The sequence below is a fragment of the Phycicoccus sp. 3266 genome (assembly GCF_031456495.1).
GTDB lineage: Bacteria > Actinomycetota > Actinomycetes > Actinomycetales > Dermatophilaceae > Pedococcus.
The window spans coordinates 281210-394228 of the sequence record NZ_JAVDUW010000003.1 but is presented as its reverse complement, the minus strand read 5'-3'; the positions used below and the strand labels follow the sequence as shown (position 1 = coordinate 394228).

Below are 113019 nucleotides of genomic sequence, written 5' to 3'. Positions count from 1 at the left end.
GGGTCGCCGTTCGTGCCGTATGCCGCGTGGGACGGCGACAGCCTCGTCGCCAGTGCCAGCCTCATGCTCGCTGACGGGGTGGCGGCCTTCTGCGGTGCGGCGACCCTGCCGGAGGCGCGCGGCCGCGGCGCGCAGTCGGCGTTCTTCGAGCACCGCGTCAACCGCGCGGCGCAGGCCGGGTGCCGCTGGCTGAGTGCCGAGACGTGGAAGCCGACCGCCGAGGCCCCGCACAACCCCTCGTTGGCGAACATGCAGCGCGCCGGGTTCGATGTGGTCTATGAGCGCACGAACTGGACCTGGCGCGCCTGACCAGCACCTGGACCGCACCCTCGCCCCGGGCGACGCGGTCGACGAGCCGGCTGCGCGTCTGCGGCTGGACCGGGTGGACTTCCTCGACCCGAGGGTGCAGCGGCTGGTGGAGGAGGTGCAGGCCCACTACGTCGTCATCTACGGCGGGCCCGACGACTCCCCGGTCGACCCCAGCGAGTTCGCGGCGCCCCAGGGGTGCTTCCTGTTGGGGACCGTCGACGGCGAGCCCGTCGCCATGGGTGGGTGGCGGATGCGGCCCGAGCTCAGCGGGGTGGTCGGTGGGCGCAGCGCCGAGGTGAAGCGGATGTACGTCGCCGACGCGGCCCGCCGCCAGGGCCACGCCCGGCGGGTCCTCGGTGCCCTGGAGCAGACGGCACGCGAGGAGGGTGCCGAGCTCCTGGTCCTCGAGACCGGGACGATGCAGCCCGAGGCGATCGCCCTCTACGAGGCCAGCGGCTACACCCCGACCGTGGCCTTCGGCCACTACGCCGACTCCGAGCTGTCCCGGTACTACGCCAAGCGACTCTGAGGCGGCCCCTGCCCCACCGGCGGATGGCGGTCAGGCGCGGGTGAAGATGAGGGTCAGGTGGCGGACCGCCGGGTCCCTGGCCGAGCGCAGGCCGGCCACCACCGGGTCCGACCGGTCGTCGACGACGAGCTCGACCGTGCTCGGCAGCAGCACCGGCTTGGCGAACGACACGTGGGACGTGCCCGGCCCGGTGGCCCCGGGCCCGAGGGCCGCAAGGGTCCGCGCGGCCGTCCACATGCCGTGGGCGATGGCGCGGGACAAGCCCATCGCCCGCGCCGTGAGCGGGTGCAGGTGGATCGGGTTCACGTCGCCGGACACGGCGGCATACGCGCGCCCCTGCCCCTCCGGGACGCGCAGCACGACGGCCGGGCGGCGCTCGGGGAGCTCGGCGGCAGGCGCCGGCTCGGCGCCGGGCCCGACCGTCTCGCCACCGCCGGCACCGCGGCGAAGGTAGGTGCTGCGGCCCTCCCAGACGCGCTCGCCCTCCACGTCCACCTCCGTGACGAGGTCGACGAGACGTCCCTTGGGGTGGCGCCGCAGGCCCTCGGCGCGGACGGCGAGGTCGAGCCTGTCGTCGGCCGTGAGCCGGCGGTGGACGGTGATGGTGTTCTCGAGGTGGACCAGCCCCGGGAGCGCCAGGGGGAAGGAGCGGTCGGCCATGAGGGCCACCTGGAGCGGGAAGCCGAGCACGTGCGGGTACGTGTGCGGCAGGTCGTCGGACCCGCCGAACGCGCACACCCGCTGGTACGCCAGCAGGTGGTCACGGTCGACGACCACGCCCTCGCGACGCACCACGGTCGACGGCAGGTCTCCCCCGCGCCCGCGAGCGGTCAGGGCCGCTTTCGCGAACAGCGTTGCGAGAGAGGGCGACTCGCGCAGGGTCACGTCGGCCACGTCAGGCCCCCAGCAGGCTCTGGCCGCAGACGCGGACGACGTTCCCGGTGACGCCGGCGTTGGCGTCCTGGCTGAACCACGCGATCGTCTCCGCGACGTCGACGGGCAGCCCGCCCTGGCTGAGCGAGTTGAGCAGCCGCCCGACCTCACGGGTCGCGAACGGCACGTTGGCCGTCATCTCGGTCTCGATGAAGCCGGGTGCGACCGCGTTGACGGTGATGCCGCGCCGGCGCAGGCCGTCGTCCGCGGACAGGGCGTCGACGAGGCCGATGACACCCGCCTTGGAGGCCGCGTAGTTGGTCTGGCCGCGGTTGCCCGCGATGCCGGCGATCGAGGAGACGAGGACGACGTGTCCCCCCTCGCGGATGCCGTCGTCGCCGAGCAGGACCTCGTTCATCCGCAGGACGGAGCCGAGGTTCACGTCGAGCACCGACGCCCAGCGCGACCCGTCCATGTTGGCCAGCAGCTTGTCGCGGGTGATCCCCGCGTTGTGCACGACGATGTCGAGACCACCGTGGCGGCCGGTCGCGTGGTCGAGGATGCGACGGCCCGCGTCCTCGCTCGTCACGTCGACCTGCAGGGCGGTGCCGCCCACCCGGTTCGCCGTCCGGGCCAGGGCGTCACCGGCGGCCGGCACGTCGACGCAGACCACCGTGGCGCCGTCCCGGGCCAGGACGTCCGCGATGGACGCCCCGATGCCGCGGGCCGCACCGGTGACGACGGCGACCTTGCCCGCGAGCGGGGCGCGCCAGTCCTCCGGCTCCGTCGGGGCACCGGCACCGACGCGGACCACTTGCCCGTCGACGTATGCCGAGCGGCCGGACAGCAGGAACCGGATCGTCGCGTCCGCGTTGGCGTCCGCGTCGTCGGCCACGAGGACGAGGTTGGCGGTGGCCCCCGCGCGCAGCTCCTTGCCGATCGAGCGGGTGATCCCCTCCAGGGCCCGGCGCGCCGCCGACTGGGCGAACCCGGCAGCCTCCTCGGGCAGCCGACCGACGACGACCATCCGGCCGCTGGGCTGCAGGCCCTTGAGGGCCGGGGCGACGAGGGCACGCAGCGCCTCGAGGTCCGAGGGGGTCTCGACCGCCGTCAGGTCGGCGACGACGGCGCCCACGCGGTGCCCCGCCGCCACCTCGTCCACGGCCTCGACGCCCTCCGCCGACAGCAGCGACCGCACCCGCGCGGCCACGGGTGCCTCACCGTGCCCGCCGACGAGCACGGGCCCGTCGACGAGGGGCGCGTCGGCGGCATACCGGCGCAGGCGCACCGGGCGGGGCAGCCCGAGCTGGGCGGCGAGCTTCTTCCCGACCGGGTTCCGCACGAACCCCGCGTACGCACCGGGCATGTCAGGCCGCCTCGAGGATCGCCATGACGCCCTGGCCGCCCGCGGCACAGATCGAGATGAGGCCCCGCGCGCCGGGACCCTTTTCGTGCAACGCCTTTGCGAGCGAGGCGACGATCCGGCCACCGGTCGCCGCGAACGGGTGACCCGCCGCGAGGGAGGAGCCGTTGACGTTGAGGCGCGACCGGTCGAGCTCGCCGATCGGAGCGTCGAGGCCGAGCCGGTCGCGGCAGAACTGCTCGCTCTCCCAGGCGGCCAGCGTCGTCAGGACGGTGGCGGCGAAGGCCTCGTGGATCTCGACGAGGTCGAAGTCCTGGAGCTTCATCCCCTGCCGGGCGAGCAGCGTCGGGAGGGCGTAGGCCGGCGCCATGAGCAGGCCCTCGTGGCCCGTGACGTAGTCGACGGCGGCCGTCTGGGCGTCGACGACGTGGGCCAGCACCGGTAGCCCGCGCTCGGCCGCCCACTCGTCGCTGCCCAGCAGCACGACGGACGCGCCGTCGGTGAGGGGCGTCGAGTTGCCCGCGGTCATGGTGGCGTCCGGCCCCTTGCCGAAGACCGGCTTGAGCCCGGCGAGCTTCTCGACCGTGGAGTCGGCCCGCAGGTTCTGGTCGCGGGTCAGCCCGTGGAACGGCGTCATCAGGTCGTCGAAGAAGCCGCGCTCGTAGGCGGCTGCGAGGTTGCGGTGCGACGCCGCGGCGAGCTCGTCCTGCGCCTCGCGGGTGATGCCCCACTGCGCGGCCGTCTGGGCCATGTGCTCGCCCATCGACAGGCCCGTGCGCGGCTCGACGTTCTGCGGGACCGACGGCACGAGGTGCCCGGGGCGCAGGCCGGCGAGGGCCTTGGCCCGCTGCGCGGGGGTCTTGGCCCTGTTGGCGGCCAGCAGCGTCTGGCGCAGGCCCTCGCTGACGGCGATCGGTGCGTCGGACGCCGTGTCCGTGCCCCCGGCGATGCCCGAGTCGACCTGCCCGAGCGCGATCTTGTTGGCGACGAGGACCGCCGCCTCCAGGCCGGTGCCACACGCCTGCTGCACGTCGTAGGCCGGCGTGGTCGGGGCGAGGCTCGAGCCGAGCACCGACTCGCGGGTGAGGTTGAAGTCGCGGCTGTGCTTGAGCACCGCACCGGCGGCGACTTCGCCGACCTGCTCCCCCGCCAGGCCGTGCCGCGCGACGAGGCCCTCGAGGGCGGCGGTGAGCATGTCCTGGTTCGAGGCGCGGGCGTAGGCGCCGTTGGCTCGGGCGAACGGGATGCGGTTGCCACCGATGACGGCGGCGCGGCGCGGGCTGCTGGAGGCGGCCACGGGTACTCCTCGGAGGTCGACGACGGGCACCGGCGACGGTGTCCAGGTAACTGGTACCGACGGTAGCAGGTACGCCGGGTACCTGCTACCGTTCCCGGAATGAGCACCTCCACGGACGGGCGCAGCACCCGCTGGGACGCCCACCGGGCCGCCCGGCGGCGCGAGCTCGTCGAGGCGACGCTGCGTGCCATCCGGGCACACGGCGCCGGGGTCGGCATGGACGAGATCGCCGCGACGGCCGGCACGTCCAAGACCGTCGTCTACCGCCACTTCACCGACCGCCAGGGTCTGTATGCCGCGGTGTGCGAGAGCGTCGACGCCCTCATCCTGCGCGACCTCGAGCGCGCCCTGGGCGCCACGAGCGGCGAGGACCTGGGCGCCGTCGACGCCTCGCCGCGCGCACTGATCGCAGCCGCGATCGACTCGTACCTGCGGCTCGTGGAGCGGGACCCGGAGGTCTACCGATTCGTCGTCACCGCTCCCCTGCTCGACACCCCCGCCGGTGGCGACCCCGCCGGCCCGGTGACCAGCCACATCGCGGCGCGGCTGGCGACCGTCGTCGCCGAGGCGCTGCGAGCCTCCGGCCGCGACGGCCGAGCCGCAGCCGTCTGGGCCGCCGGCCTCGTCGGCATGGTCCGCGCCGCCGCCGACCAGTGGCTGACCAGCCCGGACTCGATGCCGCGGGACGAGCTCACCGACCACCTGACCGACCTCGCCTGGAGCGGGCTGGCGTCCGCCTGGACCTCGCAGGAGCAACGATGACCGACCTCACGACCGAGCTGCGCCGCGTCCTCGACGGACGGTGGGCCGCGATCAGGCAGGAGCTGCGCGACGACCCGGACCCCGAGCGGTTCGCCCCGCCGCGCGAGGAGCTGACGATGGAGCAGTACCGCGCCCGGGTGGCCGAGCAGGTGCGGCACATCGCCGCCACGGGCCACCCCGCCCGCGGCTTCCCCAAGGAGTCGGGGGGCAACGGCGACCTCGGCGGCTCGGTCACCGCGTTCGAGATGCTCGGCCACGCCGACCTCTCGACGATGGTCAAGGCGGGCGTCCACTGGGGCCTGTTCGGCGGCGCGGTGGCGAACCTCGGCACCGAGCGGCACCACACGGCATACCTGCCCTCGATCATCGACGGCACGCTGCCCGGCTGCTTCGCGATGACGGAGACCGGCCACGGGTCCGACGTCCAGTCGCTCGGGACCACGGCCACCTACGACCCCGACACCGACGAGCTCGTGGTGCACACGCCGACGCCTGCCGCGCGCAAGGACTACATCGGCGGCGCCGCGCGGGACGGCCGCATGGCCGCGGTCTTCGCCCAGCTGGTCACCGGTGGGGAGACCCACGGCGTGCACTGCGTGCTGGTGCCGATCCGCGACGAGTCCGGCGCGCCGCTGCCCGGCGTCAGCATCGGCGACTGCGGCGCCAAGGCGGGACTGGCGGGCGTCGACAACGGCCGGCTGACGTTCGACCACGTGCGGGTGCCGCGCACCAACCTCCTCGACCGGTACGGCCACGTCGACGAGCACGGGACCTACACCTCCCCCATCGCCAACCAGACCCGGCGCTTCTTCACGATGCTCGGCACCCTCGTGCGCGGGCGGATCAGCGTCGCCGGGGCGGCCGGCGCCGCCACCCGCACCGCGCTGGCCCTCGCGGTGGCGTATGCCGGGGAGCGTCGCCAGTTCGGGCCGCCGCAGACCGACGAGGAGGTGCTGCTGCTCGACTACCGGACCCACCAGCGCAAGCTGCTGCCCGCACTGGCGAAGTCGTACGCGCTCCAGCTCGCCCAGAACGACCTCGTGTCGTTCATGCACGACGTGCAGACGGCCGGCGACGCCGTCGACGAGCTCGACCAGCGCCAGCTCGAGGCCCGCGCCGCCGGGCTCAAGGCGGTGTCGACGGCCCACGCCACCGCCACCATCCAGGTGTGCCGCGAGGCCTGCGGTGGCGCGGGGTACCTCGCCGTCAACCGGCTCCCGGGCCTCAAGGCCGACACCGACGTGTTCACGACCTTCGAGGGTGACAACACGGTCCTGCTGCAGCTCGTCGCCAAGGGCCTGCTCACCGACTACCGCGACGCGTTCGGCGACCTCGACACCCTCGGCATGGTCCGGTTCGGCGCGCGCCAGTTCGCCGGCGTCGTCCTGGAGCGCACGGCGGCTCGCGGTCTGGTGCAGCGGCTCGTGGCCGCCGCCCCGGGGCGCGACAGCGAGAAGGGCCCGACCGACCGCGGCTGGCAGCTCGCCCTCGTCGAGGACCGTGAGCGCCACCTGCTGGAGACCCTGGCCCTGCGGCTGCGCAAGGCCTCGAAGCCCGGGGCGGACCTGTTCGCGGTCTTCAACGACTGCCAGGACCACGTCGTGGAGGCGGCCCGGGCGCACGTCGACCGGCTGGTGCTGGAGTCGTTCGTCGCCGCCATCGACCGCTGCGAGGACGCCGCCGCGGCGTCGATGCTCGGCTCGGTCTGCGACCTCTACGCGCTGTCGACGATCGAGGCCGACAAGGGCTGGTACCTCGAGCACGGCCGGATCACCCCGGCGCGCAGCAAGCAGGTCACGGCCGCGGTCAACGACCTGTGCGCCCAGCTGCGCCCGCACGCCCAGACGCTCGTGGACGCGTTCGGCATCCCCCCGACCTGGCTGGCCACCGAGCTCACCCAGACCGCCTGACCGGACCGGGCAGCCTGCCGGTCCGCCTGAGCAGGCCGGTCAGGCGTCGGGACGCAGGAGGGTCCGGCCGTCGTCGGTGACCGCCCAGAACGGGTTGTGCGCGACCTCCCACGGGTGCCCGTCGGGGTCGACGAACACGCCCGAGTAGCCGCCCCAGGAGGTCTCCGCCCCCGCGCGCCCGATGGCGCCGCCGGCCGCTGCCGCCTCGGCGAGCGTGGCGTCGACCTCCTCCGGTGAGCGCAGGTTGAGCGCCAGGGTCACGCCGCCCCAGCCCCCGCCGTCCTCGACGGCCGAGTCGGCGGCAAGCTCCTCCCGCGACCACAGCGCCACGACCATGCCGCCGCACTGGAAGAACACGACGTCCTCGTTGTCGTCACCGCGGCGCCAGCCCAGCGCCTCGTAGAACGCGCGGGCGCGCCCGAGGTCGCGGACCCCGAGCGTCACCAGCGAGACGCGTTGCTCCACGTGCGGCTTCTCCCCTCAGCCCGGGCTGCCGTCACCGGGCTCGAGACCTCAGGCCTGCCACCACGGCCGCAGCGGGAGGCCCGCGTCGCCCTTGGCGCCGAGCTTGACCGCCAGCACCTGGTGCAGCTGCACGACGTTGCGGTCGAAGCCCAGCCGCGACCCGGCCATGTACAGGCCCCACACGCGAGCGGTGGCCTCGCCGACGTCGGCGACGCACTCGTCCCAGTTCTGCTCCAGGTAGGCGCACCACCCGGCGAGCGTCTTCGCGTAGTGCTCGCGCAGGTTCTCCTCGTGCCGCACCTCCATCCCGATGTCCTGGATGGCGGCGATGATCGTGCCGGAGCCGGTGAGCTCGCCGTCGGGGAACACGTACCGGTCGATGAAGGCGCCGGTCGACGTCCGCTTGTTGTCGGGCCGGGTGATGCAGTGGTTGAGCAGCAGGCCGCCCGGGCGCAGCTTCGACTCGATGAACCGGAAGTACGACGGGTAGTTCTTGACGCCGATGTGCTCGGTGAGGCCGATCGAGGACACCGCGTCGAACCCGGTCTCGGCGATGTCGCGGTAGTCGCTGAAGCGCACCTCGGCCAGGTCCTGCAGGCCCTCGCGGCGGATCGCCTCCTGCGCCCACTGCGCCTGCTCGCGCGACAGGGTGGCGCCGATGACGCGCACGCCGCGCCGTGCGGCATACCGGACCATCCCGCCCCAGCCACAGCCGATGTCGAGGAGGCGGTCGCCCTCCTTGAGCCGGAGCTTGTCGAAGACGAGGCGGTACTTGTTCTCCTGCGCCTCCTCCAGCGTCGCGTCCTCGGTCGGGAAGCAGGCGCAGGTGTAGGTCATCGACGGCCCGAGGACCATCTCGTAGAACCGGTTGGAGACGTCGTAGTGGTGGTGGATCGCCTCGGCGTCGCGGGTCTTGCTGTGCCGCAGGCCTTCTGCGACACGGCGCCAATGCGGCAGCGCCTCCTGCGGCGGGGGCGGCGGCGGCTTGAGCAGGTCGACGCCGAGCGAGCGCGCGATCGTGGCGGCCATCCGCGGCGACGGCAGGGAGAAGTGCAGGTCGCCCATCGCGGCGAGCAGCGGGTACGGGTCGCCGGGGTGGACGCCGCGCAGGTCGAGGTCGCCCGCGACGTACGCGCGCGCCATGCCGAGGTCGCCGGGCGCCGTCGCGATGTAGCTCGCGCCGCGCGGGGTCCTAAGGTGCAGCCCGTAGGGCGCGTCCTCGGGCCCGGTGGCCGAGCCGTCGTATGCCGTGAAGCGCAGCGGGACCTCACCGCGGGTGACCGCGTCGAGGATCTGCGCCATGGAGAGGCGCTCCGCCGTACCGGTGTCGTGCCGGTTGGTCTTGAGGATCGTCACTTGCGTCGCACCGCCTTGGAGTAGAGGTCGAGGAGCCGGGAGTCGGGGTCGTAGCGCTGTTTCACACCCCCGTAGTCGTCACCGCCGTAGAGCCGCCAGAAGGTCTCCTCGTCGTAGTACGCGTCGGAGTACAGCGACTTGTGCCCGTCGAGGCGGGTGACCTCGTCCTCGACCAGGCGGTTCGTGTGTCCGGGGTCGGACGGGTCGCGCGGGACCGTGGACCAGAAGCCGACGTTGACGTAGAGCTCGCCGGGCTGGAGCGGGTACAGGGGCCAGCTGCCCCTGGTCTGCACGGGGCAGAGCCAGATGGGCTCGATCGGCACCTCGCGCAGGAACCAGTGGAGGAACTCGGCCGTGCGGCCCAGCGGCACCTCGACGTCCTGGACCACCCGCTCGCGCGGCGGGCGACCCTTGCGAGCCTCGAGCCGGTCGGCGATCTCGTAGCGGTGGTCGAGCGCGATCAGCTTCCAGTAGAACGAGCTCCGGCGGTAGCGCCGCGGCCAGATGCGCCGGATCCGCGGGTCCTGCGCGCCGAAGGCCCGGCTGCACCAGAACCAGTCGGTGTCCCACCGCCAGAGGTAGTCGTACGTCGTGAGCCGGTCGACCTTGGGCACCGGCGAGTCGTGCTGGATCGAGCGGTAGTAGACCTGCTGGCCCGTGTAGTCGCTCACCGGCCCCGGTGCGGCGGTGCGCCGGCCCAGGGTCAGGTAGGCCTCGGTCGCGGTGAAGACGACCCCGTCGAGGTAGTCGACGACGAACCCGCCGTGCTCGCCGCTCGCGGCGATGTCGCCGATCGTCGCCACGAGGGTCTCGAGGTCGTGGAACCGCACGTGCCGCAGCTCGACCCACGGCTCGACCGGCTCGAGCTCGATCCGCAGCCGGGTCGCGTAGCCGAGGGTTCCGTAGGAGTTCGGGAAGGCGTGGAACAGGTCTGCGTGCTCGCCCTCGGGACGGGCGGTGACGACCTCGCCGGCGCCGGTGAGCACGTCCATCTCGAGGACCGACTCGTGCGGCAGGCCGGAGCGGAAGGACGTCGACTCGATGCCGAGGCCGGTGACCGCCCCACCGAGGGTGATCGTCTTGAGCTGCGGCACCACGAGCGGGACGAGGCCGTGCGGCAGCGTGGCGTCGACGAGGTCCTCGTAGGTGCACATGCCCTGCACGTCGGCCGTCCGTGCGACGGGGTCGATCCCGATGACGCCGCCGAGCCCGCTCACGTCCAGGCCGGGGGCCGAGGTGGCCGCCCTGGCGCGGAAGAGGTTCGAGGTCTTCTTGGCCAGCCGCACCGGCGCACCCGGCGGGATGGCGCGGTAGCTGGCGAGCAGCCGCTCGACCGCGCGGTCGTGGGCTGCGCGGGGGTCGTGCGCGTCCCGGGCGTGCTGCCCCTGCCCCACCTCGACGTCCGAACCCACGGGCCGACCCTATGCCGTCCTCTCGGCGGTCGTCACGCGGGTTCCCCTGTGCCACTGGACACGTCGGCCGCGTGGCCGGACTCGTCGTCCATGTCATCCGCCTCGCCCACGACCGCGGGGTCGCCGACCGAGACCGTGCCGGGACGGCGCACCGCGGCATACACACCGGGGCAGCTGCCGGCCGGCCCGGTGACCTCCAGCACGACGGTGCCCACGCGCAGGACTCCCCCGACGGCGGCCGAGAGCTCCTCCGGCGGCATCGTCACCACGAGGTTGGCCCGGGCGCCGGTCGTGTCGTCGGCGGAGAGCACCATGACCGCGGCCTTCTTGGGCCGGTCGCCGTGCAGGCCCCCGGACCCGACCTCGACCGTCGACAGCTCCTGCCCGGGCTCCCCCTTGGCGGGGTACACGTGGATCGTGGTCACGGTCGCGCCGGTTGCCTGCTCCACCCTTCGATCGTATGCCGGGCGGCCGGCCCGCGCGGGTCAGCGCGGCGCCGCGAGCCGCAGGCTCAGCCCGTCGCCGGCGCCCTGCACGAGCAGGCGCGGGACCGGCACGGGCGCGGCGCCCCCGGGCGGAGCGGGCGCGGCGGGGCGGGACGGGTGGACGATGCTGCGGTGGTCGCGGTGCTGGGTCATGGTGGTTCCCCTCCTGCTCCCACGGCACCACGGGGGCGCCTCGGGCGGGACCCCAGAAACGCGCAGACCCACCTCCGTCGGGAGATGGGTCCGGGTGTCGTGCGGGTGGTGGACGTGAAGGGACTCGAACCCCTGGCCTCTCGCGTGTGAAGCGAACGCTCTAACCAACTGAGCTACACGTCCAGCGCCCTTGCGGGCTCGCCGAAGAATAGCCGCACCCGCGCCCCGAGGTGAAATCCGGGTCCCGCTCCCGGGTCAGCCGAGGCCCGGCAGGCGGGTCAGGCGCTCCTCGATGAGGTCGGGGAAGAACCCGGGCACCCCGGAGAGCAGGAACAGCCCGTAGAAGATCGCCAGCACGAGCACCAGCGTGGCCAGACCGACGAGGCCCTTGAACCACCACGGCTTTGGCGCCAGCCAGGCGTTCCAGTCGTCGAGCCGGGCGCGCCCCCAGTGCAGCAGGCGCTGCGCCCACTCGAACTCCGAGGCCAGGATCCCGACGCCGACGAAGACGATGAGCCAGCCCGGCCCCGGCGCCGGCACCGCGATGAGCCCACCGAGGGTGACCAGCGTGCCGACGATCCCGACGACCCAGCGGTAGATGCGGTAGCTGTGCGGGTTGGACCGGATGCGACGGCGCCACGCCCAGTCGTCGTCGTCCTCCTGCTCCGTGCCCTCGCGCTCGCCCGGCTCGAGCTGCGACGGCGGCTGCTGGCCGGTCGACGAGGGCTGCTGGCCGGTCACGGGTCGACCCGCTCGGCGGACAGCCGTGCGAAGACGGCTGCGGCTCGCGCTGTCACCGGCCCCGGTTCGAGGGACCGGTCGTCGACGGCGTGGACGGCCAGGACGTCCTTGGTCGAGCTGGTGATGAAGACCTCGTCGGCGTCGCGGAGCACCTCCAGCGGCAGGGTCTGCTCGCGGACGTCCATGCCGTCCTCCCGGCACCACTCGATGGCGACCTCGCGGGTGATGCCGGCCAGGCAGCCCGACTCCAGCGGCGGGGTCATGACGACCCCGTCGACGACGACGAAGACGTTGGACCCGGTGCACTCGCACAGCTCGCCCCGGGTGTTGCCGAAGACCGCCTCGATCGCGCCGCGCTCCTTGGCGTACGCGAGTGCGACGACGTTCTCGGCATACGAGGTCGTCTTGAGGCCGGCGACGGCGGACCGCTCGTTGCGGACCCACGGCACCACGGCGACCGCCGCGCTGGCCGGCGGTCGCGGCTGCGCGCCGGCGGTGACGATGTAGGTCAGCGGGCTGGAGTCGCGGTCGGAGCCGAGCGGCCCCGCTCCCCCGGTCACCGAGTAGCGCAGGCGGCCGAAGTCGATCTGCGGGCCGGAGCCCAGGACTGCCTCGACCCCTTCGGCGATGTGGTCGTGGTCGGCCGGCGGCAGCCCGAGCCCCGCCAGCGTGCGGTCGAGCCGTCGCGCGTGCCGGGTGGCCGCGAAGACCTGCCCCCGGTCGATCTTGGCCGTCTCGAACCCCCCGTCGCCGACCGTCACCCCGTGGTCGAGCGCCGCGATCGACGGCTCGTCGACGCCGGTCAGCCTGCCGTTGACCCACACCCTCGGCTCGTTGCTCATGCCTCCACCCTTCCAGACGCCAGCCCCACCAGCCGTCGGGACTTCACCTGGGTCTCCACCCATTCCTGCTCGGGGTCCGACCCCCAGGTGATGCCCGCACCGGCCCCGAACCGCAGCCACCGTCCACCGGCCGCGTCCCGGTCTGCCCAGAACGACCGGATGCCGACCGCGAGTTCCGCCTGCCCGGTGTCGCCGTCGACCCAGCCGACGGCGCCGCAGTACGGGCCGCGCACCGTGGGTTCGAGGTCGGCGATGGCCTGGAGGGCGGTGTGCTTCGGCGCACCGGACACCGAGCCCGGGGGGAACGTCGCGGCCAGGACGTCACCCCACCCCACGCCCGGCCGCAGCTCGCCGCTCACGGCCGACACGAGGTGCACGAGGCCGGGGTGCTCCTCGGGGCGGCAGAGCGCGTCGACCCGGACGGTGCCCTCGCGGCAGACGTGCGACAGGTCGTTGCGGACGAGGTCGACGATCATGACGTTCTCGGCGAAGTCCTTGGGCAGCATCGCCTCGAGCGTGACGGCGGTGCCCTTGATGGGGCGCGACTCCAGCCGGTCGCCGTCGCGCAGGAGGTACGCCTCGGGGCTGGCGCAGACGACGTCGAGCCCGGCGCCGGGAACGTGCACGCGCCCGGCGTGCGGGGCCGGGTTGCCCCGCGCGAGCAGCTGCGCGAGCCCGTCGAGGTCCGCCTCCTCCGGCAGCCGGTGGGACAGCACGCGGCAGAGGTTGACCTGGTAGACCGTCCCGGCCGCGATCCGCTCCCGCACTTCCCGCACGCCGTCGAGGTATGCCGCGTGGTCCAGGCTCGTGCCCCACTCCCGGTCCAGCGGCGACCACGGGACAGGGTCGGCCGGCTCGGCGTCGCGGTCGACCTCGGCGAAGCGCACGGCGGTGACGTCGCCCTCGAAGGTGACGACGAGCGCCCAGAACCCGCTGTCGAGGCGCGACACGTCCCGCCGGACCTCGACGGGCCGGGTGGCCAGCAGCGACCCGAACCGGGCGTGCCCCGACGCTGGCGCCTCCACGTCGGCGATCCTAGGGCGACCTACACTCGGCGCCCATGCGCCCCTTGCTGACCGGCACGGCGACGGCCCTGTGCCTGCTCCTGGCCGCGGGGTGCTCGACGGCCGACGGCCCGGCCGCCGGGGGTCCGGGCACGGGCGGCGCGTCCGGGGGCCCGAACGCGGCGACCGGGGGCCCGACCACCGCGCCGCAGGCGACCGCGACGCCGTCCCGCAGGGCCACCACCTCAACGCCCGCCCGTGGTGCAACCACTCCTGCGGCCCGGGCGGCGGGCGACCCCGGGACGCTCACGATGGCGTTCGCGGGTGACATCCACTTCGAGGACCACCTCGCGCCGCTCGCCCGCGACCCCCATGGGCTCGCCGAGCTGCGGTCGACCCTCGGCGCGGCCGACCTCTCCGTCGCGAACCTCGAGACCGCGGTCACGCAGCGGGGCACGAAGATCGGCAAGGAGTTCCACTTCCGCGCGCCCGCCTCGGCCCTCGACACCGTGGCAGGCGCAGGGGTGGACGCGGTGAGCATGGCGAACAACCACGGCGTCGACTACGGACCGGTCGGGCTGCAGGACACCCTCGCCGCCATGCGCACGAGCCCGATCCCCGTCGTGGGCATCGGCCGGGACGAGGACGAGGCGTTCGCGCCGGCAGTCCTGCGGGCCAAAGGCCTGACGGTCGCGGTGTTCGGGGTGTCGCAGGTCTACGAGATGACCCTCGCGCGGTACTCGGCGGGTCCCGGCAAGGGCGGCATCGCCTCGAGCATGCCGACGACGCGGATCCGCGCTGCGGTCGAGCGCGCCTCGCGCCGCTACGACCTCGTCGTCGTCTTCCTGCACTGGGGCACCGACTACCAGCAGTGCCCCGACCGGCTCTCCACCGACACCGCTCGCGTCCTCGAGGAGGCCGGTGCCGACATCGTCGTCGGTGGCCACTCCCACCGGGTCAACGGCGCCGGCTGGCTCGGGCGCGCCTTCGTCGACTTCGGCCTCGGCAACTTCGTCTGGTGGCGCAGCCGCGAGCCCGACTCGCGCTCGGGCGTCCTCACCCTCTCCGTCGACGTGGCGGCCGCCAGGGGCACCTCCCGCGGCGGCGCGAGCGCCGTCCGCAGCGCGACCTGGACGCCCATGCTCATCGGCACCGACGGCATACCGAGGGTGCCCGGCGCGAGGGACACCGCACGCCTGCACACGCTCTGGACGCAGGCCCGGGCGTGCACCGGCCTCTCGGCCGCCCCGGCGGAATAGGCCGACCCGGCCCTCCGTTAAGGTAGTTGAAATCGCAACTACCTAGCGAGAACAGTCAGGAGCGCGAGCACCATGCAGTTCGGCATCTTCACCGTCGGGGACGTCACGCAGGACCCCACGACCGGTCGCACGCTGAGCGAGAACGAGCGGATCAAGAACACCGTCGAGCTCGCCGTGCGCGCCGAGCAGGTGGGTCTCGACGTCTTCGCCACGGGTGAGCACCACAACCCGCCCTTCGCCGCCCCCGCCAACCCGCCGGTGCTGCTCGCGAACATCGCCGCCCGCACCTCCCGCCTCGTCCTGTCGACCGCGACGACGCTCATCACCACGAACGACCCGGTGCGCCTGGCCGAGGACTACGCCTACCTGCAGCACCTCGCCGACGGGCGCGTCGACCTCATGATGGGCCGAGGCAACACCGGCCCGGTCTACCCGTGGTTCGGCAAGGACATCCGCGACGGCATCCCGCTGGCCGTGGAGAACTACGCGCTGCTGCGGCGGCTGTGGACCGAGGAGAACGTCACCTGGTCCGGGAAGTACCGCACGCCGCTGCAGTCGTTCACCTCGACGCCGCGCCCGCTCGACGGGGTCGCGCCGTTCGTCTGGCACGGCTCGATCCGCTCTCCTGAGATCGCCGAGCAGGCCGCGTACTACGGCGACGGCTTCTTCCACAACAACATCTTCTGGCCGATGAGCCACACCAAGCAGATGGTCGCCCTCTACCGGCGCCGGTTCGAGCACTACGGGCACGGGCAGGCCGACCAGGCGATCGTCGGCCTCGGTGGGCAGGTGTTCATGCGCCCCAACAGCCAGGACGCCGTCCGCGAGTTCCGGCCGTACTTCGACAACGCCCCGGTCTACGGGCACGGGCCGTCGCTCGAGGAGTTCAGCCGCGAGACGCCGCTCACCGTGGGTTCGCCGCAGCAGGTCATCGAGCGGTATGCCGCGATGGCCGACGAGGTGGGCGACTACCAGCGCCAGCTGTTCCTCATCGACCACGCCGGGCTCCCCCACGAGACCGTGCTGGAGCAGGTGGAGATCCTCGGCACGCAGGTCGTGCCCGAGCTGCGACGGATCGCCGCGGCCCGCAAGCCGGCCCACGTGCCGGACGCCCCCACCCACGCCTCGCGCGTCGCGGCGGCCGGCGGCCCCCGTGACCTCACCGTCCACGGCGTCGACGACGTCACCGGACTCACCGCGGAAGGAGCGACCCGATGACCGCCACCACCTCGCCCCGACGGGTCGTCGTCATCCAGGCCGGCCTCGGCCAGCCGTCGTCGACGCGCCTGCTCGGCGAGCGCCTCGCCGGGGCGACCCGGGACGCGCTCCTCGAGCGCGGCGTGGAGTCGCAGGTCGAGGTCGTCGAGCTGCGCGACCACGCGCAGGCGCTGGCCTCGACGCTGCTCACCGGGTTCGCCACGGGCGACCTGCGGACCGCGCTGGACTCCGTCGCGGCGGCCGACGCCGTCATCGCGGTGACGCCGGTCTACCAGGGCTCGTTCAGCGGGCTGTTCAAGACCTTCGTCGACGTGCTCGACGACGGCTCGCTGCGCGGGACGCCGGTGCTGCTGGCCGCGACGGCCGGCACGGCCCGGCACTCCCTGGTCCTCGAGCACGCGATGCGGCCGGTGTTCACCTACCTCAAGGCGGTCACCGTGCCCACCGCGGTCTTCGCCGCCTCGGAGGACTGGGGCTCCGGCGGCACCGTCGACGGCGGCCTGGCCCGACGGGTCGAGGTGGCCGCCGGCGAGCTCGCCGACCTGGTCGCCGGGCAGTCGCGACCCCGACCGCGGCCGGACGAGTTCGCCGACCCGGTGCCGTTCGAGGAGCTGCTCCGCGGCTCCTGAGCCGCAGCAGCGGCCACGAGTCGCGGGCACACCGCCCGCGCACGGGCCACCGCACGACAGTGCGGCCGCCGCGACCCTCGGGTCGCGGCGGCTCCCGCGTGTCAGCGCCGGCAGAGCCCGAGCGCCCGCGCCTCCTCCCACAGCTCGTCGCGCACGCGCGGGTGGGCAGTGTGGTCGATGAGGGCCCGCGCCTGCGCCTGCTGGTCGCACCCGAACAGCGGAGCGACCCCGTTCTCCGTCAGCACCGCGCTCGGCTGGAAGGACGTCACCGGCTCGTCGAGCAGCGGCACGATGGTCGACACGTCGGCCCGCGGGTGCCAGCTGCGCAGCGCGATCAGCGCCTGCCCGCCGGGCGAGTGCAGCGCCCCCACGATGAAGTCGGTCTGGCCGCCGTAGCCGGAGTGGATCCGCCCGCCGACCCGGGAGGCGTTCACCTGCCCGTAGAGGTCGACCTCGAGCGCGGTGTTGATGCTGACCATGGCGGGGTTGGCGGCGATCCGCGCCGGGTCGTTGGTGCGCTCGGTGCGCAGCATCCTGATGGACCGGTTGTGGTCGACGTGGTCGTAGAGCTCGGGCGAGCCGAAGCAGAAGGAGGCCGTCACCGGGCGGTCGGGGTCGAGCGCTCCGGACTCGTGCAGGGACAGCAGCCCGTCGGAGAACATCTCGGTCCAGACCCCGAGGCGCCGCCGCGAGGTCAGCCCCGAGACGACGCAGTCCGGCACCGCGCCGATGCCCATCTGCACCGTCGCACCGTCCTCCACCCGGGCCGAGACCCGCTCCGCGACGACCCGGCTGGCCTCGTCCGGCACGGCCCGCACGGGCGTGGGCAGCGGGACGTCGACCTCCACCGCGAGGTCGACCGCCTCCACGTCCACCTCGGCGTCGCCGTAGGTGTAGGGCATGTACCGGTTCACCACCGAGACGACCAGGCCACCGCGGGCCCGGCAGGCCTCCACGGCGGCCGGGAGCACGTTCACCTCGGTGCCGAGGCTGAGCCGGCCGCCCTCGGCCGGCGCGCAGTGCACGACGACGACGTCGGGCGGCGTCACCGTGCGCAGCAGCAGCGGTGCCATCGACAACCGGCACGGCAGGTACGACAGGGCGGGGTGGTGGCGCATCCCCGGCCCGACGAAGGCCGTCTCCGCCACGACCCCGTCGCGCGCCGGCACCCCGGCGCCCGCGTTGAGCATCCAGAGCCGGTATGCCGGGAGCACCCGGTCGAGCACGTCGACCACCGTCCAGGGCGTGGCGGCGTTGCCGCTCACCACGACCCGCGGGACCCCGGGCATCGCGGCGAGGCGGCGCTCGAGCGCCGCGAGGGCGACGGTCCTCACTCGGTCGGCCGGGCCGGCCCCGTCGTGGTGGGGCGGTAGCCGCCACGCACGGGGAAGCGGCGACCGCTGATGGAGTCGGGCTCGATGCGCACGAGCCGGGGCTTGGGCCCCGCGTGCCACGGCAGCAGTGGCAGGGTCAGCACGTCGAGGATGTCGTCGACGTCGTGCACCTCGCGGGCGCGGCCCCGCACCACCACGCTCCAGGCGGTGGTGTCCTGCACGGCATACCCGTCGACCTCGAAGGCGACCCAGTGCCCGGCCGTCGTCGCGAAGAGCGTGCCCGACCCGGTGCGGAAGACGACGCTGCCGTGGTCGACGACGAAGTTGACGGGGAAGATGTCCGGCCGCCCGTCGTGGAGGACGGCCAGGCGCCCGACCGGCTGCTCGCGCAGGAGCGCCCAGCAGTCGGGCACCTCGAGGACCTCGAGCGGCGCGGCACCGGCGACGGGTTGGTTCGCGTCCATGGCTCCACGGTGCCCTGTCCGGTTCTGCCGCTTCAAGGCCCAAAGTCCCTGTCCCCAAGCCACCCCCGACCAGACCCTTGAAGGGCTGGGGCGACCGCCCCCCACTGTCCCGCTCCCCACAGGAGGAACCATGTCGACCACCCCCACCACGTCGCACCCCATCGTCGTGGGGGTCGACGAGAGCGCGCAGAGCCGGCTGGCCCTCGACTGGGCGATCGACGAGGCCCGGCGGCGTGACCTGCCCCTCGAGCTCGTCCACGCACGCCCGATGCCGCTGCGCGGACCCGCGGTCGAGACCGCGTTCACCCGGCCAGGCGTCGACGGCGTCCTCGAGGACGCCGTGGCTCGCGTGCACTCCTTGGCGCCCCACGCGTCCGTGGCGACGTCCGGCGCACACGGCGCAGCGGCGCCGATGCTGGTCGACGCCTCCCGCGACGCCACGATGCTCGTCGTGGGCGCACGCGGCCGCGGTGCCCTGCGGAGCGCGATGCTCGGCTCGACCTCGCTCGACGTGGCGGCGCACGCGCACAGCCCGGTGGTCGTCGTGCGCGAGCTGTCGCAGGCCCTGCCGGACCGTCCCGGGGTCGTCGTCGGCATCGACGGCTCCCCCATCAGCGAGGGCGCGCTCGGGGAGGCGTTCCGCCAGGCCGACGCCCGCGGGCTGCCGCTCACTGTGGTGCACGCCTGGTTCCTGGACTACGCGGGCACCGGCCTGGCCGTGCTCGCCACCGACGCCCAGGTCACCGAGCTCGCCCAGGAGGAGCGGTCGGTGGCCGACGACGCCGTGGCGCGGTGGTCCGCGAGGTACCCCGGCGTCACCGTCCGCGAGCACGTCCTGAACGCCCACCCCGTGCAGGCACTCGTCGACCACTCCAAGGGCGCCGAGCTCCTCGTCGTGGGCACCCGGGGCCGTGGCGGTTTCGGTGGGCTGGTCCTGGGCTCGGTGAGCCAGGGCGTCCTGCACCACGCGCACTGCCCGGTGATGGTGGTGCGCTCCCAGCCCGAGACGGTCCCGTCCCAGGCCCCGGCCGTGTCCGCCGCGGGGACGCAGGCGGTGACGCCATGACCACCGACCAGGCCCGACCCTCCGGCGCCCGTCGACCCGGCGTCGACGTCCCGACCGACCACACCGGCCTGCGGGTGCTCGACCTCGACGAGTGCCTCGAGCTGGTGGCCTCGGTGCCGGTGGGGCGGATCGCGTTCGAGCTCGACGGCGAGATCACGGTGCTGCCGGTGGCGCACCTCGTCGACGGCGTGGACGTCTGCTTCAGGACCGCCGGCAGCTCCAAGATCCAGGCCGCGGTCGACCGCGAGCGGGTCGGCTACGAGGCCGATGCGTTCGACCCGGCGACCCGGACCGGCTGGAGCGTGCTCGTCCAGGGCGTGGCGACCATCGTGGAGGAGGAGGCGGAGGTGCGCCGGCTCGACCAGCGCGCGCCGGCCCTGTGGGTGCCCGTCCAGCCCGAGGCGATGACCTGGGTGCGGGTGCGGGCCCAGTCCGTCAGCGGGCGCTCGGTCGGCTGACCGCGCCGAGGTCGCCCGCGGTTGACCCCGGCGCGAGGTGACCCGCGCCGAGGTGTGGGCGGCCTCAGCCGTGGGAGCCGGGGCTCGTGGACCCGTTGTGGTTGAGCCCCTGCCCGGCGACGTAGACCGCGGCCTGGGTCCGGCGCTCCATGCCGAGCTTGCCCAGGACCGACGTGACGTAGTTCTTGACCGTCTTCTCCGCCAGGGAGAGACGTTCGCCGATCTGCCGGTTCGTCAGGCCCTCGCCGACGCACTCGAGGATCCGGCGTTCCTGCGGGGTGAGGCTGGCCAGCCGCGGGTCGGTCGGTTGCTGGTGGCCCCACTGGGCCCGCAGCCGCTCGACCACAGCCGCGTCGAGCAGCGTCTCGCCGGCCGCGACCCGGCGGATCGAGGCAACCAGGTCGCTGCCGTGGACGTCCTTGAGGACGTAGCCGGCCGCCCCCGCCGTGACGGCGGCGGTCAGGGCCTCCTCGTCGTCGTAGGACGTGAGGATGAGGCCGGCGATCGAGGGGTCGACCGAGCGGACGTCACGGCACACGTCGATGCCGGAGCCGTCGGGCAGCCTCGCGTCGAGCACCATCACCGAGGGACGCAGGGCCGGGATGCGCCGAGCGGCCTCCTGCGCACTGCCCGACTCGCCCACGACGAGGAGGTCCTCCTCGACCTCCAGCAGCTCACGCAGCCCGCGCCGCACCACCTCGTGGTCGTCGAGCAGGTACACGCCGATCTTCACAGCACCACCTCCGGTCGGCCCCAGCCTAGGACGTCAGGGCCGCCCACGTGGTGGTTCACCACCAACCCTGCCGCACGACGGCGACCGGGACCCTGGCCGCGCGCACGACGGCGTGGGACACCGAGCCGAGCGCGAGCCCTGCGAAACCGCCCTGGCCGCGGCTGCCGACCACGAGCAGGCCGGCGTCCCGCGCACTCGCGACGAGGACGTCCACCGCGTGTCCACGGACGGCCGAGCCCGTCACCTGAAGACCCGGGTGCCGGCGCTGCACGTGCTCGACGGCAGCGGCCACGTCCTGGCGGGCGACGTCCTGACGCACCGCGTCCTGCTGCATGCGGACCGCTCCGGCCGTGGCAGCGCGCGGCACCGGGGTCGGGAGCCAGGCCGTCACCACCCGCAGCCGCCGGTCACGGGCGAGCGCGAGCTGGGCGGCCAGCTCGAGCGCCGTCCGTGAGGCCCGCGAGCCATCGACCCCGGCGACCACGTCGCCGACGTCGTACCGGTGGCTCAGCTCGGTGCCCTCGGGCACGAGGACGACGGGGCAGCGGGCGTGCAGCGTCACGCCGAACGACACCGAGCCCAGGGCGGCCACACCGCGCAGCCGTGGCGCCCCCACCACCAGGAGGGCCGCAGAGGCGGACCGGGCGACGAGCTCACCTGCCGCGCTACCCGAGGCACCCACGACTCGCGCCGGTCTGCCGTCCGGCGCCGCCCGGTGGGCCACCTCAGCGCCGCGGCGGGCCAGCTCGCGACCGACGCGTGCCAGCTCCGTGAGCTCGGTGTGCCCACCGTCGACCGCCCCGGGGTCGACCGCGCACACGACGGTCAGGGTCGAGCGCAGCCGCGCCGCCTCCAGGGCGGCCCACCGGACGGCAGCGTCCGCGGCGGGTGTCGCGTCGTACCCGACGACGACCTCACGTCCGACCAGGTCCGGGAGGTCGTCCACGGCGGTGGTCTGTTGCCCTCGTGCTGCGAGGGGCGTGACATCCATGCGGCCCACGGTGACCGGCGCCACATCCGGCCGCACAGGGGCCAAAGTCCCCCGCTCCGCCGTGCCGGCGAAGGCGGGTCTCCCGGGACCCGGGTCAGCCGTCGGCGAGGGGGACCGACCAGACGAGCTCGGTGCCACCGTCCTCGGGAGCCCCGATCACGAGCTGCCCCCCGCGCGTGGTGGCGCGCCGGGCGAGGTTGTCCAGGCCCGAGCGCCGTGTCCCGGGCTGCACGCCCCGGCCGTTGTCGCGCACCTCCACGCGCAGCCCGTCGCCGGCCTCCACGAGAACCGAGACGACGCTGGCCCCGGCGTGCCGTGCGGCGTTGCTCAGGGCCTCGCGCACGACGGCCAGCAGGTCGGCCGCCAGCTGGTCCGGCACGTCGACGAGGCTCCCCCGCACGGTGAGCGTCGGCGCGAAGCCGAGGGTGACGACGGCGTTCTCGCACAGGGTGGTGATCTCGGAGGCGAGGCTGCGCGAGTCCGGCGACCGGTGCAGCGCGAAGATCGTGTGCCGGATGTCCTTGATGACGGCATCGACCTCGTCGACGGCGGCCTCCACCCGTTCGCGAGCGGCCGGCTCGGTGAGCTGCCGACCCACCGACTGCAGGGACAGCCCGGTGGCGAAGAGCCGCTGGATGACGTGGTCGTGCATGTCGCGCGCGATACGGTCGCGGTCCTCGAGCATGTCCATCCGCCCGCGCTCGTGCTGCGCCTGCGCGGCGGTGAGGCCGACGCCGAGCCGCTGGGCGAAGTCGAGCAGCGCCGCCGTGAAGCCGTTGACGGTGGAGACGTCCTGGACCGCCAGCACGCCGAGTGGCTCCGCCCCGGCGCCCAGGGACAGGAGCACCAGCCCCGCGCCCGCCTCGCGCACGCCCTGCGAGGGCATCGCGAGGGCGGCGCGCCAGTCGGCGTCCTCGACGACGGTCCCCACGGCCGGGGCACCGTCCCCCGCCGCGGCGGCGACGACAAGGTCGCTCCCCCGCGGGACGGCGATCGCGCAGCTCGTGGCGTCGGTGAGCTCCAGCACGTACCGTGTCGCGACCGCGAGGACGTCGTCCTGCGCGCGCCCCTGCAGCAGGGCCGACACGAGGTCGCGGGTCGCCTCACCCCACCTGTGCTGCATGACGCTGCGGTTGTACAGCCGGGCGTTGTCGATGGCGACCCCCGCGGCGGCGGCGAGGGCGGTGAGGATGACCTCGTCGTCGGGCGAGAACTCGTCACCGGACCGCTTGTCGGTCATGTAGAGGTTGCCGAACACCTCGTTGCGGATGCGGATCGGCGTGCCCAGGAAGCTGGTCATCACCGGGTGGTTGTCGGGGAAGCCGTAGGACTCCGGGTGCTCGTTGATGCGCGGCACGCGCTGCGGGTGCGGGCTGTGGATGAGCAGCCCCAGCAGGCCACGGCCGTGTGGGAGCGGCCCGATCCGCTCACGGTCCTCGTCGCTGATCCCGTGCGTCACGAACTCGACCAGCTCGTCGCCCTCGGGGCCGAGGACACCGAGCGCGCCGTAGCGCGCCCCGACGAGGTGGCAGGCCGACTCCACGATGCGGCGCAGGACGGTCGAGAGCTCGAGGTCCGAGCTCACCGCCACGACGGCGTCGAGCAGCGCCGAGAGCCTCTCCTGGGCCGCCCGGGCGCTGCCCGCGCGGGCGCGCAGCTCGTCGAGCAGGTCGTCCAGCTCCAGGGTCGAGAGCCGGAACATGCTGCCCGGCCCGCCCCCGTCGGTCGTCTCGTCGGCTGCCACGCGCCCCATGCTAGGAGGCAGGGGCTCGGTCAGGCGTCGCTCCGCACATCACGGGGCGTCGGGTCCACCACGACCGAGCGCACGCCGGGAGCGGTGGAGGCGATGGCGGCGGCCACCCGCGCCGCACTCTCGGACTCCAGGCCGGACAGCGTCACGACCCCGCGCCGGACCTCCACCGTGCACCCCTCACCGGCGACCGCCGCGATGTCGTGGACCACCTGGGACCAGATCTCGGCGTCCGCCCTTCCGAGGACGCGGATGACGTCGCTGCGGCTGACGATGCCGCACAGGGCCCCGTGCTCGTCCACGACCGGCATGCTCTTCCAGCCGGTGTCCGCCATGACGGCAGCGACCTCGGACACGTCCGCCCCGCGGTGGACCGTCACGGGGTCCGGCGTCATCACGGCGTCGACGTACCGGGGCCACGCCGCCTCCTCCGGCGGTGTCGGGGCGAGCGGGCGCAGGTGCGCCCTGGTGTCCGCCGCGAGGTGCAGGCGCAGGACGTCGGCCTCGCTGAGGATCCCCACGACCAGCCCGCTCCGGTCGACGACCGGCAGCGCGGAGACACCCCGGTCCGCCAGCAGCCGCACCGCGGCGTCGAGCGGGCACTCGGTGTCGACGGCGACGACGTTCGTGGTCATGAGCTCACTGACGAGCACGGCTCCTCCTCACGCCACCGGTCGGGACCCCGGTCGGCACGACCATGCTCCGCTCCCACCGCGAGCGACCTCAGGGTCGAAGGTCCCTGCGCCCGTTGCGCCACGTGCCGGACCGCCTAGATTGGAGGCGGAGGCGCGGGACCGCTCGCGCCTCGACCACGTAGCAGCGAAGGAGCACAGCATGGCCACCACCCGCACCGCCGCAGCCCACTGGGAGGGGTCCCTCATGGAGGGCTCCGGCGAGGTCACCCTCACGTCCTCCAACATCGGGACGTATGCCGTGTCGTGGCCGTCGCGCGCGGAGAAGGCGAACGGGAAGACCAGCCCCGAGGAGCTCATCGCCGCCGCGCACTCGACCTGCTACTCCATGGCGCTCTCGCACGCGCTGGCGCAGGCCGGGACGCCCCCGACCACCATCGACACGACGGCCGAGGTGACGTTCCAGCCCGGCACCGGGATCACGGGCATCGCGCTGTCCGTCGTGGGCGCCGTCCCGGGGATCACCGCCGAGGACTTCGAGAAGGCCGCCCAGGACGCCAAGGAGAACTGCCCGGTCAGCGCCGCCCTCAAGGCCGTTCCGATCACGCTGGAGACGTCCTTCTCCGGCTGACCCCCGCCGTACCGGCCCGGCCCGGCTGCCCGAGGGGCCGCCCGACACCACGTCGGCGGCCCCTCGCGCGCACTCCGGCGCAGGGACAGCAGCCCCCGCTCCGTACGATGCGGGCATGCGCCGCGTGGTCCGTCTCGCCCCGGCGGCGCTCCTGGCGGTCGCCGTCTCGCTCACGGCCTGCAGCACCGGCTCCCCCTCAGGCGAGGGTGGCACTGCGTCCGGCACCACGGCATACCCGCGCCTGTCCCGGCCCTGCCCGGCACCGGCCGCGCGACCGCCTGCGGTGACCGTCGCGCAGCTGAACCGCGTCGTCGCCGGGCTCGACCTGCCGCTGTGGCAGGCCGGTGACATCGGCGCCAGCGCCCGGCTGCCCGACGGGCGGCTCGTCTGGGTCTTCGGCGACACGGTGCGCGCACCGGACGTGCAACCGCGCATCGTGGCCAACTCGATGCTCGTCACCGCCGGGCTCTGCACGTCGCAGGTCGAGGTCGCGGGCCGGGGGGCGGTCATCCCGGACCGGTCCGACGGCGTCGTCCACTGGCCGATGTCGGTCGCCGTCGTGCCCCGGGGCGGCGAAGCGTCCCTCGTCGTCATCTCCGCGCGGATCCGCCGGGGCGTCGGCGGGCTCGACTTCACCTACCTCGGCAGCACCGCCACCGTGTTCCGGCTGCCCGCCGGCGGCGCCCCCACGGCGGCCTACCAGCTCGACATCACCCCCGACTCCCCCGAGACCACGCAGGTCAACTGGGGCTCGGCGATGACGGTCCACGACGGCTGGATCTACGTCTACGGCACCCGGCTGCCCAGCAGGACGGCCTTCGGCCGGGCGCTCTACGTCGCCCGCGCCCCGGCCGACGACGCCCGGGACCGCGGCACCTGGCGGTTCTGGGACGGTCGCGCGTGGGTCGCCGACGCGGACCGTGCGGCCGTGGTCCTGCCCGCCGAGGGCGGGGTGTCGCAGACGCTGTCGGTCGACGTCCTCGACTCTCACTTCGTCGTGGTGAGCAAGCGGGACGGAGACCTCGGGAGCACGGTCTACGCCTGGCACGCCCCCGGCCCGACCGGCCCGTGGACGGCGATCCGGGGCGTGCACGCGGCGTTCCAGGACCCTGACGGCAACCTGCGGTACGCGCCCCTCGCCCACCCCGGCATCCGGCTCGCCGACGGACGGCTGCTCATCTCCATCTCGCGCAACACGACCGACTTCGGCCGGCTGCTCGCCCAGCCCCGGCTCGGCCGCCCCGTCTTCGCCGAGATCCACCGCCCCTGAGCCTCCCGGCTGGATGACCCCCCTCCGGCGGACCGACCCGTCGGACGGACCGACCCGTCGGACGGACTGACCTCTCGGGCGGACCTGCCTCAGCCGAACGGCTCGGACCGGCGCGCGCCCGTCGGCACGGCCCCGGCCCACCGGCATACTCCTGCTGCGCACTTCCCCCCAGTCGCAGGAGGATCGGCACGTGGCCGTCGGCACCGCTGGCGTCGTCGGGTGGTACCGCGGACTGCCCCCACGGGCGAGGTACGCGCTGACCGCCGGCGTCGCCCTGGCCCTGGTCCTCGTCCTCATGACCTCGTCCGTGGGGCTCGCCCCGGCAGGGTCGCGGGTCGCTGCGTGGTGGCCCGCCGCGGGGCTGTCGGTCGCGCTCGTGCTGTGGGCCCGGTCGTGGTGGCGCTGGGTCGTGGTCGCGCTGCTGACCCTGGTCTCGCTGGCGGCCAACGTCCTGGGCGGCAGACCCCTGTCGGTGGCGTCCGGGTTCGCGCTCGCGAACTCCGCCGAGGCCGTCACCGTCGCGCTGCTGCTCCTGCGCTCGGGCGACCCGCGACGTGCCCTGGCGTCGATGGTGGGGCTGTTCCACCTCGTTCGCGCGGTGGCCGCGGGGGCGCTGGTCATCGGCGTGGGCGCCGGCCTCACGGTGGCCCTCACCGAGACTGGCGACCCCTTCGCGGCCGGCCGTGCCGCCGCCGCGTCGCACGGCGCCGCCGTGCTCATCGTGCTGCCGTGGTTCCTCGGGGTCGCCGAGGGCGCGCGTCGTTCGAGGCTCGAGCGGGTGGCCCAGTGGTCGGCGGTGCTGCTGGTGCCGGCGCTGGTCTTCGCTCCCCCGCAGAGCCTTCCCCTGGCATTCGTGCCGTTCGTGCCGCTCATGTGGGGTGCGGTGCGGATGGACCAGCGCACGGTGTTCGTGCAGCTGCTCGCGACCGGCCTGCTGGCCACCGTCCTGACCACCACCGGTGGGGGGGCCTTCGGGCACCTGGGGCAGTCACACTCGCCCGAGGTCGTCACCGCCCTCGTCCAGGCGTTCCTCGTCTGCAGCGCGCTCCTGGTGCTGCCGCTGTCCGTCGCTGTCGTGCAGCGGCAGGAGACGCTGGCCGCGCTGACCCGCAGCGAGGCGCTCTACCGCCACGCCTTCAACAGCGCACTGCTCGGCATGCTCCTGCTGCGCCGGCACGGCGACGTCCTCGTCGTCGAGGAGGTCAACGGGGTGGCCCTGCGGCTGCTCACCGGCAGCGACGGCCGCGACGAGGACGCCGTCGTCGGCTCGCGCTGGGGCGACTTCTTCCTCGGCGACGAGGTGCCCGCCGATGCCTGCCGCGACGACGCGGGCGAGGCCCGGGCCTGGCACGGCGAGGCCCGCGTGGCAGCCGGCCCGCGACCGTGGGTGCAGGTCAGCCTCTCGCCGCTCGTCGAGCACTCCGAGGACCTGTTCACCGCCCAGCTCGTCGACGTCACCGGGCGCCGCGAGGCGGAGGACCACCTGCGGGCCGCCCTGGACGCCGAGCGCGTGGCCAACGAGCAGCTCACCGAGCTCGACCGCGCCAAGAGCGACTTCGTCACCAACATCAGCCACGAGCTGCGCACGCCCATCACCAGCGTGATCGGGTATGCCGAGATGCTCGCCTCCGGCGAGGCCGGTGACCTCGACCGCGTGCAGCTGTCGATGGTGGAGAAGGTGCAGCGCAACGCCACCCGCCTGCTCGCCCTCATCGAGGACGTGCTGGCCGTGTCCCGCGTGGACGCCGGCAGCTTCACCCTCACCCTCGAGGAGGTCAACCTGCGGGCCGTCGTGTGGCAGGCCTGCGAGGTGCTCGACACCCAGGCCCGCGACGCGGGGGTCACGGTCCGGGTGGCCCTGCCGCACGGCCCGGTCCAGGTCGTGGGCGACAAGGCCCAGCTCGAGCGGGCCCTCATCAACCTCGTGTCGAACGCCGTGAAGTTCACGCCGGCCGGTGGCGAGGTGACCGTGCGCGTCCGGCGCGCCGCCGACGCCGTCACCATCGCCGTGGAGGACACGGGCATGGGGGTGCCCGAGGACGAGGCGCACCGGCTGTTCGAGCGGTTCTTCCGGTCCAGCACGGCACAGGTCAACGCCGTCCAGGGCACCGGCATCGGCCTCACCCTCGTCGCCTCCATCGCGCACGCCCACCACGGCGAAGTCGGCTACGAGCCACGCCCTGGGGGCGGCTCGGTCTTCTCCGTGACGCTGCCCCACGGCACCCTGCCGCAGCAGCGGGAGGTGGAGCCGGCCGCCGTCACCGCCGGCTGGTGACCCGCGTCGCCCGGTGAGGGACACGCCCCGGAAACCCGGGGCGCCCCGCCGGCGGGTCGGCATAGGTTTGGCGCCATGGACGCTGCCGACCGCCACGACGTCATCCGGGTGCACGGCGCCCGGGAGAACAACCTCAAGGACGTCGACGTCGAGCTGCCCAAGCGGCGGCTGACCGTGTTCACCGGGGTGTCCGGCTCCGGCAAGAGCTCGCTGGTGTTCGGCACGATCGCCGCGGAGTCGCAGCGGCTCATCAACGAGACCTACAGCGCGTTCGTCCAGGGGTTCATGCCGACGCTGTCGCGTCCCGACGTCGACCGGCTCGAAGGACTCACGACGGCGATCATCGTCGACCAGGAGCGGATGGGCGCCAACCCCCGGTCGACCGTCGGCACGGCGACCGACGCGAACGCCATGCTGCGGATCCTGTTCTCGCGCATCGGGAAGCCGCACATCGGTCCGCCGACGGCCTTCGCCTTCAACGTCCCGACCCGCACGGCGAGCGGCGTGCTGCGCACGGACCGGGGCCAGGGTGAGAAGACGTTCGTGCGCGACGTCGTCTACCAGGGCGGCATGTGCGCCCGGTGCGAAGGCATGGGCTCGGTCAGCGACTTCGACCTCACCGCCATCTACGACGCCGACCGGTCACTCGCCGACGGGGCGCTCCTCGTCCCGGGATACAGCATGGACGGCTGGTACGGCCGGATCTTCGCCGGCGCCGGGCTGCCCATGGACAAGCCGATCGGGAAGTACACCGACAAGCAGCTGCACAAGCTGCTGTACGGCCAGCCGGAGAAGATCCGGGTCGAGGGCGTCAACCTCACCTACGAGGGTGTCCTGACCAAGGTCCAGAAGTCGATGCTGTCCAAGGACGTCGAGGCCATGCAGCCGCACGTCCGCAGGTTCGTCGAGCGTGCCGTCACCTTCACGACCTGCCCCGACTGCGACGGCACCCGCCTGTCCGCGGAGGCCCGGTCCGCGAAGATCAAGGGCCGGAACATCGCCGAGCTGTGCTCGATGCAGATCACCGACCTCGCCGACTGGCTGCGGGACCTGCACGAGCCCACGGTGGCACCGCTGCTGGCCGGCCTGCAGGACCTGCTCGACGCCTTCGCCGAGATCGGCCTCGGGTACCTCTCGCTCGACCGTCCCGCCGGCACTCTGTCCGGCGGGGAGGCGCAGCGCACCAAGATGATCCGGCACCTCGGGTCCTCGCTGACGGACGTGACGTACGTCTTCGACGAGCCGACGATCGGCCTGCACCCGCACGACATCGAGCGCATGAACACCCTGCTCGTCCAGCTGCGCGACAAGGGCAACACGGTGCTGGTCGTGGAGCACAAGCCCGAGACGATCGGCATCGCCGACCACGTCGTCGACCTCGGCCCCGGTGCCGGGACCGCCGGCGGCAGCGTGTGCTTCGAGGGCACCGTCGAGGGCCTGCGTGCCTCGGACACCGTCACCGGCCGCCACCTCGACGACCGGGCCACCCTCAAGGAGTCGGTGCGCCCCGGGAAGGGTGCGTTGGAGGTCCGGGGCGCCTCGACCCACAACCTGCGCGACGTCTCGGTCGACATCCCGCTCGGCGTGCTCTGCGTGCTGACCGGGGTCGCCGGGTCGGGCAAGAGCTCGCTCGTCCAGGGGTCGGTCGCCGGGCGGGACGGCGTCGTCGTGGTCGACCAGGGCGCGATCAAGGGCTCCCGGCGCAGCAACCCCGCGACCTACACCGGACTGCTGGAGCCGGTGCGCAAGGCGTTCGCCAAGGCCAACGGGGTCAAGCCCGCGCTGTTCAGCTCTAACTCCGAGGGCGCCTGCCCGGCGTGCAACGGCGCCGGCGTCATCTTCACCGACCTCGGCGTCATGGCGACGGTCGAGTCGGTCTGCGAGGAGTGCGAGGGCCGCCGCTTCCAGGCCGCGGTGCTGGAGTACACGCTCGCCGGCAGGAACATCGCCGAGGTGCTGGCGATGCCGGTGACCGAGGCGGAGCAGTTCTTCGCCGACGGGCCGGCCCGCACACCCGCCGCCCACGCCGTGCTCGACAGGCTCCGCGACGTCGGCCTGGGCTACCTCACCCTCGGCCAGCCGCTCACCACCCTCTCCGGCGGCGAGCGGCAGCGGCTCAAGCTCGCGACGCAGATGGGCGACAAGGGCGACGTCTACGTCCTCGACGAGCCCACGACCGGGCTGCACCTCGCCGACGTCCAGCAGCTGCTCGGCCTGCTGGACCGGCTCGTGGACTCGGGCCGCTCGGTGCTCGTCATCGAGCACCACCAGGCCGTGATGGCGCACGCCGACTGGATCATCGACCTCGGTCCGGGAGCCGGCCACGACGGTGGACGCGTCGTGTTCGAGGGCACGCCGGCCGACCTCGTCGCCGCCCGGGAGACGCTCACCGGCAAGCACCTCGCGGCATACGTCGGCGCCTGACCTGGCGCCGACGGACCGCGCGGCGCCGACGGACCGCGCGCGGACACGACGAACCGGGCGCGGCGCACCGCGGTGCCCGACCCCGGCCGGCGGGACCTCCGGCCCTGTCGGGGTCTCCGCTGCGCGCCCACGCTGGAGCCTCCGACGAGGAAGGACATCCGGACATGAACAGCTACGGCTTGGGCGGCAGGGTCGCCGTCGTCACCGGCGGGGCCTCGGGCATCGGCCGCGCCTGCGCCCACGTGTTGGCCCGCTCGGGCGCCGACGTCTCGGTATGGGACCGCGACCGGGCAGCCATCGACCTCGTGCTCAAGGAGCTCGAGGCGTACGACTTCCGCAGCCACGGGGCGGTCGTCGACGTGTCGGACGCCGCCGCGGTCGACGCGGCCATGGACGAGGTGCGCGAGGCGCTCGGGCACGTCGACATCGCCGTCTGCAACGCGGGCATCGGGGGCGCGGCCGCGACCAGTGGCGACTACACCGACGAGCAGTGGCACGAGGTCATCCGGGTGAACCTCGACGGCGTGTTCTACACCCAGCGAGCGGCGATCCGGGCGATGAAGGCGTCGGGCCGCGGCGGCTCGATCATCAACATGGCCTCGATCCTGGGCGCTGTCGGCTTCCCCACGGCGAGCGCGTACACGGCCGCCAAGCACGGGGTCGTCGGGCTCACCCAGGTTGCCGCGTGGGAGCACGCCGCCGACCACATCCGGGTCAACGCGGTCGGACCCGGCTTCATCCGGACGCCACTGGTCGAGGCCCACCTCGACGCTGCGGCGCTGGAGTCGCTGGCCGCCCAGCACGCCCTGCAGCGGATCGGCGAGCCCGAGGAGGTCGCCGAGCTCGTGGCCTGGCTCGCCAGCGACGGTGCGTCCTTCGCGACCGGCACGTACTACCCGATCGACGGCGGGTTCCTCGCCCGCTGACACCCCGGCTCCCGGGGCCCGTGCCGGTACTGACACCCACGGGCCCCGGAGAACTGCCGCCGCAGCGTCGTCGCGTCGCCGGCAGAGCCCGCCGTGCCACGGAACGCGACGCGGACCCCGGACTGCCCCTCTCGCAAGGGACCTTCGCCCCTCCCGGGGCGCGTCCGCGGGCCGGAGGCTTGGGACAGGAAGGGAGTTCTGATGACCACGCACGTCACCCCCCAGTTCGCCCCCGTCGTCGTCCTCGCGCCGGTGGTCGTGGGCGTCGACGCCGACGACCCCGTGCAGGCCGTCCTCGACACAGCGGTCGACCTGGCCTCCGAGCTGGCCCACCCGCTCCACGTCGTCAACGCGACCGGCGTAGGCATCGTCCCGTGGACCCCGGAGATGGTCGGGCGCCAGGAGGCCCGGACCGAGGCGGTCCGCGCGAGCCTCGAGGCGCGCAGTCGGGTCCCGGTCACCGGCGAGACGATGTACACGAGCCCGGCCAAGGCGCTCGTCGACGCCAGTCACGACGCCGCCCTTGTCGTCGTCGGGGCCGGTCGGCTCGGCACCGTGTCCGCGGCGGTGCTGGGCGCCACAACCTCGCAGGTCGCCGCGCATGCCGAGTGCCCCGTCCTCGTCGTGCCCCACGAGGGGCTGCTGCGGCACGACGGACCGGTGGTCGTCGGCGTGGACATCGACCCGCACAGCGAGCCGGCCCTCGAGTACGCCTTCGCCGAGGCGGCCAGGCGTTCCGTGCCGCTGGTGGCGGTCCACTCGTGGTGGTGGGAGTCGCCGGACGCGTTCATGTCCGGCCACGAGTGGGAGGACGACTTCGGTGCCGTCGCCGACACCCAGCACCGGCAGCTGGCGGAGATGCTCGCCGGCTGGCAGGACAAGTACCCCGACGTCCAGGTACGCACCGAGGTCGTGCGCGGCCAGGCCGTCTCGACCCTGTGCGACGAGGCGCAGGGTGCACAGCTGCTCGTCGTCGGCAGCCGCGGCCGTGGCGGGTTCCGCGGCCTGCTGCTCGGGTCGGTGAGCACCCGGCTGCTGCACCAGAGTCCGTGCCCCGTCGCCGTGGTTCCCTCGTTCCCACGCCCCGCCCGGGACCTGAGGGGGCGGTCATGACCTCCACGGCCCACCGCGCCTCCGTTGGAGAGGCAGACCCGGCCACCGGCTCCGAGGTCGTCGTCGCCCTCACCAACGACGAGTCTGCGCGTCGCGTCGCCGAGGCGGGCGTACGCCTGGCGCACGAGCTCGGCGCCTCCGTCCGCTTCGTGCACGTGCTGCCCGAGAAGCTCGACGTCCAGGAGCGCTCCGACGCCGACCAGCCCACGTTCGCGGCGGCCATGGCGGCGCTGCGAAGGGCCGGACCGCACGCCCGCGCGACCTTCGAGTCCACGACGGGTGACCCCGTACAGCTCCTGGTCGCCCGCTGCGCGGAGGCCCGGATGCTCGTCATCGGCCCCGACATGGAGGGCGGGGTCGTGGGCGCGCTCTGCCGCCAGCACGTCACCTGCCCGGTCCACGAGGTGACCCCGTGAACGCCGCCCCGGCCCCGGTCGTGGTCGGCCTGGACCTCTCGGCCACCAGCGAGCTGGCGGTCGACTGGGGTGCCGCAGAGGCCGAGTTGCGCGGCTGCGCCCTCGAGCTGGTCCACGTGGCGCCTCCCACCGCGTTGCCGGCTGTCGTGGTCTCGGACACCGACAACCCCCACGTCTACGGAGACACCCCGCCGCTGACCCTGCCGCACTCGCGCTGCGAGGCGGTCGGCGCGAGGGTCCGGCAGGCCCACCCCTCGCTGGAGGTCGTGGTGCGCGTCGTCCCTGGCGCTGACCCTGCCCACACCCTGGTGGAGGAGTCGCGCCACGCCGCGGTCCTCGCCCTCGGCGCGCGTGGGCTCGGAGCCCTGCGCGGGATGGTGCTGGGTTCGGTGTCCAAGGCGGTGACCGAGCACGCCCACGCACCGGTCGTCGTCGTCCGCCACGCGGCCTCGACCACGATCCCGGACCCGCGGGTGGTCGTCGGAGTCGACGGCAGCGAGGTCTCCGCGCCGGCCCTGCGGTTCGCGTTCGAGGAGGCCCGCCGACGGCGCGTGGGTGTCACCGCCGTCCACACCTGGCAGCCCGACGTGAGGACGCCGTCCACCGAGTGGTGGCCGGCCGACCCCATCCGGGACGAGGCGGACGAGCGCGCGGTCGCGTCGGAGGCGATCGCCGGGTTCCGCGAGGAGTTCCCGGACGTCGACGTGCGCGTGCACGTGACGGAACAGGACGCCGTGGCCGAGCTTGTCAGGCTCAGCTCCGGTGCCGGACTGCTCGTGGTCGGCTCCCGCGGACGCGGCCCGGTCGCCAGCGCCGTCCTGGGCTCGGTGTCGGCGACGGTCCTGCGCAAGGCGCACTGCCCCGTCGCCGTCGTCCACCCCGAGGCCGGCTCACGCCAGGTCGAGGGCTCGGCCGGCTCGGCAAGTACCACTGCAAGCACCGGTCGGGGCTAACAGGTCGTTGCTAACAGGTCGTTCCTCATCAATGCCAGTTGCCCAACACGCTGAACAGCTCCGACATTGCAGGTTTGGCCACAACGCTGCGCCGGGACCTCTTGTCGAGGCAGTGGAGCACACTCGGGTTGCCCAGCCTTGTGCCGCCCTCAGCAACTCGGCTCACACGGCATACGCGCACGTATGTGCGGCGCGGCGCCTGGTCCCGCCGCGGCGGGCGGGTGTCAGCCGGTGGAGGCGTGCGACCGGGTCGGCACCGCCAGGACGGACGGGGGCACCACCAGGACGTCGCACGGTGGGTCGTCCAGGACGCTGCGGGCGATGGACCCCCGGACGAGCCCGGCCAGCGTCCCGCCGCCACGGGTCCCGACGACGAGCAGGTCGGTCTCCTCAGGTTCACCGTGCAGCAGCTCCTCGGGCGGCTCCCGGACCACCTCGACCTCCGCGGCCACGTCGGCGCACGTCGCATCAGCCCGGATGGCCTCCCACACCGCGTGCTGCACCTCGGCGACGTCACCGCGACCCGGCACGCTGGTCAGCACGCGCAGCACGACACCGCGGACGACGGCCTCCTCGGCGGCCAGGCTGAGCAGGTGGGCGGGGTCGGTGCCCGGGCGGAAGCCCACCAGCACCTTCGGCACCGGGACCGCGCCGGTCCTGGTCCTGAGCTTCCTGGTGCCGCGGCTGGTGGCCGTCACGAGCACAGGGCGCGGGATCTGGCGCATGAGCCCCTCGCTCACGGACCCGAGCGAGAAGGCGGACTGGCCGCCCGCGCCGTGGCCCCCGACCACGAGGCGCGAGGCCCGTGCCGCGACGGAGCGCAGGACCGGGTCCTCGAGGTCCGTCAGCACCACGGCCTCGACGGAGACGGTGGGATCGGTCGCGTGCGCGAGCTCGACCGCCTGGGTCGCCGTGGCCACGCCGCGGCCGCGGGCCGCGTCCTGTGCCGACCGGTGACCGCCGAGGCTGCTGTCGTGGGGGCGCGAGACGGCGACGACGACGAGGGACTCCCCGTGCAGGGCCGCGAGCCGGGTCGCCGCCCGCACGGCCGCCTGCGACTCCCAGGAGCCGTCGCTCCCGACGACCACTGCCGGCTGCTGCATGCCTGTCATGTCTTCCCGCTGTCGGTTGGAGGGACCTGTCGGTCCCACGGTGGCCGAGCCGGCGCTCGCGTCGTCAGGGCCCAAGGTCCCTGTCGAGCCCCTCCGCCCGCCGGGACGATCGCGACATGACCACACCGCTGCTCGTCCCCTTCACGCACGGAGAACGAGGCATGGCCGACCTCCTCGGGGGCAAGGGCGCCAACCTCGCCGAGATGACGCGGCTGGGCCTGCCGGTCCCGCACGGGTTCACGATCACGACGGAGGCGTGCCGGGCCTACCTGCGCACGGGCCGGAGCCCCGAGGAGCTCGACGGCCTGGTGCGGGCAGCGGTGGTCGGGCTCGAGCGCTCCACCGGGCGCGCGTTCGGCGAGGGCGACCAGCCCCTGCTGGTGTCCGTCCGCTCCGGTGCGCGGTTCTCGATGCCCGGGATGATGGAGACCGTCCTGGACGTGGGGCTCACCGACGTCGTCGTGGAGCAGCTCGTCCGGCGTCGGGACCCGCGGTTCGTCTGGGACTGCTACCGGCGCCTCGTCGAGATGTACGGCCGGACGGTGCTCGATGCCCCCGCGACGCTGTTCGACGCCGCGCGAGCGGAGGTGCTCACGGCCCGCGGGGTGGCCTCGACCGCAGAGCTCGACGCCGAGGGCCTGCAGGCACTCGTGCGTCGACACCGGCGGGCCCTCGTCGCGGAGATGGGCCAGGACCTGCCGCAGGACCCGTGGCTGCAGCTGACGAGCTCGATCGACGCCGTCTTCAGGTCGTGGAACAGTCCTCGTGCACGGCTCTACAGGAGCCACGAGGGCATACCCGACGACCTCGGCACGGCGGTCACGGTGATGCAGATGGTCTACGGCAACACCGGTCCGCGCTCCGGATCCGGCGTCTGCTTCAGCCGAAACCCCGCGACGGGCGATGCCACCCCCTACGGCGACTACCTCGCCGACGCCCAGGGCGAGGACGTCGTCAACGGCAGCCGGGCGACCGTCCCCCTGGCCCGCCTCGCCGACCTCGAGCCGACCGCCCACCGCGAGCTGCTGTCGCACCTCTCGACGCTCGAGAAGCACTACCGCGACCTGTGCGACGTCGAGTTCACCGTCGAGGACGGCCACCTGTGGATGCTGCAGACCCGCGTCGGCAAGCGCAGCCCCGCAGCGGCCTTCGTCATGGCCGCGGACATGGCCGAGGAGGGGCTGATCTCCGAGGACGAGGCCCTCGTCCGGGTCGAGGGGCACCAGCTCGAGTCGCTGCTGCACGCCCGGTTCGACGTCCCCGAGGGCACCTCGCCGCTGGTGACCGGGTTGCCGGCCAGCCCGGGAGCCGGGGCCGGTGCTGCGGTGTTCGACTCGCAGACCGCGGTGGCGCGTCGCGCGGCAGGCGAGGACGTCGTGCTCTTCCGCACCGAGACCAGCGCCGAGGACCTCGACGGCATCCTCGCCTCCGTCGCCGTCGTGACCGCCCACGGCGGCCTGGCCTCGCACGCCGCCGTGGTCGCCCGTGGCTTCGGGCGCACCTGCGTCACCGGCGTCTCCGACCTCGTCGTGGACGAGGCGGCGCGCGAGGCGCGCACCCCCTCCGGGCACGTCGTCCGCGAGGGCGACCCCGTCTCCGTCGACGGCACCTCGGGCCGTGTGTATGCCGGTGCGCTGGCCGTGCGACCCAGCCCGGTCGCCGGGGGGCTGGCGACCGGTGGCACCACCTCGTCCGAGAGCCCGTCCAGCGCGGGGACGACCGACGACGAGGTCGTGCTGCGTGCCGTGCGCCGCCTGCTCGCGCACGCTGACGAGCGGGCCACGGTGGCCGTGCGGGTCAACGCAGAGACCGCGCCGGAGGCAGCGCAGGCACGAACGGCAGGCGCCACGGGCATCGGCCTGTGCCGCACGGAGCACATGCTCCTGGGTGACCGGCGCGAGCTGGTCGAGCACGTCGTCCTCGGCCACGACGCGGACGCTGCCCTCGCCCGGATCGAGGCGCTGGCGCTCGCCGACTTCACCGAGCTGCTCCGGGCCATGGACGGGCTGCCCGTCGTCGTCCGGCTCCTCGACCCGCCGCTGCACGAGTTCCTGCCGGACCCCGAGGACCTCGCGGTCGAGGTGGCCCGTCTCGAGGCGTCCGGTCGGCCAGTCCCCGCCGCCCTGCACACCCGCCTGGCTGCCACCCGCCGCTGGGCCGAGGCGAACCCCATGCTCGGCCTGCGCGGCGTGCGGCTGCTGACGGTCCACCCCGAGCTCGTCGACGCGCACGTCCGTGCGCTCGTCACCGCCGCCGCGCGACTGGCCCACGAGGGCCTCGACCCGCGTCCCGAGGTGATGGTGCCCCTGGTCAGCGACGTGGCCGAGCTCGCCGCTGCCCGCGAGCACATCCTCGAGGTCGCCGACCAGACAGCGCGCGACCTCGGCTCGGACCGTCCGGCACCGCGCGTCGGGGTCATGATCGAGCTGCCCCGTGCGGCCCTCACCGCCGGTGACCTCGCCGGGCTGGCGGAGTTCTTCTCCTTCGGCACCAACGACCTCACCCAGACCACCTGGGGCATGTCCCGTGACGACGCGCAGGCGAGCTTCCTCACCAGCTACGCGACCAGCGGCCTGCTGCCCGAGGACCCGTTCGTCACCCTGGACCAGCGCGGTGTGGGCGAGCTGGTGCGCATCGCCGTGGAGCGCGGGCGTGCGGCCCGGCCCGGGCTCGAGCTCGGTGTCTGCGGCGAGCACGCCGGCGACCCCGCCTCGATCCGATTCCTCACGGGCTGCGGCGTCGACTACGTGTCGTGCTCGCCGCCACGGGTTCCGGTGGCGCGGCTCGAGGTCGGCCGGGCGGCGGTCCTCCAGCAGGGCGTCACGGCCAGCGACAGCCGCTGAGCCCTCGGTGCGGGGACCCCATCCCAGCCCTCGAAGAAGTGCCCCATCTCCGCGGTGCCGTGGAAGGTTCCCCCGGCTGAGGAAGACTGGGCACTTCTCGGGCGGGAGTGGCGACGGTCACGGGGCGGACGTCTCGAGGGACCGCAGGGCCCGCTCCAGCGTCTCGGCCTTCGAGCCCTCCCCCGTCGGCACCTCCACCGCCTCGGGCCACGGGTCGGCGGCAGCCGTGAGCCGTCGGCCGATCGCCAGGTCGGCGTCGCTGTGCTCGTCCGGCACGTCCGCGCGCCGGAGCAGCCTGCGTTCCAGCTCCTCGGGCGTGGCCGTGCAGACCAACGCCGCGACCGGCGTCGACGTGGCCTCGCCGACCCGCCGGAAGAGGTCGCGCTGGGCGACGGAGGAGAAGGACGCGTCGACCACCACGGTCTCCCCGAGGCCGAGCAGCACCCTCGCGCGGTGAGCCAGCGACGCATACGTGCGCTCCGTCGCCTCGCGCGTGTAGATGCCCTCGCCGAACGCGGCCGGGGCGTGCGCCGTGGGGTCCAAGCCCATGAGGGCCTTGCGCTCGGGGTCGCTGGCCATGAGGACCGCGCCGAGCCGGTCCGCGAGCCCGGAGGACAGCGTGGACTTCCCCGATCCGGGGCCACCGCCGACGAGCACCAGCCGCACGCGCCCCCGCAGCAGGTGGGCGAGCCCGATGTCGATCAGCTGTCGCCCCTCGTCCGCGTCGGCGCCCGAGGGCTGGTCCTGGGCGCCGGCCCTGATCGTCGCCACCTTGGCCCGCATGACGGCGCGGTAGGCCGTGTAGTGGTGGCGCAGCGCGGGCGGCTGGCGCCGGCCCGAGAACTCCTCGTAGTCGTGGAGGAACTGCTGCCCCGCGCCGGGGTCCCCGAGCCGCTCGAGGTCGGTCGCGAGACAGGCCGCGTCGTCGAGCACGTCCATCCAGCGCAGCTCGTCGGCGAAGTCGAGGCAGTCCAGGGCCCTCGGCCCGTCCTCGAGGCAGAACACGTCGTCGGCGAGCAGGTCGCCGTGGCCGTCGCGTACCAGGCCCGCGTGGATCCTGCTCTGCAGCAACGGCTCTCGCCCTGCCACGAACTCGAGCGCCAGCTGCTCGACGCGGTCGAGGAGCTCCGGCGGCACCGTGTCGACGGGGTGGTCGCGCAGCCCACGGACGTTGTCCACCCACCGGCCCCGCAGGGCGTCCGGCGTGCCGCACGCGTCGACGGCGGGCCCGCTGCGCGCCGTCGAGTGGAAGGCGGCCAGGTCTCGGGCGAGCTGGCGCAGCGGCACCGCGACGTCGACGCCGGCCCGCACCAGCGTGGCCAGGCGCCGGTCCTCGGGCATGCGCCGCATCACCAGGAGGTGGTCGCAGACCGTGCCGTCGGGGTCGCGGACCTCCAGCGTGCCGAGGTAGACGTCGGGCGCCGTCCTGCGGTTGAGCTTCAGCTCACGGGAGACCGCCGCCCTGCGCGAGGCCAGGGTGGTGAAGTCGAGGAACCCGAGGTCCACCGGCTTCTTCACCTTGTACGCCCGGTCGCCGAGCAGCACCACGACGGCCGAGTGGGTCTCCCTCACGTCCGCCCCCCAGCCACCCCGGGCAGGGGCCACGTTCGCGGGTGCCTGCTCGCTCCCCACGTCGCACCTCCTCGCCGGACCGGCCGGCCCGGAGGGCACGTCCGGAGCGGTCTCGCGGCACCACCAGCCTCTCGGGGTGGATCGTCCGGGAACCGGGCCGAAGGTCCCTTTTCGGCGGCACCGGGCAGACGCCACCCTTCTGGGTGCGCGAAGCGCGCCCGCTCCAGGCTCCCCTCGCTCGACAGCCCCCACTCTGGTAGGACTCCATGACAGAACGCTCCGCAGGCTCCGCACTCGACGGCAGGTTGGACAAGGGGGTCGCACCCGTGCCACCGAACCAGCGCCTCGCGGCCCGGATGCTCGTCCTCGCCACGGTCGGCTTCGCGGTGAACTTCTGGGCCTGGGCGCTGCTGAGCCCCCTCGGCCCACGCTTCAAGGACGTCCTGGCGCTCAGCTCGGGACAGCAGGCGCTGCTCGTGGCGGTCCCCGTCATCGTGGGCTCGCTCGGGCGCATCCCGGTGGGCGCGCTCACCGACCGGCTCGGTGGCCGGCTGATGTTCCCGGTGGTGTCGGTCGCGACCATCGTGCCCGTCCTGTACCTCGGCCTTGCCGGGCAGCACTCGTTCGCCGGGCTGCTCGTCGGCGGGTTCTTCCTCGGCATCGGTGGCACCACGTTCGCCATCGGGGTCCCGTTCGTGAATGCCTGGTTCCCGCCGGAGCGGCGTGGCTTCGCCATCGGGGTCTTCGGGGCGGGCATGGGCGGCACCGCGATCAGCGCGCTCACGACGGTCAAGCTGGTCAAGGGGGTGGGTGAGGCCGCCCCCTTCCTCATCACCGCGGCCGCCCTTGCGGTGTATGCCGTCGTGGCGTGGCTCCTGCTGCGCGACGCACCCGGCCGCGTGGTCCCGACGACCGGCGTCGGGACCCGGCTCGCGGCGGCGGCCCGCCTGCCGATCGCCTGGCAGGCGTGCATCCTCTACGCCGTCGCCTTCGGCGGGTACGTCGCCTTCTCGGTGTACCTGCCCGCCTACCTCAAGACGGCATACGGGCTCGAGCAGGCGGACGCGGCCAACCGCATGGCCGGTTTCGTCCTCGTGGCCGTCGTGATGCGGCCGGTGGGCGGCTGGCTCGCCGACCGGTTCGGCGCGGTGCCCGTCCTCGCGGGCGTCTTCGGGGTCGTCGCCGCGGGTGCGGCCGTCCAGGCGGCCACCCCGGACCTCGCCCCGGTGGGCACGGCCGCGTTCCTCGTCATGGCGGCGGCGCTCGGGGCCGGCAGCGGCGCGACCTTCGCCCTCGTCGCCCGGACCGCGCCGGCCGCGCAGGTCGGCTCGGTGACCGGGCTGGTGGGTGCCGCAGGTGGCCTCGGCGGCTTCGTCCCGCCGCTGGTCATGAGCAGCGTCTACGACAGCACCGGGTCCTACGGCATCGGCCTGGTCCTGCTCGCCCTGGTCGCCGTCGGCTGCCTGCTGCTGACCCTGACCCTGGTGCGTGGCACCGCCCGCCGCAAGGGAGTGCGGGCCGCCAGTGTGTGAGTACTGCGGCTGCCAGGACATCGCGGCCATCGCCGAGCTCACCCGCGAGCACGACGCCGTCGTCGCCGAGATCGCCCGGGTCCGGGTGTGCGTGCGGGACGGTGACGTCGACGGCGCCGCGGCCATGGCGCGGCGGATCGCGCGGATCCTCCGGCCGCACACCGAGGTCGAGGAGCACGGGCTGTTCCCACACCTCGCGCCCGAGTTCCCCGGCCACGTCGCCGGGCTGGAGCGCGAGCACCGCGAGATCGAGGCGGTGCTCGTCCGCGCGGCGCACGGCACTCCGCCGGACCCGCGGTGGCCGGCCGAGCTCCTGGCGGCCATGGAGCGCCTGCGCGACCACATCCTCAAGGAGCAGGACGGCCTCTTTCCCGCCTCGCTGTCGATCCTCGACGCGGACGCCTGGGCGTCGGTCGAGACCGCCCGCGTCGTGGCGGGCTCCGCCCTCGAGCCGGAACCGCACAGCCACGACCACGCACATCACCACCCGCACGACGAGGACCAGCACGACCAGCACGCCACCGCCCACCAGCACGCCTGACGAGCCCAGCAGGAGGCCCGCCCGTGACCACCACCGACGACCCGACCACCCCGGGCCTGGACGGTCCCCTCGCCGAGGCCCTCGTCGGCACCCGGCGGTTCTTCACCCGGGCGGAGGTGTCGGCCGACCGGCGCAGCATCCACGCCAAGGGCGGCCGCGCGGGCGACGCGTTCTACCGAGACCGCTGGAGCCACGACAAGGTCGTCCGCTCGACCCACGGCGTCAACTGCACCGGCTCGTGCTCGTGGAAGGTGTACGTCAAGGACGGCATCATCACGTGGGAGGCGCAGCAGACCGACTACCCGTCGACCGGGCCCGACCGGCCGGAGTACGAGCCCCGCGGCTGCCCGCGCGGAGCCGCCTTCTCCTGGTACACCTACTCCCCCACCAGGGTCCGCTACCCCTACGTCCGCGGCGTGCTGCTCGAGATGTACCGCGAGGCCAAGGCCCGGCTCGGCGACCCTGTCCTGGCGTGGGCCGACGTCGTGGACGACCCCGAGAAGGCCAGGCGCTACAAGGCCGCCCGCGGGAAGGGAGGCCTCGTCCGTGCCAGCTGGGGCGAGGCGGCCGAGATCGTGGCGGCCGCCAACGTCCACACCATCAAGCGATGGGGGCCTGACCGGATCGCCGGCTTCTCCCCCATCCCCGCCATGTCGATGGTGTCGCACGCCTCCGGTGCACGGTTCGTGTCGCTCATCGGCGGGTCGATGCTCTCGTTCTACGACTGGTACGCCGACCTCCCCGTGGCCTCGCCGCAGATCTGGGGCGACCAGACCGACGTGCCCGAGTCGGGCGACTGGTGGGACGCCGGCTACCTCGTCATGTGGGGCTCGAACGTCCCGGTGACCCGCACCCCCGACGCCCACTGGATGGCCGAGGCGCGGTACCGCGGCCAGAAGGTCGTCGTCGTCTCCCCCGACTACGCCGACAACGTGAAGTTCGCCGACGAGTGGCTTCCGGCCGCGCCCGGCACCGACGGCGCGCTCGCCATGGCGATGGGTCACGTGGTGCTCAAGGAGTTCTTCGTCGACCAGCAGGTGGAGTACTTGGAGGAGTACACCCGCCGCTACACCGACCTGCCGTTCCTCGTGTGCCTCGAGGAGTATGCCGGCCGGCCGGGCGCCGGCCCGGACGGCACCGGGGGCTCGGGTGCCGCGGACGGTGGGCACCCGGCATACAGGCCGGGGAAGTTCCTCACCGCGGCCGACCTCGGCGGCGTGGAGGCGCAGGCCGAGAACGCCGCCTTCCGGACGGTCCTCGTGGACTCCGTCACCGGGCAGCACGTCGTGCCCAACGGCACGCTCGGCGACCGGTTCGGCGAGCAGGGCGAGGGCCGCTGGAACCTCGACCTCGGCGACGTCGTGCCCGCGCTCAGCCTCCAGGACACCAGCGAGGGCACCGCGCTCGTCGACCTGCCGCGCTTCGACCTGCCGCGTGGGGGCTCGGAGGTCGTGCGCCGCGGGGTGCCCGTGCGCCGGGTCGCCGGCCACCTCGTGACGACCGTCTTCGACCTGCTGCTGGCGCAGTACGGCGTTGCGCGAGAGGGACTTCCGGGCAGCTGGCCGTCGGGGTACGACGACGCCGAGGGGCACTACACCCCCGCCTGGCAGGAGGCGATCACGGGCGTGCCGGCGCAGGCGGTCGCGCGGATCGCCCGCGAGTTCGCCCAGAACGCGGCCGACACGGGGGGTCGCTCCATGATCCTGGTGGGGGCGGGCACCAACCACTGGTTCCACTCCGACGAGACCTACCGCTGCATGCTGCTCCTGACCACCATCACCGGCTGCCAGGGGCGCAACGGCGGGGGCTGGGCGCACTACGTCGGGCAGGAGAAGGCCCGACCCATCACCGGCTGGGCACAGATGGCGTTCGCGCTGGACTGGGTGCGGCCGCCGCGGCAGATGATCCAGACCGCCTACTGGTACCTGCACACCGACCAGCACCACTACGACCACTACGAGGCCGGCTCGCTCGCCGGGGCGACCGGCACCGGGATGCTCGACGACCGCAGCACCCACGAGCTGCTCCAGCAGTCCGCGCGGCTCGGCTGGATGCCGTCCTACCCGACCTTCGACCGCAACCCGCTGGACCTCGTCGACGAGGCCGAGGCCGAGGGGAGGTCGCCGGCCGACCACGTCGTCGCGGGGCTCACCGACCGCAGCCTGCGCTTCGCCTGCGAGGACCCCGACGCGCCGGAGAACTGGCCGCGGGTGCTGATGATGTGGCGGGCCAACCTGCTCGGCTCCTCGGCCAAGGGCAACGAGTACTTCCTGCGCCACCTGCTCGGCACCGACAGCTCGGTCTCGGCCCGCCCGGACCGCGACGACCTGCCCGAGGGCAAGCTCGACCTGCTCTGCACGCTCGACTTCCGGATGACGAGCTCGACGATCTTCAGCGACGTCGTCCTGCCGGCGGCCACGTGGTACGAGAAGCACGACATCAACACCACGGACATGCACCCGTTCATCCACTCGTTCAACCCGGCCATCAGCCCGCCGTGGCAGACGAGGACGGACTGGGACATCTTCCTGGCCGTCGCCGAGGCGTTCCAGCCGCTGGGTGCCAAGCACCTCGGGGTGCGCAGGGACCTGGTCGCCGCTCCCCTGTTGCACGACACGCCGGACGCCATGGCCACACCACACGGGCGGGTCCGCGACTGGGCGCTCGGCGAGTGCGACCCGGTGCCGGGGAGGACGATGCCCAAGCTCGTCGTCGTCGAGCGCGACTACGGCGCGGTCCACGACCAGATGGTCTCCCTCGGCCCGCTCATGGACACCCTCGGCACCGCGCAGAAGGGCGTGGCCTACGACGTGAAGCGCGAGGTCGAGTACCTGCGCCACAAGAACGGCGTCGTCCGCGGCGGCGCGGGCGACGGCAGGCCCTCGCTCGTGGACGCCCGCCACGTGGCCGAGACGATCATGGCGCTGTCGGGCACCACGAACGGCCACCTCGCCACCCAGGGGTTCAAGACCCTCGAGAAGCGCACCGGCCACCTCCTGCACGACCTCGCGGCCGAGCACGAGGGCAAGCAGATCACCTTCGCCGACACCCAGGCCGCGCCGGTACCCGTCATCACCAGCCCGGAGTGGTCCGGGTCGGAGACCGGCGGTCGGCGCTACTCCCCCTTCACCATCAACGTCGAGCGGCTCAAGCCCTGGCACACCCTCACCGGCCGCCAGCACTTCTACCTCGACCACGACTGGATGCAGGAGCTCGGCGAGGGGCTGCCCGTCTACAAGCCACCGCTCGACATGACCCAGGTGTTCGGAGAGCCGGAGATCGGCAGCATGAGCGAGCTCGGGGTCACCGTCCGGTACCTCACGCCGCACAACAAGTGGTCGATCCACAGCGAGTACCAGGACAACCTGTTCATGCTCTCGCTCTCCCGTGGCGGCCAGGCGATCTGGATCTCCGACAAGGACGCCGCCAAGGTCGGCATCAAGGACAATGACTGGGTGGAGGCGGTCAACCGCAACGGTGTCGTCAACGCGCGGGCCATCGTCAGCCACCGGATGCCCGAGGGCACGGTCTACATGCACCACGCCCAGGACCGGCTCATCGACGTGCCACTCACCGAGAAGACCGGGCGGCGCGGCGGCATCCACAACTCGCTCACGCGCATCCTGGTCAAGCCGAGCCACCTCATCGGCGGCTACGCGCAGCTGTCCTTCGCGTTCAACTACCTCGGCCCGACCGGCAACCAGCGCGACGAGGTCACGGTCATCCGCCGCCGCTCCCAGGAGGTGCAGTACTGATGAGGGTCATGGCGCAGATGGCCATGGTGATGAACCTCGACAAGTGCATCGGGTGCCACACCTGCTCGGTCACGTGCAAGCAGGCGTGGACCAACCGCGCGGGCACCGAGTACGTCTGGTTCAACAACGTCGAGACGCGCCCTGGCCTGGGGTACCCGCGCACCTACGAGGACCAGGACCACTGGCAGGGCGGCTGGGCGCTGACGAGCCGCGGCCGCCTGACGCTGCGCTCGGGCAGCCGGTGGCGCAAGCTCGCGAGCATCTTCTCCAACCCCAAACTGCCCTCGATCGAGGACTACTACGAGCCGTGGACCTACGACTACGAGACGCTGCTCAGCGCCCCGGCGCAGCAGCACTTCCCGGTCGCCCGGCCCATCTCCCTCATCACCGGCAAGCCGGTCAACGTGTCGTGGTCGGCCAACTGGGACGACAACCTCGGCGGGAGCGGGGAGAACGCCGCGCGTGACGTCATGCTCAGGAACATCACCGACAAGGTGAAGCTCGAGTTCGAGCGGACGTTCATGTTCTACCTCCCGCGGATCTGCGAGCACTGCCTCAACCCGTCGTGCGCCGCATCCTGCCCGAGCGGAGCGATCTACAAGCGCTCGGAGGACGGAATCGTCCTCGTCGACCAGGACCGGTGCCGCGGCTGGCGGATGTGCGTGTCCGGCTGCCCCTACAAGAAGGTCTACTTCAACCACCGCACCGGCAAGGCCGAGAAGTGCACCTTCTGCTACCCGCGCGTCGAGGTCGGGATACCGACGGTGTGCTCGGAGACCTGCGTGGGTCGGCTGCGGTACATCGGGCTCGTCCTCTACGACGCCGACAAGGTGCTCGAGGCGGCGTCCGTCGAGGACGAGCACGAGCTGTATGCCGCGCAGCGCGCCGTGTTCCTCGACCCCGACGACCCTGAGGTGCAGCGCGAGGCCGAGCTGGCCGGCATACCGCGCGACTGGGTGGAGGCCGCGCGGCGCTCCCCCGTGCACGCCCTCATCTCCCGGTACGAGGTCGCGCTGCCGCTGCACCCGGAGTACCGCACCATGCCGATGGTCTGGTACATCCCGCCGCTGTCGCCCGTCGTGGACGTCGTGCGCGACACCGGCCACGACGCCGAGGACCGCGGCAACCTCTTCGCGGCGATCGACACGCTGCGGATCCCGGTGGAGTACCTCGCCAACCTCTTCACCGCCGGGGACACCGCGCCGGTCGAGGGGGTGCTCAAGAAGCTGGCCGCGATGCGGTCGTACATGCGCGACATCAACCTGGGCCGCGACCCCGACGAGTCGATCCCGCAGGCCGTCGGCATGGACGGCGAGACGATGTACGACATGTTCCGGCTGCTCGCGCTGGCCAAGTACGACGAGCGCTACGTCATCCCGACCGCCCACGCGGAGCAGGCGCACGCCCTGGAGGAGCTGGCCACCGAGTGCTCGCTCGACTACGAGGGCGGTCCCGGGATGATGGGCGAGTCCGGGCCGTTCGGCGAGGGCTCGGGCGGGCTCACGCCGGTGGCGGTGGAGAACTTCCAGATGCTGCGCCAGCGCCAGACCGCCGACGACCTCAGCGGCGCGGACGCCCCGGAGGCGCAGGGCCGCCTGCGCGGACGGGTCAACCTGCTCAACTGGGACGGCAAGGGCTCACCCCGGGGCCTGTTCCCGAAGAAGCGCCCCGAGGACGACCGGTGATGCCCGGCCGCCGGCGCAGCGCCGGAGCCCCGGCCGGGCGCCTGGACGACGGGACCCTCGCCACGGCGTGGCAGGTCGTGTCGCTGCTGCTCGACTACCCGACCGAGGAGCTGCTCTACCGGCGCCCCCTGCTCGAGTCGGCGGTGGCGCCTCTGCCCGCACCCGTCGCCGACCCGCTGCGCCGGTTCCTGGCCGGGGTGGACAGCACGTCGCTCGGGGAGCTGCAGCGCGAGTACGTCGAGACGTTCGACATCACGCGCCGCTGCTGCCTCTACCTCACGTACTTCGCCCACGGCGACACCCGCAAGCGCGGGCTGGCGCTCGTGCAGGTCAAGCAGGCCTACCGGCGCGCAGGTGCCGAGCTCGACACCGACGAGCTGCCCGACCACCTCGGTGTCGTCCTGGAGTTCGGTGCCACGGCAGACCTGGAGGTCGCCTGGCGCCTGCTCCAGGACCACCGCGCGGGCGTCGAGGTGCTTCGGATCGCGCTGGCGGACAAGGGGTCTCGCTGGCACGACGTCGTGTGCGCCCTCGTCGCCACGCTGCCGGCGCTGCGCGGCGACGACGAGGAGCAGCTCGCCGCGCTCGTTGCCGCGGGACCGCCGTCGGAGGACGTCGGGCTCGACACCCAGCCGTACGCCCTCGACCCCCGGCTCAACCCCCGACCCACCGAGCCGACCGACCTCGGCCCGACCATCCCGGTAGGAGCGCCCTGATGGACACCTTTCTGTGGGTGATCGTCCCCTACAGCTGCCTCGCCGTCTTCGTCGTCGGGCACTACTGGCGGTGGACCTACGACAAGTTCGGCTGGACGACGCGCAGCAGCCAGCTCTACGAGAACCGCCTCCTGCGCTGGGGCAGCCCGCTGTTCCACTTCGGCCTGCTCGGCGTCGTGGGCGGCCACGTGGTCGGGCTGGTCATCCCCAAGAGCTGGACCGAGGCCGTCGGCGTCCACGAGGGGCTGTACCACTTCCTCGCCGTCACCCTCGGTGGCCTCGCAGGGCTGGCGACGCTGGCCGGACTGGTGATCCTCGTCTACCGGCGGCGCACGGTCGGGCCGGTCTTCATGGCGACCACGCGGATGGACAAGCTCATGTACGTCTTCCTCGCCGGCGTGATCGTCCTCGGCATGTGGAACACCGTGGCCAGCAGCATCTTCGGCCACTACGACTACCGCGAGGGCGTCTCCCCCTACTGGCGCAGCATCTTCCTGTTCCGGCCCGACACCTCCCTCATCGCCGACGCACCGGTCGGGTTCCAGCTGCACGCCCTCGTGGCGTTCGTGCTCTTCGCGCTCTGGCCGTTCACGCGGCTGGTCCACGTCTTCAGCGCCCCGGTGGGCTACCTCACCCGCCCGTACATCGTCTACCGCAGCCGGGACGAGGCACGCGAGGGCACGCGCGCACCCGCCCGCGGCTGGGAGAAGGCAGGGAGGTCGCGATGAGCACCGAGCACCCCGCGGACCACGAGCCGATCGACCTGCACCGGGCCGGCTCCGAGCTGCTCGGCCAGGCGCGCAGCCAGTCCAACGGCCACGCCTCGCGCCTGCTGGTCGGCGGCACGGCCCAGCGTGCCGTCCTCATGGCGCTCACCGAGGGCTCCGAGCTCGGCGAGCACGAGTCGCCCGCGGCCGCCACCTTCCAGGTCGTCATCGGCAGTGCACGCCTGTATGCCGCAGGCGGCGCGTCGTGGACCGTCCGCGCGGGCGAGCTGGTCGCCATCCCCGAGGACCGGCACGGCGCGCAGGCGCTGCAGGACTGCGTCATCCTCCTCACCGTGGCGCTCGGCTGACGCGCCTTCCGCGCCGCCCCGCGCCGACCCGCGCCGACCGGGGCACGCGGCGACCGGGCACCCGGCATACCCCCCGGGGCGTGTCCTCGGCCACACGGGACCTAGGTCTCTCCTGCCCGGGGCCGGCTCACGGTGGAGTGGTCGGTGGGACCTGCACCGTGCGGGCCGCGAGAGGAGCTCACCATGCATGCCGTCGTCTACCACGGACCGGGCCGCAAGGCGTGGGAGGAGGTCCCGAAGCCCTCGATCCAGGACGACACCGACGCCATCGTGCGCGTCGACGCCGTCACCATCTGCGGCACGGACCTGCACATCCTCAAGGGTGACGTCCCTGCCGTGACCGACGGGCGGATCCTCGGCCACGAGGCGGTCGGCACGGTCGAGTCGGTCGGCGCCGGCGTCAAGAACCTCTCCCCCGGCGACCGGGTGCTCGTGTCCTGCATCACCGCGTGCGGGTCGTGCCGGTACTGCCGCGAGGGCCGGTACGGGCAGTGCCTGGGCGGCGGCGGCTGGATCCTCGGCCACCTCATCGACGGCACGCAGGCCGAGTACGTGCGGGTGCCGTTCGCCGACACGTCGACCTTCGCCATCCCCGCCGGCGTCACCGACGAGGAGGTCCTCATGCTGGCCGACATCGGCCCGACCGGGTACGAGGTCGGTGTCCTCAACGGGCACGTGCGCCCCGGTGACGTGGTCGCCGTCGTCGGCGCCGGCCCCATCGGCCTGTCCGCGATCATGGGCGCCAAGCTCTTCAGCCCCGCCCACGTCGTGGCCATCGACCTGGCCGACTCCCGGCTCGAGGCGGCCAAGCGGGTCGGCGCCGACGTCGTCGTCAACGCGACGCACGACGACGCGCTCGAGGTCGTCCGTGGCCTCACCGACGGCCTGGGCGCCGACGTGGCGATCGAGGCCGTGGGCGTCCCCGGCACGTTCGAGCAGTGCGCCGCGCTGGTGCGGCCCGGCGGCACCGTCGCCAACGTGGGCGTCCACGGCAAGCCGGCGACCCTGCACCTCGAGGACCTGTGGATCAAGGACGTCACCATCACGACCGGCCTGGTCGACACGTACTCGACGCCGACCCTGCTGCGGCTGCTCTCCAGCCGCCAGCTCGACCTCGGCCAGCTCGTGACCCACCACTTCCACCTCGACGAGTTCATGGACGCCTACGAGGTCTTCGCCAACGCGGCGGACACCCAGGCCCTCAAGGTCGTCCTCACGGCTCGCTCCTGAGGAGGGGACGGTCGTGAAGCGCCTCGTGGTGCTCGGCGGTGGGACCGCCGGAACGATGGTCGTGAACAAGCTGCGACGCAGGCTCGACCGCAGGTCGTGGCAGATCACCGTGGTCGACCGCGACGACGACCACCTCTACCAGCCCGGCTTCCTCTTCCTGCCGTTCGGGACGTATGCGCCCGAGCAGGTCGTGCGCAAGCGGCACCGGTTCATCCCCGACGGGGTCGACCTGGTGCTGGCCGAGATCGACCGGGTCGCACCGGACGAGAAGGTCGTGCACCTGCAGGACGGACGCACCCTCGCGTACGACTACCTCGTCATCGCGACGGGCACGTCGCCGCGGCCGGACCAGACGCCCGGCATGCTGGGCGAGGAGTGGCGCCGCAGCATCTTCGACTTCTACACGTTCGACGGGTCCCGGGCCCTGGCCGACGCGCTGCGGCGCTTCGACCACGGCCGGCTCGTCGTCCACGTCACCGAGATGCCGATCAAGTGCCCGGTCGCGCCGCTGGAGTTCACGTTCCTGGCCGACGCCCACCTGCGCGAGCGGGGGGTGCGCGACCGGGTCGAGCTGGTCTTCGTCACCCCGCTGTCGGGGGCGTTCACCCAGCCCATCGCCTCCGCCCACCTGGGGTCGATGCTCGAGGAGCGCAAGATCCTCGTCGAGCCCGACTTCATGGTCGAGCGGGTCGACGACGAGCACAAGGCGCTCGTCTCCTACGACGAGCGCGAGGTGCCGTTCGACCTGCTCGTCACGGTCCCGCTCAACATGGGCGCCGACTACGTGGCCCGGTCGGGCCTGGGTGACGAGCTGAACTACGTCCCGGTCGACAAGCACACCCTGCTCTCCACGAGGTACGACACGATCTTCGCCGTCGGCGACGCCTCCGACATCCCCGCCTCCAAGGCCGGGTCCGTCGCGCACTTCGCAGTCGACCTGTTCGTCGAGAACTTCGTGGCCCACGCCGCCGGCCGCCCGATGCCGCACTCCTTCGACGGGCACGCCAACTGCTTCGTCGAGTCCGGTGACGGCAAGGGCCTGCTCATCGACTTCAACTACGACACCCAGCCGCTGCCGGGGAAGTTCCCGCTGCCGGGGGTCGGGCCGCTGAGCCTGCTCAAGGAGACCCGCGCCAACCACCTCGGGAAGCTCGCGTTCCGCTGGATCTACTGGAACGTCCTGCTCCCCGGGCGCTACCTGCCGCTGCCCGACCACATGTCGATGACGGGCAAGCAGGTCCCGGCCGAACCGTCCACGGCGGACGCCGCGGTCCACATCTGACCACCAGAGAAGGAGAAGTGCGATGCCCGTCACGACGATCGCAGGCCACACGGTCCAGGTCGACCCCGAGGGCTTCCTCACCGAGTACGCCGAGTGGGACGAGGACCTCGCGAAGGCCCTGGCCGCCCAGATCGGCATCGACCTGACCGACGAGCACTGGCGCGCCATCCGGTTCCTGCGCCAGGACTTCGCCGACCAGGGCGAGACGGCGACGCTGCGGCGCATCAGCACCGTGGGCGGCATACCGGTCAAGCAGCTCTTCGCCCTCTTCCCGCAGAAGCCGGCGAAGAAGCTCGCCTACGTCGCGGGCCTGCCCAAGCCGCACGGCTGCGTCTGACCGGCCGCCGCCCACCCCGACACCGTTGCACGAGAAGGAGAACGCACGATGACCACCGACACGGCCCCCGCCATCATCCCGGACTTCGGCACCGAGGCCACGGCGGGCCGCAAGCTCGCCATCATCTGCTCCAAGGGGAACCTCGACATGGCGTACCCGGGGCTGATCCTGGCCAACGCCGCCCTCGGCGAGGGGGTGGAGACGCACCTGTTCTTCACCTTCTGGGGCTTCGACATGATCAACAAGAAGACCATGGGCGAGCTCAAGTTCAGCCCGCTGGGCAACACGGCCACGCACATGCCGCAGGGTCTCGGCGGCCTCCCGGGGATCACTCACATGGCGACGTCGCGGCTGCGGAAGTCGATCGCCGACGTCGACGTCCCCGAGGTGCCCGAGTTCCTCCAGCAGATCGTCGACTCGGGCGGCCACCTGTGGGCGTGCCGGCTGTCGGCCGACATGAACCACCTGACCGAGGAGGACCTCTACGAGGAGGTCGAGGGCATCATCAGCGCCGCCGACTTCATCGAGAAGACCGACGGCGCCCAGCTGCTCTTCATCTGAGCCTGCTCCCCACGCGGGCCGCAGCCGGTCCGGGTCCGCTGGGTCGTCCCCGGTGCGCCTGACGCACCCGGGACGACCCAGCCCCTCCGGGCAGGGCGCGTACCAGCGCTCCCTGGGTGCCAACCGCACCACCGGCCCAGCGCCCTCCTGCAGACGCTAGGCCGCGTCCGGCGCCGCGGGACGGGACCTTGGTCCCGGTCCGTGGGTGGCGTGTCTCCCGGGGGCCACGGGTGCGTGCCCACGGGGTCACGGGTGCGGGGCACGTCACGGGCAGGGCGCGTCACGGACGGGGCGCGTGGGACCCGGTCACTGACGCCGGTGGCCGCCGGTTCCCCGCGGGGGCAGGAGGCCCTCGCAGTCCTCGAGGCGCCCGGCACGACCGGCGACCGCCAGGGCCCGCAGTGCCGTGACGTCGTCGGCGAAGCCGGGCACGTCGCTGCGCAGCGGGTGCCCGTGCGCACCGACCGGTCCCCCGTCCACCAGGAGGAGGGCAACGCCCGGGTGCGACTCGTGCACGAGGCCGACGACCCGGTCCAGCTCCCGCCGACGCAGCCGCGGCGTGGGCGCCACGTCCACGACGACCGCGTCCACGCCCGGCTCCTCGCACAGGCTGTCGAGCACGGCCGCCAGCTGTCCCGCCTCGACGTCGCGGTCGAGGGCCACGACCGCACCGCGCACGCGCGTGCCCGGGACCAGCGCCTTGACCCGGCGCTCGACGTACTGCGTGAGGTCGGGCAGCGACAGGCCCAGCGCCGGCAGGCGCCGGTTGGCACCCGCGTGCCCGCTCCACGGGTCGTTGGTCAGCAGCACCACCCGTGCTGCCTGGGACCCGGTGCCGGTGGCGCAGAGCCGGCCGGTCGACACCAGCTCGTGCACGTCGGCGGCCGGCACGAACCACGGGGAGCCGCCCCCGGTCGTGGGCCCCTGGCCGAGCCTGGCCACCACGGGCGCCCCGTGCGGCGCCTGGTGGGCCAGGGCCCGGGCCAGCGCACGGCCGCTCGTCGTGTCCGACGACACGAGCACGACACCGACCCCCGGTTCGCCCGCGAGCCAGGCGGCGGCGTCCGGCACGCCCACGCCGACCGCGGCACCGAGGTCGACAGCCGCCGCGACGCCGACGTGGTGCCGGGCCAGCCGCGTGACGAGCTCGGTCCCGCGGCCCCGGTCGCCCACGACCGCCACCGTCCCGGGTCGCAGGTGCGCGGCCGCCGTCCCGATCCCCAGTGCGCCCGGTTCCCGCGTCCCCGCGACGAGGCGCGCCCCCGGCCCCACGACACGGGCGCCGATGGCTGCGGCGACTCGGGCGGCCTCCAGGACGGTCGTGGTCACCTCCTGGGCGGGCCGTCCGGACCCGAGCACAACCGCCCTGGCCCCGGCGCCGACGACGTCACGGACCACGCGTGCCGGGTCCGAGACGTCGCCGACGACGGCGAGGTCCAGCAGGGGCGGCAACTCGCGGCCGGGGCCACGGAGCGGCACCGTGAGGTGGCGCACGGGAGCGCTGCTGTGGACCCGGAGCGCACCCGGTCCCGCGGCCCACCGCTCGGGTCCGTCCTCGTGCACGACCACGACCGACTCCGGGTGGAACAGCGGCTCGAGGTACTCGTGCCAGGCGATGTCGGTGCGCGCGCCCATGGCGCGGTGGAGGTCCTCCACGCGGTCCAGGTCGATCCAGACGTCGGCGACCCCCTCGGACGCGTCCACGCGCACGTCGGGGCCCAGGTGGCGCAGGACGTCGAGCATCTGGCCGTTGGTGCCCAGGACCTGCCCGCTGAGCGTGTGCAGCCCGCGCGCGAGCGACCGGTCCACCAGGCCCTCGAGCACGAGCGTCCCCACGCCGTGGCCCTGGACGCGGTCGGCGACGGCCACCGCGAACTCCGCGCTGTCCGCGTCGAGGCGGTGGGTCGACCCCACGGCGACGACGGCGTCCCCCATGGTCGCGACGAGGGCGTCCAGCGTCCGGTGCCGGTCCAGCAGGACCGCCGTGTACTCCTCCGACAGGGGGGACGCGGAGAGGAACCGCTGGTAGCTGGACCGGGGGGACAACCCGTCGAGCAGTCGCTGGATGCGGTCCAGGTCGTCCAGGCGCGGTACCCGGAGCACCACGGGCGCGCCGTCACGCGTCAACGTCCTCCCCGGCACCGCCCTCACCAGCCTCCCTCCCCTGCGCCCACTGTCCCGTCGGCAGCGGGTTGCCGGCCCGGGTCCAAGGTCCCTGTGGTCGGGCGCCCGGGAGCCCCGACGATGGTTCCAGTCCGCGGTGGGCCGCCCCGCAGGACGAGACGTCGGGACCAGCCGGCGGCGGCCGGAGGGAGCCACCGTGTCCGTCATCCTCAGCTTCGCCGGGGCGGCCGGCACCGTGACCGGCAGCAAGTTCGTCGTGGAGCACGCGGGCTCGCGGACGCTGGTCGACGCGGGCCTCTACCAGGGCGAGCGGTCCTGGCGCCGGCTCAACTGGGAGCACACCATCGGGCACCCGGAGACCGTGGACGACGTCGTCCTCACCCACACGCACCTGGACCACTGCGGCTACCTGCCCGCACTGGTGCGCCAGGGCTTCCACGGTCCGGTGTGGGCCAGCGCCGGCACCGCCGGCCTGCTCCCGATCGTGCTGCGGGACAGTGCGCACCTGCTCGAGGAGGAGGCGGCATACGCCCAGGCGGCGGGGTACTCCAAGCACGACCCCGCGCTGCCCCTGTACACCGCTTCCGACGTCGAGCGCGTCCTCGACCTCGTGCGGCCCGTGCCGTTCGCGACGGCGCAGCACACCGCGGGCGGGGCCACGGTGACCCTCCACCGCGCCGGGCACGTGCTGGGGTCGGCCTCGGTGCACGTCACGACCGGCGGGCGCTCGGTGCTCTTCTCCGGCGACCTGGGTCGCCCCACCCACCCGCTCCTGCTGCCGCGCGAGGACCCGCCTGCCGCGGACGTCGTCGTGCTGGAGTCGACGTACGGCGACCGACTGCACCCGCACTCCGCGGGCTCGGACCAGCACGAGCCGCTCGCGGCTGCCATCCGCCGGACCATCGGGCGCGGGGGCTCCGTCCTCATCCCGGCCTTCGCCGTCGACCGCACCGAGCTCGTGCTGCTCGCGCTGGCCAGGCTGCGTGCGCAGGGCCGCATCCCGGCGGTACCCGTCCACGTGGACAGCCCGATGGCCCTCGCGGCCCTCGAGGTCTACCAGCGCCCCGACCTCGCACCGGAGATGCGACCGGACGCCATCGCCGAGCTGCTGGAGATGACCGACGTGCACGAGGCCAGGACCGCCGACGAGTCCCGGCGGCTCAACACCCCGGGCACTCCCTGCATCATCGTCTCCGCCTCCGGGATGGCCACCGGGGGCCGCGTCGTGCACCACCTCGCCAGCCTGCTGCCGCGCGCCAGGAACACCGTGGTGCTCACCGGCTACCAGGCGGTGGGGACCCGCGGGCGCTCGCTGCAGGAGGGGGTGCGTGAGCTCAAGGTGCTCGGGCAGTACGTCCGCGTGCGTGCCGAGGTGGTGGTCGACGACACCTTCTCGGTCCACGCCGACGCCGACGAGCTCGTGTCCTGGCTGGACCGGCTGCCCAGGCCACCCCAGGTCGTCTACCTGGTCCACGGCGAGCCCGCCTCCCGGGACGCGCTGGCCCACCGGGTCCGCGAGCACCTGGACTGCGCCGTCGCGCTCCCGCGCCTCGGCGAGCGGGTCGTCGTGTGACGGCCCACCACCCGCACCGCCCGGTCCCGGGCGGTCCCGGCCCCGCGAAGGAGAGACCCATGACCGGTTCGGCATCGACCCCGCCGCGCATCCGCCAGTGGCAGGTCCAGCTCACCCTGTTCGAGCACGAGGGCGCCACGCACGCCCGTGCCGTCCTGCACGGCGACTCCCCCACGCCGATCGAGGCGGCCGGGGACAGCGCCCGCGGGCCCCACGACAGCGACGTCCCGGAGATCGGCGACGAGGTGGCCGTCGCCCGCGCGCTGCGGCGGCTCGCCGACCGGCTCCTCGACACGGCCGCCGGGGACATCGAGGAGGTCACCGGCGAGCACGACGTCACCCTGCGTCCGCTCTGAACCGTCCGGGCCCGATGACCGGCACCGTGTCCGCGGCGACCCTCGCAGCCCGGGGCGAGCCGGACCCGCGGGAGTCGGCGGACCGGCTGCTGCGCGACCTGCGCACGAGCCGCCGCGGGCTCGCCGGTCGTGAGGCCGCCCGGCGGCTGGCCGTCACCGGCGAGAACGTGCTCGTGCGGTCCGGGCGGCGCCTGTGGGTCCGCGAGCTGCTCCGGCAGCTGACGCACCCGCTGGCGGCCCTGCTGTGGCTCGCCGCGCTGCTGGCCCTCGCCAGCGGCACCGTCCCGCTCGCGGTCGCGATCGTCGTGGTCGTGCTGCTCAACGCCGTCTTCGCCTTCGCCCAGGAGCGCCACGCGGTCCGCGCCGTCGAGGCGCTCGAGGCCTACCTCCCGCAGCAGGTGCGCGTCCGGCGCGACGACGAGCTCGTGACCCTCGAGGCACGGCTGCTCGTCCCCGGCGACGTCGTGGCGGTCGGCGAGGGCGAGCGGGTCTCCGCCGACGCACGGATCCTCAGCGGCTCGGTCGAGGTCGACCTGTCGACGCTGACCGGCGAGTCGCTCCCGGTCGCCCGGGGCGTCGAGGGCCGCCTCGACGCCCCGCTGCTCGAGGCCACCGACCTGCTCTTCAGCGGCACCTCGTGCGTGGGCGGTGAGGTGGAGGCGGTCGTGTACGCCACGGGCATGCACACCGAGCTCGGGCGCATCGCGGCGCTGGCCCAGCGCACCGAGCCCGACCCCAGCCCGCTCGAGCAGCAGGTCACCCGGGTCGCGAGACTCATCGCCCTCGTGGCCGTCGGCACCGGGCTGGCGTTCATCCCCGTCGGCACGCTCGTGGCCGGGATGTCGGTGGCGGACACGGTCCAGTTCGCCATCGGGCTGCTCGTGGCCAACGTGCCCGAGGGGCTGCTCCCGACGATCACCCTCGCCCTGGCCCTGGGCGTCCGGCTGCTCGCCCGCAGCGGGGCCCTGGTCAAGCGGATCTCTGCCGTGGAGACGCTCGGGTCGACCAGTGTCATCTGCACGGACAAGACCGGCACCCTGACGCTCAACCGCATGCGCGTCGTCCGATGCTGGACCCCGTCCGGCACCACCACGGTCGACCCGTCCGCCACCGCCCCCCTGGCTGGGGCACGGCGCCTGGTCCGCGCGGCGGCAGCCTGCACCAGCGCCACCTGGGACCCGTCCGCCCCGGCGGTCGAGCACGGCGACCCGACGGAGGTCGCGCTGCTGCGCGCCGCCCCGCTGGCGGGCCTGCCCGTCCCGGACCACGCCGACCGGCTCCAGGTGTTCCACTTCGACCCGGCGCTCAAGCGGATGTCGGCCGTGCACGCCGACGGGCGTGACCGGGTCGTCCTGACCAAGGGGGCACCCGAGTCGCTCGTCGGGCTGTGCCGCTTCGTCGGGGCGCAGGACGGCACGGACCTGCTGCTCACCGACGACCACCGCACGGCCGTCCTCGCGCTGGTCGACGCGTGGGCGCGGGAGGGGCTGCGGGTCCTGGGGGTCGCGTCCCGCCGCGTGTCCCCCGCGGAGCCCGACCGGCTCGAACGGGCCGGTGCCGAGCGCGACCTCACGCTCCTCGGCCTCGTCGCGATGGTGGACCCGCCGCGCACCGAGATCGCGCCGGCCGTGCAGGCCTGCCACTCCGCCGGCATCCGGCTCGTCATCGTGACCGGCGACCACGGGCTCACGGCCAAGGGGATCGCGCAGCAGGTCGGCATCGGCGACGCGGGCACCCCGGTGGTGACCGGGCGAGACCTCGACGCGATGGGCGACGCCGAGCTGGACGCGCTGCTCGAGGCGCACGAGGAGCTGATCTTCGCCCGCAGCTCACCGGAGGCCAAGCTGCGGATCGCCGACGCCCTGCGTGCGCTCGGGCACGTCGTGGCGATGACCGGGGACGGCGTGAACGACGCGCCGGCGCTGCGCCGGGCCGACATCGGGGTGGCCATGGGCCGCACCGGCACCGACGTCGCCCGCGAGGCCGCCACCATGGTGCTCACCGACGACAACTTCGCCACCATCGTCGCCGCGGTCCGGTCCGGGCGGCAGGTCTACGACAACGTCCGCAAGTTCATCGTGTACATCTTCGCCCACGCCACCCCGGAGGTCGTGCCCTTCCTCGCGTACGCCCTGTCGGGTGGGCGGATCCCGTTGCCGCTCACCGTGATGCAGATCCTCGCGATCGACCTCGGCACGGAGACGCTGCCCGCGCTGGCGCTCGGACGGGAGCCGGCGGAACCGGGGATCATGGAGGCGCCCCCACGGCGCCGTGGCCAGAACGTGGTCGACCGGACGATGCTCGGCCGGGCGTGGGGGCTGCTCGGGGGCCTGTCCGCGGCACTGGTGCTCACGGCAAACCTGGTCACCCTGCGGGCCGGCGGCTGGCGGCCCGGCGCCGACGTCGCGACGGGACCGCTGCACCACACGTGGCAGCAGGCGACCACCATGTCCTTCCTCGCGATCGTGGCGTGCCAGGTCGGGACCGCCGTCGCGGCACGGACCCAGCGTGCGTCGTTGCGACGCACCGGGCTCCTGACCAACCCGCTGCTGGGGTGGGGCATCGCGTTCGAGCTCGCGTTCGCGGCCGCGGTGGTGCTCCTGCCGGCCGCGCAGCGCGTCTTCTCGACCGCTGCACCCGAGCCGTGGCAGGTCGCCCTGCTGCTCCCGATGCCGGTGCTGGTGTGGGGTGCGGACGAGGTGTGGCGCTGGCGACGGCGCCGGGCGCGGCCGACCGCTGCGCCGGGACCAACGGCCCGTCCCTGAGGCCGTCCTGCGGGCCGATGCTGGAGAACGGGAAGGGAGATGGTCCGGATGTCAGACCACGTGCGCACACCGATGGGTCAGGACACGACGGAGGACACCGAGCTGCGGGAGCGGGCGCTCAAGCGGCTCAAGGACAAGCGGGGGCTGATGGCGCACGTCCTGTCGTACGTCATGGTCAACGGCCTGCTCATCACCATCTGGTTCGTCACCGGCGCCGGGTTCTTCTGGCCGGTATTCATCCTGCTCGGGTGGGGGATCGGCCTGGTGTTCAACGCCTGGGACGTCCTGTGGCCCGAGCCGGGACCCGAGCGGGTGCAGGCCGAGATGGAGCGCCTGCGCCGACGCGAGCACCCGGGAGGAACCCCATGACCACACCCACCGGCCGCCCCATCGTCGTCGGGGTCGACGGAGCCACGTACACCCGCAGCGCCCTCGACTGGGCCCTCGAGGAGGCCGTCCGGGAGGGGTGCGGCATCATGCTCGTGCACGGCCGCCAGGTACCGGTCCAGGGACCCCACATCGAGCCCCTCATGGAGGCCTCCGACGCGGTGGCCCAGCGCATCCTGCACGCCGCGCGCCAGCGCATCCACGGCGTCTCCCCCGGCACGCAGGTCACGACCGCCACCGGGATCGGCAGCCCGGGGATGCTGCTCGTCGACGCGTCCAGGGACGCGCGGCTCGTCGTGGTGGGGGCACGGGGCCGTGGCACGGTCGCGAGCGCCTTCCTCGGGTCGACGTCGGTCGACGTGGCCGCCCGGGCCCACTGCCCCGCGGTCGTCGTGCGTGAGCTGCCCGCCACCAGCTCCGCCCCGTCGGGGGTCGTCGTGGGGTCGGACGGCTCGGAGCTCAGCACCGCGGCCATCGGCGAGGCCTTCCGCGAGGCCGACTCGCGCGGCGCCCCGCTGACGGTGGTGCACACCTGGTCGATCGAGCTGGCCGACACCGGCATGACCATGCTGGAGTCCGACGAGGCACGCGAGCGGATCGCCGAGTCGGAGTCGGCCCTCGCGGCGCAGGCCGTCGCCGGGTGGGCCGAGAAGTACCCGCAGGTGCCGGTGCGGACCGTCGTCCTCAACGCGCACCCGGTCGAGGCCCTCGCCGACGCCTCGCGCGATGCCGAGCTGGTCGTCGTCGGCACCCGTGGCCGCGGAGGGTTCCGCGGGCTGCTGCTGGGGTCGGTGAGCCAGGGCGTGCTGCACCACGCGCACTGCCCCGTCATGGTCGTGCGACCGGAGGACGGGCGGCCGGAGGACGGGCAGCCGGAGGACGGGTCATGACGCCCGAGACCGCCGCCACACCGGTGCCCACAGCCGACGACAGCGGCCCGGCCACGATGCGCTACTGGCTCGTGCGGGTCGCCATCTCCGAGCGCGGGGACCGGACGTGGGCCCGTGCCGTGCTGCGCACCAACCCGGGCCGCGAGCTCGACGCGACCGGGCGCGCCGTGTGCCGGGCCGGCGACCTGCCGGACCGCGAGATCGGCGACGAGGTGGCCGCGGCCCGCGCATTGCGCGCCCTGGCCGATCGCCTGCTCGAGCGGGCGACCGCCGACATCGCCCAGGTCACGGGCGAGCACGAGGTGTCGCTGCGGCACCACTGAGCGCCGGCGCCGCAGCGCCAACATGCCGGGTATGCCGCGGTGTCCAGCGTCCCCGCGCGCCCCGCGCGGGCCGGGTTCCGCAGGCACGGCGGCCGGGTTCCGCGGGCACGGCGGCCAGGTTCACCGCCGGGTTCCCAGCGCGCCGGGCGCTCATCCGCGCGCGAGGCGTTCGCGGGTCACCCTCGCCTCGTCCGACCAGCCCGTCAGCACGGCGACGCCGGTGAGACGGCCCGTCGCGAGGTCGTCCAGCGCCGTGTCCGCCTGCTCGAAGGGGTAGCTCGTCACCTGCGCCCGCACCTGCAGCCGTCCGGCGAGCCGCATGAGCTCCTCGCCGTCCGCCCGCGTGTTGGCGGTGACCGTCGTGAGCCGCTTCTCCAGGAACAGGTGCCGCTGGTAGTCCAGGACCGGCACGTCGCTCAGGTGGATGCCGGCCAGCACCAGGGAGCCCCCACGGTCCAGCGCCTCGAGGGCGACCGGCACGAGGTCGCCGACCGGGGCGAAGACGATGGCCGCGTCCAGCGGGACGGGGGGCGCGTCGTACGCGTCGCCCGCCGACGACGCGCCGAGCTCGAGTGCCATGAGCCGGGCCCGAGCGCCGCGGGTGAGGACGTGCACCTCGGCCCCCTGGGCCAGGGCCACCTGCGCCGTGAGGTGGGCGCTCGCGCCGAACCCGTAGAGCCCGAGGCGCCCACCCGGGGGCAGCGCCGCCCGGCGCAGCGCGCGGTACCCGATGATGCCCGCACACAGCAGCGGTGCGGCCTGCTCGGCGGGCAGGGAGTCGGGCACGCGGTAGGCGAACGCGGACGGCGCCACCACGTACTCGGCATACCCGCCGTCGTGGTCCCAGCCGGTGAACTCCGCTCGGGGGCAGAGGTTCTCCGCGCCGCTGCGGCACCAGCGGCACTCGCCGCAGGTGTGCCGCAGCCACGCGACCCCCACACGGTCTCCCGCCCGGAAGCGGCCGCCCGACTCCGGGGCGACGACGGTGCCGACCACCTCGTGCCCCGGGACGACGCGCGGACGGTGCGGCGCGAGGTCGCCGTCGGCGACGTGCAGGTCGGTCCGGCAGACCCCGCACGCCTCGACGCGCACGAGCACCTCGCCGGGCGCAGGCTCCGGGACGCGGCGCTCGGCCAGGCGCAGCCGTCCCGGCGCGCCTCCCCGGCCGGTGACCTCCCAAGCCCTCATCCGCAGCCCCTCTCCCGTCCCCGGGCTCCTGGCGTGCGCGGGCCCGTGCCCCACTCCAGCACGACGGATCATGCGGGCGCCAGGACCCAGGTCCCGCGGCCGCCGCCTCAGTGCTCGTCGAGGTCGGACCAGTCCAGCGCGTCGCCGCCCAGGCGCGACCAGCCGCCGCCGAGGAGGATCTCGAGCAGCTCCTCCATCTCGGCGTGGCTCAGCCGTCGCTCGTCCGGACGCCCCTCCTCCACCACACTCCCCCTCCCGGGCGTCGAGGGCGCCAGCACGCCCGTGCTCCCAACGTCGGCCAGGCGGCACCGACCGGCAACCGGGCCGCGGCGTCCGGCGGCGTGTCGCGCGGTGATACCAGCCGAACGGCCGAGTTTCGTGCCCGCCCCGGGACCAATGACCCTGAGCGCCGCCGCGGACCGCGGGTTGACTCGACCTCGGGTGCGGAAATCCCGCACCAGAACGAGGGAGCAGGAATGCCGCAGACGTCGATGACATCGCGGACCCCCACGGCCGACCCCACCGGGGACGGCCTGACGCACCTTTCGGTGCGCGAGCTGCTGCAGCGCCTGGCCGCCTGCGAGGAGGCGCTGCGTGACCCGGTGCCCGCCGCTGACCGGCTGTCCTCGCCGGGCTCGTCCGCCGGTTCGAGGCCGGCGAAGCGCGGCTCCGTCCGTCGCGTGGCCGGCCGTCATGCGCTCGGCGCGGGGATGCCGATGCCGGGCCAGCAGGCGCCCGCCGAACGGCAGGTGCTCCTGCGCGACGAGGCCGCGATCTCCCGTGAACTGCAGCGCCGGCGCCACCTGCGCCGCCCCGGCCAGCACGCGACGGGCCGTCGCCCGTCGGCGGCGTGGCCGCCCCCACCGTGGTGACGAGGACATGCCATGACCAGTGAGACGACGACGTCCGGCTACCAGGTCGAGACCGTGACGCTGCACGACGAGCCCACCCTGGTGCTGCACGGCACCGTGGCAGGAGGCCAGGTGGCCACCTTCATGCAGGAGGCGTTCGCCCGCGTCGCGCGGGTGGCCGGCAGCGACGGGATGCACATCGCGGGGCCGCCGTTCGCGCGGGTGCACCCCGAGGACGACGGCACGCTGGAGGTGGAGGCCGGCTTCCCCGTCAGTGGCATGGCCCTGGGCCAGGGGGAGGTCAAGGTCTCGCACCTGCCGGGCGGCACGGCCCTGCGCACGACGCACCGGGGCGCGTACGCCCAGAGCCGCCTGGCGCACGAGGCGCTGCACGCGTATGCCGCGGAGCACCACCTCACGCCGGCCGGCGACGCGTGGGAGGTTTACCTCGACACCCCCGACGTCCCCGTGCCGCGGACGGTCGTCGTGCTGCCGACGCTCGCCGCGGGCGACGCGGCCCTCGCCGCCTCCGGCTGACCCCTGCGGTCGCCCGCGGCACGCAGGCGGAGGCCGACAGGCCCTAGGTCCCTGTGCGGGCAGCGGGCGCCCCGGGACCCTTCCGACATGGGTACACCGCACGGCGAGCAGATCCCCGTCATCGCACTCGAGCGCCACCTCGAGGGGTGGGTCCGGCTCGAGCTGATCACGCCCCGCCAGGCCAGTCGGATCCTCGCGCACGAGTTCGGCCGCGACCACCCTGCCGGCTCCGGCCACCGCCTGCGCGCCTCGTAGCCCGGCCACGACCCAGCGTGCCCGGCGCGTCCGGGGACATCCGGTGCCGCCCTGCTCCGCCGGCGTCCGTCACCACGTGCGCGGGGCGACAACCCGCGCGACGACGTACGACGCGAGCGCAACCACCCCGACCGCCAGCCACGGACCGGGACCCAGGTCGCGGGTGTCGAGCAGCTCGCGCAGCGGCGGCACGAGGACCGACGCCGCCAGCAGGGCGGCCGCCGCGACCAGACCGGCCGCGAGGGTCCCGAGCTCGTCGCGCCACCGGGCCACCCAGCCGTCGCCGGTCCGCCCGGCCCGGGCCGCCCACGCGACGGCGAGCTGTCCCGAACCCACGCAGAGCAGCGCGACGGACCGGGCCTCCTCGCCCCCGACCAGCAGCGATGCCGCGAGGCTGGCCAGCCCCAGCCAGGTCGCCAGCAGCACCACGCGCCACCACAGCCCGGCCCCGAGGACCGCCTGCCCGGGCGGTCGTGGTGGCCGGTCCATCGTCCCCGGCTCGACCGGCTGGGTGCCGAGACCGGCCCCGGCGAAGGAGTGCGTCAGCAGGTTGACCCACAGGATCTGGGCCGGCAGCAGCGGGACGGGCACCCCGGCGAGCGGGCCGGCGAGCATGAGGACGAGCTCCGAGCCGCCGCCCGACAGCCCGTAGAGCAGGAACCGGCGGATGTTCGTGAAGACCCGGCGTCCCTCGCGGACGGCGGTCACCACGGTCTCGAGGTGGTCGTCGGTGAGGACGAGGTCGGCGGCCTGCCGCGCCACGTCGGTCCCGCGACCGCCCATCGCCACCCCGATGTCCGCGCGGCGCAGGGCGGGTGCGTCGTTGACGCCGTCCCCGGTCATGGCGACGACCTCGCCACCGGCCTGCCACAGCTCCACCAGCGTGCTCTTGTCCTCCGGCCGCGCCCGCGCCACCACCGTGGCCCGCGCGTCCGCCTCCTGCACCGGCCCGCCGTCCATGGCGACCACGTCCCCGGTGGCGGTTGCCTCCCGCAGGCCCACCTCGGTCGCGACGGCGGTGGCGGTCCCGGGGTGGTCCCCGGTCACCAGCACGAGGCGTATGCCGGCGGCGCGGCACTGCTCGACGGTGCGCCGGGACGCGTCGCGGACCCGGTCGGCGAGGGCGAGCAGGCCGGCCACGGCGGGCGGTCCGCCCTCCACGGAGACCGTCACCGCCAGGACCCGGCTGCCGGCCGCGGCCCACTCCGCTGCGACGGCCAGCGCCTCGGCCCGCTCGCCGTCCCCGGCCACGGGCGCCGGGTCGCCCTCGTCGTCCGCGACGGGCAACGGGGCCCGGGCGCCGGCCTGGGGCGCCGGACCGAGCAGGACCTCCGGCGCTCCCTTGCGCACCGTGAGCTCGCTGCCGCCAGGACCGCGGTGGTGCGTCGTCATGTGCTTGCGGGTGCTGTCGAACGGCGTCTCCCCCACGCGGGCCCGGCCCTCGCCGGGTCTGGTCGGGCGACCCTGCTCGCCGGCCCACGTGAGCAGCGCCGCGTCGACGGGGTTCCCGACCGGCGTCCCGGTCGAGGGGTCGAGCGAGGCGTCGTTGCACAGCACGGCCAGGTCGGCGAGGTGCTCCAGCGTCCCCGACGCCGGTACCCAGCCGCGCGTGACGCTGAGCCGCCCGTGGGTGAGCGTGCCCGTCTTGTCGGTCGCCAGGAGGGTCACCGCGCCGAGGGTCTCCACCGCGTCGAGCGAGCGAGCCACCGCCTGGTGCCTGGCCATCCGCCGGGCCGCGAGGGCGAGGGTGACGGTGACGACGAGGGGCAGCGACTCGGGGACCGCCGCGACGACGAGGGCGACCGCGGCCAGGACGACGAGCCGCAGCGGCTGCCCCGCCGCCACCCCCACGACGAGGTACACGGCGCTCAGCGCGACCGCGACGACGGCGAGCTGGCGCGAGAGGCCGGCCATCCGCCGCTGCAGGGGCGAGGCGTGCGCGGGTCCCGAGGCGAGCGCGGCGATCCGGCCGACCGTGCTGCGCGGCCCGGTCGCGACCACGCGTGCGGTGCCGCGGCCGTGGACCACCACGGTTCCCGAGCGCAGCATCGCCTCCTCGGGCGGCGTGCCCGGCTCCTCCACGGGCCCGGGGTCCGGCGCCGGCTGCCTGCCGACGTCGAGCGACTCGCCGGTGACGACGGACTCGTCGACCCGCAGCCCCACGCCCTCGACGAGGACGGCATCCGCAGGCACGAGGTCCCCGGCCCGCAGGCGGACCAGGTCACCGGGAACGAGGTCGGCGGCGGGCACGACCCGCTCGACCCCCGAGCGCACCACCGACGCGTGGACGGGGACCAGCGAGCGCAGCGCCTCGACGTCCGCCGCGGCCCGCAGCTGCTCGCGGATCCCGATGGCGCTGTTGACGATGACGACCAGGACGATGACGAGGGTGTCGGTGACGTCCCGGCTCAGGGTCGTCAGCACCATCGCCGCGAGCAGCACGAGGACGAGCGGCTCGCGCAGCGACGTCAGCGCCAGCCGGCCCACCGACGGGCGGCGCGGCGGGGGCAGGGCGTTGGGACCGACGCGGCCGAGCCGGGTGGTGGCCTCGGCCTCGTCCAGCCCACGCGACAGCGGGTGGGGCGCCACCCCGGCGCCCCACCCTGACCCGCCCGCGGCCGGCTGCTGCACCGTCGGTCGTCAGTCCGTGGTCTTCTCGGCGCGCTGCACCGGGATCGAGACGGGCTTGTGGTCGGGGTGGTGCGTCGGCACCCGGACCTCGAGCACGCCGTCCGCGTACGTCGCGGTGACCTCGCGCGGGTCGACGTCACGGGGCAGCCGGATGCTGCGCGTGAAGGCGCCGTAGTGGAACTCGTGGTGGCTCTTGTCCTTCTGCTCCTCGCGGCGCTCACCGCGGATGGTGAGGACGTCCTCGTCGATGTCCAGCGTCACGTCCTTGTCGGGGTCGATGCCCGGCATCTCGGCGCGCAGCACGTACGTGTCGTCCTCCGTGTAGTCCTCCACCCGCACGTAGGGCGCCAGCCCGAGACCCCGCACCCCTGCCGGGGATCCCTGGTCCAACCAGTCCAGGAGCTCGGACATCATCGAGCCGGTCGAACGGCGGGCAAGTGTGGTCATGGCGGTACTTCCTTCCCGGCACGAGGGTCGTGCCGTCCTTCCACCGTTGTCGGGGCACCCGGCGGCGGGCAGGGGCCAAGGTCCCCACCGGGGGGTCAGCCCACCGGCACCTGCGCGAGGTGGATGTCCATGACGTTGTTGAGCAGGTGCACCGCCTCGTCGTGCGGCCGCTGGAAGGAGTTGCGGCCCATGATCGTCCCGAACCCCCCGCCCATCGCGGTCTGCCGGTTCTCCTCGAGCACGGCCGCGGTCTCCTTCGCGGCGCCGCCGGAGAAGATGACGATGCGGTGGCCGTCGAACGCGGACTGCAGAACGTGGCGCACCCGGTCCGCGAGCGTGGCGAGCGGGACCCCCGCCTTCTCCAGGGCGACGCGAGCGGCCTGCGACTCGATGTGCTCGGTCGGCGGCTTGACCTTGACGACGTGGGCGCCGAGCTGGCAGGCCAGGTGTGCGGCGTATGCCACGACGTCCACCGCCGTGCGCCCCTCCTGCGACACCCCGCTCCCGCGGGGGTAGGACCAGACGACGAGCGGCAGCCCGGCGGCCTCGGCGTCCCGCGCGAGGGCGCGCAGCTGCTGGTACATCTCGTTCCGGTGCGCCGACCCCGGGTAGATGGTGAAGCCGACCGCGGCGCACCGCAGCGCCAGCGCCTCCTCCACCCCGGCGACGACCGCGGGCTCGGGGTCGTCCCCGACGTAGAGGCCGTCGGCGTTGTTGCACTTGAGGATCAGGGGCAGGTCCTCGGCATACTCCGGCGCCACCAACCGCGCGGCACCCAGGGGAAGGGCGTGGGCGCTGCACCCGGCGTCGAGGGCGAGCCGCGCGTGGTAGCGCGGGTCGTAGCCGGCCGGGTTCGCGGCGAAGCTGCGGCCGGGACCGTGCTCGAAGCCCTGGTCGACCGGCAGCACGACGAGCTTCCCCGACCCACCCGTGCGGCCCTGCATGAGCATGCGGCGCAGGTGCGCGAGGGTCGCCGGGTCGTCGGCCGGGTACCACGACAGGATCTCGTCGACACGGTGGGACATGGCTGGAACTCCTCTGGTCAGGCGGCGACGTCGATGTAGATGTGGCCCGGCAGCTCGCCCACGCGGTAGCCCACGACGTCGTCGAGCCCCAGCGCGATCGTCAGCACGCCCTCGAAGTCACCGGCCACGACGTACCCCTTGAGCATCGGGAAGTCCAGGTCGTGCCGGCCGCTCACGGCGTGCTCCCCCTGGTCGTCGTGGCCTTGGGCCGGCCGCAGGACGATCTGCAGGTAGCGGCGTCCCGGCATGGCCAGGCGCTTGCCGGACCCGTCCGCCACGACCACCGGGACGTACCGGACCTCGTAGCCCGGCAGCCGCCCCTGGATGTCGAACACGATCCGGTCGAAGCCCTCGGAGCTGTGCGCCGCCGCGCGGATCCGCACGACGCGCGGCACGGGTGGCACCGCCAGGTTCCGGGTGACGACGGTCGGGCCGGACGTCCAGCCCGTGCCCGGGGACGTCGGGCGCGCCGAGGTGCTCGAGGAGCTGGACGACGAGGACGACGTGCTGCTCGAGGAGCTGCTCGACGACGTCGAGGTCGAGGTGGAGGCAGGAGAGGTCGTGCTGGTCCCCCCACCGCCCGTGGAACCGCTGCACCCCGTAAGCGCCCCGGCGGCCAGCACGACCGAAGCCACGACGCACCGTCCCCGTCTCCTGGTCATGGCCCGCTCCCTCCTGCCTGCCTGTGAGCATGCGTCCGGTGGCACCCGCCCGGGCAGGGCCGTTGGTCCCCATCTGGTGCCCGCGCCGGCTCGCGCCGCGGGGGACCTTGGCCCCTGTGGGGGGACGGCGGGGCGGACGAGGCTCGGGGCGTCCGGGATCGGAAGATCCCTCCACGCCTCGAGGACCGGAGGACCTGCCATGTCCGACATCGAGAGGGACCGCGCACGCAAGGAGGCTGCGGACGCCGTGACGTCCCGGCCGCCCACCGAGGGCGAGTCCCGGCTCCAGGCGGCCCTGCGCCGCTACCTGGGGACGTCGCTGTCCTCGGCGCTGCGGTCCCGCGACCGCGGCACCCCCGACGACAAGCGCTGACCCCGACAGGCCGTCGGCGTGCCACGCGTCCGGGACCTGCTCCTGCGGTTCCGCCCCACCGGGGCACCGGGACCGGCGGGGCCCTCCGGCGTGCCCGTCGACCGCACCGGGGAGCTGGCGGCGGAGCTCGCGACCGTCCTGGCCGCGTTGGCCGCCACGGAGGAGGAGTGCACCGCCCTCGTCGAGGAGGGACGGCGGGAGGCGGGGGCCCGACGGGCCCACGCGGCCGCCCGGGCCGACGCGATGCGCCTCGGCGCCCCGTCACTCGCCGAGGCAGAGCGCTCGGCGGCGTCAGCCGCCGTCCTGGGCGCAGCGCCGCCGGGCCCGGCGAACGGGACCGACGCCCGCCTCGCCGCCCTCGACGAGCACGCGCGAGCCGTGGCACCGCGGTACCTCGACCACGTCTCCGCGGTCGTCTCGGCGCTGTGCGAGCCCTCAGGTGTCGGCTCGCCGGGGCAGGCGCCGTCGTGAGCGCGGGGTGGGTGGCCGCAGGCGTCCGCGCCCGGGCCATGAGCCGGCGCCGCCTGGGGCGGCGCGGCACCGGTGCGCTCGCGACCAGCCCGTCCCTGGAGGCAGCGCTCGCATCGCTCGCCGGCACGGCATACGGGCGCGAGGTGCGGCCCGGGCAGGAGCTCGCGCAGGCGCAGCGGGCGGTGACCGACACCTGGCTGTGGAACGTGCGGGTCCTCGCGGGGTGGGCGCCGCGGTCCGGCGTGGCGCTGCTGCGCCCCCTGGTGGCGCCCCTGGAGGTCGCCAACACGCTCGACCACCTGCGCGCCCTGTCGGGGCTGCCCGGTCCCCCGCCGCACCGGCTCGGGGGGCTCGCCACGGCGTGGCCCCGGTTGTCCACGACCACCAGCGCCGCCGAGGTGCGGGCGGTGCTCGCCGCGTCACCGTGGGGCGACCCCGGCGACGTGGGGCCGCGCGGGGTGGGGCTCGCCATGCAGGCTGCGCTCGCGGACCGGGTGATGGCGCGCGTCCCGGTGGCCGCAGCGTGGGCCGCGGGTGCCCTCGCCCTCGTCGCCGCAGGCGTGCTGGCCGCGGAGGTCGACCCGCCGGCGGGGTACCGGACCTCGGCCCAGCGGGTGCTCGGCCGGGCGGCGACCGCGGCGACCGACCTGCCGTCGCTGCGACGGTCGCTGCCGCGCTCGGCTGCCTGGGCGCTCGCCGGGGTCGACGGCCCCGCCGAGCTGTGGCGGGCCGAGGCCGCCTGGTGGCGGCGCGTGGAGCGGGACGCGAGCTCGCTGGTCGCCCGGCCCACCCCTGGAGGTGAGCCCGTGCTGGGCACGGTGGCGCTGCTGGCCGTCGACGCCTGGCGGGTGCGTGCCGGCCTGGAGCTGGCGTCACGGGGTGGTCGCCCGGTGGAGGGCTTCGATGCGGTGGCGTGAGGTCCTGCACCCGGTGACGATGCAGCGGGTGGCGCTGCTCGGGCCGCGTCGCGCCCTGCGCCCCGTGCTGGCTGCCGTCGCCGACGCGGGGACGGTCCAGCTCGACCCGCCGCCCGACGACCACGCGGACGGCGCCGCCACCCAGCGGCTGCTCCGCCTCGGGCGTCCGGCGGGTCTCGTCCCGGCGCTGTCCCCCGAGGCACCGGACCTCGCGACGTGCGAGGAGGCCGGTCGCCTGGACCTCATCGCCGGTGAGGCCGAGCTCGAGGCCCGGTCGGCCGCCGCGCTGGTGCGCGGGCGCGTGGCCGCCCTCGCGGGCTGGATGCCCACGACTGCCGTGCCGGGGCTGGCCGACCGGCTGGCACCCCACGGGGGCGCGGTCGTGCCGCTGCCCCGCCCGGCGGGCGTGCAGCCGCCGACCCTGCTGCCCACGACCGGCGCCTCCACCGACCTCACGGCCCTCGTCCGGACGTATGCCACGGTGCCGTACGCCGACGTCGACCCCACCGTGCTGGCCGGCCTGGCGTACGTCGTGATGTTCGGGATGATGTTCGCCGACGCCGGGCACGGGCTGCTGCTCGTCCTCGCCGCGGCGGCCGTCCGCTGGGGCCGCTGGCGCCGGCTCGAGAGGCTGCGCCCGGGCTGGTTGTTCCTGCTCGGCGCAGGGGTGGCCAGCACCGGCTTCGGGGTCGCGTTCGGCGAGGCGTTCGGCCCCACCGGTCTGCTGCCCGCGCTCTGGCTGCGCCCGCTCGAGGAGCCGGTACGGCTGCTCGTCGCCGGTGTCGCGGCGGGGGCCGTGCTGCTCGCCGGCGCGTACGCGCTGGGCACCGTGAACCGGTACCGCGAGGGCGGCTGGCGGCGAGCCCTGTACGCGCCGTCCGGGCTCGCCGGCGCCTCCTCCTTCCTCGGCCTCGGGATGCTCGCGGGCGGCTGGTACGGCCACGTCGGGTGGCTGGCCGTCGTCGGCGCGGTGGTCGCGGGCGCAGGGCTCGTCGCGGCATACGCAGGGCTCCTCGTGGCGGCGGGCGGTGGTGGCGCCGGCGCCGCGCAGGCGGTCGTCGAGCTCGTCGACCTCGTCGTGCGGCTCGGGTCCAACCTCGTGTCCTTCGCCCGCCTCGCGGCGTTCGGGATGACGCACGCCGCGCTCGCCGCGGTCGTGTGGTCCGCGACCACGGCCCTGTGGCACGACGGCGGCGTGGCGGTGGTCGCCGCGGCGCTGGTCTTCGTCGCCGGCAACGCCCTGACGTTCGCGCTCGAGGGGCTCGTGGCCGGGATCCAGGCCCTGCGGCTGGAGTACTACGAGCTGTTCTCGCGGGTCTTCGACACCGAGGGCGTGCCGTTCCGACCGTGGCACGTCCCCCTCTCACCCCAGGAGACCTGATGCCTGCTCCCCTGTTCGCTGCCCTGCTCGCCCCCGTGCTGCTGCTCGCACTGTGGCTCCTCGTGCGGGCCACGCGGTCCGGCGCCGGGCGCCGGGTGCGCTGGCTGCTGGCCGCCAACGTCGGCGCGGTGCTCGCGGCCGCGGCGGTGCTCCTCGTCGCGGTCGGGGTCGCCCCCAGCCACGCCGCTCCCTCCCACGCCGCGCTCGTGGGAGCGTCGCAGGCGGTCGCCGCCACGACGGCCGGCAGCGCCAACGGGGCGGCCCTCATCGGTGCCGCGATCGCGGTCGCCGGGTCCTCGATCGGGGCGGCGATCGCCGTCGCCTACACCGGGTCCGCGGCGCTCGCGGCGATCAGCGAGCGGCCCGAGCTGTTCGGGCGGGCAATGGTCGTCGTCGGCCTCGCCGAGGGCATCGCGATCTACGGCCTCATCATCTCGGTCATCCTGGTGGGGATGGCATGAGCGCGCCCGGCTCTGCGCGCGGCCGGGCGCAGCTCGGCCGGGGCACGGTGGTCGTGCTCGGGTCCCCCGAGGAGCTGGCCGGCTTCACCCTCGCCGGGGCCGCGCTCCTCCCCGCCCGGTCCGCCGAGGAGACGGTGCTCGCGTGGGACGAGGGCCTCGACGACGCGGTGCTGGTGGTGCTGACCGCGCAGGCCGCCGCGTGGCTGGGCACGCGCGCCACCCCGTCCGGCCTCCCCCTGACGGTGGTGGTCCCCGCGTGAGCGCCACGACGGTGCAGACCAGCCGCGCAGGGCCGGCCGCCCCTCCCGGGCTCGACCCCCTGCGCGAGGCGCTGCTGCGGGCGGCCCGGGCGGAGTCCGCCCGGCTCGTCGCCGACGCCGACGCGGACGCCGCCACCACGCTCGCGCAGGCCCGGGCCCAGGTGGACGCGCGGCTCGAGGAGGCACGGGCGCGAGGGCGGGCCGAGGCGGCGGAACGGCTGGAGGCGACCGCGGCAGCCGAGCGCCGGGCCTCGCGCGAGCGCCTGCTGCGGGCCCAGGGACGGGTCCACGAGGAGCTCGTCGGACGCGCGCGCTCCATGGTGGCCGGGCTCCTCAACGACCCGGCCAGGCGACGGGGTCTCGAGGCGCGGCTCCGCTCCCAGCTGGGGCCGGGCGCCGTGGTCGAGACCACGGCGGACGGCGGCCTCGTCGGGTGGGACCGGACGGGCCGGACCGTCGACGCCTCCGTCGCCGCCCTCGTCGAGGACGCCCTGGCGGACCTCGACCTCACCGACCTGTGGACCCCACCGTGACCACCGTGGACGGGGGTGCGGCCGTCGTGCGGGTCAGCGGTCCCCTCGTCGTCGTGGAGGGGCTGGCCGGCGCCGCCATGTCGGACCTCGTCTCGCTGGGCGAGGACGCCGTGCCCGCCGAGGTGGTGGAGATCCGCGGCGCCACGACGACGCTGCAGGCGTACGAGTACACCGGTGGGCTGCGGGTGGGGGCGCCGGCGTCGTTGCTGGGGCGGCCGCTGTCGGCGTCGCTCGGCCCGCACCTGCTGGGCGGCGTCTTCGACGGGCTGCTGCGGCCCCTCGACGACGCGCCGACCTGGCTGGGCACCCGGGCCACCGCGCAGGTGCGGGACGACCCCGTCGACTGGGAGCCGGAGGTGGCCGAGGGGGCGACGGTCGGCCCGGGCGCGCGCGTCGGCGTCGTCCACGACGGCGGCCTGCTCGAGCACCGGGTCCTCGTGCCGCCGACCGTCTCCGGGGTCGTCGGCGACGTGCGGCGGGCAGGCCTGGTGGGGCGGCACGACCCGGTCCTGCGGGTCGGCGGGACGCCGGTCGCGGTCACGACGTCCTGGCCGGTCCGGCGGCCGCGTCCCGTCTTCGAGCGCCTCGCCGCGACCGAGCCACTGCTCACCGGGCAGCGGGTGCTCGACGCTGTCTTCCCCGTCGTCCGCGGCAGCACCGTGGCGGTCCCGGGTGGCTTCGGCACCGGCAAGACCGTCCTGCTGCAGCAGATCGCGAAGTGGTGCGCCGCCCAGGTCATCGTCTACGTCGGCTGCGGCGAGCGGGGCAACGAGATGGCGGACGTGCTGGGCGAGCTCTCCGCCCTGACCGACCCTGCGACGGGGCGCCCGCTGGCCGAGCGCACGGTCATCCTCGCCAACACCTCGAACATGCCGATGATGGCCCGCGAGGCGAGCATCTACAGCGGCGTCACGGTGGCGGAGTACTTCCGCGACATGGGCTACGACACCGTGGTCGTCGCCGACTCGACCTCGCGGTGGGCGGAGGCGCTGCGTGAGTTCGCGTCGCGCTCGGGGGCGCTGCCCGCCGAGGAGGGGTACCCCGCCGGGCTGTCCTCGGCGCTCGCCGCGTTCTACGAGCGCGCCGGGCGCGTGACGACCCTCGGCGGCGGGAGCGGCTCGGTCACCATCGTCGGCGCCGTGTCGCCGCCCGGGGGCGACACGACCGAGCCCGTCACCGCCCACACCGAGCGCTTCGTCCGCGGTGTGTGGAGCCTGGACCGCGACCTGGCGTATGCCCGTCACTACCCCTCCGTGGGGTGGGCCGGGTCCTTCTCCCGCGACGCCGAACTCGTCGGCGCGTGGTGGGCCCGGAACGGCGACCCCGGGTGGGGCCGGCGACGCGCCCGGGTGACGGGCATCCTGGCCGAGGCCGACCGCCTCGGTGAGCTCGCGGCCCTCGTCGGGGTGACGTCGCTGTCCGCGCACGACCGGGTGGCGCTGCTGGCCGGCCGGCTCGTGCGCGAGGGCGTGCTCCAGCAGAGCGCCGGCAACCCCCTCGACGAGTACTGCACGGCGGCCAAGGCGGCGGCGCTGGTGGAGGCGGTGCTCGACACCGTGGACGGCTGCTTGCGCCGGGTCGACGAGGAGTCCGTCGACCCCGCCGCGGTCGAGGAGGCCGACCTGTCGCCGCTGCTGCGCGCGGCCGCCGAGACCGGGCCGGACGACACCGTGGCGGTGGCCGCACGACGCGACCGGGTCCTGGCCACCCTGGCGGCCCTGCGATGAACACGCCGGCCGGCGTGACCGGCGGCAACGGCACCTCGCTGCCGGTGCTGCACCGGGACATCACCGACCTGCGCGGTCCCCTGCTGGTCGTCCGGGCCGGGGACCCGGTGGGCTGGGACGAGTACGTGGTCGTACGACCCGCCGCGTCCGGCGCGTCCGGCGCCGAACCCGACCGGCACGGCGTGGTGCTCGAGGTGAGCCGCGACCTCGCCGTCGTGCAGGTGCTGGAGGGCACCGAGGGACTGCGGCCGGGCAGCACCTCCGTGCGGTTCACCGGCCACCCCTTCCGTGTGCCGGTGGGCGAGTCCTGGCTCGGCCGGGTCTGCAACGGCCGCGGGGAGCCGCTCGACGGCGGCCCGCCGGTCACCGCGGCGACCACGCGGGCGGTGGCGGGCGTTCCGCTCAACCCCACCCGCAGGCAGCCCCCGGCCGAGCCCGTCCTCACCGGGGTGTCGGCGATCGACGCCCTGACGACGCTGGTGCGCGGGCAGAAGCTGCCGGTGTTCTCCGCCGCCGGTCTGCCGCACCTCGAGCTGGCGGCGCAGGTCGCGGCCCAGGCGAGTGCGGGCGGCCAGCCGTTCAGCGTCGTCTTCGCCGGACTCGGCCTCACGCACGCGGACGCGGACACCGTTCGCGGCACCCTGGAGGCGCGGCTCGGCGCCGGTGAGCTGGTCCTGCTGCTCAACACCGCGGACGACCCGGTCGTCGAACGCGTGCTCACGCCGCGGATCGCGCTGACCGTGGCCGAGCACCTCGCCTTCGACCGCGGCCGGCACGTCCTCGTCGTGCTCGCCGACATGACGAGCTACGCCGAGGCGGTGCGGGAGGTCTCCTCGGCGCGTGGCGAGCTGCCGGGCCGGCGGGCGTACCCCGGCTACCTCTACAGCGACCTCGCCTCGCTCTACGAGCGGTGCGGCCGGGTCGTGGGGCTGCCGGGGTCGGTCACGGTGCTGCCGGTGCTGACGATGCCCGCCGGGGACATCACGCACCCGGTGCCCGACCTCACCGGTTACATCACCGAAGGACAGGTGGTGCTGTCGCACGACGCCCACGCCCGCGGCATCTACCCGCCCGTGGACCCCCTGTCCTCGCTGTCCCGCCTGATGCGGCGCGGCGTCGGACCGGGTCGTACCCGCGAGGGCCACGCCGAGGTCGCCGCCCAGCTGATCGCCGCCCTGGCGCGCGCCCGGCAGGTGCGTGAGCTGTCCGAGATCGTGGGCGCCGACGCGCTCAACCGGACCGACCGTCTCTACCTGCGCCTCGAGGCGGCCTTCGAGCGGCGCCTGGTCGACCAGGGCCGGCGCGAGCCCCGGTCGCTCGACACGACCATGGACCTGTGCTGGACGGTGCTGCGCACGCTGCCCCGTTCGGAGCTGACCATGCTCTCCAGCGACCTGCTCGACGCCCACCTCGACACGGCCGAGAGGGCAGCCGGCGGAGCGGGCGGCTGAGGTGGCCGGCATCCGTGGCGCCCCACCGGGCCGGGCCGGAAGGCTCTGGCTGCGCAGACGGCTCGCGGTGGCCACCCGCAGCCGGGACCAGCTCGACCGCACCCTGCACCTGGTCGAGCTCGAGCGGCACCGGCTGCTCGCCCTCGAGGAGGCGCACCGCGCCGACTGGGAGCGGGCCTGCACCGAAGGAGCCACCTGGCTGGCCCGCGCCGGGGTGCTCGTCGGACGCGACGGCATACGCACCGCCACCCCGCCCGCCACGCTGACCGCCGAGGTGGGGTGGGCAACCACGGCCGGGGTCGTCCACCCGCTCACGGTGACGGTGGCGCACGCGGGCACGCCGCCGACCGTCCACCTCGCGAGCACGGCCCTCGCACCGGCGCGCGACGCGTACGACCGCGCGCTGGCCGCGGGGGGCGCCCTCGCGGGGGTGCAGGCCGGGCTGCGGAGCCTCGACCGGCAGGCGGCCGCGACGAGGCGGCGGCTGCGCGGGCTGGACAAGCGCTGGATCCCCCGGCTGGAGCAGTCGCTGCGCGACCTCGAGGCTGCCCTGGAGCAGGGTGAGCGGGAGGACCGGGGACGCCTGCGGGGCAGCGCCGGCACGGCCTTTGGTCCCTAGTGACCCCGGGGGGCGCCGAGGATGGTGGGGTCCATGGCCCCGTCGACCGTGGACGCCTCGACCCCCGCCACCGCCCGACCCGAGGTGGTCACCGTGCCGCGGACCGAGCCGCTCGTCGGCGACTGGTCCCAGTTGCGCCGGCACTTCACGTGGGAGTCGGCCCGGGCGCAGCTCGAGGGCCTGCCGGGCGGCCACCTCAACATCGCGCACGAGGCGGTCGACCGGCACGCGACCGGCCCGCTGGCCGACGCGGTCGCCCTGCGCTGCCTGCACCGAGGGGCGCCGACGACCGAGCTGACGTACGGCGAGCTGTCCCGCCGGACCGACGTGCTCGCGGCCGCGCTGCGGGCGACCGGGGTCGGGGCGGGTGACGTCGTGGCGACGCTGCTGCCGAGGGGCGAGGAGCTGTACGTCACCGTGCTCGGCACCCTCAAGGCCGCAGGGGTGCTGTCCCCGCTGTTCCCCGCGTTCGGCCCGGAGCCGGTGCGCGAGCGGCTGTCCCTGGGCCGGGCGCGCGTGCTCGTCACCGACGTGGCGTCGTACGAGCGCAAGGTCGCCCCCTTCCGCGGCACGCTGCCGCACCTGGCGACCGTGGTCGTCGTCGACACCGACGACCCGCCGGCCGGCACCGTCGCGTGGAGCGAGCTCGAGCAGCGAGGCGCGGAGGACCTGGCCGCCCACGGCCCGCACCGCCCACTCACCCGCCCGGACGACCCGGCGCTCCTGCACTTCACCAGCGGCACGACGGGACGGCCCAAGGGCGCGGTCCACGTGCACGAGGCCGTCGTCGCCCACCACGCCACCGCGCGCCTCGTCCTGGACCTGAGACCCGGTGACACCTACTGGTGCACGGCCGACCCGGGCTGGGTGACGGGGATGTCCTACGGCATCATCGGGCCGCTCACCCGAGGGGTCACCGTGGTCACCGACTCCGCCGACTTCGACGCCCGGCGCTGGTACCAGGTGCTGCAGGACGAGCGCGTCACGGTCTTCTACACGGCGCCGACGGCGCTGCGGATGCTCATGCGCCAAGGCTCCGACCTGGCCCACGAGTACCGGTACCCGGCGCTGCGCCACGTGGCCAGCGTGGGCGAGCCGCTCAACCCCGAGGCGGTGCTGTGGGGGCTGGAGGCGTTCGGGCTGCCGGTGCACGACACGTGGTGGCAGACCGAGACCGGCGCGATCATGGTCGCCAACGTCCCGGGCTCGCCCATCCGGCCGGGCTCCATGGGCCGGCCCGTCCCCGGCATCGACGTGGCCGTCCTCGGGCGTGGCCCCGACGGGCGGGCGGCCGTGCAGGACGACACCGTGACGCTGCTGCACGACCCGGAGGCCGTCGGCGAGCTCGCCGTGCGGGCAGGGTGGCCCTCGATGTTCCGGGCCTACCTCGACGACCCGGAGCGGTATGCGCGTGCGTTCGCCGGCGGCTGGTACCTCACCGGCGACCTCGCGAGGGTCGACGCGGACGGCTACGTCTGGTTCGTCGGGCGCGCCGACGACGTCATCAAGTCGGCCGGTCACCTCATCGGCCCCTTCGAGGTCGAGAGCGCCCTCATGGAGCACGAGGCCGTCGCCGAGGTCGGCGTCATCGGCAAGCCGGACCCGCTGGCGGGCGAGGTGGTCAAGGCCTTCGTCACGCTGCGGGCCGGGTACGAGCCGACGCCGAGGCTCCAGCGCGAGCTCATCTCGTTCGGGCGGCACCGGCTCGGCTCGGTGGCACCGCGCGAGGTCGAGTTCGACCAGGACCTGCCCCACACCCGCAGCGGCAAGGTGATGCGCCGCCTGCTGCGCGCCCGCGAGCTGGGCCTGCCCGAGGGCGACCTGTCGACGGTGGAGACCCCGTCATGAGCCGCCGCGCACCGACGGCACCCGCCCCGCGTGACGGCTCCGCGGCGCCCACGGAGGCGTCGTCCACGGGCACCGCGACCACCGCGACCGACGACAGGGGCCACGCCGAGGCGGTGGCCATGCTGCGCGGGATGATCCGCATCCGCCGGTTCGAGGAGAAGTGCGCAGAGCTCTACAGCGCCAGCCGCATCCGTGGCTTCCTGCACCTGTGCATCGGTGAGGAGGCCGTCGCAGTCGGGGTGGTCGGCGCCCTCGAGGACACCGACTCCGTGGTCTCGACCTACCGCGAGCACGGCCACGCCCTGGCCCGCGGCGTCCCCATGACGGCGCTGATGTCCGAGATGTTCGGCAAGGCCACCGGGTGCAGCCACGGCCGCGGCGGGTCGATGCACCTGTTCGACACCTCGCGCCGCTTCTTCGGCGGCAACGCGATCGTGGCCGGCGGCATCCCGCTCGCCGTGGGCCTCGCCCTGGCCGACCGGCTCAGGGGCGGCAGCGCGGTCACCGCCTGCCTGTTCGGTGACGGCGCGTTCGCCGAGGGCGAGTGGCACGAGAGCGCCAACCTCGCCGCGCTGTGGCACCTGCCGGTCCTCTTCTGCTGCGAGAACAACCGGTACGCCATGGGCACCGCCCTCGCGCGCGAGCACGCCGAGACCGACCTCGCCGCCCGGGCTGCGGGGTACGGCATGGTGGCGTGGGCGGTCGACGGCATGGACCCCGTCGCGGTGCGCGACGCGACGACGCGCGCCCTGGCATACGTGCGCGACAGCGGCGCCCCCTGCTTCCTCGAGCTGCGCACGTACCGGTTCCGCGCGCACTCGATGTACGACCCCGACCTGTACCGCGAGAAGACCGAGGTCGAGGACTGGCGCCACGCCGACCCGATCCCCGCGCTGACGGCATCGCTGACCCGGGCCGGTGCGATCTCGACGGGGGACGTCGACGCCTGGGAGGGCGAGGTCGCGGCCGAGCTCGCCGCAGCCATCGCTGCCGCCGATGCGGCGCCGGTCGAGCCGGTCGAGGACCTCGAGCGCTACCTCACGACCGAGCCGGGTGCCGCCGGGCCGGGCGTCAGCGAGCCCGGCGTCGCCGGGCCGGGTGTCAGCGAGCCCGGCGTCGCCGGGCCGGGTGTCGCCGGCCAGGGCTCGTCCGGGAGCCGGTCGTGACCCGGCGGGCGGCGACCACCCAGCGCCGCGCACCACGGACGGGGCCCGGCGACGGCGCCGGGGCGACGCCCGCACCGGCCACCACGACGTACCGCGAGGCGCTGCGGGCCGCCCACCGCGAGGCCATGCAGCGCGACCCGAGGGTTTTCCTCATGGGCGAGGACGTGGGCCGGTACGGCGGCTCGTTCGCCGTCAGCCTCGGGCTGCTCGAGGAGTTCGGGGAGGACCGGGTGCGCGACGCGCCGCTGTCCGAGGCTGCGTTCACCGGCGCGGGGATCGGCGCCGCCATCAACGGGATGCGGCCGATCGTCGAGATCATGACCGTCAACTTCAGCCTGCTCGCGCTCGACCAGGTGCTCAACAACGCGGCGACCCTGCGGCACATGTCCGGCGGCCAGCTGTCGGTGCCGCTGGTGATCCGCATGACGACCGGGGCCGGGCGCCAGCTCGCCGCCCAGCACTCGCACAGCCTCGAGGGCTGGTACGCGCACATCCCCGGCATCCGGGTCCTCGCCCCGGCCACCGTCGAGGACGCGCGCGGCATGCTGTGGCCGGCGCTGCAGGACCCCGACCCCGTCGTCATCTTCGAGCACGGGTCGCTCTACAACCTGTCGGGGCCGCTCCCCGACCCGCCACCGGTCGTCGACATCGCGCACGCGGCGGTCCGCCGGCCCGGCACGGACGTGACGGTCGTGGCGTACGGCGGCTGTGTCGGCAAGGCCCTCACGGCAGCGGACCTCCTTGCGGCACAGGGGATCAGCGCCGAGGTCGTGGACCTCCGGGTGCTGCGCCCACTCGACGACGCCACCATCATGGGCTCGATCGCCCGCACCCACCGGTGTGTCGTCGTGGACGAGGCGTGGCGCACGGGCAGCCTCGCCGCCGAGGTGTCCGCGCGGGTCATGGAGCAGTCCTTCTGGGAGCTCGACGCCCCGGTGGAGCGCGTCTGCTCCGTCGAGGTGCCGGTGCCGTACGCCCAGCACCTCGAACGCGCCACCCTCCCCCAGCCCGAGGAGATCGTGGAGGCGGCGCTGCGGACGGTGGGCCCCCGTGGGTGAGTTCCGTATGCCGTCGCTGGGCGCCGACATGGAGGAGGGCATCCTTCTCGAGTGGCTGACCAGGCCCGGGGCGAGCGTGCACCGCGGCGACGTCGTGGCCGTGGTCGAGACGCCGAAGTCGGCGGTCGAGGTGGAGACGTTCGAGGACGGGGTCGTCTCCGACCTGCTCGTCGACGAGGGGCAGACCGTGCCGGTGGGGACCGTGCTGGCGACGCTGGCGCCCGTCGGCGAGGCGCCGGCCCCCGTCGTCGAGGCACCACCCCCGGTGGTCATCCCACCGCCGGCCGTGGTCCCGGCACCCTCGACTCCGATCGTTCCCGCCGCACGCCGCGGTGCCCATCCTCCGGCTCCTCCCCTGCGGCACCGTGCCCACCAGCTCGGCGTGGACCTCGGCGCCGTGCGCGGCACCGGACCGGACGGCAGCGTGACGCGCGCCGACGTCGAGCGCGCGGCCGGGGTGGGCGCTCCCCGGCGCAGGGTCACCCCGCTCGCCCGCCGGCTGGCCGAGCAGGCCGGGATCGACCTCGTCGGCGTCGTGGGCACCGGAACCTCCGGCGCGGTCCGCGCCGACGACGTGCGCCGCGCCCTGGTGCGGCCGCCGGCACCGCCCCTCGCGCCACACACCCACGAGCCGCCCGAACCCCCCGTGCCCCGAGCGCTCACCACGGAACCCGGCACGCCCGAGCCACGGGCCCCGGAGACGCGGGCCGGCGAGGCACGCGCGACGGACATGCGGCGCAGCATCGCGGCCCTGATGAGCCGCTCCAACCGCGAGATCCCGCACTACCACCTGACCCTCACCATCGACGTGCAGGCGGCCGTCGACTGGGTGCACGCGCGCAACCGGGAGCTCCCGATGGGCCGGCAGCTGGTGCCCGCCGCCCTGCTGCTGCTCGCCACCGCGCGGGCCGCCCGCGAGGTCCCCGAGCTCAACGGGTACTGGGTCGACGACGGGTTCCGGCCAGCCGAGGACGTCGACCTCGGGCTCATCCTGTCGCTGCGCGGTGGCGGGCTGCTCGTGCCCACGATCGCCGGCGCTGACCGGCTCGACGTCGAGTCGACGATGGCCCGGATCCGCGAGCTGACGACCCGCGCGCGAGCGGGACGGCTGCGCGGGTCGGACCTCGCGCCACCCACGATCAGCGTGTCGAACCTCGGCGACCAGGGGGCCGACAGCGTCGCGGGGGTGATCTACCCGCCCCAGGTCGCGCTGGTCGGCTTCGGGGCGGTGCGCCAGCGCCCGTGGGCGGTCGACGGCCTGCTCGGGGTGCGCTCGCTCGTGACCGCCACGCTGTCCGGGGACCACCGGGCCACCGACGGATCGACCGGGGCGCGCCTGCTCCGGGTCGTGGACCGACTGCTGCAGAGACCGGAGGAGCTGTGACACCCGACGAGGCACGGACCATCCTGGGGACGACCTTGCGCGAGATCGTGCCCGACGCGGACCTGGCGACGCTGCCCGCGGACGCCGACCTGCGCGAGGCCTACGAGCTGGACTCGCTCGACGTCGTGGAGCTGGTGGAGCGCCTGAGCGCCCGCGTCGGCTTCCGCATCGAGGACACCGACGCGGACGAGCTGCGCACGGTGGACCACGCCACGGCCTTCCTCGTCCGGGGAGGGCGTCCCACCTGACGGGCGCCGACCCGGTCCCCAGCCCGGGTCCCCAGCCACGTTCGCCCGACCTCGCGACGGCTGCCACCGCAGGTGCCGGCGCTGGTGTCCATGGCCTTTCGTGGCCATCGACACCGTGGTGCCCGGGGCGTATACAGGGAGATACGCGACAGACCACCTCCTCATCCCGCCCTGACCTTGCGGCATGACCTCACGGGGTCTGCCGGACACCAGGGATAGGCGGCGCCGGGCCGTCGGTTGGGACGGGCAATGTTCTCCTCCTCCGAAGAGTTCCACATCACCATCACGCACTCCCCCGCATCCGACGGCTGGGGGTTCGTGGGAAGCGTCAAGATCGCCGAGCACGAGTGCTACCGCACGCTCCGCGTCTTCCCCACGCCCACCGAGGCGCTCGAGGCCACCCAGGTCGTGATGGGCGAGGTGCTCGGGGCGCTGCTCGCGGGCCAGGAGTGGCGCACGCTCAGCGACGAGGTGGGCCGCACCCCCACCCGGGCCGACCTGCGGCTCGGCCTCACGAACGCCTTCGCGCACCAGGACGGGGACCTCGGGCGAGGGTGACGAGGGCGCCGCGATGCCCTGCTGCACGGGACCTTCGGCCCTGGTGGCAGGCGTCGCGGTGACTCAGGCTCGGGGCAGGCTGCAGGGCCCCGACCGACCGGTGGTGAGCAAGGAATGACGATCGGCGACGCGCCCATAGTCGTGGTGGGCTGCGACGGCTCGTGGGCCTCGGGCATCGCGACCCGGGCGGCCGCGCTCGAGGCGGGACGACGAGGCGAGGACCTGGTCGTCGTGCGTGTGGCCGAGCACCTCTCGGCCCGCACCGCGAGCGGGCACCCCGCGGGGCACACCGAGCTGCGCGACCACGAGCTCGTCCAGCGGGCCGCGACCGAGGCGGAGGAGGCCGACCCCACCGTCCGGGTGGAGACGGTGGTCGCGCAGAGCCTGGAGGACCCGCTCCTGTCGGAGCTGGCCGACCGCTCGACGCTGCTGGTGCTCGGCCGGCGCACGCGGGGGCACCACCCCTTCCGCCCGGGGTCGACGAGCGACGCCCTCGCCCGCCAGTTTGCCCGGCCCGTGCTGGTCCCGGGCCGTGAGGACCCACGGCCCATCCGGACCATGGCCTACGACCCGGGGCCCGTGCTCCTGCGGCCGTCGCGCGTCACCGTCGGGTTCCGTCCCGGGGTCGACTCACCCAGGCTCCTTGCGGTGGCCGCCGAGGCGGCCATGCGCCGGGGGCTGTCCATGCGGGTCGTGTCCTGCGTGTCCACGGCGGGGCGTGACCTCGAGGTGGTCCAGCACCTGGTCTGGAGTGTGGTCCGGGGAGAGGCGTGGAACACCGTGGACGCCTGCGACGTCCGCGTGGTTCGGGGTGCGCCGGAGGTCCACCTGCTCGCGGACGTGGGTCCCTCGGACCTGTTGGTGGTCGGCGCGGGACCGGCGGTCCGTCGCGGCGGCCTGGCTCGCGGGTCGGTCCTGCACCACGTCCTGGAGGACCCTCCGTGCGACGTGCTCGTGGTGCAGCCACTCGCCGACCCGCTCGCCCGACGGCTCGTCCTGCCGCCGGCGTACCCCGCGGTCGCGCACGCCGGCTGACCCCGTCAGACGGCCGGCTGACTGACCCCGTCGCACGCCGGCTGATCCCGTCAGGCGGCTTCTGCACCTTCAGACGGCCGGGACCTTCAGACGGCCGGGACCCCGGACCCGTTGCCGATCCCCACACCGCCGGTCCCCACACCCTGCCCACCGACGCGTGCGGGCTCGCTCAGCCGCCCGGCGTCCTCACCGGGTGGGGGCTCCTCGACGGCACGGACGCCCGCGGCCCGCCCCTCCCGGTCGAGGAACGAGCTCAGCTCCTGGATGGTGCTCATCAGCGGCGCGGGGAAGACGACGGTCGTGTTCTTGTCGACGCCGATCTCAACCAGGCTCTGCAGGTTGCGCAGCTGCAGGGCCAGCGGGTGGGCCATCATCACGTCGGAGGCCTCGCCCAGCGCCGTGGCCGCGAGCGACTCGCCCTCGGCGTTGATGATCTTGGCGCGCTTCTCCCGCTCGGCCTCGGCCTGCTTGGCCATGGCGCGCTTCATGGTCTCGGGCAGCTGGATGTCCTTGAGCTCGACCAGCGTCACCTCCACGCCCCACTCGGTCGTCGTGACGTCGAGGATCTGGCGGATGTCGAGGTTGATGCGGTCGGTCTCCGCCAGGGTCTCGTCGAGGGTGTGCTGCCCGACCACCTTGCGCAGCGTGGTCTGCGCGATCTGGTCGATCGCGGCATACACGTTCTCGATGGCCACCACCGACTTCACGGCGTCGACGACCCGGAAGTACGCGACGGCCGACACGTCCACGCTCACGTTGTCGCGCGTGATGATGCCCTGCGACTGGATCGGCATGGTGACGATGCGCAGTGACACCCGGCGCAGCACGTCGATGACGGGGACGATGACCCGCAGGCCCGGCTGGCGCACCCCGATGACGCGCCCCAGCCGGAAGAGCACCCCCAGCTCGTACTGCTTGACGATCCGCAGCGAGAGCGCGAGGAGAAGGACGACGACGAGTCCGATGACGGACAGAACCACAGCCATGCGTCCACCATGCGTCCGTGCCGGTGCACGGGAGCGGGCCCTAGGTCCCGACCTTCACGCCCTGCGCTGCGGTATGCCGCGTGGCCGGTGTCAGGGCAGGTCGACGCGCTCGTTGTCGCCCTCGTAGCGCTTCCCGGTCGCCTTGGCCTTGACCAGGTTGAGCACCTGGACGACCTTGCCGCCCGGGCTGTCCCAGTACTCGGCGCTGGTGGAGTCGACCTCGATGACGATGTTGTCGGGGTTCTCCGGACCGCCCTCCAGCCAGGCGTCGGTGAAGGTGTCCCAGTACTTCGCCAACAGGGCCGGGTCCGAGATGATCCGCGCCGTGCCGGACAGCGAGACCCAGCTGCCCGAGCTCGAGTAGGCGACGTTCACCTGCGGGTTGGCCTCGATGTGCGCCACCTTGTGCGAGGCCCGTTCGGAGACGAACCGCACGGTGCCGTCGAAGTCGACCTCCTGCGTGGCCATGGGGTGGCTCATGAGCCTGCCGTCGGGCGCAACCGTCGTCAGCATCGCGATCCTGACGCCGCGCACCAGCTCGGTGACCTTCGCTGCGCCTGCGTCGTCGGGACGGTGGTCGGTGTCGTGGTCGGTCACGAGGGCTCCTTCGGTGGTGGTCTGCCGGTCCCACCTGCCTACCCCACCTGCGCCGGACCCACACCTCGGGCGACGTCCCTCCAGTTTCAACGTATAGCGGACAGGGGGGCTTGCGGCAAGGCCCCCGTCGTGCCGCACACTTCCGGCCGGACACCGCACCGACAGACGGAGGACCTGCGTGACCAGTCCCACCACGAGCGCGTTCGCGCTCCCGGAACGCCTTGCCGCAAAAGGCGATCCGACCCTCATCGCCGACGACGAGCGCCACTTCGGCGACATCGCCCGGACGCTGGAGGAGACCCTGTCGTCCCTCTCCCGGCGGCTCGAGGAGCAGCGCCGGGCTCCTGTACGCGCCGGGCAGGAGGCCCTGGAGCGCGACCTCGAGGTGCACCGGTTGGGGGCACGGTTGCGCGCGCTGCGCCGCTTCGGCCTCGACCTGTGCCTGGGGCACATGGTGCGCGCCGGCGACCCCGAGCCCGTCTACGTCGGCCGGCTCGGCCTGCGCGACGACGACGGGCGCCAGCTGCTGCACGACTGGCGCTCCCCCGCCGCCGAGGCCTTCTTCGGTGCGACGCACGCCAACCCGATGGGGCTCGTGAGCCGTCGCCGCTACCGCTGGACGGGCGGACGGGTCAGCGACTACTGGGACGAGGTCTTCACCGTCGAGGGGCTGCAGGGCCACGCCGCGTCGCTGGACGACCAGTCCGCCTTCGTCGCCAGCCTGGGCAGCAGCCGCTCCCCCCGCATGCGCGACGTGCTCCGCACCATCCAGGCCGACCAGGACGCCATCATCCGCGCGGGCTCGCGGGGCGCGCTGGTCGTCGACGGCGGGCCGGGCACGGGCAAGACGGTCGTGGCGCTGCACCGCACGGCATACCTGCTGTACTCCGACCCCCGGCTGGGCCACCGGCGCGGCGGGGTCCTGTTCGTCGGGCCGCACGAGCCGTACCTCGCCTACGTCGCGGACGTCCTGCCGAGCCTCGGCGAAGAGGGCGTGCAGACGTGCACCCTGCGCGACCTCGTGCCCGAGGGCGCCACGGCCCGCCCGGAGACCGACCCGGAGGTGGCGCGACTCAAGGGCTCGGCGCGCCTGGTGACGGCGGTCGAGGCGGCGGCGCGGTTCTACGAAGAGGCTCCCACGCAGGCGCTCGACGTCCCGACGCCGTGGGGTGAGGTCCGGCTCGACGCCGAGGACTGGGCGACCGTCATGGACGCCCCTGCGCCCGGCACGCCCCACAACGAGGCACGCGACGACCTCTGGGACGAGCTCGCGACCTTGGTGGCCGAGCGCCTCGAGGCGGGGACCGACGCGGACACCGGAGACGCCGACGACGCCGAAGTCGACGAGCGGCTGCTGGCGCGTTCCCTGCGCGCGGACGAGGGACTGCGGGCGGCGGTGGAGCGGGCCTGGCCGCTGCTGGAGCCGACCGACCTCGTCGGGGACCTCTGGACCGTGCCGGCATTCCTGCGCCTGTGCGCCCCCTGGCTGGAGCGCGAGGAGGTCGCCGCGCTGCAGCGGGCGCAACCCGACGCCTGGACCGACGCAGACCTGCCCTTCCTCGACGCCGCGCGCCGACGCCTCGGCGACCCGCGCGCCGCACGGGACCGGCGCCGGCGGGAGGCGGTGCAGGCCGCCGAGCGCGAGGAGATGTCGCGCGTGGTCGACGACCTCATCGCCACCGACGACTCCGAGATGCACGTGATGTCGATGCTGCGCGGGCAGGACCTGCAGGCCGCCCTCGTGGACGGGGGCAGCGTGCCGGAGGCCGACCCCGACCTGCTGGCCGGGCCGTTCGCCCACGTCGTCGTCGACGAGGCGCAGGAGCTCACGGACGCCCAGTGGCAGATGCTGCTCGGGCGCTGCCCGTCGCGCAGCCTCACCGTGGTGGGCGACCGCGCCCAGGCCCGGCACGGCTTCCACGAGTCGTGGGAGCAGCGGCTGGACCGGGTCGGCCTCGACGGCGTCAGGCTGGCGCACCTCGGGGTCAACTACCGCACGCCGCAGGAGGTCATGGCGGAGGCGGAGCCGGGGATCCGCGCCGCCCTGCCGGACGCCAACGTCCCGACCTCCGTCCGCGCGAGCGGACGACCCGTCGTGCACGGCCGGGTCGGCGACCTGTCCGCCGTCGTCGACGCCTGGCTCGCCGAGCACGCCGAGGGTGAGGGCGTCGCGTGCGTCATCGGCGACCCGTCGTTCGCCGGGACCCCGCGGGTGCGGTCGCTGACGCCCCAGCTGGCCAAGGGGCTCGAGTTCGACCTCGTCGTCCTGGTCGAGCCGGAGTCCTTCGGCGACGGCATCGAGGGTGCGGTGGACCGCTACGTCGCGATGACCCGCGCCACGCAACAGCTCGTCGTGCTGTCGGGCTGACCGGTCCGGTTCGCCGGTGGGACCTTGGGCCCTTCGCGGGTATGCCGTGACGCCGGTTTGCTCGGGCCATGCGGTCCGTGCCACGCCCGCTCGCCCGTGCGGTGCCGCGATGACGGCCGTGCGGCCGGGGCCCCGCGCCACCGGCCCACCACCGCTGAGGGCGCCGGCGCAATCGCGCTCGCTCGTGGCTGTGGCGGCGTCGCGGCGCGTTGCCGACGTCGCCGCGCAGCTCACGGTCACGCCCGACCGTGGACTGACGACGGCCGAGGCGCAGGCCCGACTGGCCGCCGGCGGGGCGAACGCGATCGCCTCCCACCGGGCCAGTGCGCTGGCCGTCCTGTGGCGCCAGCTCCGCTCCCCGCTGCTGGTCCTGCTCGTGGTGGCTGCCGGCGTGTCGTTCGCCGTGGGCCAGCGCCCCGACGCCGTGATCATCGGCACCATCGTCGGCCTGTCGGTCTTCCTCGGGTTCGGGAACGAGTACCGCGCCGAGCGGGCAGCTGCCGCCCTGCACAGCCAGGTGCGCCACCGGGCCGAGGTCCTGCGCGACGGCGTATACGGGCCCGTCGACGTCCTCGACCTGGTGCCGGGCGACGTGGTGGCGCTGCGTCCCGGCGACGTCGTCCCGTGCGACCTGCGGCTGGTCTCCACCGTCGACCTCGAGTGCGACGAGTCCATCCTCACCGGGGAGTCCCTGCCGGTGGAGAAGGGGACGGCGCCCGTGGCTGCGACGGCCCCGGTGGGCGACCTCACGAGCGCTGCCCTCATGGGCACGGTCGTCCACTCCGGGACCGGGGTCGGGGTCGCCGTCGCGACCGGGATGTCCACCGAGTTCGGGACGGTCGCAGCGGGGCTGGAGTCCCGTGAGCTCGAGACCCGCTTCCAGACCGGCCTGCGCCAGTTCTCCATGCTGCTCGTGTGGGTCGGTGCGGCGCTGACGTCCTCCATCTTCGTGGTCAACCTCGCGCTGCACCGCCCGCTCCTCGACGCACTGCTGTTCTCGCTGGCCATCGCGGTCGGCATCACCCCTCAGCTGCTGCCTGCCGTGGTGTCGACGAGTCTCGCCGCCGGCTCACGCCGCATGACCCGGCGCAAGGTGCTCGTGAAGCGACTCGTCTGCATCGAGGACCTCGGTGACGTCGACGTGCTCTTCACCGACAAGACGGGCACCCTCACCGACGGCCGGGTGGGCTTCGCGCGTGCGATCCCCAGCGCGCCGGGCCACGCGGTGGAGGTGCTGCGCTGGGCGTTGCTGTGCAGCGAACCGCCGCAGGGTCCCGCGGGCGCCGTGGGCGGCAGTGCGCTCGACGCAGCACTGTGGGCGTCGCCCGAGGCCGCCCGCGCCGACGGGTGGCTCGCCCGGTGGGACCGCGTGAGCACCGTGCCGTTCAGTCACGAGACCCGCACGACGTCCGTGGTCTGCGACAGCCCGCTCGACGGCGTGGTCGAGGTGCTGAAGGGCGCCCCCGAGGCCGTGCTCACGCAGTGCGTGCCCGCACCGGCACGGGTGGCCCAGGCCCTGCGGGCGGAGTTCGCGGCCGGGAACCGGGTGATCGCGGTCGCGTGCCGGGCCCTGCCCGGGCCGGCCGGACCCGACGCGCCTGGGGGTGCGACCACGTCAACGGGCGCTTCCCCGCAGCCGGCGGTCGACGGGCGCTTCCGCCTGCAGGGGCTCCTCGTCTTCCTCGACCCGCCCAAGCGCGGCGTGGACCGTTCCCTCGCCCGGCTCGGGAACCTCGGCATCGACGTCAAGGTGGTCACCGGTGACAACGCCGCCGTCGCCGCCAAGGTGTGCGCCGACCTGGGCCTCTCCGACGGCGGCGAGGAGTCCGTCGTCGACGGCGCACAGCTCGACCAGATGGACGACGCCACCCTGGCCGAGCGGATGGCGGGGACGGCCGTGTTCGCGCGGGTGAGCCCCGAGCAGAAGGCCCGGATCGTCCGGGCACAGCGAGCGACGCGGGGCGGGGTCGCCTTCCTCGGTGACGGGGTCAACGACGCCCTGGCCCTGCACGCCGCCGACGTCGGAATCTCGGTGGACTCGGCCACCGACGTCGCCAAGGACGCCGCCGACGTGATCCTCCTGGAGAAGGACCTCGACGTCCTCGCCGACGGCGTCGTCGAGGGCCGACGCATCTTCGCCAACACCATCAAGTACGTGATGATGGGGACGTCGAGCAACTTCGGGAACATGTTCTCGGCGGCCGGCGCCTCGACCTTCCTGGCCTTCCTGCCGATGCTGCCCTCGCAGATCCTGCTCAACAACCTGCTGTACGACACCAGCCAGCTGGCGATCCCCACCGACGGCGTCGACGAGGAGCAGCTGCGTCGCCCCTCGCACTGGGACATGCGGCTCATCCGCCGGTTCATGGTGGTGTTCGGGCCCCTGAGCTCGGTGTTCGACTTCGCGACCTTCTGGGTGATGCTCCACCTCTTCCACGCCGGCCCGGCCCTGTTCCGGTCGGGGTGGTTCGTGGAGTCGCTGGCCACGCAGACGCTCATCATCTTCGCCATCCGCACCCGCCGCGTCCCCTTCTTCCGGAGCACCCCGAGCCTGGCCCTGGCCGCAGCCGTGGCGAGCGTGGTGCTGACCGGCGCGGTCCTGCCGGCAACCCCGCTCGCGTCCCCGCTCGGCTTCCAGTCCCTGCCGGGAGGGTTCTACCTGACGCTGCTCGGGATGGTCGCGGCGTACCTGCTCCTCGTCGAGGTCGGCAAGTCGCTCTTCTTCGCCGCGATGGAGCCGGCCGTCCCTGTCGGGGGACGACCGCCGCGACCCGCACGGCCCCGCCGGGTCCACCGCCGGGCATCCCGGTTCAGCACCGGCACCCGCCTCGGACAACCCTCGGACCCGCGCGAGCCGGCCGAGGCCGCACAGCGCTGAGCGACGTGGGTGCCCGGCGAAAGCACGGGGCCGCGCCGCACGCACCCGGTCGTCACGGCCGTTGTCGGTGCGGCCGGTCAGGAGGGCGTCGCCGGCCCCGCGCCCGGCCCGCCACCCTGCCTCGTGCCCGCATACGCATGGCTGAGCGCCAGCACTGCCACGCCGGCGACACTGCCGAGCACGGTCTCCACCCCGCGGTCCACCAGGAGGCCTGTCACGGGGACGCGGTGGGCGGCCTGCCCCATGAGCAGCGCCAGCGGCGTGATCGCCAGCAGTGCCAGCCCGTAGTTGCGCCCCACGAGCAGCTCGGTCACGAACTGCAGGACGGCCACGAGCGCCACCAGCCAGACGCCGCGCAGGTCGAGGGCCAGCAGCGCCGCCGCCGGCAGCAGGCCCACCAGCGTCCCGCCGACGCGGTGGACGGCTCGGGTCAGCTGCCCGGACATCCCGCGCACGCTCAAGGGTGCCACGGCCGCGACCATGGCCCAGTAGGGGTGCCCGATGCCCGCCAGCACCGCGAGCCCGCCGGCCAGCACCACGGCGACCGCGTCGCGCGCGGGCAGCCACGAGCGGTGGAGGCGGACCGGCAGCGGCCGCGTGCGCGAGCGCTGCAGCACCCCGCCCACCGCGCCGACCGCGAGGGCGAAGAGCACCGAGCCCGCCGTGACGGCGGCTGCAGGCACGAGGTCGCCCAGCCCGTGCGGGGCCGAAGCGCACCCACCGAACGCGAAGACGAGGAAGAGGGAGCCCGGCGGGTGCCAGTCCTGCGCGAGGGCCAGGTGCGAGCCGGCGTATGCCACGGCGCCGGCGACGGGCACGGCCCACCAGGCGGCGTGCGGCAGGCCCCCGACGAGCACCCCCAGCAGGACGGCGGCGAAGAGGGCCGCACCGGCCGTCGCCTGCATGGTCGCCCGCGACAGGTGCCGGTGGTTGCGGCCGTAGAGCGAGGTGAAGGCGCCGAACGCGGCATACGGGGACCACTCGGGGTGCCCCGCCAGCACGACGACCAGCAGGGGCACGGCCACGGAGACGGCCGCGCGGGCGGCGACCCGGTGCGCGCCCTGGTGCGGTCGCAGGTGCCACAGGTCCAGCTGGGTCACGGGCTGATGGCTCCTGTTCGTGGTCGGTGACCCCAGTCTCCCCGGTCCGGGCCGCGGCGACGCGCCCCGGTCCCGCCGGCACCCACGCGCGGTGGGTCGGGTCGTGTTTGCGGCGGCTCCCGGCGGGGCATCCCCCCGGGTGCCGACCGAGTCACGCACGCCGTGCCCCGGTCGCGCAGCCGACGACCGTGGAGCCGACCCGCACGGAGGTGCGCAGTGGACGCAGTGCTGCAGAGCCGGCCCCGAGGACCGGCCTCGTGATCGTCGCCGTGACCGGCGCGACCGGGAACATCGGCTCCGCCGTGGTACGGCGGCTGCTCGCCGACGGGCACGAGGTCCGCGGCATCGCCCGGCGCACCCCTGTCGAGGGGCTCGAGGACCGGGTGGCCTGGACCGAGCTCGACCTGACGGCCGCCGACCGGGACGAACGACTGCGCGAGGTGCTCGACGGCGTCGACGCCCTGGTGCACACGGCCTGGGGCTTCCAGCCCACCCGGGACGTCGCGTTCCTGCGCAGGATCGACGTCGGGGGCACCGCCGCCGTGGTGCGAGCTGCGGCCGCGGCTGGCGTGCCGCACCTGGTCCACGTCTCGTCCCAGGGGGCCTACTCCCCCGGCCGCGGGCCGGCACCTGTGGACGAGGACTGGCCGACCGGCGGCGCGGCCCCCGAGCTGCCGTACAGCCGGCACAAGGCGGCTGCCGAGCGCGTGCTCGACGCCCACGAGGCCGTCCCGGAGCACCGACCCGTGGTGGCGCGGGTCCGGCCCTCGCTCGTGGTCCGGGCCGAGGCCGGCGGTGCGGTCGCCCGCTACATGCTGCCCAGCCTCGTGCCGCACGGCGTCCTGCGGCTGCTCCCGGTGCTGCCCCTGGACCGGAGGTTCCGGCTCCAGGTGACCCACACCGACGACGTCGCCGACGCCATCGTGGCGGTCGTCGTCTCCGGCGCCACCGGCGCGTTCAACCTGGCGGCCGAACCGGTCCTGGGGCGCGGGGACGTCGCGCGCGCCTTCGGCATACCTGCCGTGCACCTGCCGTGGCCGGCGCTGCGGGCCCTCGCTGGACTCGGCTGGACGCTGCGGCTGCAGCCCTTCGACCCCGGCTGGCTGGACATGGCCCGGGTCGTGCCGACGATGTCGAGCCGGCGCGCCCGCGAGGAGCTCGGTTGGGCGCCGGCGCACGACGCCCGGGAGGCGATGGCCGAGGCCATCGCCGGGATGGCACGCGGGGAGGGCGGCGGCAGTCCTGCCCTGCGACCCCGGCGCTGGCTCGAGCAGCTGGCCAACCTCGTGGGCCGTGGACCGGTCTCGCGCCGGCCCACGGCCTGAGCAGCGTTTGCCCTCCGACGCCGCCGGGTACGGGCCCGACATGTCCGACCCGACCACCGACCGCCCGTTGAAGGCCTTCGCCCTCACGTGCTCGCTCAAGCCCTCGCCGGCGGAGTCGAGCACCGACCTGCTCACCCGCCAGCTGCTCGACCAGCTGGCGACGCACGGCGTGCAGGGCGACCTGGTCCGCGCGGTGGACCACGACATCCGTCCCGGCGTCGAGGCCGACATGGGCGATGGCGACGAGTGGCCGAAGCTGCGCCGGAAGATGCTCGAGGCGGACATCCTCGTCCTGGGCACCCCGACGTGGCTGGGCCAGCACTCCAGCGTCGCCCAGCGGGTCCTCGAGCGCCTCGACGCCGAGCTGTCCGACACCGACGAGCAGGGGCGCCTGCGCACGTTCGGCAAGGTGGCCGTGGCCGTCGTCGTCGGCAACGAGGACGGTGCCCACCACATCACCGGGATCCTCTACCAGTCCCTCGGCGACGTCGGGTTCACCATCCCCGCGAGCGGGGTCACGTTCTGGAACGGCGAGGCCATGAGCGGCACCGACTACAAGGACCTCGACGAGACCCCAGAGAGCACGGCGGGCGCCACCCGGACCGCCGCCGCCAACGCCGCGCACCTCGCGGCCCTCCTCCGCGACCGCGGCTACCCGCCGGCCGCCTGATCCCCTTCGGAGGCACCAGATGCGCAAGCCAGACCGACTTCCCGCTCCCATTCTCGAGTCGTACGCGTGGCAGGACGAGGCCCGCTGCCGCACCCTGCCGGTGGGCTCGTTCTTCGACGCCGAGCTCGCGCGCGGCGCCAACCGGCGCGAGCGCGAGGAGGCCGCCAAGCGGGTCTGCCACGAGTGCCCGGTGATCCGGCAGTGCCGGGCCCACGCCCTCGCTGCCGAGGACTACGGCGTCTGGGGCGGCCTGACCGCCCACGAGCGCGACATCATCCGGCAGAGCCAGTCCCGGGGAGTCCGCCGGGCGACCCCCGCGAGGCTGAAGGCGTCCTGACGTCGACACCGGGTCCGGGGGTCCGGCGCATGGCTGGACCGACGCCGGGGTACCGACCGTCCGTGAACATCTCCACGACCTCCTCCGCGCGGGCCGCCAACAGGTGGCTGACGCGCTACCTCCAGGACCACTACGTCGCCTCCCGCGGCGAGCTCGAGCTGTTCGAGCGGTGCGCCGGCTCGCTCCAGGACCCGCACCTGCGCGAGGAGGTGTCCGCGCTGGCGAGGGAGGCGACCGAGGACCGGGCCGCCCTGCTGGCCGTCATGGAATCCCTCGACGTCCCGGAGGCCACGGTCCAGGAACAGCTCGCGGTCCTGGCCGAACGCGTCGGCCGGCTCAAGCCCAACGGCACGCTCGTGCGCCGCTCCCCCCTGAGCGACCTCGTCGAGCTCGAGGGCCTGACCGTTGCGGTCCGTGCCAGGCGGGCGGCGTGGACCGCCCTGCGCGCCGTCGCCCCGGCCGTCGAGGTGCTCAACCCCTACCACCTGGAGCACCTCGTCGACCGCGCCGACGACCAGGAGGCGAGGCTCGAGCAGCTGCGCGTCGTGGTGGCCCAGCGGGTGCTGGCCGGCAGCGAGGAGGTGCAGTCCTGATGTGGTTCTGGCTCCTGCCCGTGGTCGCCGTCGTGGTGGGCGCCGTCGGCTTCTACCTCTTCGGCAGCCGCAGGCACCGCTGATGCGCAGGCACGCCGGCACCGCTGACCCGCAGGCACGCCGGACCGCAGACGTGCGTGGGTTATCCCTCGCGGGGGTGCCAGAGACGCGCGCTCGTGGAGACCTCCAGGTGCCGGTCGTCCCAGGCGATGTCCACGTGCCTGAGATCGACGCGTCGGTCGTGGCGGTGCCACGACCGCATCGCCAGCTCAACGAGCCGTGGGCCCTGTGGGGACATCGTGTACCCGAGCTCGGCCCCGAGCGTGCGCGGGGAGCAGACGACGTCGGTCAGCACCAGCCGACCCCACGGGCCGCCTCCGCGCCCGCGCGGAGCGGCGAGCACCTCGATGACGGCGCCCAGGTCACGGTCACCGAATGACACCCTGCTCCCCACCAGCTCGCTGGTCGTGTGGTCACCCTCCTGCAGGAGGTATGCCTCGCTGAGCGGCTTCCGGTGCTCGGCGGGAGCCACTCGCGCGGCTGGCTCAGCCTCCCGCGCCCCCGGGAGGCGACCGACGACGTGCTGGCGCAGCCAGAGCTCGAAGCCCTCCGAACGAGCCAGCACCTCGGCGGCGGCAGCAGACACCTCGAGGGCCGAGCCGACCTTGGTCACCTCCCGCAGCGGCACCACGACCGGCCGCGGGTGCTCCCGGGGGTGGAGCCGGGTCCACACCGCGTGCAGCCAGCGGCCTCCCCGACCCCCCTGCCGCCGGGCGAGGCCCGCGGGACCGCTCATGAAGGCGACCACCTCCAGCCCGTCCCCCACCTGCCGCAGGACGAGGTCGTCGACGTTGCCTAGGAGCTCGCCCTTGGGGCCGACGACCTGGTGGTCGAGGAGTCGGAGCACGAGCGGCACCTCCTCCGCTCGCCGCGCGCCCCCGCCGGAACCGGCCCCCGGCCCGGTCACTGTCCCGCTCCCGTCACGACCATGAGGGGGATGGCGGCCAGCGACGCGACGAGGACCAGCACCAGGTAGATGCTGCCCAGGACGTTCGCGACAGGACCGTTCCGGTACCTGCCCATGTACGTGCGGTCGTTGGCCACGACGAGGATGGGGAGGTACGTGAGCGGGAGCGCGACGGCACTGAAGACCACGCTGTACTCCGTGACCATGATCGGGTCGACCGTGGTGAGCAGCACTCCGATGGCGAGGACGCACGACAGCAGCACCACCGTGTGGAAGCGCGCCGCCCGCAGCGGTTCGACGAACTTGCCCCACTGCCAGCCGAAGTACTGGGCCATGCTGTAACCCACCGACAGCCCGGTCTCGCAGGCCGCGCCGAACGTGGCCGCGAAGAAGCCGACCAGCGCGAACGCCAGCCCCACCTTGCCGAGGGCCACGACGACCGGCAGCGACACCTGGCCGAGCGTGTCGACCTCGATGCCGGCGGGGAGGAGCACCGTGGCCGCCGTGGCCGCGATGGCCAGGGAGAGCAGTCCGCCGAGCGGGAACCCGATGAAGACGTTGGCCCTCATCGTGGCGAGGTCCTTGGCCTTCCAGTGCTCCTCGATCCCGCCCGAGGAGAAGAAGAACACCTCGTAGGGCGTCATCGCGGCGCCGAACAGGGCCACGCCGTAGTAGGCGTAGCTCCACACGTCCTCGCGGACGGGGACCGCGGGATGCCCCGCGGATGCCGCGAGCCCACCCCAGTCCGGCCCCAGCTTCCAGACGGCAACGGCGAAGACCAACAGCGCCAGGCCGGCGAGGCCGAAAACGTTCTCGAGCACCGCGAACTTCACCCGCCACAGGACCAGCCACACGGCAGCTCCCACGACCGGGATCCAGAGGTAGCGGTTCACGCTCGTCGCCAGCTCAAGGGCCAGGGCCACGCCCCCGATCTCGGCGATCATCGTCAGCAGCGTAACCGCGACGGAGGCGAGGAGGTTCAGCAGTCCCGCCTTCGGTCCGAGCCGCTCACGCACGAGGTCGAACGTCGCACGGCCGCTGACGGCGGCCACGCGGCCGCTCATCTCGGCGAAGACGCAGATCCCCAGCACCCCCACGACGACCACCCAGGCCAGGCTCATGCCGAATCGTGAGCCGACGAGCGAGTTGGTGACGAGGTCGCCGATGTCCACGAAACCGCCGATGGCGGTGAGGATGCCGAGGGCGACGGCGAAGAAGCGTTTCACCGCAGCCGCACCCCGAGTGCCTCCAGCTGGTCGGCCGTGGCGGCGAGCCGTCTTGTCGCGGCGAGGACGGCCGCGCGGTCGCCGAGGTCCACTGCGACCCGAAGTGCCGCCACGGCGTCGGCGGTGTCGCCGAGCGCCTGCGTCACGGACGCCCGCAGCCCCCCGGCGCCGGCGGGCGGGTCGGCCGCCGCGAAGTCCGACTCCGCTCCCCCGACGGTGCGGTCGGCGTCACCGACGACGACCGTCGCCGTCGTGTCGGGCAGGTTCCCGTCCAGCCAGGACCGCCCCGCCAGCTCGGCGGTCCGGGCGCCCCCCAGCTGCGTCTGCACCGCGGTCGACGCCGACTCGCGGTAGGAGGCGACGGTCGTCCCACACCCGCCGAGGGCCGCCGACAGCAGGACCCATGCCAGGGCCGTCGACACCCTGGCGCGCCGCCAGGTCACCGTTTCCTCCAGAGCAGGAAGTACGCGAGTGTGGCGAGCAGCACGGCATACTCCAGCCACCCCAGCACCAGCCACATGCGGTCGGCCATGCTGGGGAAGTACCCGCCAGCGACGGCGGGAAACGGCCCGGGTCACGGGCCGGGCGCGTCAGCCCTGTCGCGCCGAGGTGGCGAGGCCGTCCAGGATGTACCGCTGCGCGAAGGCGAAGACCAGGATCATCGGCACCGTCGCGATGAGGGTCGCGGCCATGGCGATCTCCCAGTGGTACTCGCCGCTCAAGGCGTAGGCGTCGACGATCTGCTTGAGGCCGCGCGGCATGGTGAAGTAGTCGGGCGTCTGCAGGTAGATCAGCGGCCGCATGAGGTCCGACCAGCTGGCCTTGAGCTCGAAGACGAACACGATGACCAGTGCAGGGCGGCACAGCGGCAGCGCGATCCGGCGGAACAGGCCGAAGTACGAGCAGCCGTCGACGCGCGCGGCCTCGAACAGCTCGCGCGGCACACCGAGGAAGAACTGCCGCAGCAGGAAGATGTAGAACGCCGTGCCGAACAGGTTCTGGCCCCACAGCGGCACCTGGGTGTCGACGAAGCCGAGCTTGTTCCAGATGAGGTACACCGGGATCATCGTCACCGCGCCGGGCAGCATCATCGTCGAGAGCACGAGCCCGAACAGCAGCCCGCGGCCGCGGAACCTGAAGTACGCGAACCCGAACGCGACCAGCGCGCTCGACAGCGTGACGGTCGTGGCGGCCATGACGCCCACGACCACCGAGTTCGACAGCCACCGCAGCACCGGACCCGCGTCCCACACCTGGACGAAGTTGGACCACTGCACGTGCCGCGGGACGAGCCGGTTGTCGAACACCTCCGACTTCGGCTTGAGCGAGGCGCTGACGAGCCACACCAGCGGGTAGACGAAGCAGGCCGTGGCGGCCAGGAGCACGACGACGTATGCCGCCCGCAGCAGTGGGTGCACGCGCGTGGTCACCGGGTGTCCCCCTCGTAGTAGACGACCCGGTTGCCGACCCGGAGCTGCACGACGGTGATCAGCATGATGATGACGAAGAGCAGCCACGCCATCGCCGACGCGAAGCCCATCTTGAAGAACTGGAACGCGTTCTGGAACAGGTAGACCATGTAGACGAGCGAGGCATCCGAAGCCGTCGCCTTCTGCTGCGGGCCGTAGAACATCGTGTACGCCTGGTCGAACATCTGCAGCGCCGCGATGGTGTTGGTGATGACGGTGAAGAAGACCGCCCCCGAGATCATCGGCAGCGTCACGTTGAAGAACCGGCGGATGGGCCCGGCCCCGTCGAGCATCGCAGCCTCGTGCAGCTGACGTGGAACGTTCTTCAGGGCGGCCAGGTAGATGACGATGGTGCCGCCCATCGACCACAGGCTCACCACCGCGAGCGACGGCTTGAGCCACGCCGGGTCGGTCGTCCAGTTCGGCCCGTCGATGCCGAACCAGCCCAGCACGGTGTTGACCAGGCCCGTCTGCCCGTTGAGCAGCAACAGGAACAGCGCCGCTGCGGCGACGGCCGGGGTCATCTCCGGCAGGTAGAACGCGGTCCTGAAGAAGCCGCTGGCGCGGCCCACCCCGGCGAGCAGCATGGCCAGCCCGAGCGCCACGACCGTGCCGACCGGCACGAACAGCGCGGCATACACGAACGTGTTGGTGAGCGACTGGCGGACGCGGGGGTCCTCCCAGAGCTGGCGGTAGTTGTCGACGCCGACAGAGTGGGTCTGCCCGACGAGCGAGTAGTCGGTGAAGGACAGCACCAGGCTGACCAGCATCGGGCCCGCGGTGAAGACGAGGAAGCCGACGATCCAGGGCGAGATGAACGCCAGTGCCGCGCGTGTCTCACGGCCCCGGACCGTGCCGCGGCTGCGCCGGGACGGCACCCGCGCCGGGCCCTTCCGCGGCGAGACGGAAGGACCCGGCGTGGGCTCGTCGAGCGGTGTGCGCGGCGTGACCAGCTCAGCCACGGCTGGCCTTGTCGAAGGCCGCCTGCGCCTCCTTCTGGGCCTGCCCCAGGGCCTGCTGGGCCGGCTGGCCACCCAGGGCCCGGGCGACGGCGCTCTTCCAGGCGGCGTCGATCTCGGCGCCGGCAGGCGAGGGGTTGAGCGCAGTCGCCTTGTCGAGCGTGTCGTAGAAGGCCTTGATGGCCTGGTCGAACCCGGGCTGCGGCGCCGGCTTGAGGTACTTGTCACGGATCTGCTCGTCGGCCTTGGTGTTCGCGGTGAACAGGCCGGTGAAGAAGCTCTTGTCCTTCTGCACCTTGGCGATCCGCGCGTCGGCTGCCTTCATCCAGGTCTCCGTCGACGTCATCGTCTTCATCCACGCGCACGCCGCCGTCGGGTTCCTGGCACCCTTCGGGATGGCCCAGGTGGAGCCGCCGAGCGTGCTCACCGGGTTGCCGGAGCGGTCGGTGATCTGCGTCGCCGCGAGCTTCAGCCCGGCCGGGATGGAGTCACGCAGCACGTTGACATACCAGTTCTCCATGGGGAACGCGGTGATCGTGCCCTTGGTGAGCGGGTTGGTGTCGCCGAAGATGTCGAAGGAGTCGCGGAACGCCTTGAAGCTCGTCCAGCCACCCTGGTCCTTGACCAGCTTGACGCCGTAGTCCAGTGCCTCGACCGCCTTGGGGTCGTCGAGGTTGGGCGAGCCGTCCTCCTTGACGAGCTGCGCGCCGTTGATGAGCGCCCACAGGGGGAACGAGTCGGGCAGCTTCGGGTCGTAACCGACCCGCTGGATCTTGTTGCCGGAGTGCTTGTAGAGCTGCGTCGCGGTCTTCTCGAGGGCGCCCCAGTCCTTGGTCTGGATCGCGGACGGGTCGACGCCGGCCTGCTGCAGCGACTTCGCGTCGATGAGGTTGACCTGCACGACGTAGAACTCGGGGATGCCGTAGACGGTGTTCTTGTACGTCACCGACCGCATGGCCGCCGGGCGGTACTGGCTGGTGTCGATCGACTGCTGCTTGACGCAGTCGGTCAGCGGCTCGACGACGCCCTTCGCGGCATACGTGCCGATGAGGTTGCGGTCCATGTAGACCAGGTCGGGCGGGTTGCCGCTCGACAGGGCCGTGAGGAACTGCTGGGCGTCGAAGTCGCCCTTGTTGTGGGTCACCTTCACCTGGGGGTACGCCTGCTGGAATGCCGTGATGCGCGCCTGCGCCACCTCGTCCTCACCACCGAACCCCATGATGTTCAGACTTCCCGAGGGCTTGCCGCCGGCGCTGCTCCCCGAGCTCCCGCCGGAGTCGTTGCCCTTGGAGCCGACCCCCGCACAGGCACCTGTGGCGAGTGCCGAGGCCAGCACCAGGGCCGTGGTCGTCCGTCGAACCGTCATGCGCGTACTCCTCCTCACACCGCCCCGGCGGCGGCACCCGAGACGCGCTTACCCCCCTCCCCGCGGGAGAAACGCTTCTCGTGGAAACGCTTCTCGTGCGAAACGCTTCTTGTGCGAGAGACTCCACACGAACCGCCCCCGGCTGGCGCGCGGGCTGTCGGTCGTGTCGAATGGAGCGTCGAGCGCCCGGGTCGGCCCCGGCACCGATGCTCACCCCCGACGGAAGTGCCCCATGTCCCTGTCCTTCCCACCCGACGCCTCCCGGGCCTTCCGCGCCGTGGCGGAGCGGGTCTACCGCGGCGACGACTCCACCGCCGTGCTGGACGAGATCGTGGCGCTGGTCGCCCGCACCGTGCCGGGGGCCGACCACGTGAGCCTCGCCAGCCTGCAGCCCGACGACTCGCTCGTCACGCGCGCCGCGAACGACGACATCGCCCGCCTGATGGACCGCCTCGAGACCGAGGCCGGTGAGGGGCCGTGCCTCGACAGCATCGAGGAGGACTCGGTGCAGCGGGACCCCGACATCGCCACCCGCAGCACGTGGCCGCGGCTCGCCGAGCTCGTGCTCGACCGGACGCCGGTGCGCGGCATGCTGGGCTACCAGCTGCTCACCGAGGGTCGCAGCCGGTCCGCACTCAACCTGTTCAGCGACGAGGTGGGCGTGTTCACCGAGTCCGTCGCGGACGAGGCCGCGCTGTTGGCGGGGTTCGCCTCGGTGGCCCTCACTGCGGTGGAGCGGCGCGAGAACGCCGATGCCCTGCGCGACCGCCTCGACGAGGAGCGCGAGCTCGGTCGCGCCGTCGGCCTCATCATGGCGGCGCACCGCGTCTCGGAGCACGAGGCGCTGCGGCGACTGGCGTCGGCGTCCCACGAGGCGAAGGGCCGTCTCGAGGGCGCCTGAGCCTCCTCTGCGCGTGCCCGACTACGGTCGGCTGCTCTCGAGCGCCTGCTGGAGGAGGGCCAGCCCCCGCAGCACGGTCTGCTGCACGACGTCCTCCGGGCTGCCGGGGAACCTCCTGCACTCGGTCGTCGCGTGCCGGCCCACGCAGACCGCCAGCCAGACGGTGCCGGCCGGCTGACCGTCCTGGGGGTCCGGACCGCCGGCCCCCGTGACGGCCAGCGCGACGTCGGCGCCCAGCAGCTCGGCCGTGGACTCGGCCATCGCCAGTGCCGCCTGCTCGCTCACGACGGGACCGTCCGGCACCTTGAGGAGCGTGTGCTTCACGTCGCTGGCGTAGGCAACCACACCCCCGCGGAACCATTCGGAGGAGTCCGGGGCCGCTCCGAGCGCACTGCTGAGCGCGCCCGCGGTGAGCGACTCCGCGACGGCGACGCTGCGCCCGGAGACCTCGGCCAACCTCGCGACCTGCTCCGCGCGCTCCGACGGGTCGACCGAACGCCCAGCCTGGTCGTCGGTCCGGGTCGCCGCCTGGCCGGCCGCGGCCGTTGGGGTGACGGGCAGCTCACCGGCGACCGGCAGCGGCGCTGAGTCCCCGCCCCGGTCGCCGCGGGAACCCTGCTCGTCGTGGGTCATGGATGCGTCCTTCGTCCGCGTGCTGTCAGGCAACGGCTTCCTCGGTCGTCATGGCCGCGCGCAGCCGGCCCAGGATGCCGGCGAGCACGCGCGACACCTGCATCTGGCTGACGCCGATGCGCTGGCCGATCTGGGACTGGGTCAGCTCCTCGGAGAACCGCAGCCGCAACACCTCGAGCTCCTGCTGGGAGAGGCTGCGCAGCGCCCAGCGGAGGGCCTCGCGCTCCTCGAGGGCGGCACACGGGTCGTGGGGGTCGGGCACCTCGACCCGCGAGTCGCCTCCCCCGGCCGAGCCGTCGAGCGAGGTGGCGTTGTAGCCGCCGGCGGCAGCCATCACCTCCCGAACGTCGTCACAGCTCAACCCGGCGCGTCCGGCGAGCTCCGCCAGCGTCGGCTCGCGCTGGAACTCCTGGCGCAGCGTCTCCTCCTGCCGGGCGAGCGTCACCCGGCGCTCCTGAAGGCGTCGAGGGGGACGGACCGCCCAGCCGCAGTCGCGGAAGTGCCGCTTGATCTCGCCGGTGATCGTGGGCACGGCGAATGCAGGGAAGCAGGCACCCACCCCGGGGCGGTAGCGACGGATGGCCTTGAGCAGGGCGAGGCGGGCGACCTGCTGCAGGTCCTCGTCGTCGACACCGCGGCCACGGTACCGACGGGCCGCCTGGTCGGCCAGGTCCCACGTCAGGGCGAGGACGTCAGCCTCCAGCATGCGGCGGCAGGCGAGCGAGGGGCTCTTCGCCATCACGGCGAGGAGCTCCTCCGCCTGGTGGTGAGCGGGACGCTCACCGGCATCGGGTGCGGGAGGCAGGGAGATGGGGTGCTGCGACGTGGTGTCCACGGCGCTCTCCTTCGGGCAGGGAACCCGGCGCCGTGGTTGGACCGTTCTGCCTGCTCCGACCCAAACACGAAGTTCGTCCTTCGACAACTCGAAGCGCTTCTCCCGTGCTCGGGCGTGGGCGACCCCGCCCCCAGGGAGTTGACCGTGGCTATACGAAGTTCTTGTCGGACGATGGTTTAAGAGACGTCCGAACTGGGCATGACCCCGATGAGGACGGGGGCCCGGCGGGGGCCCCGGGGGCGGGTGAGGAGCAGCGCGATGACCATCCAGACCGAGCACACGAGAACCGGTCCCGTCCTGTCGGCGGATCTCGCCGAGTCGCTGGAGCAGGCGCTCGGCGCCGACTTCCTGCCCGCCCGTGGCGACCAGCTCCTCGCCGCACTCGTGCGCCGGCGCGCGCCAGGGCAGGTCCTCTGGCAGCTGGCCGACCTGCCGACGAATCGTCAGTTCCTCTCCTTCGCCGAGGTCGCCCGGGTCTGTGCGGCCGGAGGCGCGCCCGGCGAGTGCCCACGGTGGTACGCCTGAGGATCCCGCCGCACCTCCGGCGGACGGCGGCTTGGTGGTGCCCGGTGGTGCCGCATGGCGCGTGAGGACGCCGGCGCCACACCGTGGGTGCCTGGGCACGGGGGTTTGTCCGCCGTGCGTGACGCCCTTCCCCGCTGCCGGGGTTGCGACCTCTGGGAGCACGCCACCCAGCCCGTCCCCGGGGCGGGTGCGGTGGACGCTCCGTTGGTCGTCGTGGGCGAGCAGCCCGGCGACCAGGAGGACCGGTCCGGCGAGCCGTTCGTCGGCCCGGCAGGGCGTCTGCTGGACCGCGCCCTCGAGGCGGCCGGCATCGACCGTGAGGTCGTCTACCGGACCAACGCCGTCAAGCACTTCCGGTTCACGACGCGGGGAAAGCGCCGGATCCACGAGTCCCCGTCGAGGTGGCAGGTCACTGCCTGCGGCCCCTGGTTGCTCGCCGAGCTCGAGCGCGTGGGGCCCCGGGTGGTCGTCCTCCTCGGGGCGACGGCGGGGCAGGCAGTGCACGGCCCCTCGCTGCGGGTGGGAGCGGTCCGGGGCCGGGTGATGCCCTGGCCGTCCGACCGTTTACCGCTTCCCGAGCCGCCAGAGGCGGTCGTCACGACGGTGCACCCTTCGGCCGTGCTCCGGTCACGTGCACGCGACGAGGACTTCGCTGCACTGGTGGCTGACCTGTCCGTGGCCGCTGCCGCCCTGTGAGGGAACCACGCGGCGTTTAGCCCGGCAGACGCCGGGTACGACCCGCCCGGCCCCGCTCCGGGGCCACGTCCCTGCCAGCCACCTCGCACCGCCAGGAGGACTCCATGACGAGGAAGCCCGAGGGGTCCTCCGTGCTCTGCGGACTGCACCCGGACGACGTCGTGCGAGTGCTGGTGGAGCAGCACGACCTGCTCCGGGGGGCCTTCGCGCTCGTCCGCGAGAGCACGGGGACCGCACGCGCCCAGGCATTCTCGGACCTGGCCCACCTCCTGACCCTGCACGAGTCACTCGAGGAGCAGGTGCTGCGCCCTGTGACCGTCGAGATCGGCGAGGTGGACGTCGCCCGGGCGCGCCTGTCCGAAGAGCTCAGGGCCCAGGCCGTGCTCGCACGTCTCATGGACCTGGACGCGGACTCGGACGAGTTCGACCTGGCGCTCGGGCAGCTCGAGGCCTCCGTCCTGGACCACGCCGGCATGGAGGAGGCGGAGGAGCTCCCGGCGGTCCTTGCTGCCGTCGACGAGGATGTTCGGCGCGAGCTCGGCCGGGCCGTGCGGATGGCCAGGACAGTGAGCAGCTGACGCCGACGTCACGTGCTGGGACGAGAAGCGCTTGTCCCGTGCCGGAGTAGAAGCGCTTCTCCCGGGTAAGACCCGGCAATGCGAGTACTTGGCGTCAACGCCCTCTTCCACGACCCGGCCGCCGCGCTGGTGGTCGACGGTGCCGTGGTCGCCGCCGCCGAGGAGGAGCGCTTCTCCCGGCGCAAGCACGGCAAACGTCCTGTGCCTTTCGCGGCCTGGGAGCTGCCCGAGCAGTCGATGCGGTGGTGCTTGGCGCAGACAGGGCTCTCGCCCGGCGACCTCGACGCCGTCGCCTACTCGTTCGACCCCGCCCTGGCCAAGCCTGCCGGCGACATGGGCCTGCACGACCCCTGGGACAACATTCGGCTGATGTATGCCGAGGCTGCGCCCGGCTTCATTGCTGAGGCCCTGCCGGGCCTGGACCGCGATCAGGTCCGCTTCGTGCCGCACCACGTCGCGCACGCCGCGTCGGCGGCGCTGGCTGCGCCGCTGACAAAAGAGGGACGCCCTTGCAGCGTGCTCGTCCTCGACGGGCGCGGCGAGCAGGCATCGCACCTGGCCGGCCGCTACGAGCACGGCCGCCTCGAGGTGCTCGCCCAGCAACAACTCCCCCACTCGCTGGGCCTGCTCTACGAGTCGCTCACGGAGCACCTCGGGTTCCTCCGTTCCAGCGACGAGTACAAGGTCATGGCATTGGCGTCGTACGGCAGCCCGCGACACCTCGGTCGCCTCCGCGACGTCGTGCGCACGACACCGGACGGCGGCTTCGAGGCGCCGGTCCCGGACTGGACCGAGATGGCACCACGACGTTCCGGTGGCGAGACCGACTGGCCCCAGGAGTACGCCGACCTGGCCTGCTCGGTGCAGGCGCGCCTCGAGGAGGTCCTGGTGGAGCTGGCGCAGTGGCTGCACGAGCGGACCGGTGACGACGCCCTGACCATGGCCGGAGGCATCGCCCTCAACTGCGTGGCGAACAGCCGCATCTGGCGCGAGACGGCCTTCGAGCAGGTGTGGGTACAGCCGGCCGCAGGTGACGCAGGGACCGCCCTCGGCGCCGCCCTGCAGGTGGTTGCCGACGACGGGACGCTGGCGGAACCGATGCACACCGCCGCCCTCGGACGCGGCTTCGCCGCCGAGGACCTCGCGGCGGAACTGCGGCGGGCGGCTCTGCCCTTCACCACGCCGCGGGATCTCGCTGGCGACGTGGCCGATGTCCTCGCCGGCAACGGGGTGGTGGCCTGGTTCGACGGCCGGAGCGAGTACGGACCGCGGGCGCTGGGCCACCGGTCGCTGCTCGCCCACCCCGGCTACGCCACCAATCTCGAGCGGCTCAACGACGTCAAGGGCCGCGAGCAGTTCCGGCCGGTCGCGCCCATGGTGCTCGCCGAGCGGGCGGCCGAGCTGTTCGACGAGGGCCCCATCCCCAGTCCGTACATGTTGTTCGTCCACCGCGTCGCCGCGGAGTGGCGCGACCGGATCCCCGCGGTCGTGCACGTCGACGGCACCGCGCGCATCCAGACGGTCGACGACGACACGACACCGCACGTCGCGGCCCTGTTGCGCGCCTTCGAGCAGCGCACCGGGCTGCCCGTCGTGGTCAACACGAGCCTCAACACCGCCGGCCGGCCGATGGTCGACACCCCGCGCGAAGCCCTCGAGCTGTTCGGTTCGGCACCCGTCGACGCCCTCGTACTCGGTCCGCACGTCGTGCGCCGCGCCGACCTGGCCACCGGAGTGGCGCGGTGACGCGGGCGGCGTCGGCATATGCGGTCGTCATACCCACCGTCGGCCGCCCCAGCCTGCGCACCGTGCTGCAGTCGCTCTCCGAGCAGCAGGGTCCCCATCCCTGCGAGGTCGTCGTGGTCGACGACCGACCCCTCCTCCGCGACGAGCAGCAGATGGGCGACTTGTCGGCCGAGCTTCCCCCGGGCCTGGACGGGGTGCGGATCCTGCGCGGCTTCGGACGCGGGCCGGCCGCCGCGCGGAACCTCGGCTGGCGTGTCGTCGACGCGCCGTGGGTGGCCTTCCTCGACGACGACGTCGAGCTGCCACCCGAGTGGAGCGCGCGGCTCGTCGCGGACCTCGGTGGCGCGACGCCGGACGTCGGCGCCGTCCAGGGGCGGCTGCACGTGCCCCTCCCGGGCGACCGCCGACCCACGGACTGGGAGCGCTCGACCGCAGGGCTGCAGCAAGCCCGCGGGGCAACCGCCGACATGGCGTACCGCCGCGAGGCACTGGTCGCGGTGCACGGTTTCGACGAACGCTTCCCCCGCGCATACCGGGAGGATGCCGACCTGGCCCTCCGCGTACGTCGCGCAGGGTGGCGCCTCACCACTGGTGAGCGCGTGGTGAGGCACCCCGTCCGTGTCGAGGGCCCCGGGGTCAGCGTCCGGGTTCAGCGCGGCAACGCCGATGACGCACTCATGCGACGGCTTCACGGCCCGGGTTGGCGGTCGGCCGCGGTGGCCGGTCACGGCCGCCTCCCATGGCACCTCGCTACGGTCGCCGCGGCGGCCACCGCCCTGGCTGCGGGTGTGCTCGCCGTGGCAGGTGAGCGCGGACGCCCTGCGGGTGGTGGACGAGCCGGCACCATCGCGCTGGGCGCCGCAGTGTGCTGGGTAGGCCTCTGGGGGGACTTCGCGTGGCGCAGGATCGCGCCGGGGCCGCGCACCCGGGCCGAGGTCTCGACCATGCTCTGGACCAGCGCCGTCATCCCCGCCGCTGCCGTGCGCCATCGGGTGTCCGGCTGGTGGCGCCACCGCGGCGCCGGCCCCTGGCCGCCGGCGGCCCGCGCCGTCCTGTTCGACCGGGACGGCACCCTCGTCCACGACGTCCCGTACAACGGTGACCCCGAGCGCGTCGAACCCGTCGCCAGCGCCACGTATGCCGTGAGCACCCTGCGCCGGCACGGCATCCGGGTCGGGGTGGTGACCAACCAGTCGGGCATCGCCCGGGGCCTGGTGGACCCTGGCGACGTCGCAGCCGTCAACCGCCGCGTCGACCGGCTGCTGGGGCCGTTCGACACGTGGCAAATCTGCCCGCACGGCCCCGACGAGGGGTGCGCCTGCCGCAAACCGGCCCCCGGCCTCGTGGCCGCGGCGGCAGGCCACCTGGGGGTCCGGCCCGAGGAGTGCGTCGTCATCGGCGACATCGGCAGCGACGTCCTGGCGGCACGGGCCGCCGGGGCCCGGGCCGTCCTGGTCCCGACGGCCAGCACGCGCCCGGAGGAGGTGCGCGACGCCCCCGAGGTGGCCACCGACCTGCGCGAGGCCGTCGACCGGCTCCTGGAGGTGCGCCGTGACTGACCGCGACCCGCACGTCCTCGCCGTCCGGCTCGACGGTCTGGGTGACGTCCTGCTCACGGGTCCGGCCCTGCGCCAGCTCGCAGCTCGAGCCGGTCGACTGGACGTCCTCGCCTCTCCCGCTGGTGCCCCCGCCGCCCGCCTGCTACCCGGGGTCGACGACGTGCTCGTCCACGACGCCCCGTGGGGTGGCTTCACCCCGCCGTCAGTGGTCCCCCGGGTCATGGACGGTCTGCTCCACGAGCTGCGCCGACGTCGCTACGACGAGGCGGTCGTCTTCACGTCGTACCACCAGAGCCCACTGCCGATGGCGTTGCTGCTCAAGTGGGCCGGCGTCTCCAGGGTGTCGGGCACCAGCGACGCATATCCGGGCTCCCTGCTCGACGTCCGGCACCGTCGCGTCGCCGACGGCGACGACCCCGGTACCGGCGGTGGCCACGAGGTGCAGGCGGCTCGTGCCCTGGCCACGGCTGCGGGCTTCCCCGAGCCGCCGGGCGACGACGACCGGCTCCGCATCCGGCCCGTACCGGTCCACGCGGCCGCTGGCCCGTACGTCGTGGTCCATCCCTCCGCCTCGGTTCCGAGCCGCAGCCCGTCGGCCACGCTGGCGGCCGAGGTGGTGGCGGCGCTGCGTCGGGCCGGATGGGACGTCGTGGTCACCGGCCCGCCGGGCGATGCGGGGTCGGCGATCGCCGGCTCACTCGCCGACGCCGACCTCGTCGGGCGCACCACGGTCCCACAGCTGGCCGGCGTGCTCGCCGGTGCCGCGTGCGTCGTGGCGCCCAACACCGGACCCGCCCACCTGGCCGCGGCCGTCGGCACGCCGGTGGTCAGCCTGTTCTCACCCGTCGTCCCGGCGGACCGCTGGGCACCTTGGGGCGTCCCCACCGTCGTGCTCGGCGACCAGGGAGCGCCCTGCCGGGGGACCCGGGCGCGCCGGTGCCCGGTGGCGGGCCATCCCTGCCTGGGCGACATCCGGCCCCAGGACGTGGTCGCAGCGGTGGAACGCCTCGCCGGATCGCCCGGTCGCAGGCCGGACGAGGTCCCCGAGGGACGTGGTGAGGAGGCGCGGGCATGAACGTCCTCCTGTGGCACGTGCACGGGTCGTGGACGACGTCCTTCGTCGCGGGCCGACACCAGTACCTCCTGCCGGTCCTCCCTGACCGGGGGCCCGACGGCCGAGGCCGGGCCCAGACGTGGGACTGGCCGTCCGGCGCTCGAGAAGTGGTCCCCGGGACCCTCCGGGACGAGGACGTCGACGTGGTCGTCCTGCAGCGACCCCACGAGGCCGACCTGGTCGAGGCGTGGACGGGCAGGAGGCCGGGGAGAGACGTGCCTGTGGTGTATCTCGAGCACAACGCGCCGACGGCCCACGCCGTCTCCACTCGCCATCCCTCGCTCGACGACGAGCGCCTCCTGGGCAGCACCGTCGTGCACGTCACCCACTTCAACGCCCTGTGCTGGGACAACGGCACGCAGCCCGTACGTGTCGTAGAGCACGGGATCCCAGACCCGGGGCACCGCTGGACCGGCGAGGACGCCAGCCTCGCGGTCGTGGTCAACGAGCCCATCCGCCGGACCCGGGTGGCCGGCACCGACCTCGTGCTGGACCTCGCTGCGGACCTGCCGCTGCACGCGTACGGCATGGGCAGCGACGAGCTGGGCGCGACGGCCAGCAAACGGGGTCTTCGCGGTCTCTCCCCCGGCACCTGCCACGACGTCAGTCAGGCCGAGCTGCACGAGCGGCTCGGGCGGCACCGGGTCTACCTGCACCCGTACCGCTGGACGAGCCTGGGGCTCTCGCTCGTCGAGGCGATGACCCTCGGTATGCCGGTGCTCGCCCTGTCGACCACGGAGGCTCCCGAGGCCGTGCCGCCGGGGACCGGGGTGGTCACCAACAACCCGAGCCTGCTGCGCGAGGTCGCCAAACGCTGGCTCCACGACCGCGACGAGGCCGAGCGGGTCGGCACCGCCGCCCGCGAGCACGCCCTGCGTCGGTTCGGCCTGGACCGGTTCCTCGCCGACTGGGACCACCTTCTGGAGGAGGCAACCGCATGAGGATCGACATGGTGTCCGAGCACGCGAGCCCGCTCGCGGCCCTCGGCGAGGCCGACGCAGGTGGCCAGAACGTACACGTCGCGGCACTGGCCAGGACGCTGGGCAGCCTGGGTCACGAGGTGCGCGTCTACACGCGCCGGGACGACCCCGACGCCGCGGAGCGAGTGCCGCTGTCGCCCGGGGTGTCCGTCGTCCACGTGCCGGCGGGCCCGGCCCGTCCCGTCCCCAAGGACGACCTCCTGCCGCACATGGACGAGCTGGGTCGGTGGATGGCGCGGGACTGGCGTCGCCACGGACGACCCGACGTCGTCCACGCGCACTTCTGGATGTCCGGGCTCGCCGCCCTGGGGGCCGCCCGCGGGAGCTCGGTGCCGCTGGTCCAGACGTTCCACGCGCTGGGCACGGTGAAGCGCCGGCACCAGGGCTGCGCCGACACCAGCCCGGCGGCGCGGGTCGAGCTCGAGACGCGAATCGCTCGGGAGGTCGACCTCGTGGTGGCGACGTGCCGCGACGAGGTGGCCGAGCTGGCGGCGATGGGCCTGGACCGGGCCGGGGTGGTGGTCGTCCCCTGCGGCGTCGACACCCGGCGGTTCACGCCCGCCGGGCCCCGGGCTGCCGCGGCACGTCCCCGGTTGCTGCTCGTGGGACGGATGGTGCCGCGCAAGGGGTTCGACGACGCCGTGAGGGCCCTTGCCCACCTGCCCGGAGTCGAGCTCGTCGTGGCCGGCGGCCCCCCGCGGGAGCGACTCGAGCAGGACCCCGAGGCGGAGCGCCTGCGCACCTTGGCGCGCGAGTCCGGGGTGGCCGACCGTCTCCTGCTCTGGGGTCAGGTGGAGCACGACGCCATGCCTGCGGTGTACCGCTCCGCCGACATCGTGCTGGCCGTGCCCTGGTACGAGCCGTTCGGCATCACCCCGCTCGAGGCCGCCGCGAGCGGGCGCCCGGTGGTCGGCGCCGCCGTGGGCGGCCTGCTCGACTCGGTGCAGGACGGGGTCACCGGCACCCTCGTGCCCCCGCGCGACCCTGAAGCCATCGCCCGTGCGGTCGCGCAACTGTTGGACGACCCGGACCGCGCTGAGGCCATGGGCAGGGCCGCACGACAGCGTGCCGTGGAGAGGTTCGACTGGTCGACGGTGGCCGCGCAGACGTTCGCGGCCTACCAACGCGTCGTCGCCGCGCGGCACAAGGGCGTGAGCGCCCCGCCCGCCACCGCGCCCGTGGGGTGCGAGTGGCTGGACGCCCATGTGCGCGAGGTGGCTCGGGCGATGGAATCGCTCTGCGCCCAAGGCGACGTGCTGCGCCGGTGGGGCGACCATCTCGCCACAGCGCTGTCGGCGGGGTCCCGCGTGCTCGTGGCCGGCAACGGCGGCAGCGCGGCCGAGGCACAGCACCTCACCGCCGAGCTCGTCGGCAGGTTCCGGGAGGACCGCCGGCCCTTCTCCGCGCTCGCCCTCACCGCCGAGACGTCGTCACTGACTGCCATCCTCAACGACTACGGGCCGGACGAGGTGTTCGCCCGGCAGGTGGAGGCGCACGGGCGTCCGGGCGACGTCCTCGTCCTGCTGTCGACCAGCGGGTCCAGCAGCAACGTGCTGCACGCCGCCAAGCGCGCCCGGGACCTCGGCCTCGTCGTGTGGGGCATGACAGGTCCGGCACCCAACCCTCTGGCCGCGCTCTGCGACGCGGTCGTAGCGGTGGACGCCCCCTCCACCGCAGCGGTGCAGGAAGCCCACCTCATGGCCGTGCACGGGCTGTGCGCCGTGTTCGACCAGGCGTTGACGCGCCCAGCACGTGCGAGCGACGAGACCGCGACGTCGCCCGCCCTGGCCACTCCCGGCGCGGCGGCGCGCCGATGAGCCGCAGCCCGCACCTCCTGGTCGTCGGCGACGTGGTCCTCGACCGGGACCTCGACGGCTCCGCGACCCGGCTGGCGCCGGACGCGCCCGTGCCAGTGGTGGACGTCGAGCGCGAGTGGGTGGGCCCTGGGGGCGCCGGCCTCACGGCCCTGCTCTGCCTCGAGGAGGGCGCCCGCGTCACCCTCGTGGCCCCTTGGACGGACGACCCGGCGGGGCGTCGGTGGCGGCGAGCCCTGGAGGTCGCCGGGGCCGAGGTCGTCCCCCTGGGAGCGGTCGGCACGACGCGTGAGAAGACCCGGGTCCTCGCCGACGGGCAGGTCGTCGTCCGGTACGACAGCGGAGGTCCGGCACATCCGCTCCCGGGGCTGCCAGACGCCGTGGAAGACCTCGTCGAGCGGGCGGACGTCGCGCTGGTGGCCTGCTACGGCCGGGGGACCAGCGACCACGAGCAGCTGCGGCCGTTGCTGGCCCGCCGTGCCCGGCACCGGCCCATCGTCTGGGACCCCCACCCGGCGGGTCCGCCACCGGTGCCCGGCGTCACCCTGGCGACGCCCAACCTGGCAGAGGCGCGCCGTGCGAGCGAGGCGACCCAAGGCGCCACCGGTGACGAGCTGGCGGGCCGTCTCGTTCGCGCCTGGGACGCCGCAGGGGTCGCGGTCACCGACGGTGCGCACGGCGCGTGGTTCGCAACCGGTTCGGGTGAGCCCCTCCACGTCCCCGCCGAGCCAGCGGAGGGCGACCCGTGCGGTGCCGGCGACCGGTTCGCGGCTGCTGCCGCCGTGGCGCTCGGTCGCGGTCGGACCCCAGGTGAGGCCGTCACCGGTGCGGTGGCGGCGGCCACCCGCTTCGTCGGGGACGGAGGCGCGAGCGGCTACCGGCGCCGTGCTGGCGCGAGGGATGACGCGCCTGCCACGGCTGAGTCCGCCGCCGCAGCACACGCTGCCGCTCCCGGTCCCAGCAGACCCGCTGCGAGCCGGTCGACCGGGGACTCCGTCACCGAGGTCGT

108 protein-coding genes and 1 tRNA gene (2 of these 109 only partly in view) are annotated in these 113019 nt (G+C 74.0%); 71 read left to right on the top strand and 38 right to left on the bottom strand.

Annotation, left to right across the window (positions count from 1 at the left end; genetic code table 11):
* Together J2X64_RS16250 and J2X64_RS16245 are read left to right on the top strand one after the other, a co-directional pair.
* Positions 1-309, top strand: the final stretch of a protein-coding gene (locus J2X64_RS16250; RefSeq protein WP_310156756.1) for a GCN5 family acetyltransferase. It extends 516 nt beyond the left edge of the window; 309 of the gene's 825 nt are visible here — the last part of the coding sequence; its start codon lies beyond the left edge, outside the window; its stop codon occupies positions 307-309.
* On the top strand, positions 278-838 hold the full coding sequence (locus J2X64_RS16245) for a GNAT family N-acetyltransferase (protein WP_310156754.1): 561 nt from the start codon (positions 278-280) through the stop codon (positions 836-838). The genes J2X64_RS16250 and J2X64_RS16245 overlap by 32 nt, the downstream gene beginning before the upstream one ends.
* 30 nt (positions 839-868) lie before the next feature.
* Here J2X64_RS16245 and J2X64_RS16240 read toward each other — a convergent pair whose 3' ends face one another.
* The 3 genes from J2X64_RS16240 to J2X64_RS16230 are packed head-to-tail and all read right to left on the bottom strand — an operon-like array spanning position 869 to position 4371.
* Positions 869-1732 carry a MaoC/PaaZ C-terminal domain-containing protein gene (locus J2X64_RS16240; protein ID WP_310156753.1) on the bottom strand — a complete coding sequence of 288 codons (864 nt, stop codon included), beginning with the start codon at positions 1730-1732 and terminating at the stop codon, positions 869-871.
* A gap of 1 nt (position 1733) precedes the next feature.
* Positions 1734-3077 (bottom strand): 3-oxoacyl-ACP reductase, encoded by a 1344-nt coding sequence (locus J2X64_RS16235; protein WP_310156750.1) that lies wholly within the window; start codon positions 3075-3077, stop codon positions 1734-1736.
* Between the two features lies 1 nt (position 3078).
* Positions 3079-4371, bottom strand: coding sequence for an acetyl-CoA C-acetyltransferase (locus tag J2X64_RS16230; RefSeq protein ID WP_310156748.1), 1293 nt, complete (start codon positions 4369-4371; stop codon positions 3079-3081).
* A 99-nt stretch (positions 4372-4470) separates the two neighbouring features.
* Between J2X64_RS16230 and J2X64_RS16225 the strand changes: the two genes are divergently transcribed.
* Both J2X64_RS16225 and J2X64_RS16220 read left to right on the top strand, forming a co-directional pair.
* Positions 4471-5133: a TetR family transcriptional regulator gene (locus J2X64_RS16225; protein WP_310156746.1), complete on the top strand. Its 663-nt coding sequence runs from the start codon at positions 4471-4473 to the stop codon at positions 5131-5133.
* Positions 5130-7043 carry an acyl-CoA dehydrogenase gene (locus J2X64_RS16220; RefSeq protein ID WP_310156745.1) on the top strand — a complete coding sequence of 638 codons (1914 nt, stop codon included), beginning with the start codon at positions 5130-5132 and terminating at the stop codon, positions 7041-7043. The genes J2X64_RS16225 and J2X64_RS16220 overlap by 4 nt, the downstream gene beginning before the upstream one ends.
* Positions 7044-7082: 39 nt before the next feature.
* Here J2X64_RS16220 and J2X64_RS16215 read toward each other — a convergent pair whose 3' ends face one another.
* From J2X64_RS16215 to J2X64_RS16175, 9 genes are all read right to left on the bottom strand, one after another.
* Positions 7083-7508 carry a VOC family protein gene (locus tag J2X64_RS16215; RefSeq protein WP_310156743.1) on the bottom strand — a complete coding sequence of 142 codons (426 nt, stop codon included), beginning with the start codon at positions 7506-7508 and terminating at the stop codon, positions 7083-7085.
* Between the two features lie 48 nt (positions 7509-7556).
* Positions 7557-8864, bottom strand: a complete 1308-nt coding sequence (locus J2X64_RS16210) for a cyclopropane-fatty-acyl-phospholipid synthase family protein (RefSeq protein ID WP_310156741.1) — start codon at positions 8862-8864, stop codon at positions 7557-7559.
* The gene (locus J2X64_RS16205; RefSeq protein ID WP_310156739.1) at positions 8861-10276 is read right to left on the bottom strand and encodes an FAD-binding oxidoreductase; all 1416 of its coding nucleotides are present in this window, start codon (positions 10274-10276) and stop codon (positions 8861-8863) included. Before J2X64_RS16205 ends, J2X64_RS16210 begins: the two co-directional genes overlap by 4 nt.
* Positions 10277-10308: 32 nt before the next feature.
* A complete protein-coding gene (locus J2X64_RS16200; RefSeq protein WP_310156737.1) occupies positions 10309-10725 on the bottom strand; it encodes a hypothetical protein in 417 nt (138 codons plus the stop codon).
* Between the two features lie 36 nt (positions 10726-10761).
* A complete protein-coding gene (locus tag J2X64_RS16195) occupies positions 10762-10914 on the bottom strand; it encodes a hypothetical protein (RefSeq protein WP_310156735.1) in 153 nt (50 codons plus the stop codon).
* 106 nt (positions 10915-11020) lie between these two features.
* Positions 11021-11097 (bottom strand) — tRNA-Val (locus J2X64_RS16190).
* 72 nt (positions 11098-11169) lie between these two features.
* Entirely contained in the window at positions 11170-11655 is a 486-nt protein-coding gene (locus tag J2X64_RS16185; RefSeq protein WP_310156733.1) for a TIGR02611 family protein, read from the bottom strand.
* A complete protein-coding gene (locus J2X64_RS16180) occupies positions 11652-12497 on the bottom strand; it encodes an aminotransferase class IV (RefSeq protein ID WP_310156731.1) in 846 nt (281 codons plus the stop codon). Before J2X64_RS16180 ends, J2X64_RS16185 begins: the two co-directional genes overlap by 4 nt.
* On the bottom strand, positions 12494-13522 hold the full coding sequence (locus J2X64_RS16175; RefSeq protein WP_310156729.1) for a chorismate-binding protein: 1029 nt from the start codon (positions 13520-13522) through the stop codon (positions 12494-12496). The genes J2X64_RS16180 and J2X64_RS16175 overlap by 4 nt, the downstream gene beginning before the upstream one ends.
* 35 nt (positions 13523-13557) lie before the next feature.
* Between J2X64_RS16175 and J2X64_RS16170 the strand changes: the two genes are divergently transcribed.
* The 3 genes from J2X64_RS16170 (at position 13558) to J2X64_RS16160 (ending at position 16607) form a co-directional block, all read left to right on the top strand.
* Positions 13558-14760: a CapA family protein gene (locus tag J2X64_RS16170; RefSeq protein ID WP_310156727.1), complete on the top strand. Its 1203-nt coding sequence runs from the start codon at positions 13558-13560 to the stop codon at positions 14758-14760.
* Between the two features lie 72 nt (positions 14761-14832).
* Complete coding sequence (locus J2X64_RS16165; protein WP_310156725.1) at positions 14833-15978, top strand: LLM class flavin-dependent oxidoreductase; 1146 nt, start codon at positions 14833-14835, stop codon at positions 15976-15978.
* The gene (locus J2X64_RS16160) at positions 15975-16607 is read left to right on the top strand and encodes an FMN reductase (protein WP_310156724.1); all 633 of its coding nucleotides are present in this window, start codon (positions 15975-15977) and stop codon (positions 16605-16607) included. Before J2X64_RS16165 ends, J2X64_RS16160 begins: the two co-directional genes overlap by 4 nt.
* 101 nt (positions 16608-16708) lie before the next feature.
* Here J2X64_RS16160 and J2X64_RS16155 read toward each other — a convergent pair whose 3' ends face one another.
* Together J2X64_RS16155 and J2X64_RS16150 are read right to left on the bottom strand one after the other, a co-directional pair.
* Positions 16709-17941: an acetyl-CoA hydrolase/transferase C-terminal domain-containing protein gene (locus J2X64_RS16155; protein ID WP_310156722.1), complete on the bottom strand. Its 1233-nt coding sequence runs from the start codon at positions 17939-17941 to the stop codon at positions 16709-16711.
* Entirely contained in the window at positions 17938-18405 is a 468-nt protein-coding gene (locus J2X64_RS16150; RefSeq protein WP_310156720.1) for a pyridoxamine 5'-phosphate oxidase family protein, read from the bottom strand. The genes J2X64_RS16155 and J2X64_RS16150 overlap by 4 nt, the downstream gene beginning before the upstream one ends.
* Positions 18406-18535: 130 nt before the next feature.
* Between J2X64_RS16150 and J2X64_RS16145 the strand changes: the two genes are divergently transcribed.
* Positions 18536-19471: a universal stress protein gene (locus J2X64_RS16145; RefSeq protein WP_310156719.1), complete on the top strand. Its 936-nt coding sequence runs from the start codon at positions 18536-18538 to the stop codon at positions 19469-19471.
* On the top strand, positions 19468-19929 hold the full coding sequence (locus J2X64_RS16140) for a pyridoxamine 5'-phosphate oxidase family protein (RefSeq protein WP_310156717.1): 462 nt from the start codon (positions 19468-19470) through the stop codon (positions 19927-19929). The genes J2X64_RS16145 and J2X64_RS16140 overlap by 4 nt, the downstream gene beginning before the upstream one ends.
* 64 nt (positions 19930-19993) lie before the next feature.
* On the opposite strand, the gene J2X64_RS16135 is transcribed toward J2X64_RS16140, so the two are convergent.
* The 4 genes from J2X64_RS16135 to J2X64_RS16120 form a co-directional block, all read right to left on the bottom strand.
* Entirely contained in the window at positions 19994-20662 is a 669-nt protein-coding gene (locus tag J2X64_RS16135) for a response regulator transcription factor (RefSeq protein ID WP_310156715.1), read from the bottom strand.
* A 55-nt stretch (positions 20663-20717) separates the two neighbouring features.
* The gene (locus J2X64_RS16130) at positions 20718-21653 is read right to left on the bottom strand and encodes a universal stress protein (protein WP_310156713.1); all 936 of its coding nucleotides are present in this window, start codon (positions 21651-21653) and stop codon (positions 20718-20720) included.
* Between the two features lie 94 nt (positions 21654-21747).
* Complete coding sequence (locus J2X64_RS16125; RefSeq protein ID WP_310156711.1) at positions 21748-23397, bottom strand: GAF domain-containing protein; 1650 nt, start codon at positions 23395-23397, stop codon at positions 21748-21750.
* Between the two features lie 29 nt (positions 23398-23426).
* Positions 23427-24056: a CBS domain-containing protein gene (locus tag J2X64_RS16120; RefSeq protein WP_310156708.1), complete on the bottom strand. Its 630-nt coding sequence runs from the start codon at positions 24054-24056 to the stop codon at positions 23427-23429.
* 181 nt (positions 24057-24237) lie between these two features.
* Between J2X64_RS16120 and J2X64_RS16115 the strand changes: the two genes are divergently transcribed.
* The 8 genes from J2X64_RS16115 (at position 24238) to J2X64_RS16080 (ending at position 34043) form a co-directional block, all read left to right on the top strand.
* On the top strand, positions 24238-24666 hold the full coding sequence (locus J2X64_RS16115) for an OsmC family protein (RefSeq protein ID WP_310156706.1): 429 nt from the start codon (positions 24238-24240) through the stop codon (positions 24664-24666).
* Positions 24667-24781: 115 nt separating this feature from the next.
* Positions 24782-25936, top strand: a complete 1155-nt coding sequence (locus J2X64_RS16110; RefSeq protein ID WP_310156704.1) for a DUF4185 domain-containing protein — start codon at positions 24782-24784, stop codon at positions 25934-25936.
* Between the two features lie 190 nt (positions 25937-26126).
* The gene (locus tag J2X64_RS16105; RefSeq protein ID WP_310156702.1) at positions 26127-28211 is read left to right on the top strand and encodes an ATP-binding protein; all 2085 of its coding nucleotides are present in this window, start codon (positions 26127-26129) and stop codon (positions 28209-28211) included.
* 75 nt (positions 28212-28286) lie between these two features.
* On the top strand, positions 28287-30635 hold the full coding sequence (locus tag J2X64_RS16100) for an excinuclease ABC subunit UvrA (RefSeq protein ID WP_310156701.1): 2349 nt from the start codon (positions 28287-28289) through the stop codon (positions 30633-30635).
* 164 nt (positions 30636-30799) lie between these two features.
* Complete coding sequence (locus J2X64_RS16095) at positions 30800-31561, top strand: SDR family NAD(P)-dependent oxidoreductase (protein ID WP_310156699.1); 762 nt, start codon at positions 30800-30802, stop codon at positions 31559-31561.
* Positions 31562-31762: 201 nt separating this feature from the next.
* Complete coding sequence (locus J2X64_RS16090; RefSeq protein WP_310156697.1) at positions 31763-32674, top strand: universal stress protein; 912 nt, start codon at positions 31763-31765, stop codon at positions 32672-32674.
* The gene (locus J2X64_RS16085) at positions 32671-33090 is read left to right on the top strand and encodes a universal stress protein (protein WP_310156695.1); all 420 of its coding nucleotides are present in this window, start codon (positions 32671-32673) and stop codon (positions 33088-33090) included. The genes J2X64_RS16090 and J2X64_RS16085 overlap by 4 nt, the downstream gene beginning before the upstream one ends.
* Positions 33087-34043 (top strand): universal stress protein, encoded by a 957-nt coding sequence (locus J2X64_RS16080; RefSeq protein WP_310156693.1) that lies wholly within the window; start codon positions 33087-33089, stop codon positions 34041-34043. Before J2X64_RS16085 ends, J2X64_RS16080 begins: the two co-directional genes overlap by 4 nt.
* A gap of 224 nt (positions 34044-34267) precedes the next feature.
* Here J2X64_RS16080 and J2X64_RS16075 read toward each other — a convergent pair whose 3' ends face one another.
* The gene (locus tag J2X64_RS16075) at positions 34268-35155 is read right to left on the bottom strand and encodes a universal stress protein (protein ID WP_310156691.1); all 888 of its coding nucleotides are present in this window, start codon (positions 35153-35155) and stop codon (positions 34268-34270) included.
* Between the two features lie 116 nt (positions 35156-35271).
* Between J2X64_RS16075 and ppdK the strand changes: the two genes are divergently transcribed.
* Entirely contained in the window at positions 35272-37998 is a 2727-nt protein-coding gene (ppdK, locus tag J2X64_RS16070; RefSeq protein WP_310156689.1) for a pyruvate, phosphate dikinase, read from the top strand.
* A 117-nt stretch (positions 37999-38115) separates the two neighbouring features.
* Here ppdK and J2X64_RS16065 read toward each other — a convergent pair whose 3' ends face one another.
* Positions 38116-39570: an AAA family ATPase gene (locus J2X64_RS16065; protein WP_310156687.1), complete on the bottom strand. Its 1455-nt coding sequence runs from the start codon at positions 39568-39570 to the stop codon at positions 38116-38118.
* A gap of 326 nt (positions 39571-39896) precedes the next feature.
* Here J2X64_RS16065 and J2X64_RS16060 point away from each other — a divergent pair, with 326 nt between their 5' ends.
* The 11 genes from J2X64_RS16060 to J2X64_RS16010 all read left to right on the top strand — a co-directional run bounded on the left by J2X64_RS16060 (position 39897) and on the right by J2X64_RS16010 (position 52284).
* On the top strand, positions 39897-41102 hold the full coding sequence (locus tag J2X64_RS16060; RefSeq protein WP_310156685.1) for an MFS transporter: 1206 nt from the start codon (positions 39897-39899) through the stop codon (positions 41100-41102).
* Positions 41095-41643, top strand: coding sequence for a hemerythrin domain-containing protein (locus tag J2X64_RS16055; protein ID WP_310156683.1), 549 nt, complete (start codon positions 41095-41097; stop codon positions 41641-41643). Before J2X64_RS16060 ends, J2X64_RS16055 begins: the two co-directional genes overlap by 8 nt.
* A 23-nt stretch (positions 41644-41666) precedes the next feature.
* Positions 41667-45398: a nitrate reductase subunit alpha gene (locus J2X64_RS16050; protein ID WP_310156681.1), complete on the top strand. Its 3732-nt coding sequence runs from the start codon at positions 41667-41669 to the stop codon at positions 45396-45398.
* Positions 45398-47083, top strand: coding sequence for a nitrate reductase subunit beta (narH, locus tag J2X64_RS16045; RefSeq protein ID WP_310156679.1), 1686 nt, complete (start codon positions 45398-45400; stop codon positions 47081-47083). The genes J2X64_RS16050 and narH overlap by 1 nt, the downstream gene beginning before the upstream one ends.
* Positions 47083-47799, top strand: coding sequence for a nitrate reductase molybdenum cofactor assembly chaperone (gene narJ, locus J2X64_RS16040; RefSeq protein ID WP_310156677.1), 717 nt, complete (start codon positions 47083-47085; stop codon positions 47797-47799). The genes narH and narJ overlap by 1 nt, the downstream gene beginning before the upstream one ends.
* Entirely contained in the window at positions 47799-48527 is a 729-nt protein-coding gene (gene narI / locus J2X64_RS16035; RefSeq protein WP_310156675.1) for a respiratory nitrate reductase subunit gamma, read from the top strand. Before narJ ends, narI begins: the two co-directional genes overlap by 1 nt.
* Positions 48524-48874, top strand: a complete 351-nt coding sequence (locus tag J2X64_RS16030; protein ID WP_310156673.1) for a hypothetical protein — start codon at positions 48524-48526, stop codon at positions 48872-48874. The genes narI and J2X64_RS16030 overlap by 4 nt, the downstream gene beginning before the upstream one ends.
* A gap of 183 nt (positions 48875-49057) precedes the next feature.
* Positions 49058-50104: a zinc-dependent alcohol dehydrogenase family protein gene (locus J2X64_RS16025; RefSeq protein ID WP_310156672.1), complete on the top strand. Its 1047-nt coding sequence runs from the start codon at positions 49058-49060 to the stop codon at positions 50102-50104.
* 13 nt (positions 50105-50117) lie between these two features.
* Entirely contained in the window at positions 50118-51386 is a 1269-nt protein-coding gene (locus tag J2X64_RS16020) for an FAD/NAD(P)-binding oxidoreductase (RefSeq protein WP_310156670.1), read from the top strand.
* Positions 51387-51408: 22 nt separating this feature from the next.
* The gene (locus J2X64_RS16015) at positions 51409-51723 is read left to right on the top strand and encodes a TusE/DsrC/DsvC family sulfur relay protein (protein WP_310156668.1); all 315 of its coding nucleotides are present in this window, start codon (positions 51409-51411) and stop codon (positions 51721-51723) included.
* Positions 51724-51771: 48 nt separating this feature from the next.
* Positions 51772-52284, top strand: a complete 513-nt coding sequence (locus tag J2X64_RS16010) for a DsrE/DsrF/DrsH-like family protein (RefSeq protein WP_310156666.1) — start codon at positions 51772-51774, stop codon at positions 52282-52284.
* Positions 52285-52590: 306 nt separating this feature from the next.
* Here J2X64_RS16010 and J2X64_RS16005 read toward each other — a convergent pair whose 3' ends face one another.
* Positions 52591-54390, bottom strand: coding sequence for a hypothetical protein (locus J2X64_RS16005; protein ID WP_310156664.1), 1800 nt, complete (start codon positions 54388-54390; stop codon positions 52591-52593).
* Between the two features lie 214 nt (positions 54391-54604).
* Between J2X64_RS16005 and J2X64_RS16000 the strand changes: the two genes are divergently transcribed.
* From J2X64_RS16000 to J2X64_RS15975, 6 genes are read left to right on the top strand one after another with little or no spacing between them, the layout of a single operon-like run.
* Positions 54605-55981 (top strand): MBL fold metallo-hydrolase, encoded by a 1377-nt coding sequence (locus tag J2X64_RS16000; RefSeq protein WP_310156662.1) that lies wholly within the window; start codon positions 54605-54607, stop codon positions 55979-55981.
* Positions 55982-56040: 59 nt separating this feature from the next.
* Positions 56041-56337, top strand: coding sequence for a DUF1876 domain-containing protein (locus J2X64_RS15995; RefSeq protein WP_310156661.1), 297 nt, complete (start codon positions 56041-56043; stop codon positions 56335-56337).
* A 14-nt stretch (positions 56338-56351) separates the two neighbouring features.
* Positions 56352-59102, top strand: a complete 2751-nt coding sequence (locus J2X64_RS15990; RefSeq protein WP_310156659.1) for a cation-transporting P-type ATPase — start codon at positions 56352-56354, stop codon at positions 59100-59102.
* A gap of 48 nt (positions 59103-59150) precedes the next feature.
* Positions 59151-59471 (top strand): 2TM domain-containing protein, encoded by a 321-nt coding sequence (locus J2X64_RS15985; protein ID WP_310156657.1) that lies wholly within the window; start codon positions 59151-59153, stop codon positions 59469-59471.
* A complete protein-coding gene (locus J2X64_RS15980; RefSeq protein WP_310156656.1) occupies positions 59468-60379 on the top strand; it encodes a universal stress protein in 912 nt (303 codons plus the stop codon). Before J2X64_RS15985 ends, J2X64_RS15980 begins: the two co-directional genes overlap by 4 nt.
* The gene (locus tag J2X64_RS15975; protein WP_310156654.1) at positions 60376-60702 is read left to right on the top strand and encodes a dsRBD fold-containing protein; all 327 of its coding nucleotides are present in this window, start codon (positions 60376-60378) and stop codon (positions 60700-60702) included. The genes J2X64_RS15980 and J2X64_RS15975 overlap by 4 nt, the downstream gene beginning before the upstream one ends.
* A gap of 150 nt (positions 60703-60852) precedes the next feature.
* Here J2X64_RS15975 and J2X64_RS15970 read toward each other — a convergent pair whose 3' ends face one another.
* Positions 60853-61890 carry a zinc-dependent alcohol dehydrogenase family protein gene (locus J2X64_RS15970; RefSeq protein WP_310156652.1) on the bottom strand — a complete coding sequence of 346 codons (1038 nt, stop codon included), beginning with the start codon at positions 61888-61890 and terminating at the stop codon, positions 60853-60855.
* Between the two features lie 107 nt (positions 61891-61997).
* The gene (locus J2X64_RS15965) at positions 61998-62132 is read right to left on the bottom strand and encodes a hypothetical protein (RefSeq protein ID WP_310156651.1); all 135 of its coding nucleotides are present in this window, start codon (positions 62130-62132) and stop codon (positions 61998-62000) included.
* Positions 62133-62366: 234 nt separating this feature from the next.
* On the opposite strand from J2X64_RS15965, the gene J2X64_RS15960 reads away from it, so the two are divergent.
* From J2X64_RS15960 to J2X64_RS15950, 3 genes are all read left to right on the top strand, one after another.
* The gene (locus J2X64_RS15960) at positions 62367-62762 is read left to right on the top strand and encodes a hypothetical protein (RefSeq protein ID WP_310156649.1); all 396 of its coding nucleotides are present in this window, start codon (positions 62367-62369) and stop codon (positions 62760-62762) included.
* A 12-nt stretch (positions 62763-62774) separates the two neighbouring features.
* The gene (locus J2X64_RS15955; protein WP_310156647.1) at positions 62775-63278 is read left to right on the top strand and encodes a GyrI-like domain-containing protein; all 504 of its coding nucleotides are present in this window, start codon (positions 62775-62777) and stop codon (positions 63276-63278) included.
* Between the two features lie 87 nt (positions 63279-63365).
* Positions 63366-63533 carry a hypothetical protein gene (locus J2X64_RS15950; protein ID WP_310156645.1) on the top strand — a complete coding sequence of 56 codons (168 nt, stop codon included), beginning with the start codon at positions 63366-63368 and terminating at the stop codon, positions 63531-63533.
* A 69-nt stretch (positions 63534-63602) separates the two neighbouring features.
* On the opposite strand, the gene J2X64_RS15945 is transcribed toward J2X64_RS15950, so the two are convergent.
* The 4 genes from J2X64_RS15945 to J2X64_RS15930 form a co-directional block, all read right to left on the bottom strand.
* Entirely contained in the window at positions 63603-66164 is a 2562-nt protein-coding gene (locus J2X64_RS15945; RefSeq protein ID WP_310156643.1) for a cation-transporting P-type ATPase, read from the bottom strand.
* 9 nt (positions 66165-66173) lie between these two features.
* Entirely contained in the window at positions 66174-66611 is a 438-nt protein-coding gene (locus tag J2X64_RS15940; RefSeq protein ID WP_310156642.1) for an Hsp20/alpha crystallin family protein, read from the bottom strand.
* A gap of 95 nt (positions 66612-66706) precedes the next feature.
* Positions 66707-67636, bottom strand: a complete 930-nt coding sequence (locus J2X64_RS15935; RefSeq protein WP_310156640.1) for a class I fructose-bisphosphate aldolase — start codon at positions 67634-67636, stop codon at positions 66707-66709.
* A 17-nt stretch (positions 67637-67653) separates the two neighbouring features.
* Positions 67654-68271: a hypothetical protein gene (locus J2X64_RS15930; RefSeq protein WP_310156638.1), complete on the bottom strand. Its 618-nt coding sequence runs from the start codon at positions 68269-68271 to the stop codon at positions 67654-67656.
* Between the two features lie 226 nt (positions 68272-68497).
* On the opposite strand from J2X64_RS15930, the gene J2X64_RS15925 reads away from it, so the two are divergent.
* The 17 genes from J2X64_RS15925 to J2X64_RS15845 all read left to right on the top strand — a co-directional run bounded on the left by J2X64_RS15925 (position 68498) and on the right by J2X64_RS15845 (position 83788).
* Entirely contained in the window at positions 68498-68671 is a 174-nt protein-coding gene (locus J2X64_RS15925; protein WP_310156635.1) for a hypothetical protein, read from the top strand.
* A gap of 18 nt (positions 68672-68689) precedes the next feature.
* Complete coding sequence (locus J2X64_RS15920) at positions 68690-69142, top strand: hypothetical protein (RefSeq protein ID WP_310156633.1); 453 nt, start codon at positions 68690-68692, stop codon at positions 69140-69142.
* Complete coding sequence (locus J2X64_RS15915; protein ID WP_310156631.1) at positions 69139-70059, top strand: hypothetical protein; 921 nt, start codon at positions 69139-69141, stop codon at positions 70057-70059. The genes J2X64_RS15920 and J2X64_RS15915 overlap by 4 nt, the downstream gene beginning before the upstream one ends.
* Positions 70046-71440 (top strand): V-type ATPase 116kDa subunit family protein, encoded by a 1395-nt coding sequence (locus J2X64_RS15910; protein ID WP_310156629.1) that lies wholly within the window; start codon positions 70046-70048, stop codon positions 71438-71440. The genes J2X64_RS15915 and J2X64_RS15910 overlap by 14 nt, the downstream gene beginning before the upstream one ends.
* Positions 71440-71901, top strand: a complete 462-nt coding sequence (locus J2X64_RS15905; protein WP_310156626.1) for an ATP synthase subunit C — start codon at positions 71440-71442, stop codon at positions 71899-71901. The genes J2X64_RS15910 and J2X64_RS15905 overlap by 1 nt, the downstream gene beginning before the upstream one ends.
* Positions 71898-72161: a hypothetical protein gene (locus J2X64_RS15900; RefSeq protein WP_310156624.1), complete on the top strand. Its 264-nt coding sequence runs from the start codon at positions 71898-71900 to the stop codon at positions 72159-72161. Before J2X64_RS15905 ends, J2X64_RS15900 begins: the two co-directional genes overlap by 4 nt.
* Positions 72158-72694, top strand: coding sequence for a hypothetical protein (locus J2X64_RS15895; RefSeq protein ID WP_310156622.1), 537 nt, complete (start codon positions 72158-72160; stop codon positions 72692-72694). The genes J2X64_RS15900 and J2X64_RS15895 overlap by 4 nt, the downstream gene beginning before the upstream one ends.
* A complete protein-coding gene (locus J2X64_RS15890) occupies positions 72691-74421 on the top strand; it encodes a V-type ATP synthase subunit A (RefSeq protein ID WP_310156620.1) in 1731 nt (576 codons plus the stop codon). The genes J2X64_RS15895 and J2X64_RS15890 overlap by 4 nt, the downstream gene beginning before the upstream one ends.
* Positions 74418-75872: a V-type ATP synthase subunit B gene (locus J2X64_RS15885; RefSeq protein WP_310156618.1), complete on the top strand. Its 1455-nt coding sequence runs from the start codon at positions 74418-74420 to the stop codon at positions 75870-75872. The genes J2X64_RS15890 and J2X64_RS15885 overlap by 4 nt, the downstream gene beginning before the upstream one ends.
* Position 75873: 1 nt before the next feature.
* Positions 75874-76491, top strand: coding sequence for a V-type ATP synthase subunit D (locus J2X64_RS15880; RefSeq protein WP_310156617.1), 618 nt, complete (start codon positions 75874-75876; stop codon positions 76489-76491).
* A gap of 33 nt (positions 76492-76524) precedes the next feature.
* Positions 76525-78339 carry an acetate--CoA ligase gene (acsA, locus tag J2X64_RS15875; RefSeq protein WP_310156615.1) on the top strand — a complete coding sequence of 605 codons (1815 nt, stop codon included), beginning with the start codon at positions 76525-76527 and terminating at the stop codon, positions 78337-78339.
* A complete protein-coding gene (pdhA, locus tag J2X64_RS15870) occupies positions 78336-79505 on the top strand; it encodes a pyruvate dehydrogenase (acetyl-transferring) E1 component subunit alpha (protein WP_310156613.1) in 1170 nt (389 codons plus the stop codon). The genes acsA and pdhA overlap by 4 nt, the downstream gene beginning before the upstream one ends.
* Complete coding sequence (locus tag J2X64_RS15865; RefSeq protein ID WP_310156611.1) at positions 79502-80563, top strand: alpha-ketoacid dehydrogenase subunit beta; 1062 nt, start codon at positions 79502-79504, stop codon at positions 80561-80563. The genes pdhA and J2X64_RS15865 overlap by 4 nt, the downstream gene beginning before the upstream one ends.
* The gene (locus J2X64_RS15860; protein WP_310156609.1) at positions 80556-81947 is read left to right on the top strand and encodes a dihydrolipoamide acetyltransferase family protein; all 1392 of its coding nucleotides are present in this window, start codon (positions 80556-80558) and stop codon (positions 81945-81947) included. The genes J2X64_RS15865 and J2X64_RS15860 overlap by 8 nt, the downstream gene beginning before the upstream one ends.
* Positions 81944-82195, top strand: coding sequence for a phosphopantetheine-binding protein (locus J2X64_RS15855; protein WP_310156608.1), 252 nt, complete (start codon positions 81944-81946; stop codon positions 82193-82195). The genes J2X64_RS15860 and J2X64_RS15855 overlap by 4 nt, the downstream gene beginning before the upstream one ends.
* A 249-nt stretch (positions 82196-82444) precedes the next feature.
* Entirely contained in the window at positions 82445-82753 is a 309-nt protein-coding gene (locus J2X64_RS15850; RefSeq protein WP_310156606.1) for a DUF3806 domain-containing protein, read from the top strand.
* 114 nt (positions 82754-82867) lie between these two features.
* The gene (locus J2X64_RS15845; protein ID WP_310156604.1) at positions 82868-83788 is read left to right on the top strand and encodes a universal stress protein; all 921 of its coding nucleotides are present in this window, start codon (positions 82868-82870) and stop codon (positions 83786-83788) included.
* Positions 83789-83874: 86 nt separating this feature from the next.
* Here J2X64_RS15845 and J2X64_RS15840 read toward each other — a convergent pair whose 3' ends face one another.
* On the bottom strand, positions 83875-84774 hold the full coding sequence (locus J2X64_RS15840; RefSeq protein WP_310156602.1) for a slipin family protein: 900 nt from the start codon (positions 84772-84774) through the stop codon (positions 83875-83877).
* Positions 84775-84864: 90 nt separating this feature from the next.
* Complete coding sequence (locus tag J2X64_RS15835) at positions 84865-85371, bottom strand: pyridoxamine 5'-phosphate oxidase family protein (protein WP_310156601.1); 507 nt, start codon at positions 85369-85371, stop codon at positions 84865-84867.
* Between the two features lie 178 nt (positions 85372-85549).
* Between J2X64_RS15835 and helR the strand changes: the two genes are divergently transcribed.
* Complete coding sequence (gene helR / locus J2X64_RS15830; protein WP_310156598.1) at positions 85550-87739, top strand: RNA polymerase recycling motor ATPase HelR; 2190 nt, start codon at positions 85550-85552, stop codon at positions 87737-87739.
* 190 nt (positions 87740-87929) lie between these two features.
* Positions 87930-90617 (top strand): magnesium-translocating P-type ATPase, encoded by a 2688-nt coding sequence (mgtA, locus tag J2X64_RS15825; protein WP_310156597.1) that lies wholly within the window; start codon positions 87930-87932, stop codon positions 90615-90617.
* A 77-nt stretch (positions 90618-90694) separates the two neighbouring features.
* Here the strand turns inward: mgtA and J2X64_RS15820 are convergent, their stop codons facing one another.
* Positions 90695-91717, bottom strand: coding sequence for an FUSC family protein (locus tag J2X64_RS15820; RefSeq protein WP_310156595.1), 1023 nt, complete (start codon positions 91715-91717; stop codon positions 90695-90697).
* A gap of 257 nt (positions 91718-91974) precedes the next feature.
* Here J2X64_RS15820 and J2X64_RS15815 point away from each other — a divergent pair, with 257 nt between their 5' ends.
* From J2X64_RS15815 to J2X64_RS15800, 4 genes are all read left to right on the top strand, one after another.
* On the top strand, positions 91975-93042 hold the full coding sequence (locus J2X64_RS15815) for an NAD-dependent epimerase/dehydratase family protein (protein ID WP_310156593.1): 1068 nt from the start codon (positions 91975-91977) through the stop codon (positions 93040-93042).
* Between the two features lie 40 nt (positions 93043-93082).
* The gene (locus J2X64_RS15810; protein WP_310156591.1) at positions 93083-93712 is read left to right on the top strand and encodes an NAD(P)H-dependent oxidoreductase; all 630 of its coding nucleotides are present in this window, start codon (positions 93083-93085) and stop codon (positions 93710-93712) included.
* 19 nt (positions 93713-93731) lie between these two features.
* The gene (locus tag J2X64_RS15805; RefSeq protein WP_310156589.1) at positions 93732-94049 is read left to right on the top strand and encodes a WhiB family transcriptional regulator; all 318 of its coding nucleotides are present in this window, start codon (positions 93732-93734) and stop codon (positions 94047-94049) included.
* Between the two features lie 62 nt (positions 94050-94111).
* Complete coding sequence (locus tag J2X64_RS15800; RefSeq protein WP_310156587.1) at positions 94112-94642, top strand: hypothetical protein; 531 nt, start codon at positions 94112-94114, stop codon at positions 94640-94642.
* A gap of 142 nt (positions 94643-94784) precedes the next feature.
* Here the strand turns inward: J2X64_RS15800 and J2X64_RS15795 are convergent, their stop codons facing one another.
* The 6 genes from J2X64_RS15795 to J2X64_RS15770 all read right to left on the bottom strand — a co-directional run bounded on the left by J2X64_RS15795 (position 94785) and on the right by J2X64_RS15770 (position 100629).
* On the bottom strand, positions 94785-95549 hold the full coding sequence (locus tag J2X64_RS15795) for a hypothetical protein (protein WP_310156585.1): 765 nt from the start codon (positions 95547-95549) through the stop codon (positions 94785-94787).
* Between the two features lie 56 nt (positions 95550-95605).
* Entirely contained in the window at positions 95606-96835 is a 1230-nt protein-coding gene (locus J2X64_RS15790; RefSeq protein WP_310156583.1) for a divalent metal cation transporter, read from the bottom strand.
* A complete protein-coding gene (locus J2X64_RS15785) occupies positions 96832-97278 on the bottom strand; it encodes a hypothetical protein (RefSeq protein WP_310156581.1) in 447 nt (148 codons plus the stop codon). Before J2X64_RS15785 ends, J2X64_RS15790 begins: the two co-directional genes overlap by 4 nt.
* Positions 97279-97425: 147 nt before the next feature.
* On the bottom strand, positions 97426-98265 hold the full coding sequence (locus tag J2X64_RS15780; protein ID WP_310156580.1) for a carbohydrate ABC transporter permease: 840 nt from the start codon (positions 98263-98265) through the stop codon (positions 97426-97428).
* The gene (locus J2X64_RS15775) at positions 98262-99257 is read right to left on the bottom strand and encodes a carbohydrate ABC transporter permease (RefSeq protein WP_397444084.1); all 996 of its coding nucleotides are present in this window, start codon (positions 99255-99257) and stop codon (positions 98262-98264) included. Before J2X64_RS15775 ends, J2X64_RS15780 begins: the two co-directional genes overlap by 4 nt.
* 1 nt (position 99258) lies before the next feature.
* Positions 99259-100629, bottom strand: a complete 1371-nt coding sequence (locus J2X64_RS15770; protein ID WP_310156576.1) for an extracellular solute-binding protein — start codon at positions 100627-100629, stop codon at positions 99259-99261.
* A gap of 232 nt (positions 100630-100861) precedes the next feature.
* On the opposite strand from J2X64_RS15770, the gene J2X64_RS15765 reads away from it, so the two are divergent.
* Entirely contained in the window at positions 100862-101530 is a 669-nt protein-coding gene (locus tag J2X64_RS15765) for a GAF and ANTAR domain-containing protein (protein WP_310156575.1), read from the top strand.
* A 21-nt stretch (positions 101531-101551) separates the two neighbouring features.
* Here the strand turns inward: J2X64_RS15765 and J2X64_RS15760 are convergent, their stop codons facing one another.
* Entirely contained in the window at positions 101552-102163 is a 612-nt protein-coding gene (locus tag J2X64_RS15760; protein WP_310156573.1) for a CinA family protein, read from the bottom strand.
* A gap of 25 nt (positions 102164-102188) precedes the next feature.
* On the bottom strand, positions 102189-102998 hold the full coding sequence (locus J2X64_RS15755; RefSeq protein WP_310156571.1) for a sigma-70 family RNA polymerase sigma factor: 810 nt from the start codon (positions 102996-102998) through the stop codon (positions 102189-102191).
* 258 nt (positions 102999-103256) lie between these two features.
* Here J2X64_RS15755 and J2X64_RS15750 point away from each other — a divergent pair, with 258 nt between their 5' ends.
* The 9 genes from J2X64_RS15750 to J2X64_RS15710 all read left to right on the top strand — a co-directional run.
* Complete coding sequence (locus J2X64_RS15750) at positions 103257-103523, top strand: hypothetical protein (RefSeq protein ID WP_310156569.1); 267 nt, start codon at positions 103257-103259, stop codon at positions 103521-103523.
* Between the two features lie 54 nt (positions 103524-103577).
* Positions 103578-104219 (top strand): UdgX family uracil-DNA binding protein, encoded by a 642-nt coding sequence (locus J2X64_RS15745; protein ID WP_310156567.1) that lies wholly within the window; start codon positions 103578-103580, stop codon positions 104217-104219.
* A 104-nt stretch (positions 104220-104323) separates the two neighbouring features.
* Positions 104324-104797, top strand: a complete 474-nt coding sequence (locus J2X64_RS15740) for a hemerythrin domain-containing protein (RefSeq protein ID WP_310156565.1) — start codon at positions 104324-104326, stop codon at positions 104795-104797.
* A gap of 78 nt (positions 104798-104875) precedes the next feature.
* Positions 104876-106543, top strand: a complete 1668-nt coding sequence (locus J2X64_RS15735) for a carbamoyltransferase C-terminal domain-containing protein (protein WP_310156563.1) — start codon at positions 104876-104878, stop codon at positions 106541-106543.
* Complete coding sequence (locus J2X64_RS15730; RefSeq protein ID WP_310156561.1) at positions 106540-108102, top strand: HAD-IIIA family hydrolase; 1563 nt, start codon at positions 106540-106542, stop codon at positions 108100-108102. Before J2X64_RS15735 ends, J2X64_RS15730 begins: the two co-directional genes overlap by 4 nt.
* Complete coding sequence (locus tag J2X64_RS15725) at positions 108095-109177, top strand: glycosyltransferase family 9 protein (RefSeq protein WP_310156559.1); 1083 nt, start codon at positions 108095-108097, stop codon at positions 109175-109177. The genes J2X64_RS15730 and J2X64_RS15725 overlap by 8 nt, the downstream gene beginning before the upstream one ends.
* A complete protein-coding gene (locus J2X64_RS15720; protein ID WP_310156557.1) occupies positions 109174-110157 on the top strand; it encodes a glycosyltransferase in 984 nt (327 codons plus the stop codon). Before J2X64_RS15725 ends, J2X64_RS15720 begins: the two co-directional genes overlap by 4 nt.
* The gene (locus J2X64_RS15715) at positions 110154-112013 is read left to right on the top strand and encodes a glycosyltransferase (RefSeq protein WP_310156555.1); all 1860 of its coding nucleotides are present in this window, start codon (positions 110154-110156) and stop codon (positions 112011-112013) included. The genes J2X64_RS15720 and J2X64_RS15715 overlap by 4 nt, the downstream gene beginning before the upstream one ends.
* Positions 112010-113019 carry the 5' portion of a PfkB family carbohydrate kinase gene (locus J2X64_RS15710; protein ID WP_310156553.1) on the top strand. Its footprint extends 424 nt past the window's final position, so only the first 1010 of its 1434 coding nucleotides appear in the window; it begins with the start codon at positions 112010-112012; its stop codon lies beyond the right edge, outside the window. The genes J2X64_RS15715 and J2X64_RS15710 overlap by 4 nt, the downstream gene beginning before the upstream one ends.

What these genes read in the sequence shown, in the direction of transcription:
- J2X64_RS16245 (WP_310156754.1), top strand. Translation starts at nt 278, where the DNA reads ATGAGCGCACGAACTGGACCTGGCGCGCCTGACCAGCACCTGGACCGC.
- J2X64_RS16235 (WP_310156750.1), bottom strand. Translation starts at nt 3,077, where the DNA reads ATGCCCGGTGCGTACGCGGGGTTCGTGCGGAACCCGGTCGGGAAGAAG.
- J2X64_RS16225 (WP_310156746.1), top strand. Translation starts at nt 4,471, where the DNA reads ATGAGCACCTCCACGGACGGGCGCAGCACCCGCTGGGACGCCCACCGG.
- J2X64_RS16220 (WP_310156745.1), top strand. Translation starts at nt 5,130, where the DNA reads ATGACCGACCTCACGACCGAGCTGCGCCGCGTCCTCGACGGACGGTGG.
- J2X64_RS16195 (WP_310156735.1), bottom strand. Translation starts at nt 10,914, where the DNA reads ATGACCCAGCACCGCGACCACCGCAGCATCGTCCACCCGTCCCGCCCC.
- J2X64_RS16180 (WP_310156731.1), bottom strand. Translation starts at nt 12,497, where the DNA reads ATGAGCAACGAGCCGAGGGTGTGGGTCAACGGCAGGCTGACCGGCGTC.
- J2X64_RS16170 (WP_310156727.1), top strand. Translation starts at nt 13,558, where the DNA reads ATGCGCCCCTTGCTGACCGGCACGGCGACGGCCCTGTGCCTGCTCCTG.
- J2X64_RS16165 (WP_310156725.1), top strand. Translation starts at nt 14,833, where the DNA reads ATGCAGTTCGGCATCTTCACCGTCGGGGACGTCACGCAGGACCCCACG.
- J2X64_RS16160 (WP_310156724.1), top strand. Translation starts at nt 15,975, where the DNA reads ATGACCGCCACCACCTCGCCCCGACGGGTCGTCGTCATCCAGGCCGGC.
- J2X64_RS16150 (WP_310156720.1), bottom strand. Translation starts at nt 18,405, where the DNA reads ATGGACGCGAACCAACCCGTCGCCGGTGCCGCGCCGCTCGAGGTCCTC.
- J2X64_RS16145 (WP_310156719.1), top strand. Translation starts at nt 18,536, where the DNA reads ATGTCGACCACCCCCACCACGTCGCACCCCATCGTCGTGGGGGTCGAC.
- J2X64_RS16140 (WP_310156717.1), top strand. Translation starts at nt 19,468, where the DNA reads ATGACCACCGACCAGGCCCGACCCTCCGGCGCCCGTCGACCCGGCGTC.
- J2X64_RS16130 (WP_310156713.1), bottom strand. Translation starts at nt 21,653, where the DNA reads ATGGATGTCACGCCCCTCGCAGCACGAGGGCAACAGACCACCGCCGTG.
- J2X64_RS16115 (WP_310156706.1), top strand. Translation starts at nt 24,238, where the DNA reads ATGGCCACCACCCGCACCGCCGCAGCCCACTGGGAGGGGTCCCTCATG.
- J2X64_RS16110 (WP_310156704.1), top strand. Translation starts at nt 24,782, where the DNA reads ATGCGCCGCGTGGTCCGTCTCGCCCCGGCGGCGCTCCTGGCGGTCGCC.
- J2X64_RS16100 (WP_310156701.1), top strand. Translation starts at nt 28,287, where the DNA reads ATGGACGCTGCCGACCGCCACGACGTCATCCGGGTGCACGGCGCCCGG.
- J2X64_RS16095 (WP_310156699.1), top strand. Translation starts at nt 30,800, where the DNA reads ATGAACAGCTACGGCTTGGGCGGCAGGGTCGCCGTCGTCACCGGCGGG.
- J2X64_RS16090 (WP_310156697.1), top strand. Translation starts at nt 31,763, where the DNA reads ATGACCACGCACGTCACCCCCCAGTTCGCCCCCGTCGTCGTCCTCGCG.
- J2X64_RS16085 (WP_310156695.1), top strand. Translation starts at nt 32,671, where the DNA reads ATGACCTCCACGGCCCACCGCGCCTCCGTTGGAGAGGCAGACCCGGCC.
- J2X64_RS16075 (WP_310156691.1), bottom strand. Translation starts at nt 35,155, where the DNA reads ATGACAGGCATGCAGCAGCCGGCAGTGGTCGTCGGGAGCGACGGCTCC.
- ppdK (WP_310156689.1), top strand. Translation starts at nt 35,272, where the DNA reads ATGACCACACCGCTGCTCGTCCCCTTCACGCACGGAGAACGAGGCATG.
- narH (WP_310156679.1), top strand. Translation starts at nt 45,398, where the DNA reads ATGAGGGTCATGGCGCAGATGGCCATGGTGATGAACCTCGACAAGTGC.
- narJ (WP_310156677.1), top strand. Translation starts at nt 47,083, where the DNA reads ATGCCCGGCCGCCGGCGCAGCGCCGGAGCCCCGGCCGGGCGCCTGGAC.
- narI (WP_310156675.1), top strand. Translation starts at nt 47,799, where the DNA reads ATGGACACCTTTCTGTGGGTGATCGTCCCCTACAGCTGCCTCGCCGTC.
- J2X64_RS16030 (WP_310156673.1), top strand. Translation starts at nt 48,524, where the DNA reads ATGAGCACCGAGCACCCCGCGGACCACGAGCCGATCGACCTGCACCGG.
- J2X64_RS16025 (WP_310156672.1), top strand. Translation starts at nt 49,058, where the DNA reads ATGCATGCCGTCGTCTACCACGGACCGGGCCGCAAGGCGTGGGAGGAG.
- J2X64_RS16015 (WP_310156668.1), top strand. Translation starts at nt 51,409, where the DNA reads ATGCCCGTCACGACGATCGCAGGCCACACGGTCCAGGTCGACCCCGAG.
- J2X64_RS16010 (WP_310156666.1), top strand. Translation starts at nt 51,772, where the DNA reads ATGACCACCGACACGGCCCCCGCCATCATCCCGGACTTCGGCACCGAG.
- J2X64_RS15995 (WP_310156661.1), top strand. Translation starts at nt 56,041, where the DNA reads ATGACCGGTTCGGCATCGACCCCGCCGCGCATCCGCCAGTGGCAGGTC.
- J2X64_RS15990 (WP_310156659.1), top strand. Translation starts at nt 56,352, where the DNA reads ATGACCGGCACCGTGTCCGCGGCGACCCTCGCAGCCCGGGGCGAGCCG.
- J2X64_RS15985 (WP_310156657.1), top strand. Translation starts at nt 59,151, where the DNA reads ATGTCAGACCACGTGCGCACACCGATGGGTCAGGACACGACGGAGGAC.
- J2X64_RS15980 (WP_310156656.1), top strand. Translation starts at nt 59,468, where the DNA reads ATGACCACACCCACCGGCCGCCCCATCGTCGTCGGGGTCGACGGAGCC.
- J2X64_RS15975 (WP_310156654.1), top strand. Translation starts at nt 60,376, where the DNA reads ATGACGCCCGAGACCGCCGCCACACCGGTGCCCACAGCCGACGACAGC.
- J2X64_RS15970 (WP_310156652.1), bottom strand. Translation starts at nt 61,890, where the DNA reads ATGAGGGCTTGGGAGGTCACCGGCCGGGGAGGCGCGCCGGGACGGCTG.
- J2X64_RS15960 (WP_310156649.1), top strand. Translation starts at nt 62,367, where the DNA reads ATGCCGCAGACGTCGATGACATCGCGGACCCCCACGGCCGACCCCACC.
- J2X64_RS15955 (WP_310156647.1), top strand. Translation starts at nt 62,775, where the DNA reads ATGACCAGTGAGACGACGACGTCCGGCTACCAGGTCGAGACCGTGACG.
- J2X64_RS15950 (WP_310156645.1), top strand. Translation starts at nt 63,366, where the DNA reads ATGGGTACACCGCACGGCGAGCAGATCCCCGTCATCGCACTCGAGCGC.
- J2X64_RS15940 (WP_310156642.1), bottom strand. Translation starts at nt 66,611, where the DNA reads ATGACCACACTTGCCCGCCGTTCGACCGGCTCGATGATGTCCGAGCTC.
- J2X64_RS15935 (WP_310156640.1), bottom strand. Translation starts at nt 67,636, where the DNA reads ATGTCCCACCGTGTCGACGAGATCCTGTCGTGGTACCCGGCCGACGAC.
- J2X64_RS15925 (WP_310156635.1), top strand. Translation starts at nt 68,498, where the DNA reads ATGTCCGACATCGAGAGGGACCGCGCACGCAAGGAGGCTGCGGACGCC.
- J2X64_RS15910 (WP_310156629.1), top strand. Translation starts at nt 70,046, where the DNA reads ATGCGGTGGCGTGAGGTCCTGCACCCGGTGACGATGCAGCGGGTGGCG.
- J2X64_RS15905 (WP_310156626.1), top strand. Translation starts at nt 71,440, where the DNA reads ATGCCTGCTCCCCTGTTCGCTGCCCTGCTCGCCCCCGTGCTGCTGCTC.
- J2X64_RS15900 (WP_310156624.1), top strand. Translation starts at nt 71,898, where the DNA reads ATGAGCGCGCCCGGCTCTGCGCGCGGCCGGGCGCAGCTCGGCCGGGGC.
- J2X64_RS15885 (WP_310156618.1), top strand. Translation starts at nt 74,418, where the DNA reads ATGAACACGCCGGCCGGCGTGACCGGCGGCAACGGCACCTCGCTGCCG.
- acsA (WP_310156615.1), top strand. Translation starts at nt 76,525, where the DNA reads ATGGCCCCGTCGACCGTGGACGCCTCGACCCCCGCCACCGCCCGACCC.
- pdhA (WP_310156613.1), top strand. Translation starts at nt 78,336, where the DNA reads ATGAGCCGCCGCGCACCGACGGCACCCGCCCCGCGTGACGGCTCCGCG.
- J2X64_RS15850 (WP_310156606.1), top strand. Translation starts at nt 82,445, where the DNA reads ATGTTCTCCTCCTCCGAAGAGTTCCACATCACCATCACGCACTCCCCC.
- J2X64_RS15845 (WP_310156604.1), top strand. Translation starts at nt 82,868, where the DNA reads ATGACGATCGGCGACGCGCCCATAGTCGTGGTGGGCTGCGACGGCTCG.
- J2X64_RS15840 (WP_310156602.1), bottom strand. Translation starts at nt 84,774, where the DNA reads ATGGCTGTGGTTCTGTCCGTCATCGGACTCGTCGTCGTCCTTCTCCTC.
- J2X64_RS15810 (WP_310156591.1), top strand. Translation starts at nt 93,083, where the DNA reads ATGTCCGACCCGACCACCGACCGCCCGTTGAAGGCCTTCGCCCTCACG.
- J2X64_RS15805 (WP_310156589.1), top strand. Translation starts at nt 93,732, where the DNA reads ATGCGCAAGCCAGACCGACTTCCCGCTCCCATTCTCGAGTCGTACGCG.
- J2X64_RS15770 (WP_310156576.1), bottom strand. Translation starts at nt 100,629, where the DNA reads ATGACGGTTCGACGGACGACCACGGCCCTGGTGCTGGCCTCGGCACTC.
- J2X64_RS15765 (WP_310156575.1), top strand. Translation starts at nt 100,862, where the DNA reads ATGTCCCTGTCCTTCCCACCCGACGCCTCCCGGGCCTTCCGCGCCGTG.
- J2X64_RS15760 (WP_310156573.1), bottom strand. Translation starts at nt 102,163, where the DNA reads ATGACCCACGACGAGCAGGGTTCCCGCGGCGACCGGGGCGGGGACTCA.
- J2X64_RS15750 (WP_310156569.1), top strand. Translation starts at nt 103,257, where the DNA reads ATGACCATCCAGACCGAGCACACGAGAACCGGTCCCGTCCTGTCGGCG.
- J2X64_RS15745 (WP_310156567.1), top strand. Translation starts at nt 103,578, where the DNA reads ATGGCGCGTGAGGACGCCGGCGCCACACCGTGGGTGCCTGGGCACGGG.
- J2X64_RS15740 (WP_310156565.1), top strand. Translation starts at nt 104,324, where the DNA reads ATGACGAGGAAGCCCGAGGGGTCCTCCGTGCTCTGCGGACTGCACCCG.
- J2X64_RS15735 (WP_310156563.1), top strand. Translation starts at nt 104,876, where the DNA reads ATGCGAGTACTTGGCGTCAACGCCCTCTTCCACGACCCGGCCGCCGCG.
- J2X64_RS15720 (WP_310156557.1), top strand. Translation starts at nt 109,174, where the DNA reads ATGAACGTCCTCCTGTGGCACGTGCACGGGTCGTGGACGACGTCCTTC.
- J2X64_RS15715 (WP_310156555.1), top strand. Translation starts at nt 110,154, where the DNA reads ATGAGGATCGACATGGTGTCCGAGCACGCGAGCCCGCTCGCGGCCCTC.